The organism is Sphaerisporangium flaviroseum (assembly GCF_039537005.1).
In the GTDB taxonomy this organism is placed as follows: domain Bacteria; phylum Actinomycetota; class Actinomycetes; order Streptosporangiales; family Streptosporangiaceae; genus Sphaerisporangium; species Sphaerisporangium flaviroseum.
The window spans coordinates 222,662-338,004 of the sequence record NZ_BAAAZR010000008.1 but is presented as its reverse complement, the minus strand read 5'-3'; the positions used below and the strand labels follow the sequence as shown (position 1 = coordinate 338,004).

100 protein-coding genes (2 of these 100 running past the window's edge) are annotated in these 115,343 nt (G+C 70.1%); 51 read left to right on the top strand and 49 right to left on the bottom strand.

Going from position 1 to position 115,343, the window contains the following annotated elements:
- Together ABD810_RS17870 and leuA are read right to left on the bottom strand one after the other, a co-directional pair.
- A protein-coding gene (locus tag ABD810_RS17870) for an ATP-binding protein (RefSeq protein ID WP_344940872.1) crosses the window boundary here: on the bottom strand, nt 1-509 show its beginning. It extends 754 nt beyond the left edge of the window; 509 of the gene's 1,263 nt are visible here — the first part of the coding sequence; its start codon is at nt 507-509; the stop codon falls past the left edge of the window.
- Between the two features lie 230 nt (nt 510-739).
- Nucleotides 740-2,455, bottom strand: a complete 1,716-nt coding sequence (gene leuA / locus ABD810_RS17865) for a 2-isopropylmalate synthase (RefSeq protein WP_344940869.1) — start codon at nt 2,453-2,455, stop codon at nt 740-742.
- Between the two features lie 319 nt (nt 2,456-2,774).
- Between leuA and ABD810_RS17860 the strand changes: the two genes are divergently transcribed.
- A complete protein-coding gene (locus tag ABD810_RS17860; protein WP_344940867.1) occupies nt 2,775-3,020 on the top strand; it encodes a DUF2630 family protein in 246 nt (81 codons plus the stop codon).
- Between the two features lie 326 nt (nt 3,021-3,346).
- Entirely contained in the window at nt 3,347-4,978 is a 1,632-nt protein-coding gene (ctaD, locus tag ABD810_RS17855; RefSeq protein ID WP_344941979.1) for an aa3-type cytochrome oxidase subunit I, read from the top strand.
- On the opposite strand, the gene urtE is transcribed toward ctaD, so the two are convergent.
- The 5 genes from urtE to urtA form a co-directional block, all read right to left on the bottom strand.
- Nucleotides 4,979-5,671, bottom strand: coding sequence for an urea ABC transporter ATP-binding subunit UrtE (gene urtE / locus ABD810_RS17850; protein ID WP_344941976.1), 693 nt, complete (start codon nt 5,669-5,671; stop codon nt 4,979-4,981).
- On the bottom strand, nt 5,671-6,513 hold the full coding sequence (gene urtD, locus ABD810_RS17845) for an urea ABC transporter ATP-binding protein UrtD (RefSeq protein WP_344940863.1): 843 nt from the start codon (nt 6,511-6,513) through the stop codon (nt 5,671-5,673). Before urtD ends, urtE begins: the two co-directional genes overlap by 1 nt.
- A complete protein-coding gene (gene urtC, locus ABD810_RS17840; RefSeq protein WP_344940860.1) occupies nt 6,510-7,610 on the bottom strand; it encodes an urea ABC transporter permease subunit UrtC in 1,101 nt (366 codons plus the stop codon). The genes urtD and urtC overlap by 4 nt, the downstream gene beginning before the upstream one ends.
- Entirely contained in the window at nt 7,607-8,473 is an 867-nt protein-coding gene (urtB, locus tag ABD810_RS17835; protein WP_344940857.1) for an urea ABC transporter permease subunit UrtB, read from the bottom strand. Before urtB ends, urtC begins: the two co-directional genes overlap by 4 nt.
- A gap of 257 nt (nt 8,474-8,730) precedes the next feature.
- The gene (gene urtA, locus ABD810_RS17830; protein WP_344940854.1) at nt 8,731-9,960 is read right to left on the bottom strand and encodes an urea ABC transporter substrate-binding protein; all 1,230 of its coding nucleotides are present in this window, start codon (nt 9,958-9,960) and stop codon (nt 8,731-8,733) included.
- 326 nt (nt 9,961-10,286) lie between these two features.
- On the opposite strand from urtA, the gene ABD810_RS17825 reads away from it, so the two are divergent.
- The 6 genes from ABD810_RS17825 to ABD810_RS17800 are packed head-to-tail and all read left to right on the top strand — an operon-like array spanning nt 10,287 to nt 14,843.
- On the top strand, nt 10,287-10,589 hold the full coding sequence (locus ABD810_RS17825) for an urease subunit gamma (protein WP_344940852.1): 303 nt from the start codon (nt 10,287-10,289) through the stop codon (nt 10,587-10,589).
- A gap of 44 nt (nt 10,590-10,633) precedes the next feature.
- Nucleotides 10,634-10,972 (top strand): urease subunit beta, encoded by a 339-nt coding sequence (locus tag ABD810_RS17820; RefSeq protein ID WP_344940849.1) that lies wholly within the window; start codon nt 10,634-10,636, stop codon nt 10,970-10,972.
- Nucleotides 10,965-12,689 (top strand): urease subunit alpha, encoded by a 1,725-nt coding sequence (locus ABD810_RS17815; protein WP_344940846.1) that lies wholly within the window; start codon nt 10,965-10,967, stop codon nt 12,687-12,689. Before ABD810_RS17820 ends, ABD810_RS17815 begins: the two co-directional genes overlap by 8 nt.
- 1 nt (nt 12,690) lies before the next feature.
- On the top strand, nt 12,691-13,368 hold the full coding sequence (locus ABD810_RS17810) for an urease accessory protein UreF (protein ID WP_344940842.1): 678 nt from the start codon (nt 12,691-12,693) through the stop codon (nt 13,366-13,368).
- On the top strand, nt 13,358-14,056 hold the full coding sequence (gene ureG / locus ABD810_RS17805; protein ID WP_344940839.1) for an urease accessory protein UreG: 699 nt from the start codon (nt 13,358-13,360) through the stop codon (nt 14,054-14,056). The genes ABD810_RS17810 and ureG overlap by 11 nt, the downstream gene beginning before the upstream one ends.
- 10 nt (nt 14,057-14,066) lie before the next feature.
- Nucleotides 14,067-14,843: an urease accessory protein UreD gene (locus ABD810_RS17800; RefSeq protein ID WP_344940836.1), complete on the top strand. Its 777-nt coding sequence runs from the start codon at nt 14,067-14,069 to the stop codon at nt 14,841-14,843.
- A 41-nt stretch (nt 14,844-14,884) separates the two neighbouring features.
- On the opposite strand, the gene era is transcribed toward ABD810_RS17800, so the two are convergent.
- The 3 genes from era to ABD810_RS17785 are packed head-to-tail and all read right to left on the bottom strand — an operon-like array spanning nt 14,885 to nt 16,813.
- The gene (era, locus tag ABD810_RS17795) at nt 14,885-15,805 is read right to left on the bottom strand and encodes a GTPase Era (RefSeq protein ID WP_344940833.1); all 921 of its coding nucleotides are present in this window, start codon (nt 15,803-15,805) and stop codon (nt 14,885-14,887) included.
- A 9-nt stretch (nt 15,806-15,814) separates the two neighbouring features.
- Nucleotides 15,815-16,153 carry a cytidine/deoxycytidylate deaminase family protein gene (locus tag ABD810_RS17790; RefSeq protein WP_344940830.1) on the bottom strand — a complete coding sequence of 113 codons (339 nt, stop codon included), beginning with the start codon at nt 16,151-16,153 and terminating at the stop codon, nt 15,815-15,817.
- A gap of 9 nt (nt 16,154-16,162) precedes the next feature.
- Nucleotides 16,163-16,813, bottom strand: coding sequence for a hypothetical protein (locus tag ABD810_RS17785; RefSeq protein ID WP_344940827.1), 651 nt, complete (start codon nt 16,811-16,813; stop codon nt 16,163-16,165).
- Nucleotides 16,814-17,134: 321 nt separating this feature from the next.
- On the opposite strand from ABD810_RS17785, the gene ABD810_RS17780 reads away from it, so the two are divergent.
- The 10 genes from ABD810_RS17780 (at nt 17,135) to ABD810_RS17735 (ending at nt 35,522) form a co-directional block, all read left to right on the top strand.
- Complete coding sequence (locus ABD810_RS17780; RefSeq protein WP_344940824.1) at nt 17,135-18,304, top strand: S8 family serine peptidase; 1,170 nt, start codon at nt 17,135-17,137, stop codon at nt 18,302-18,304.
- A 288-nt stretch (nt 18,305-18,592) separates the two neighbouring features.
- Nucleotides 18,593-20,869, top strand: a complete 2,277-nt coding sequence (locus tag ABD810_RS17775) for a protein kinase domain-containing protein (RefSeq protein ID WP_344940821.1) — start codon at nt 18,593-18,595, stop codon at nt 20,867-20,869.
- A gap of 45 nt (nt 20,870-20,914) precedes the next feature.
- Complete coding sequence (locus ABD810_RS17770; protein ID WP_344940818.1) at nt 20,915-21,286, top strand: YbaB/EbfC family nucleoid-associated protein; 372 nt, start codon at nt 20,915-20,917, stop codon at nt 21,284-21,286.
- A gap of 78 nt (nt 21,287-21,364) precedes the next feature.
- Nucleotides 21,365-22,345 carry an SseB family protein gene (locus ABD810_RS17765; RefSeq protein WP_344940815.1) on the top strand — a complete coding sequence of 327 codons (981 nt, stop codon included), beginning with the start codon at nt 21,365-21,367 and terminating at the stop codon, nt 22,343-22,345.
- The gene (locus tag ABD810_RS17760; protein WP_344940812.1) at nt 22,342-22,740 is read left to right on the top strand and encodes a hypothetical protein; all 399 of its coding nucleotides are present in this window, start codon (nt 22,342-22,344) and stop codon (nt 22,738-22,740) included. Before ABD810_RS17765 ends, ABD810_RS17760 begins: the two co-directional genes overlap by 4 nt.
- A 209-nt stretch (nt 22,741-22,949) precedes the next feature.
- A complete protein-coding gene (locus tag ABD810_RS17755) occupies nt 22,950-23,354 on the top strand; it encodes a YbaB/EbfC family nucleoid-associated protein (RefSeq protein WP_344940810.1) in 405 nt (134 codons plus the stop codon).
- A gap of 6 nt (nt 23,355-23,360) precedes the next feature.
- Nucleotides 23,361-23,687: a hypothetical protein gene (locus ABD810_RS17750; protein ID WP_344940806.1), complete on the top strand. Its 327-nt coding sequence runs from the start codon at nt 23,361-23,363 to the stop codon at nt 23,685-23,687.
- A gap of 128 nt (nt 23,688-23,815) precedes the next feature.
- Nucleotides 23,816-34,315, top strand: coding sequence for a LysM peptidoglycan-binding domain-containing protein (locus ABD810_RS17745; RefSeq protein ID WP_344940803.1), 10,500 nt, complete (start codon nt 23,816-23,818; stop codon nt 34,313-34,315).
- A complete protein-coding gene (locus tag ABD810_RS17740; RefSeq protein ID WP_344940799.1) occupies nt 34,312-34,836 on the top strand; it encodes a hypothetical protein in 525 nt (174 codons plus the stop codon). Before ABD810_RS17745 ends, ABD810_RS17740 begins: the two co-directional genes overlap by 4 nt.
- Nucleotides 34,837-34,916: 80 nt before the next feature.
- Nucleotides 34,917-35,522 (top strand): hypothetical protein, encoded by a 606-nt coding sequence (locus ABD810_RS17735; protein ID WP_344940795.1) that lies wholly within the window; start codon nt 34,917-34,919, stop codon nt 35,520-35,522.
- 27 nt (nt 35,523-35,549) lie between these two features.
- Here ABD810_RS17735 and ABD810_RS17730 read toward each other — a convergent pair whose 3' ends face one another.
- From ABD810_RS17730 to eccCa, 5 genes are all read right to left on the bottom strand, one after another.
- On the bottom strand, nt 35,550-36,587 hold the full coding sequence (locus ABD810_RS17730) for a WXG100-like domain-containing protein (protein WP_344940792.1): 1,038 nt from the start codon (nt 36,585-36,587) through the stop codon (nt 35,550-35,552).
- Nucleotides 36,584-37,003, bottom strand: coding sequence for a hypothetical protein (locus ABD810_RS17725; RefSeq protein ID WP_344940788.1), 420 nt, complete (start codon nt 37,001-37,003; stop codon nt 36,584-36,586). The genes ABD810_RS17730 and ABD810_RS17725 overlap by 4 nt, the downstream gene beginning before the upstream one ends.
- Before the next feature lie 125 nt (nt 37,004-37,128).
- Complete coding sequence (locus ABD810_RS17720) at nt 37,129-38,292, bottom strand: transglycosylase SLT domain-containing protein (protein WP_344940785.1); 1,164 nt, start codon at nt 38,290-38,292, stop codon at nt 37,129-37,131.
- Nucleotides 38,289-38,597: a hypothetical protein gene (locus ABD810_RS17715; protein ID WP_344940782.1), complete on the bottom strand. Its 309-nt coding sequence runs from the start codon at nt 38,595-38,597 to the stop codon at nt 38,289-38,291. The genes ABD810_RS17720 and ABD810_RS17715 overlap by 4 nt, the downstream gene beginning before the upstream one ends.
- Nucleotides 38,598-38,754: 157 nt before the next feature.
- The gene (eccCa, locus tag ABD810_RS17710; RefSeq protein WP_344940779.1) at nt 38,755-42,735 is read right to left on the bottom strand and encodes a type VII secretion protein EccCa; all 3,981 of its coding nucleotides are present in this window, start codon (nt 42,733-42,735) and stop codon (nt 38,755-38,757) included.
- A gap of 206 nt (nt 42,736-42,941) precedes the next feature.
- Here eccCa and eccD point away from each other — a divergent pair, with 206 nt between their 5' ends.
- Entirely contained in the window at nt 42,942-44,447 is a 1,506-nt protein-coding gene (eccD, locus tag ABD810_RS17705; RefSeq protein ID WP_344940776.1) for a type VII secretion integral membrane protein EccD, read from the top strand.
- 3 nt (nt 44,448-44,450) lie between these two features.
- Here eccD and ABD810_RS17700 read toward each other — a convergent pair whose 3' ends face one another.
- The 5 genes from ABD810_RS17700 to ABD810_RS17680 form a co-directional block, all read right to left on the bottom strand.
- On the bottom strand, nt 44,451-45,395 hold the full coding sequence (locus ABD810_RS17700) for a WXG100-like domain-containing protein (protein WP_344940773.1): 945 nt from the start codon (nt 45,393-45,395) through the stop codon (nt 44,451-44,453).
- Nucleotides 45,392-45,709 (bottom strand): hypothetical protein, encoded by a 318-nt coding sequence (locus tag ABD810_RS17695; RefSeq protein WP_344940771.1) that lies wholly within the window; start codon nt 45,707-45,709, stop codon nt 45,392-45,394. The genes ABD810_RS17700 and ABD810_RS17695 overlap by 4 nt, the downstream gene beginning before the upstream one ends.
- 241 nt (nt 45,710-45,950) lie before the next feature.
- On the bottom strand, nt 45,951-46,358 hold the full coding sequence (locus tag ABD810_RS17690) for a YbaB/EbfC family nucleoid-associated protein (RefSeq protein ID WP_344940768.1): 408 nt from the start codon (nt 46,356-46,358) through the stop codon (nt 45,951-45,953).
- A gap of 24 nt (nt 46,359-46,382) precedes the next feature.
- Nucleotides 46,383-47,174 (bottom strand): hypothetical protein, encoded by a 792-nt coding sequence (locus ABD810_RS17685; RefSeq protein WP_344940764.1) that lies wholly within the window; start codon nt 47,172-47,174, stop codon nt 46,383-46,385.
- Between the two features lie 53 nt (nt 47,175-47,227).
- On the bottom strand, nt 47,228-47,530 hold the full coding sequence (locus tag ABD810_RS17680; RefSeq protein WP_344940761.1) for a hypothetical protein: 303 nt from the start codon (nt 47,528-47,530) through the stop codon (nt 47,228-47,230).
- 197 nt (nt 47,531-47,727) lie between these two features.
- On the opposite strand from ABD810_RS17680, the gene ABD810_RS17675 reads away from it, so the two are divergent.
- On the top strand, nt 47,728-48,171 hold the full coding sequence (locus tag ABD810_RS17675) for a YbaB/EbfC family nucleoid-associated protein (RefSeq protein ID WP_344940757.1): 444 nt from the start codon (nt 47,728-47,730) through the stop codon (nt 48,169-48,171).
- A 27-nt stretch (nt 48,172-48,198) separates the two neighbouring features.
- On the opposite strand, the gene ABD810_RS17670 is transcribed toward ABD810_RS17675, so the two are convergent.
- Complete coding sequence (locus ABD810_RS17670) at nt 48,199-48,933, bottom strand: hypothetical protein (protein ID WP_344940755.1); 735 nt, start codon at nt 48,931-48,933, stop codon at nt 48,199-48,201.
- A gap of 62 nt (nt 48,934-48,995) precedes the next feature.
- Nucleotides 48,996-50,759: a hypothetical protein gene (locus tag ABD810_RS17665; RefSeq protein ID WP_344940752.1), complete on the bottom strand. Its 1,764-nt coding sequence runs from the start codon at nt 50,757-50,759 to the stop codon at nt 48,996-48,998.
- 185 nt (nt 50,760-50,944) lie between these two features.
- On the opposite strand from ABD810_RS17665, the gene eccB reads away from it, so the two are divergent.
- From eccB to ABD810_RS17640, 5 genes are all read left to right on the top strand, one after another.
- Nucleotides 50,945-52,384 (top strand): type VII secretion protein EccB, encoded by a 1,440-nt coding sequence (gene eccB, locus ABD810_RS17660; RefSeq protein ID WP_344940749.1) that lies wholly within the window; start codon nt 50,945-50,947, stop codon nt 52,382-52,384.
- Nucleotides 52,385-52,556: 172 nt separating this feature from the next.
- The gene (locus tag ABD810_RS17655; protein ID WP_344940746.1) at nt 52,557-52,871 is read left to right on the top strand and encodes a WXG100 family type VII secretion target; all 315 of its coding nucleotides are present in this window, start codon (nt 52,557-52,559) and stop codon (nt 52,869-52,871) included.
- A gap of 28 nt (nt 52,872-52,899) precedes the next feature.
- Nucleotides 52,900-53,214: a WXG100 family type VII secretion target gene (locus ABD810_RS17650; RefSeq protein WP_344940743.1), complete on the top strand. Its 315-nt coding sequence runs from the start codon at nt 52,900-52,902 to the stop codon at nt 53,212-53,214.
- 86 nt (nt 53,215-53,300) lie between these two features.
- A complete protein-coding gene (locus ABD810_RS17645; RefSeq protein WP_344940740.1) occupies nt 53,301-53,693 on the top strand; it encodes a hypothetical protein in 393 nt (130 codons plus the stop codon).
- Nucleotides 53,694-53,819: 126 nt separating this feature from the next.
- Nucleotides 53,820-55,085, top strand: coding sequence for a WXG100 family type VII secretion target (locus ABD810_RS17640; RefSeq protein ID WP_344940737.1), 1,266 nt, complete (start codon nt 53,820-53,822; stop codon nt 55,083-55,085).
- A 542-nt stretch (nt 55,086-55,627) separates the two neighbouring features.
- Here the strand turns inward: ABD810_RS17640 and ABD810_RS17635 are convergent.
- The 4 genes from ABD810_RS17635 to ABD810_RS17620 all read right to left on the bottom strand — a co-directional run bounded on the left by ABD810_RS17635 (nt 55,628) and on the right by ABD810_RS17620 (nt 58,988).
- Nucleotides 55,628-56,938: a hemolysin family protein gene (locus ABD810_RS17635; protein WP_344940734.1), complete on the bottom strand. Its 1,311-nt coding sequence runs from the start codon at nt 56,936-56,938 to the stop codon at nt 55,628-55,630.
- Complete coding sequence (gene ybeY, locus ABD810_RS17630; protein WP_344940731.1) at nt 56,935-57,414, bottom strand: rRNA maturation RNase YbeY; 480 nt, start codon at nt 57,412-57,414, stop codon at nt 56,935-56,937. The genes ABD810_RS17635 and ybeY overlap by 4 nt, the downstream gene beginning before the upstream one ends.
- Before the next feature lie 8 nt (nt 57,415-57,422).
- Nucleotides 57,423-58,496: a PhoH family protein gene (locus ABD810_RS17625; protein WP_425566910.1), complete on the bottom strand. Its 1,074-nt coding sequence runs from the start codon at nt 58,494-58,496 to the stop codon at nt 57,423-57,425.
- Nucleotides 58,497-58,625: 129 nt separating this feature from the next.
- Nucleotides 58,626-58,988, bottom strand: coding sequence for a histidine triad nucleotide-binding protein (locus ABD810_RS17620; RefSeq protein ID WP_425566909.1), 363 nt, complete (start codon nt 58,986-58,988; stop codon nt 58,626-58,628).
- 256 nt (nt 58,989-59,244) lie between these two features.
- Between ABD810_RS17620 and ABD810_RS17615 the strand changes: the two genes are divergently transcribed.
- Both ABD810_RS17615 and ABD810_RS17610 read left to right on the top strand, forming a co-directional pair.
- Complete coding sequence (locus tag ABD810_RS17615) at nt 59,245-59,724, top strand: SigE family RNA polymerase sigma factor (protein ID WP_344941967.1); 480 nt, start codon at nt 59,245-59,247, stop codon at nt 59,722-59,724.
- Nucleotides 59,721-60,419 (top strand): hypothetical protein, encoded by a 699-nt coding sequence (locus ABD810_RS17610; protein WP_344940728.1) that lies wholly within the window; start codon nt 59,721-59,723, stop codon nt 60,417-60,419. Before ABD810_RS17615 ends, ABD810_RS17610 begins: the two co-directional genes overlap by 4 nt.
- Nucleotides 60,420-60,617: 198 nt before the next feature.
- Here ABD810_RS17610 and ABD810_RS17605 read toward each other — a convergent pair whose 3' ends face one another.
- From ABD810_RS17605 to hrcA, 3 genes are read right to left on the bottom strand one after another with little or no spacing between them, the layout of a single operon-like run.
- Nucleotides 60,618-61,343: a 16S rRNA (uracil(1498)-N(3))-methyltransferase gene (locus tag ABD810_RS17605; protein WP_344940725.1), complete on the bottom strand. Its 726-nt coding sequence runs from the start codon at nt 61,341-61,343 to the stop codon at nt 60,618-60,620.
- 55 nt (nt 61,344-61,398) lie between these two features.
- Entirely contained in the window at nt 61,399-62,538 is a 1,140-nt protein-coding gene (gene dnaJ / locus ABD810_RS17600; RefSeq protein WP_344940721.1) for a molecular chaperone DnaJ, read from the bottom strand.
- On the bottom strand, nt 62,539-63,549 hold the full coding sequence (gene hrcA, locus ABD810_RS17595) for a heat-inducible transcriptional repressor HrcA (RefSeq protein WP_344940718.1): 1,011 nt from the start codon (nt 63,547-63,549) through the stop codon (nt 62,539-62,541).
- A 491-nt stretch (nt 63,550-64,040) separates the two neighbouring features.
- On the opposite strand from hrcA, the gene ABD810_RS17590 reads away from it, so the two are divergent.
- Together ABD810_RS17590 and ABD810_RS17585 are read left to right on the top strand one after the other, a co-directional pair.
- Nucleotides 64,041-64,859: a DUF3097 domain-containing protein gene (locus ABD810_RS17590; RefSeq protein WP_344940715.1), complete on the top strand. Its 819-nt coding sequence runs from the start codon at nt 64,041-64,043 to the stop codon at nt 64,857-64,859.
- On the top strand, nt 64,856-65,560 hold the full coding sequence (locus tag ABD810_RS17585; RefSeq protein WP_344940712.1) for a DUF4870 domain-containing protein: 705 nt from the start codon (nt 64,856-64,858) through the stop codon (nt 65,558-65,560). Before ABD810_RS17590 ends, ABD810_RS17585 begins: the two co-directional genes overlap by 4 nt.
- A 13-nt stretch (nt 65,561-65,573) precedes the next feature.
- Here ABD810_RS17585 and hemW read toward each other — a convergent pair whose 3' ends face one another.
- Both hemW and lepA read right to left on the bottom strand, forming a co-directional pair.
- Complete coding sequence (gene hemW, locus ABD810_RS17580; protein ID WP_344940709.1) at nt 65,574-66,791, bottom strand: radical SAM family heme chaperone HemW; 1,218 nt, start codon at nt 66,789-66,791, stop codon at nt 65,574-65,576.
- Nucleotides 66,792-66,856: 65 nt separating this feature from the next.
- Entirely contained in the window at nt 66,857-68,683 is a 1,827-nt protein-coding gene (lepA, locus tag ABD810_RS17575) for a translation elongation factor 4 (RefSeq protein WP_344940706.1), read from the bottom strand.
- A 369-nt stretch (nt 68,684-69,052) separates the two neighbouring features.
- Here lepA and rpsT point away from each other — a divergent pair, with 369 nt between their 5' ends.
- The 5 genes from rpsT (at nt 69,053) to ABD810_RS17550 (ending at nt 77,474) form a co-directional block, all read left to right on the top strand.
- Complete coding sequence (rpsT, locus tag ABD810_RS17570) at nt 69,053-69,325, top strand: 30S ribosomal protein S20 (RefSeq protein ID WP_344940703.1); 273 nt, start codon at nt 69,053-69,055, stop codon at nt 69,323-69,325.
- A gap of 248 nt (nt 69,326-69,573) precedes the next feature.
- Nucleotides 69,574-72,951 (top strand): FtsX-like permease family protein, encoded by a 3,378-nt coding sequence (locus ABD810_RS17565; RefSeq protein WP_344940700.1) that lies wholly within the window; start codon nt 69,574-69,576, stop codon nt 72,949-72,951.
- Nucleotides 72,948-75,656: an FtsX-like permease family protein gene (locus ABD810_RS17560; RefSeq protein WP_344940697.1), complete on the top strand. Its 2,709-nt coding sequence runs from the start codon at nt 72,948-72,950 to the stop codon at nt 75,654-75,656. The genes ABD810_RS17565 and ABD810_RS17560 overlap by 4 nt, the downstream gene beginning before the upstream one ends.
- A 1-nt stretch (nt 75,657) precedes the next feature.
- Complete coding sequence (locus ABD810_RS17555) at nt 75,658-76,605, top strand: ABC transporter ATP-binding protein (RefSeq protein WP_344940693.1); 948 nt, start codon at nt 75,658-75,660, stop codon at nt 76,603-76,605.
- Complete coding sequence (locus ABD810_RS17550) at nt 76,602-77,474, top strand: ABC transporter ATP-binding protein (protein ID WP_344940690.1); 873 nt, start codon at nt 76,602-76,604, stop codon at nt 77,472-77,474. The genes ABD810_RS17555 and ABD810_RS17550 overlap by 4 nt, the downstream gene beginning before the upstream one ends.
- Nucleotides 77,475-77,569: 95 nt before the next feature.
- Here ABD810_RS17550 and holA read toward each other — a convergent pair whose 3' ends face one another.
- Complete coding sequence (gene holA / locus ABD810_RS17545) at nt 77,570-78,538, bottom strand: DNA polymerase III subunit delta (RefSeq protein ID WP_344940687.1); 969 nt, start codon at nt 78,536-78,538, stop codon at nt 77,570-77,572.
- 453 nt (nt 78,539-78,991) lie between these two features.
- Here holA and ABD810_RS17540 point away from each other — a divergent pair, with 453 nt between their 5' ends.
- On the top strand, nt 78,992-79,138 hold the full coding sequence (locus ABD810_RS17540; protein ID WP_344940683.1) for a hypothetical protein: 147 nt from the start codon (nt 78,992-78,994) through the stop codon (nt 79,136-79,138).
- 307 nt (nt 79,139-79,445) lie between these two features.
- On the opposite strand, the gene ABD810_RS17535 is transcribed toward ABD810_RS17540, so the two are convergent.
- The 4 genes from ABD810_RS17535 to ABD810_RS17520 form a co-directional block, all read right to left on the bottom strand.
- Entirely contained in the window at nt 79,446-81,551 is a 2,106-nt protein-coding gene (locus tag ABD810_RS17535) for a ComEC/Rec2 family competence protein (protein WP_344940680.1), read from the bottom strand.
- Between the two features lie 656 nt (nt 81,552-82,207).
- Nucleotides 82,208-82,615, bottom strand: coding sequence for a ComEA family DNA-binding protein (locus ABD810_RS17530; protein ID WP_344940677.1), 408 nt, complete (start codon nt 82,613-82,615; stop codon nt 82,208-82,210).
- A gap of 1,137 nt (nt 82,616-83,752) precedes the next feature.
- The gene (locus tag ABD810_RS17525; RefSeq protein WP_344940674.1) at nt 83,753-84,613 is read right to left on the bottom strand and encodes a DegV family protein; all 861 of its coding nucleotides are present in this window, start codon (nt 84,611-84,613) and stop codon (nt 83,753-83,755) included.
- 115 nt (nt 84,614-84,728) lie between these two features.
- Nucleotides 84,729-85,937: an amidohydrolase family protein gene (locus ABD810_RS17520; protein WP_344940671.1), complete on the bottom strand. Its 1,209-nt coding sequence runs from the start codon at nt 85,935-85,937 to the stop codon at nt 84,729-84,731.
- A gap of 622 nt (nt 85,938-86,559) precedes the next feature.
- Between ABD810_RS17520 and ABD810_RS17515 the strand changes: the two genes are divergently transcribed.
- The 8 genes from ABD810_RS17515 to ABD810_RS17480 all read left to right on the top strand — a co-directional run bounded on the left by ABD810_RS17515 (nt 86,560) and on the right by ABD810_RS17480 (nt 94,261).
- Complete coding sequence (locus ABD810_RS17515) at nt 86,560-87,426, top strand: STAS domain-containing protein (protein WP_425566920.1); 867 nt, start codon at nt 86,560-86,562, stop codon at nt 87,424-87,426.
- Nucleotides 87,426-87,803, top strand: a complete 378-nt coding sequence (locus ABD810_RS17510) for an STAS domain-containing protein (protein ID WP_344940665.1) — start codon at nt 87,426-87,428, stop codon at nt 87,801-87,803. The genes ABD810_RS17515 and ABD810_RS17510 overlap by 1 nt, the downstream gene beginning before the upstream one ends.
- Nucleotides 87,804-87,826: 23 nt before the next feature.
- Nucleotides 87,827-88,219, top strand: coding sequence for an anti-sigma regulatory factor (locus tag ABD810_RS17505; RefSeq protein ID WP_344940662.1), 393 nt, complete (start codon nt 87,827-87,829; stop codon nt 88,217-88,219).
- Nucleotides 88,207-89,217: an ATP-binding protein gene (locus tag ABD810_RS17500; RefSeq protein ID WP_344940659.1), complete on the top strand. Its 1,011-nt coding sequence runs from the start codon at nt 88,207-88,209 to the stop codon at nt 89,215-89,217. Before ABD810_RS17505 ends, ABD810_RS17500 begins: the two co-directional genes overlap by 13 nt.
- 67 nt (nt 89,218-89,284) lie before the next feature.
- A complete protein-coding gene (locus ABD810_RS17495) occupies nt 89,285-90,625 on the top strand; it encodes a sensor histidine kinase (protein ID WP_344940654.1) in 1,341 nt (446 codons plus the stop codon).
- 91 nt (nt 90,626-90,716) lie between these two features.
- Nucleotides 90,717-92,294 (top strand): SpoIIE family protein phosphatase, encoded by a 1,578-nt coding sequence (locus ABD810_RS17490; RefSeq protein WP_344940651.1) that lies wholly within the window; start codon nt 90,717-90,719, stop codon nt 92,292-92,294.
- A gap of 76 nt (nt 92,295-92,370) precedes the next feature.
- Nucleotides 92,371-93,159 (top strand): SDR family oxidoreductase, encoded by a 789-nt coding sequence (locus tag ABD810_RS17485; RefSeq protein WP_344940648.1) that lies wholly within the window; start codon nt 92,371-92,373, stop codon nt 93,157-93,159.
- Nucleotides 93,160-93,208: 49 nt separating this feature from the next.
- On the top strand, nt 93,209-94,261 hold the full coding sequence (locus ABD810_RS17480) for an NAD(P)H-dependent amine dehydrogenase family protein (protein WP_344940645.1): 1,053 nt from the start codon (nt 93,209-93,211) through the stop codon (nt 94,259-94,261).
- 66 nt (nt 94,262-94,327) lie between these two features.
- On the opposite strand, the gene hflX is transcribed toward ABD810_RS17480, so the two are convergent.
- Together hflX and ABD810_RS17470 are read right to left on the bottom strand one after the other, a co-directional pair.
- A complete protein-coding gene (hflX, locus tag ABD810_RS17475; protein WP_344940642.1) occupies nt 94,328-95,734 on the bottom strand; it encodes a GTPase HflX in 1,407 nt (468 codons plus the stop codon).
- A 153-nt stretch (nt 95,735-95,887) separates the two neighbouring features.
- Nucleotides 95,888-96,568: a DUF4097 family beta strand repeat-containing protein gene (locus tag ABD810_RS17470; RefSeq protein WP_344940639.1), complete on the bottom strand. Its 681-nt coding sequence runs from the start codon at nt 96,566-96,568 to the stop codon at nt 95,888-95,890.
- A gap of 304 nt (nt 96,569-96,872) precedes the next feature.
- On the opposite strand from ABD810_RS17470, the gene aceB reads away from it, so the two are divergent.
- Genes aceB through ABD810_RS17445 form a run of 5 tightly spaced genes read left to right on the top strand, consistent with a single transcriptional unit; the run spans nt 96,873 to nt 103,260 of the window.
- Complete coding sequence (gene aceB / locus ABD810_RS17465; protein ID WP_425566908.1) at nt 96,873-98,468, top strand: malate synthase A; 1,596 nt, start codon at nt 96,873-96,875, stop codon at nt 98,466-98,468.
- Between the two features lie 8 nt (nt 98,469-98,476).
- Nucleotides 98,477-99,919, top strand: a complete 1,443-nt coding sequence (locus ABD810_RS17460) for an FAD-linked oxidase C-terminal domain-containing protein (RefSeq protein WP_344940633.1) — start codon at nt 98,477-98,479, stop codon at nt 99,917-99,919.
- Nucleotides 99,919-101,196, top strand: a complete 1,278-nt coding sequence (locus ABD810_RS17455) for an FAD-binding oxidoreductase (RefSeq protein WP_344940630.1) — start codon at nt 99,919-99,921, stop codon at nt 101,194-101,196. The genes ABD810_RS17460 and ABD810_RS17455 overlap by 1 nt, the downstream gene beginning before the upstream one ends.
- Nucleotides 101,193-102,467 carry a (Fe-S)-binding protein gene (locus ABD810_RS17450; RefSeq protein WP_344940627.1) on the top strand — a complete coding sequence of 425 codons (1,275 nt, stop codon included), beginning with the start codon at nt 101,193-101,195 and terminating at the stop codon, nt 102,465-102,467. Before ABD810_RS17455 ends, ABD810_RS17450 begins: the two co-directional genes overlap by 4 nt.
- Before the next feature lie 52 nt (nt 102,468-102,519).
- Nucleotides 102,520-103,260 carry an IclR family transcriptional regulator gene (locus ABD810_RS17445; RefSeq protein WP_344940624.1) on the top strand — a complete coding sequence of 247 codons (741 nt, stop codon included), beginning with the start codon at nt 102,520-102,522 and terminating at the stop codon, nt 103,258-103,260.
- Nucleotides 103,261-103,301: 41 nt separating this feature from the next.
- Here the strand turns inward: ABD810_RS17445 and ABD810_RS17440 are convergent, their stop codons facing one another.
- From ABD810_RS17440 to ABD810_RS17430, 3 genes are all read right to left on the bottom strand, one after another.
- Nucleotides 103,302-104,093 (bottom strand): VOC family protein, encoded by a 792-nt coding sequence (locus ABD810_RS17440; RefSeq protein WP_344940621.1) that lies wholly within the window; start codon nt 104,091-104,093, stop codon nt 103,302-103,304.
- 131 nt (nt 104,094-104,224) lie between these two features.
- Nucleotides 104,225-105,172: an SPFH domain-containing protein gene (locus tag ABD810_RS17435; protein ID WP_344940618.1), complete on the bottom strand. Its 948-nt coding sequence runs from the start codon at nt 105,170-105,172 to the stop codon at nt 104,225-104,227.
- Between the two features lie 71 nt (nt 105,173-105,243).
- Nucleotides 105,244-105,741, bottom strand: coding sequence for a hypothetical protein (locus tag ABD810_RS17430; protein ID WP_344940615.1), 498 nt, complete (start codon nt 105,739-105,741; stop codon nt 105,244-105,246).
- 93 nt (nt 105,742-105,834) lie between these two features.
- Here ABD810_RS17430 and ABD810_RS17425 point away from each other — a divergent pair, with 93 nt between their 5' ends.
- Genes ABD810_RS17425 through ABD810_RS17415 form a run of 3 tightly spaced genes read left to right on the top strand, consistent with a single transcriptional unit; the run spans nt 105,835 to nt 108,225 of the window.
- Nucleotides 105,835-106,515, top strand: a complete 681-nt coding sequence (locus tag ABD810_RS17425) for a response regulator transcription factor (RefSeq protein WP_344940612.1) — start codon at nt 105,835-105,837, stop codon at nt 106,513-106,515.
- Nucleotides 106,512-107,789, top strand: coding sequence for a sensor histidine kinase (locus ABD810_RS17420; RefSeq protein ID WP_344940610.1), 1,278 nt, complete (start codon nt 106,512-106,514; stop codon nt 107,787-107,789). The genes ABD810_RS17425 and ABD810_RS17420 overlap by 4 nt, the downstream gene beginning before the upstream one ends.
- A 46-nt stretch (nt 107,790-107,835) precedes the next feature.
- Entirely contained in the window at nt 107,836-108,225 is a 390-nt protein-coding gene (locus ABD810_RS17415; RefSeq protein WP_344940607.1) for a PepSY domain-containing protein, read from the top strand.
- Nucleotides 108,226-108,275: 50 nt separating this feature from the next.
- Here ABD810_RS17415 and ABD810_RS17410 read toward each other — a convergent pair whose 3' ends face one another.
- The 8 genes from ABD810_RS17410 to ABD810_RS17375 form a co-directional block, all read right to left on the bottom strand.
- A complete protein-coding gene (locus ABD810_RS17410; protein ID WP_344940604.1) occupies nt 108,276-109,013 on the bottom strand; it encodes an HNH endonuclease family protein in 738 nt (245 codons plus the stop codon).
- Nucleotides 109,014-109,202: 189 nt separating this feature from the next.
- On the bottom strand, nt 109,203-109,565 hold the full coding sequence (locus ABD810_RS17405; RefSeq protein WP_344940601.1) for a phosphomannose isomerase type II C-terminal cupin domain: 363 nt from the start codon (nt 109,563-109,565) through the stop codon (nt 109,203-109,205).
- A 100-nt stretch (nt 109,566-109,665) separates the two neighbouring features.
- Nucleotides 109,666-110,424, bottom strand: coding sequence for an SDR family NAD(P)-dependent oxidoreductase (locus ABD810_RS17400; protein WP_344940598.1), 759 nt, complete (start codon nt 110,422-110,424; stop codon nt 109,666-109,668).
- 38 nt (nt 110,425-110,462) lie between these two features.
- Entirely contained in the window at nt 110,463-112,751 is a 2,289-nt protein-coding gene (locus ABD810_RS17395) for a tetratricopeptide repeat protein (RefSeq protein WP_344940595.1), read from the bottom strand.
- Nucleotides 112,752-112,886: 135 nt separating this feature from the next.
- Nucleotides 112,887-113,732, bottom strand: coding sequence for a diaminopimelate epimerase (dapF, locus tag ABD810_RS17390; RefSeq protein ID WP_344940591.1), 846 nt, complete (start codon nt 113,730-113,732; stop codon nt 112,887-112,889).
- A gap of 11 nt (nt 113,733-113,743) precedes the next feature.
- Nucleotides 113,744-114,661, bottom strand: a complete 918-nt coding sequence (gene miaA / locus ABD810_RS17385; RefSeq protein WP_344940588.1) for a tRNA (adenosine(37)-N6)-dimethylallyltransferase MiaA — start codon at nt 114,659-114,661, stop codon at nt 113,744-113,746.
- On the bottom strand, nt 114,661-115,188 hold the full coding sequence (locus ABD810_RS17380; RefSeq protein WP_344940585.1) for a methylated-DNA--[protein]-cysteine S-methyltransferase: 528 nt from the start codon (nt 115,186-115,188) through the stop codon (nt 114,661-114,663). Before ABD810_RS17380 ends, miaA begins: the two co-directional genes overlap by 1 nt.
- Nucleotides 115,189-115,339: 151 nt before the next feature.
- Nucleotides 115,340-115,343 carry the end of a class III extradiol ring-cleavage dioxygenase family protein gene (locus ABD810_RS17375; RefSeq protein ID WP_344940582.1) on the bottom strand. Its footprint extends 653 nt past the window's final position, so only the last 4 of its 657 coding nucleotides appear in the window; its start codon lies off the right edge, out of view — the gene reads right to left on this strand; the stop codon is at nt 115,340-115,342.

The window sequence follows — 115,343 nt, the reverse complement described above, 5'->3', positions numbered from 1 at the left end:
GTGACGGCCGAAGTGTGGCGAAGATCTGGACCCTGGGTGAACACGGTGTCGACGAATGCGTCGGAGGTGCCGTCGATCTCGCCTTGTGAGAACGGCCAGAGCTCTATGGTCTCCATACGCCCTGGCATGAGGTCGGGGAGATCCCGCAAGCCCAGGACCCGCGCTGATCCTGTCAACAGGTACCGACCCGGCCGAGGGTCGGTGTCCACCTGTTCCTTGATGGCCAGCAACAGGTCGGGCACCCGCTGGATCTCGTCGATCACCATGAGCTCCGTGAAGGCGACGAAGCCGGTTGGGTCCGTGAGAGCGGCCTGCCGGACCACAGGCGTGTCGAGGTTACGCCACTCCGCCGCACGATCTTTGGCCAGAAGCCGGACGAGGGTGCTCTTGCCACACTGGCGAGCGCCATTGACGAGCACGACACGGGTGTCGGTCAAGGCATCGGCGACGATCGCCCCCGCACGTCGCGAGTAGACCTTGCCGAGAGGAGTCGAACCTGGGCTTACCACCAGCTCAGCATGGCATATCTCCGGCTCGGCAGAACCGTTGGACGCCCACTCGGTGACACATTAGTCGGTAGCTTGCTGACACATCGGTCGCAAGATTGCTGACAGGTTGGTCGCTCGGTCGCTGACGCAGGTGTCGCTCGGCTGACTGACACTTCGGTACGGCGGAGGGCAGCACGGGGGGGTCGCCGTTGGGGACGTGGTGGGGGCCGCCGTCCCCAACGGCGGAGGGGTCAGGAGCGGGCGGCGCGGTTGACGGCCGACAGGATGGCCTTGAGGGAGGCGGTCACGGTGTTGGCGTCGACGCCCACGCCCCACAGCACCCGGTCGCCGACCTGGCACTCGACGTAGGCCGCCGCCCGGGCGTCGGTGCCCGCGCTCATGGCGTGCTCGGTGTAGTCGAGTACCCGAACGTCCACCCCGACGCTGCTGAGCGCGTCGACGAACGCCGAGATCGGGCCGTTGCCCACGCCCTCGATCTCGCGGATCTGGCCGTCGACGCGGATGTCGGCGCTGATGGCGTCCTTCTCGTCGACCTGCGAGACGTTGCGGTGGGCGAGCAGGCCGAACCGGCCCCAGGGCTTCACCGGGTTCGGAAGGAACTCGTCGCTGAAGACCTCCCACATCTCGGCGGCGGTGACCTCGCCGCCCCCGGCGTCGGTCCGGGCCTGGATGACCCCCGAGAACTCGATCTGCAGCCGGCGCGGCAGGTCGAAGCCGTGCTCGGCCTTCATGATGTACGCCACGCCGCCCTTACCCGACTGGCTGTTGACGCGGATGACGGCCTCGTAGGTGCGGCCCACGTCCTTGGGGTCGATCGGCAGGTAGGGCACGGCCCAGGCGAACTCGTCGACCGGCACCCCGGCCGTCGCCGCGTCACGCTCCAGGGCCTCCAGGCCCTTCTTGATGGCGTCCTGGTGGGAGCCGGAGAAGGCGGTGTAGACCAGCTCGCCGCCATAGGGGTGGCGGGGGTGTACGGGCAGCTGGTTGCAGTATTCGACGACGCGGCGGATCTCGTCGATGTCGCTGAAGTCGATCTGCGGGTCGACGCCCTGGGAGAAGAGGTTCATGCCCAGCGTCACCAGGCAGACGTTGCCGGTGCGCTCACCGTTGCCGAACAGGCAGCCCTCGATGCGGTCGGCCCCGGCCTGGTAGCCCAGCTCGGCGGCGGCGACGGCCGTGCCGCGGTCGTTGTGGGGGTGCAGGGACAGCACGATCGAGTCGCGGTAGGCCAGGTTGCGGTGCATCCACTCGATCTGGTCGGCGTAGACGTTCGGCGTGGCCATCTCGACGGTGGCGGGCAGGTTGATGATGACCTTGCGGTCGGGGGTGGGCTGCCACACGTCGTTGACGGCGTCGCAGACCTCGACGGCGTATTCCAGCTCGGTGCCGGTGAACGACTCCGGGGAGTACTGGAAGAAGATCTCGGTGTCGCCCATCTGGGCGGCGAGCTTCTTGCACAGCTTCGCGCCCTCGACGGCGATCGACGTGATGCCGTCCTTGTCCTGACCGAACACCACGCGGCGCTGCAGGGTGGAGGTGGAGTTGTACAGGTGGACGATGGCCTGCTTGGCGCCGCGCACGGACTCGAAGGTGCGCTCGATCAGCTCGGGCCGCGCCTGGGTCAGGACCTGGATCACCACATCGCCGGGGATGCGGTCTTCTTCGATGATCTTCCGGACGAAGTCGAAGTCGGTCTGGGAAGCCGCGGGGAAGCCGACCTCGATCTCCTTGAATCCCATCCGCACCAGCAGCTCGAACATGTTGAGCTTGCGGTGGGCGTCCATCGGGTCGATCAGCGCCTGATTGCCGTCGCGCAGGTCGACCGCGCACCATTGGGGGGCCCTGTCGATGATCTTGTCGGGCCAGGTGCGATCGGCCAGGCGTACGGGCGCGAAGGCCTCGTAGCGCTGGAACGGCATGGGGCTGGGCTGCTGCTGGGGATACATTGCGTGCTCCTGGTCGTGTCGGAACCGGGGCGGCGCACGCTCAGAAAGGCATGCCTGAACTGGTCTGACTTATCAGAGTGAGGTCGCCACCGGGTTTTACCCTCAAGCGGCCGACGCGCATGGCTCGCTCCGCGACGAGGGAGCCGGCCTCTTACAGGCCCTCGCCGCGGCAGCTAAGAAGCAGCCCGCGCAGCATACCCAGACGGTAGCAGACGACTCGTAGTCGCCGGAACGCGATCGCGGAACCAGGGGTGAGGGTGCCACCGATCCCGGCACCCCTACACCGTAAGCTCCCGTATGGACATGGGGAGGCATCGACATGCAAGACGGCGAGATCCTCGCGAAGATCAAGAACCTCATCACCGAGGAGCATGAGCTCCGGGAGCGGGTCGGCACCGGAGAGGTGTCCAGCGACGACGAGAAGGTGCGGGTCCGGGAGCTGGAGGCGGAGCTGGACCAGTGCTGGGACCTGCTCCGGCAGCGTAAGGCACGCAGGGAGTTCGGCGAGGACCCCGACTTCTCGACGCCGCGCCCCGTCGACGAGGTCGACGGCTACCAGCAGTAACGGCCGGCGGCATCCCACGCCGCACGCGGCGCCCTCCGCGGTGCTCCCGATCGCCTACGCCGGCCTCGCCTCGCCTCGATCGGCGGGTCCGGCTCACGACCTCGGCCAGGTTTTCGTCAAGAAAGCCTGGCCGCCGCTGTTTGTCTCTTTGCTCCGTGTTTCGCCACCAGGGGTCCCTCGCGAGTTGTAATCGGACTACGACCTGAAGTAACACGATGCGGGGGGTGTGGCATGCGAGCGATGACGAACGTCCGCGACACCCCACAGACCGCCGGCGCCGGGGTGATCAGGTGATCGCCATCCAGGAGCCCGGAACCCGTGAGCCCATGCCCTTCCGCCAGGGGCGGGTCCTCATCAAGTGGGCGACCACCACCGACCACAAGGTGATCGGCAACCTCTACCTCGTCACCTCCTTCCTGTTCTTCCTGCTGGCGGGCGCGTTGGCCATGCTCATCCGGGCGGAGCTCGCCCAGCCCGGCCTCCAGTACGTCACCCAGAAGCAGTACAACGAGGCGTTCACGATGCACGGCGCGCTGATGCTGCTGCTGTTCGCCACGCCGCTGTTCGCCGGGTTCGCCAACGCCATCATGCCGCTGCAGATCGGCTCGCCCGACGTGGCGTTCCCCAGGCTCAACATGTTCAGCTACTGGCTGTTCCTGTTCGGCGGCCTCATCGTGGTCACGGGATACGTCACCGCCGACGGCCCGGCGGACTTCGGCTGGACCGCCTACACCCCGCTGTCCGACCAGACCTACTCGCCGGGGATCGGCAAGGACCTGTGGATCATGGGGCTGGTCATGTCCGGCCTGGGCACGATCCTGGGCGCGGTGAACTTCATCACCACGATCATCTGCATGCGCGCGCCGGGCATGACCATGTTCCGCATGCCGATCTTCACCTGGAACACGCTGCTCACCAGCGTGCTGGTGCTGCTGGCCTTCCCCGTGCTCGCCGCCGCGCTGCTGGCGCTGGAGGCCGACCGCAGGCTGAACGCCCACATCTACGACTCGGCCACCGGAGGGGCACTGCTGTGGCAGCACCTGTTCTGGTTCTTCGGGCACCCCGAGGTGTACATCGTCGCCCTGCCGTTCTTCGGCATCATCACCGAGGTGCTCCCGGTCTTCAGCCGCAAGCCGCTCTTCGGCTACATCGGGCTGGTCGGCGCGACCATCTCCATCGCGGGCCTGTCGGCGGCGGTGTGGGGGCACCACATGTTCGTCACCGGACGGGTGCTGCTGCCGTTCTTCTCGTTCATGACCTTCCTGATCGCCGTGCCGACCGGGGTCAAGTTCTTCAACTGGGTCGGCACGATGTGGCGCGGTCATCTCACCTTCCCGACGCCGATGCTGTTCGCGGTCGGGTTCCTGGTCACGTTCCTGTTCGGCGGGCTCACCGGCGTCATCCTCGGCTCGCCGCCGCTGGACTTCCACGTGAGCGACACCTACTTCGTGGTCGCCCACTTCCACTACGTGCTCTTCGGCACGGTGGTGTTCGCGATGTTCTCCGGCTTCTACTTCTGGTGGCCGAAGTTCACCGGCAAGATGCTCAACGACACGCTCGGCAAGTGGCACTTCTGGACGCTGTTCATCGGCTTCCACACCACCTTCCTGGTCCAGCACTGGCTCGGCGTGCAGGGCCTGCCGCGCCGCTACGCCGACTACACGGCGACGGAGGGCTTCACCGAGGGCAACCTGATCTCCTCCATCGGCGCGTTCATCCTCGGCGCCTCGACGCTGCCGTTCCTGTACAACATCTGGCACACCTGGAAGTACGCCCCCAAGGTGACCGTCGAGGATCCGTGGGGCTTCGGCAACTCGCTGGAGTGGGCGACCTCGTGCCCGCCTCCCCGGCACAACTTCACCTACATCCCGCCGATCCGCTCCGAGCGGCCGGCGTTCGACTACCACTACTCCCACCTGACGCTGGGGCGGGGAGAGGCGACCAGGGCACGGGATTGATCAGACCGCCAGGAGGCGGTGCACCTCCTCCCCGCGAAGCTCCTCGGCGGTGCCCGCGTGCACGACCTGACCGGCGTCGAGGATGATGAAGCGGTCGGCGAGCCGCAGCGCGAGATCGAGGTACTGCTCGACCAGGAGCACGGCGAGCCCGGAGGCGTGCAACCGCTCGATGGCCTCCTCGATCTCCAGGATGATCGACGGCTGGATCCCCTCGGTGGGCTCGTCCAGGATCAGCAGCTTCGGCCGGGTGACCAGGGCCCTGGCCATGGCCAGTTGCTGCTGCTGGCCGCCGGACAGGAAGCCCGCCCGCTTCTTCAGAAGCGGCTTCAGCCGGGGAAAGATCGTGAGGGCCTCCTCGATGGCGGCCATGTCCTTGTGCGGGGAGGCCTCCAACGTGACCAGGAGGTTCCCCATCACGCTGAGCTGCGGAAACGTCTCATGTCCCTGAGGGACGTAGCCGAGGCCGAGCCGTACCCGCTCGTGGGGCCGCAGCCTGGTCACGTCCGTGCCCTCGAAGCTGACGGTGCCGGCCGTGGCGGGCAGCACGCCCATGACGGTGTTGAGCAGCGTGGTCTTCCCCACGCCGTTGCGCCCCATGACGCAGACCAGGCGGCCCGGCTCCACATCGAACGACACGCCGAACAGCACGCGTGCCCTGCCGTACCCGGCCTCGAGACCCTGAACCGACAGCATCACTTCCCCTCTCCTACGGCCGAACCAGCGGCCGATCCGGCGACCGGACCAGCGGCCGATCCGACGGCCGTACCGGCGGTGGGACCCGCGGCCACACCGCTTCTCTCCTCGGCGCGGCCGAGGTAGACCTCCTGGACCCGGGGGTCCGACCTGACCTGGTCCACGGAGCCCTCCACGAGCACCTTCCCCTCGTGCAGCACGGTCACCTGGGAGGCGTACCGCCGCAGGAAGTCCATGTCGTGCTCGATCACGATCACGGTGTGGTCCTTGGCGATCTGGGTGAGCAGTTCGCCCGTACGCGACCGCTCCTCCCCCGACATCCCGGCCACCGGCTCGTCGAGCAGCAGCAGCCGCGGGCGCTGGGCGATGAGCATGCCGATCTCCAGCCACTGCCGCTGGCCGTGGGACAGCACCCCGGCGGGCCGCTCGGCGAGCGCGTCCAGCCCGGTGGTGGCCATCGCGGCCGCGACCGCGTCGGACACCCCGCGCCGCCGCCGTGCCAGCGACCACAGCGGGCGGCGGAAGCAGGCGGCAAGGTCGAGGTTCTCCACGACGGTGAGCTGCTCGAACACCACCGAGGTCTGGAACGTGCGGCCCACGCCCATGCGGACGATCTCGTGCTCCTTGCGCCCGACCAGATCGCGGCCCTCGAACCGCGCCGAACCCCCGGCCGGCCGGGTCAGCCCGGTGATCACATCGATCAGAGTGGTCTTGCCCGCGCCGTTGGGTCCGATGAGGAAGCGCAGCTCCCCGGACTCGACCGTGAAGTCGACACCGTCGATCGCACGGAACCCGTCGAAGACGACCGACAGGTCACGTACCTCCAGCAGGGCGCCGCTCATGTCCGTTCCCTCCTGGAGGGGAGAAGGCCGCGGACGGTCGCGGCCAGGCCGAAGATCCCCTTGGGCGCCAGCGTCATGACCAGGATGAACAGCGCTCCTTGCAGGTAGAGCCAGCCGTCGGCGAACTCCTCGCTGAAAAAGGTCTTGGCGTACCCCATGAGCACGGCCCCGAGCACGGCTCCCGCCAGCGAGAACCGCCCGCCGACGGCCACGGCGACGACCAGCTCCAGCGAGGGGACCACGCCGAGCAGCGCGGGCGAGATGATGCCGACGACCGGTACGAACAGCGCTCCCGCGAGCCCGGCCATGCCCGCCGAGACGGCGAAGGTGACGGTCTTGACGGTCGCGGGGTTGTAGCCGAGGAAGCGCACCCGGTCCTCGCCGTCCCTGATCGCGACCAGCAGCCGGCCGAACCGGCTCCGTACGAGCTGCCAGGCCACCAGGTAGAGCAGGCCGAGGACGGCGGCCACCACGATGTACAGCCCGCGCTGTGTGCCGTCGGCGGCCAGGTCCTGCCCGAAGAGGTCGAAGAAGTTGGTCAGGCCGTTGGTCCCGCCGGTCAGCCCCTGCTGTCCGACCAGGAGGATCACCACCGCTGCGGCGAGAGCCTGCGTCAGGATCGCGAAGTAGGCGCCGCGCACGCGTTGCCGGAAGACCAGCGATCCGAGCAGCACCGCCAGGACCACCGGGCCGATGACGGCGAAGGCGATGGCGAAGAGCGGGTTGCCGAACGGGGTCCACAGCGCGGGTAGCCGCTCCACGCCGCTCCACACCATGAAGTCCGGCAGGTCGCCGCCCGCGTCGTGGAGCTTGAGGTACATGCCCATCGCGTAGCCGCCGAGCCCGAAGAACACGCCCTGGCCGAGCGTCAGCATGCCTCCCTGGCCCCACGCCAGCCCGATGCCGAGCGCGACGATGCCGAAGCAGAGGTACTTGGCCAGGAGCCCGAGGCGGAACGGCTCCAGCACCAGCGGCGCGACCACCAGGGCGAGCACGGCTATCAGGACGAACACGGCGGGGCCGCGGAGCCGGTCGCGCCACGACCGGCGCGGGCCGGGCGGCGCGAGCTGTACGACGTCGCGCACGGTTGTGGTCATGTGAGCGCCCTCGATCTGAGCACGAACAGGCCCTGTGGCCGGACCTGGAGGAACGCGATGATCGCCACGAACACGATCACCTTGGCGAGGCTGGCGTTGGTCCAGAACTCCGCGTAGGAGTTGAGCAGCCCGAGCGCGATCGCCGCGATCACCGCGCCGCGCAGCTGCCCGAGGCCGCCGGCGACCACGACGAGGAAGGCGTCGACGATGTAGTAGGTGCCGAGGGCCGGGCCCACCGGGCCGATCAGCGTGAGCGCCACCCCGGCGATCCCGGCGAGGCCGGAGCCGATGAAGAACGTGCGCTGGTCCACCCGGCCGGTGTTGATGCCACTGACGGCGGCGAGCTGCCGGTTCTGCATGACGGCCTGCATGCGGCGCCCATGCGAGGTGCGGCTCATGTACGCCCAGATCGCCACGACGCTGCCCACTGCCAGGGCGAAGATGAACAGCCGGTTGTACGGCAGGATGCCCAAACCGCCCTGCAACCACGCCGGCGCCTGCACCTGGACGTTCGGCGCGCCGAACAGGTCCCTGGCAAGCTGCTGGAGCACCAGGCTGACGCCCCAGGTGAGCAGCAACGTGTCCAGGGGACGGCCGTAGAAGTGCCGGATCGCCGTCCGCTCCAGCACCAGGCCCATCAGCCCCGCCACGGCGAACGCCACCGGCAGCGCGACGAGCACCGCCTGGCGTCCCGCCCAGTCCTGGAGCAGATAAGCGGTGTAGGCGCCTGCCATGATGAATTCGCCGTGCGCCATGTTGATCACGCCCATTTGGCCGAACGTGAAGGTCAGGCCGAGCGCGATGAGAAGCAGCACGGCCCCGATCGAGAGGCCGATGGGAAGCTGGTTGACTATGGCCTCCATCGTGGCCTCACCTCCCGTGGGTCGCGCGCCGTTTCCGCCTGCCGCCGAGCGGCCGTCTCGCTGTCGCTGATGGGGCTCTCCTCGTGCTCGAACCTGCCCTTGCCCAGGTGTGTCGCCGGTTACGGAACGCGGGCCGCGCCGCGTCACCGCGCCGCGGTCATCTCCGCGGTCGGGTCGCCGCCCGCGTTCCGTACCGGTCGGGTGGCCGGGTGGAGACTCCCCCTCGACCCGGCCACGTTCGCGTGGGCCCCTCGCCGCTAGGTGAGGCCGCCGGCCCAGGGGTAGGTCTTCAGGTAGGGGTCGGGCTTGATCGGCTTTCCGGAGTTCCAGACCTCCTTGATCTGGCCGTCCGGTTCGATGACGCCGATCCTGGCGGTCTTGAACATGTGCTGGTTCTCGCCGTCGATCGTCACCGTGCCCTCGGGCCGCTCAAGGGAGATGCCTCCGGCGGCCTTCTTCACGGCCTCGACATCGGCCGTACCGGCCTTCTTGACCGCCTCGGCCCACAGGTAGACGGCGTTGTAGCCTGCTTCCATCGGATCGGAGGTGACCCGGTCGGCGCCGTACTCGGCCTTGAACGCGTCGACGAACTTCTTGTTCGCCGGGTTGTCGGTGGTCTGGTAGTAGTTCCACGCCACGAGGTGGCCGGCGATGTTGTCGACGCCGATTCCCTTGACCTCCTCCTCGGCGACGCTCACCGACATGACGGGCATCTGCTCGGCGGAGACCCCGGCGCTCTTGAGTTGCTTGAAGAACGCCACATTGCTGTCACCGTTGAGCGTGTTGAAGACCGCGTCCGGTTTCGCCTGGACCACCTTGTTCACCAGCGTGCTGTATTCGGTGTGGCCCAGTGGCGTGTATTCCTCGCCCAGGACCTCCATTCCGTTCGCCACCGCGTACGCCTTGATGATTTTGTTGGCCGTACGCGGGAACACGTAGTCGCTGCCGACGAGGAAGATTCTCTTCTTGCCCTTTTCCTTGAGGTAGTCGAGGCCGGGGACGATCTGCTGGTTCGTGGTGGCGCCGGTGTAGAAGATGTTCGGCGAGCTTTCCAGGCCCTCGTACTGGACCGGGTACCAGAGCAGGCCCTTGCGCTTCTCGAAGACCGGCAGCATGGCCTTGCGACTCGCGGAGGTCCAGCCGCCGAACACGGTGGCGACCTTGTCCTGCGCGATCAGCTTGGTGGCCTTCTCGGCGAAGGTCGGCCAGTCCGACGCGCCGTCCTCGACCACAGGGACCAGTTTCTTGCCCAGCACGCCGCCGGAGGCGTTGATCTCCTCCACGGCGAGCAGTTCGGCGTCGCGGACGGTGACCTCGCTGATCGCCATCGTCCCGCTCAGGGAGTGCAGGATTCCGACCTTGATGCCGGTGTCGCCACCCGCCGCGGTCGTACCGCCCGAACTCGTCGAAGACTGACCACCACAGGCGGCGAGCCCGGTTGCCAGAACCGTGACCACGGCTCCGAAACGCCAAGCTGAATTCCGCAATTACTCCTCCTTGCCGATACGGCCCCCGCACCGACCCATCTGCCGCCAAGGTGATCGAGCCAGGTTTCCCGCCGAAGTCGCGGTTGTTAATTGCCGTTTACCGGCTCCGCACCGCAACAACACGATCGGCCCCGGCGGCATGACCGAATAAGGTGTTCAACGGGTACGGCTCTAATGCCGGGCGGCGCGCTTCACCACCGCGCAGGCGCCGCCGTGAATAGCGCCCGCGAGGCGGGAAGACGAAATATGCCGGGTCGCGAACAGCCGACACACGGTGGAAATGCCGGCGTCACGTCTCCGAAACGGTCGTTGCCTAGTGTCCGGCCATGCGGCTCACCCCACACGAACAGGAACGCCTGCTCATACACGTGGCGGCGGGCGTCGCCAGGGACCGTCAGGCCAGGGGACTGCGCCTGAACCACCCGGAGGCCACGGCGATCATCGCGTCCTTCCTCATGGAGGGCGCGAGGGACGGCCGGACCGTCGCCGAGTTGATGGAGGCCGGGCGCAAGGTGCTCCGCCGCGAGGACGTGATGGAGGGGATCCCCGAGATGCTCGAATCGGTGCAGATCGAGGCGACGTTCCCTGACGGCACCAAGCTCGTCACCGTCCACCGGCCGATCCAGTGACGGCGGGCCCCGCGACCCCGGGTCCGACGGGTCGGCCCGCCGCGGTGACCCCCGGTGAGATCGTGTACGGCGAGGCGGCCATCCCGTTGAACCCCGGCCGCGAACGCGTGACCCTGCGCGTGGTCAACACCGCCGACCGGCCGATCCAGGTGGGGTCGCACTACCACTTCGCCGCCGCCAATCCGGGCCTGGCCTTCGACAGGGACGCCGCGTGGGGCAGGCGGCTCGACGTACCGGCCGGGACGGCCGTCAGGTTCGAGCCCGGCATCGAGCGCGACGTGGCGCTGGTGCCGATCGCCGGGCGCCGCATCGTGCCCGGCCTCCGCTCCGAATGGGCCGGGCCGCTGGACACACGTGCACCTGACGGGGGTTCGCATGACTGAGCCGACGATCGGCCGTTCCCGGTATGCCATGTTGTACGGCCCGACGACCGGCGACAGGATCCGGCTGGCGGACACCGACCTGTTCATCGAGGTGTCGGACGATCTCAGCATGGGGCCGCAGGGCGCGGGCGACGAGGTCGTCTTCGGCGGCGGCAAGGTGATCCGCGAGTCCATGGGCCAGGCCAGGACGACGCGCGCCGAGGGCGCGCCCGACCTGGTGATCACCGGTGCGGTGATCCTCGACCACTGGGGAGTGGTCAAGGCCGACATCGGGGTCAGGGACGGCCGCATCTCCGCGATCGGCAAGGCCGGCAATCCCGACACGATGGACGGCGTCCACCCCGATCTGGTGATCGGCCCGTCCACCGAGATCCTGGCGGGCAACGGCAAGATCCTCACGGCGGGGGCGATCGACTCGCACGTCCACCTGATCTGCCCGCAGATCGTGGACGAGGCCCTCGCCGCGGGCGTGACCACGATCATCGGCGGCGGCACCGGACCGGCCGAGGGCACCAAGGCGACCACCGTCACCGGCACGTGGTACCTCGCGCGGATGCTGGAGTCGATGGACGGCATGCCCGTCAACGTCGCGCTGCTAGGCAAGGGCAACACCGTGAGCGCCGAAGGGCTGACGGAACAGTTGCGGGCGGGGGCCTCGGGCTTCAAGCTCCACGAGGACTGGGGGACGACACCCGCCGCCATCGACGCGTGCCTGCGTGTCGCGGACGCCACGGGCGTGCAGGTCGCCATCCACACCGACACGCTCAACGAGGCGGGATTCGTCGAGTCGACACTCCAGGCGATCGGCGACCGGATGATCCACGCCTACCACACCGAGGGCGCGGGAGGCGGGCACGCGCCCGACATCATCCGCGTCGCGTCCTACGCCAACGTGCTGCCGTCCTCGACGAACCCCACACGCCCGCACACGGTGAACACCCTGGACGAGCACCTCGACATGCTGATGGTCTGCCATCACCTGAACCCCGCGGTGCCGGAGGACCTGGCCTTCGCCGAGTCGCGGATCCGCCCGGCCACGATGGCCGCCGAGGACGTGCTGCACGACATCGGCGCGATCTCGATGATCGGGTCCGACTCCCAGGCGATGGGCCGGGTCGGCGAGACCATCATCAGGACCTGGCAGACCGCCCATGTGATGAAGAGGCGCAGGGGCGCCCTGCCGGGAGATGGCCGCGCGGACAATCTCCGCGCTCAACGCTACGTCGCGAAATATACGATCTGTCCGGCCGTCGCCCACGGGCTGGACGCCCACGTCGGCTCGGTGGAGGTCGGCAAGCTGGCCGACCTCGTGCTGTGGGAACCGGCGTTCTTCGGCGTCAAGCCGCAGCTCGTGGTGAAGGGCGGTGTCATCGCCTACGCCCAGATGGGCGATGCCAACGCCTCCATCCCGACGCCGCAGCCGCTGATGCCCCGCCCGATGTTCGGCGCGGTGCCCGTGACCGCGGCGGCCACCTCCCTGCACTTCGTCGCCCCGCTCGCCATCGACGACGGCCTGGCCGACCGGCTGCGCGTGAACCGGCCGCTGGTCCCGGTCTCCGACGTACGACGGCGGGGAAAGGAGTCGATGCCGCTCAACGACGCGCTCCCGGCCATCGAGGTGGACCCCGACACGTTCGCGGTCCGCGTGGAAGGCGAGCCGATCGAGCCGTCCCCTGCCGAGGAGCTTCCCATGGCCCAGCGCTACTTCCTGTTCTGACATGAACGCGGCGCTGCTGCTACTCGCCGACTCCCGGCTTCCCGCGGGTGGCCACGGCCACTCCGGGGGCGCGGAGGAGGCGGTACGGATCGGGGCGATCACCGGCCCGGAGGACCTGGCGCGGTTCCTCCGTGGCCGGCTCGCCACGGCCGGCCTGGTCGCCGCCGCCCTCGCCGCCGCCGCCTGCCGGCTGGGCGGCGGGAGCGAGGTCGTGGAGGGGGCCTGGCGGGGGCTGGACACGGAGGCCGACGCCCGTACGGCCTCCCCGGCGCAGCGGAGCGCGAGCCGCACGCAGGGCAGGCTCCTGCTCAGGAGCGCCCGCCGCATCTGGCCGTCCGCGACCCTGGACCTGGCGGCGCGAGCCGTACCCGAAGGCCCGCACCATCCGATCGCCCTGGGCGCGGTGGCCGCCGCGGCAGGGTGCACGCCCCACGACGCGGCCCTCGCGACCGCGTACACCTCGATCACCGGGCCGGCCACCGCGGCCGTCCGGCTGCTTGGGCTCGACCCTGTCGTCGTGCATCGCGTGCTCGCCGGCCTCGTGCCCGATCTGGAAGGCGTGGCGCGCACGGCGCACGCCCGCACCGCGTGGGAAGACCTTCCCGCGCACGCCGCTCCCGCACTCGATCTGCTGGCTGAACATCACCTACGCACGGAGGTACGGCTCTTTGTCAGCTAACCACGACGACCGTCACGACTCTGCCGATCCACACGGGAGGGCGCTGCGCCTCGGCGTCGGCGGCCCGGTGGGAAGCGGCAAGACCGCACTCGTCGCCGCGCTGTGCCGCACGCTGGGCCCGATCCTCCGCCTGGGCGTGGTGACCAACGACATCTACACGACCGAGGACGCCGACTTCCTGCGCAGGGCCGGAGTGCTCGATCCCGAGCGCATCGTCCCCGTGCAGACCGGCTGCTGCCCGCACACCGCCATCCGCGACGACATCGCGGCCAACCTCGACGCCGTCGAGGGCCTTGAGGAACGCTTCGGACCGCTGGACCTGGTGATCGTCGAGAGCGGCGGGGACAACCTGACCGCCACCTTCAGCAGGGGTCTCGCCGACCACCAGATCTTCGTGCTGGACGTGTCCGGCGGCGACAAGGTGCCGAGGAAGGGCGGCCCGGGCGTCACCACCGCCGACCTGCTGGTCATCAACAAGACCGACCTGGCGCAGCATGTGGGTGCCGACCTGACCGTGATGTCCAGGGACGCGGCGGCCGTACGCGACGGCAAGCCGGTCCTGTTCACCTCGATCAGGGAAGTGCCGGAGGTGTACGCCGTCGCCGAGTGGGTGCACGGGGTGGTCGAAGCCTGGGCCCACGCGCGGGAGCATCCGCACGGCCCTGCCATCCCCACCGCAGGCGCCTGAGCCGGCACCGGTGCGCCAGGCCACGGGCAGAAGGTCGCTGGACGCGCGCGCGGCGATCGCCACCGAGCGTGTGGGCGGGCGCATGGTGCTGGGCGCGCTCCGTTCGGACCCGCCGCTGACCCTGCGCCAGACCGGGCCGACCACGGTCCATCTGGTGTCCACGGCGGCGGGCCCGCTCGGCGGCGACCGTCTCCGGCTCCGGGTCGACGTGGCCCCGGGCACCTCGCTGGAGATCGCCTCGGTCGCGAGCACGCTCGTACTGCCGGGGCCCGGCGAGTCGGTGACGGTGGTGGAGGCGTGGGTGGGAGCGGGCGCCACGCTGCGCTACGCGCCCGAGCCGACCGTGCTCGCGGCCGGCTGTGCCCACCGCATGATCGTGCGGCTGACGCTGGAGGAGGGGGCGTCGGTGTCCTGGCGGGAGGAGATCGTCTTCGGCCGGCACGGCGAGCGGCCCGGCACCTGCCATTCGCGCTTCGACGCGACTCTCGGTGGCCGGCCCCTGCTCCGGCAGGAGTTCGTCGTGGGCGACCCCGCCGTGGACGGCAGCCCCGCGGTGTACGGCGACGCCCGGTGCGTCGGCAGCGTCCTGATCGCCGGCCCTTCGACGGCGGAGCCGGCTTCGGCAGAGCGGGTTCCGGCAGAGCGGGTTCCGGCAGAGCCGGTTCTGGCCGACGGATGCGCCGTGCTGCCCCTGGCGGGACCGGGCACGCTGGTCTCCGCGCTCGCCCCCGACGCGGTGGCCCTGCGCGAGCGCCTGACATGGGGAGAGTCCCTGGTCAGGCGGTAGCGGGACCCGCCGTGCGGCCCTCGCCCCGACCTTCGCCGGGATCAGTCGTAGAAGCCGAGGCGGCGGAGCTGCTTGGGGTCGCGCTGCCAGTCCTTGGCGACCTTGATGCGCAGGTCGAGATAGACGTGGGTGCCGAGCAGGGCCTCGATCTGCTTGCGGGCACGGCTGCCGACGTCCTTGAGCCGCGCGCCCTTCGGCCCGATCACGATGGCCTTCTGGGAGGGACGCTCGACGAACATATGGGCGTACACGTCGAGGAGGTCGTCACGGCCCTCCCTGGGCGTCATCTCCTCGACCACCACGGCGATGGAGTGCGGAAGCTCGTCACGGACGCCCTCCAGAGCCGCCTCGCGGATCAGCTCGCCGACCAGGACCTGCTCGGGCTCGTCGGTGAGCTCTCCCCCCACATACAGCGGCGGGGACTCGGGCAGGCGCTCGATCAACTGGTCACCGAGGACGTCGAGCCGGTCCCCCGACTCCGCCGAGACGGGGATGATCGCCGCGAAGTCGGCGAGCCGCGACACCGCCAGAAGCTGGGCGGCGATCTGCTCGTGGGTGGCGAGGTCGCACTTGGTGACCACGGCGACCACCGGCGTCTTCTTGACCGCCGCGAGCTTCTCGGCGATGAAACGGTCGCCCTTGCCGATCGGCTCGTTGGCCGGCACGCAGAAGCCGATCACGTCGACCTCGGTCAGGGTGGACAGCACCAGGCTGTCGAGGCGCTCGCCGAGCAGGGTGCGCGGGCGGTGCAGGCCGGGCGTGTCGACGATGACGAGCTGGGAATCGGGCCTGTTGACGATGCCGCGGATGGCTCGGCGGGTCGTCTGGGGCTTGGACGAGGTGATCGCCACCTTGGCGCCGACCAGCGCGTTCATCAACGTCGACTTGCCGACGTTGGGCCTGCCGACGAAGCAGGCGAATCCGGCACGGAACTCAGCGGCTGAGGAACTCACGTCACCCATTGTCGCCGATCAGATGTACCGCCCCTTCACGGTGCCGTCCGGACCGGCCAGGAAGATGACCGCGTTGCCCAGATCCTGGACGACCGCGATGTCGGGGTCGCCGGGCTCCTGGGCCTCGCTGACGAGCGCGGCGGCCTCCAGCGAAACGGCCCCGCTGGACACGGCCATGGCGACCGCGACCTGCACGGCGGAGAGCTTGAGCGAGGGCAGATCGACGCTGGTCGCGGTGTAGGTGCGCCCGGTCTCGTCCCGCACGGCGGCGCCCTCCGCGGTCCCGTTACGGGCGCGGGCGGCACGGGCCAGAGTGATGATCTTGCTGTCCTCTGGATCGAGGGTCGTCTCAGTCACGGGCACAGGTTACTCGGCCGACTCCCGCACCTTGGCGGTGAGGACGGTGGCCAGTCTCTCGGTGCGCTCGGGGTCCAGCCGGGCCAGGCCGGTGTGCACGAGCGAGATCAGCATGTCACCCGAGCGCACCACGACCAGGTGCATGTCGTACGGATAGCCGCCGGCCCTGCCCTTGAACCGCCGTGCCTCGACCCCGTCCCCGATCCGCCCCACGGGCAGCGCTGATCCGACCAGGCGGTCGCCGCCGCCGGCCGTCTTCGCCGAGGCCACCGAGCACTCGCGCATCAGGCCGGCCACGTCGCTGAGTGCCTGCCGGGCTTCGGCGCGCCCGTAGGCGGAGAGCACGACCCCGGCCGTCTCGCCCAGCCGGGAGCCCCGGAACGAGGCGGCCTTCGCCGGGGCGGACGCGGGAGCCGCCTTGCCCTCGGCGAGGTCGAAAAGCCTGCCGCACTGCTCGTTCGCCGGGCGGAACGGTGGCTGCCACGCGGCCTCGGCCTGCTCGGAGAAGTCCACCGACGGGTCGTCGACCTCCGCCAGAGCCCTGCTCGCCCGCGCCAGCCCTTCCTTGCCATCCGGCTCGCCGAAAGCATGTCCTCCCAGGCCACACCCCGTCGCCCCGGCGAGCAGCACGCAGGAAAGGACCACCCAGGTGATACGCATCGTGCCCCCCGAATTTCCCGCTGGGCGGGAATCCCCGGCTCCCACCTGCGGGTTTTGTTCCCGATCGACAAAAGGCGCAATCTCATGAGGTGTTGTGATGGTTCTCCGTGATCGGTGACGGTCGTGGGATGCCGTGGCATTCCCGCCCACTATCAATGGATACGCGGAGATATGTTGCTACCGCGTACAGTGATCATCCCGCCAAAGCATCCTTTATCCGACATATCGCTACGATTCGCTAACCAGTATTGGCTAGGCTTCCCCGTCGTATACGGGCGGCGGCTCCGATGCCCAGGTCATCGCGAGAGGTGGAACTGACGCATGGTCGGTCGGGGGATGGTGGCCGGCGCGATGGCGCTGGCGCTGGTGGCCGTACCGGGCACGGCCGCCGCGGCCACTCCACGCGTACCCGAGCCCTGCGCGCCCCCGCGCGGCGGCACCCAGGTCGGCGAGTCGTGGGGGCAGCGGCGGCTCGCCTTCACCGGCGTGTGGCCCCTCACGCAGGGCGAAGGCGTGACCGTGGCACTGGTCGACAGCGGGGTGGACACCCGTCACCCCCAGGTGAGGGTCGCCAAGTCGGTCGACCTGACCGGGACCGGCCCTCTCGACTGCGTCGGGCACGGCACCGCCGTGGCCGGGATCATCGCGGGCGCGGACATGAAGGAGATCCCCTTCGCCGGCGTAGCCCCCAAAGCACGACTTATCTCCATAAAGCAGACAAATACCGAAAGTGGGGATGTAGCGCTGCTCGCCGAAGGGATCAAGCGGGCGGCCGACCTCGGAGCCAAGGTCCTCAACATCTCCATCCAGACGAGCGACCAGCCCGACCTGAAGAACGCCGTCGACTACGCGCTGGCCCAGGACGTCGTCATCGTGGCCGCCGCCGGCAACATACGAAAGGGCGACGGCACCCCGGCCCCCGCCTACCCGGCCGCCTACCCGGGAGTCCTCTCCGTCGGATCGGCCGGGCCGGACGGCAAGCGCACCGACTTCTCCAACGCCACCACGCCCGTCTCGGTCCTCGCCCCGGGCAAGGACCTCACGAGCACCTGGCCCGGGGCCGCGTACCGTCAGGACCTGGAGGGCACGAGCTACGCCGCCCCATACGTCGCCGGCGTGGCCGCCCTGGTGCGGGCCCGCCATCCCGAGCTCGACAACGTCCGGGTACGGCGGCGCATCGAGATCACCGCCGACGGGGCATCCGGCGTGGGGACCGGCGCCGGCATGGTCAACCCTCTCCTCGCGGTGTCCGAAATCCTTCCCTCGGAGGTGGTCGCCATCGCGCCCCGGCAGCGCGGCGCGCTGCCCCCCGGCGTCGTGAGCAAGGCGAAGCCTCCGGACCAGGAGGCCATCAACCTCTCGGTGGGCGTCGCGGTGATCGCCGTCTGCGCTGCGGCGCTGGTCACGGCCGTGGGAATGGTGATTCCCCTGGGCCGCCGCCGCGGGTGGAAACCGGCCAACAAGGCGCTGTCCGGCCAAGTGAAGCCGTAACCCCTACCCATTTCCACGCAGGGAAGATCAACGAATCCGTAACATGTGATGCAGGCGTGACAAATTACGTTTTACGGGACCTAAATCTGTGGTCTCATGACACGCGAGAGTTGAACGTAGGGGAAGGCGATAGAGGACATGCACTCATTGCTGCCGGACGACCCCAAGCAGGTGGGCAAATACGCCCTTCTTGGACGCTTGGGTCAGGGACCGCGAGGAATTGTCTATCTTGCTCGGCTCTCCGAAGAGGCGCAGGCCGCGGGTCTGAATGACCCGGCCCAGCCTCCTGTGACCGTCGCGACCGGGAAGACCCCGGCGCCCGAGGAGGCCCAGCCCGGCGGGAAGCCCGAGGCCCCTGCCGGAGCCGTGCCGTCCGAGAAGGCGCAGGCCGCCGAGAGCTCGGCCGAGCCCACCGGCTCTGCCGCCCCGGCCACGTCCGTCCCCTCCACGTCCGAGGCCCCTACCGAGCCCACGGCCTCCAGCGCCGCATCCGGGTCCGCCGGCGCCCCGGCGGCGCCCGCCGGGCCCGTGGTCTCCCCCGGCCCCTCGGCCTCTCCTGATGAGGCCGAGCGGGATCGGCGCTTCGTCGTCAAGCTGCTGCCCCCGTGGCCGGAAGCGGACTCCGTCGCTCGTGCGCGCGTGGTGGACGAGCTGTCCGCCGCCCAGCGGGTCTCCAGCGCGTACGCGGTCAGGGCCGTCGACGCCGGATGGACGGGCGACCGGGCCTACGTCGTGCGCGAGTACGTCGAGGGCCGTTCCCTGCGCGAGGCGGTCGAGACGGACGGGCCGCTGCCCGCCGACGTGCTGGAGCGGATCGCCGTCGGCACGCTGACCGCGCTCACCGCCGTCCACCTCGCCGGAATCGCGCACCGCGGCCTCACCCCCGACAACGTGCTCCTCGACCCCGACGGGCCGCGCGTCTCCGACTTCGGCCTCGGCGAGACCGCCTACCGCTCTCCCGAGCAGGTCCGGGGCGAGCCCGCCGGCCCTGCGGCCGACGTCTTCGCCTGGGCCACGACGATCGCCTACGGCGCGACCGGCGACGAGCTGTTCGGCGACAGCGCCGAGGCGATCGCCACGGCCCGGCCCGACCTCGGCGCCCTGTCGCTCCCGCTGCGGGACGTCGTCGCCTCGTGCCTGGCCAAGATGCCGGCCGAGCGGCCCACCGCGCAGGGCGCGATGCTGTGGCTGCTCGGCGAGGAGAAGGCGGGCCCGCCCGCCCCCGCGATCCCGGCGGCCCCCGTCCCCGGCGCTCCTCAGGTTCCGGCCGGGCCGTCCTTGATCAACGTGAGCGGGCCGAGCGCTCCCTCCACCGCCGCGGTGCCCCGCCGGCCTGAAGGCGAGGAGCCCGCGCCCGTATGGGCCGTTCCCACGCAGCAGGCCCCGTCCGCCCCGGTGTGGACCGCGCCTGTGCTGCCTTCCGAAGTCCCCGAGCTTCCCGCCCCGCCGGCCGCGTCCCGCAACGGTCTCACCCCGGCCACGCTGCCGCGCAAGAAGACCGGTCCGAACTTCCCCATCGGGCTGGTGGCCGGAGTCGGCGTCGTGATCGGGCTCTCGGGTCTTGGGCTGTGGGGCGCGGGGCACTACTCCGGCACCCAGCAGATCGGGCGGGTGGCCGCCGAAGGCCAGGTGACCGGCGTACCGATGCCGTCCGGCGGCCTCGGCAACGTCGGAGGCGTCGGCGAGTCGACCGCGCCCCGGCCGCAGGTCACCGTGCCGTGGGCAAGCTCGCCCGACCCCCAGGACACGGGCGTGTACCCGATGCGGCTCACGACGGCCACTCCCTCGATCGGGATACCGACCCTCTCCCCCGGACCGCAGTTCACCCCGCCGCCGATCCCGACACCCGTGCCGACGCCGACGGTCTCGCGCACGCAGTCGCCGACCCCGGCGCCCACCGTCACGGTCACGAAGACTCCCGAACCGACGGTGACGCCCACCGCCGAGCCGACCCCGACGCCCTCGGGCCCGTCCCAGACGCCTGTGCCGTCCGGTGGCGGGACCCCGACCCCCGAGGCGACGCCGTCCGGCACGCCGACGCCCTCGCCGAGCGGGCCGCAGAACCTGGTCCCGAGCGCCACCCCGACGCCCACGCCCACCGCCACGGCCCCGGTCTCTCCCCGGCCGACGGTCACCAGGACGGCCACGCCCCGGCCCACGCGGACCGCGAGCTCCACACCCCGGCCGACCGTGACCAGGCCGATCGTGCCCAGGCCGACCGGCACGACGTCCAAGCCGCCGGTCTCCAGCCCCTACACGCCGCAGACCGTCTGCGGCGGGGGCTTCTCCGTCGTGCGGTCGAGCCCGTTCAACGGCGGAGTGACCTACCAGCTGTACAACGGCGCCACGGCGTCCACCTGTGTGGTGACGATGAAGACGCAGTACCTCGGCATCGCCACACCGGTGTCCGCGACCCTGGAGGTGCAGGGCTCGGCCCCCGTGAGCAACAGCGGGTCCTTCAAGTACTACGCCGGTCCGGTGATCATGGCTTCCAAGGGTAAGTGCGTGAGGTTCGGCGGCAGCACGGCAACGGGTTCCACCAGCGTGCCGTTCACCTGTGGATAGGCGTCCAGCCTTTCCCGCGAGCGCCCGTGACCGAAGGACGGCCGCATGACGACGAGTGGCGGGCCGTACTCGCCCACGGGTGACCCGGAGGTCGACCAGGTACTGGAGACGCTCGCCGACCAGTCGGCCCGGTTCGAGGAGGCCGGGCGGCTGCTCTCCGAGACGCGGGGCCGGGGCGAGGCCGAGGAGGGACGCGTGGTCGTCGAGGTGCTGCCCAACGGCTCCCTCGCCGGCCTGCGGATCGACCCGCGCGCGATGCGGCTCGGCTCCGAGGCGCTTGCCGAGGCGATCCTGCGGGCGGCCGGGGAGGCGGAGGCCGACGCCGTGAGGCAGGCCGAGTCGCTGATGCTGCCGCTCCTCGGCGAGCCCGGCTCGCCGGGCCGGGACGTGTACCAGGCGCTTCCCGCCGACCGCTAGGGCGCGGCGGATCCTGCCCGCTCTTCCGGCCGGTCGGCCTCAGGGGGCACCGGGAACCACGCCCGCTGAGGTCTTATAGTGATCGTCGTGCGGGAATGGGAGCCGGCGGGTCCTTTCGAGCAGATGCTCGGCTCGGCCTTCGAGGGCGACGACCTCTCCCTCTGCCTGGCCCTGCTGCGGAACGCGGAGTTCGCGCTCCCGATCAGCCCTGCCGCCGCGGCAGGCGAGGAGCCGGTCGCCTGGCCCACCATGGCGGGCGACGACCGCACGTGGCTCATCGCCTACACCTCGCAGGAGGCGATGCGGTCCGGCGTCGGCGACGCGTCCCGGCATTACCGCATCGTCTCGATGGTCGAGATGGCCGCGGGGTGGCCCGACCCGCGCTGGGGCCTGGCGGTCAACCCTGGTCTCCTGGTGAGTTTCTTCCTGGAGTCCGGAACGGTCGCGAGGCTCGCCGTGCCGTCCATGACGCAGGACCTCCTGGTCGAACCCGGCTCCGGCGTGCCGGTCGTGCAGAAGCTGCTGCGGCCCGCCGACCTCCATGACCTGCTCGCCGGAGGCGTTTCCCGGGTCTCCGGGTACTGCCACCACGCCCTGGACGTCGCCCACATCGCGACCCCGACCGTGCTGGTGGAGGCCCTCGGGCAGTCGGCCGAGGAGGGCCTGGTCACCCACGAGGGCTCGGTGAACATCCTGCGGTGGCGCGTGGCCGGGCCCGGCCTCTACCGGACCCCGTACGGAGGGACGGACGAGGAGACCATGACCGCCGTGGCGGGGTGGGTGATCGAGGAGCCTCCGTTCGTCGGCCTGGGGCTCGTGCCGAACGTCGACCAGGTGATCCGTGAGTACAAGGTCGACGGCGTCGGGCTGCCGCACGGTACGGAGATCTGGGAGCTGACCGCCGCGGGCGTCGAGTACCGCCGTGCCGTGTACGACGGCGACCTCGAACGGTGGATGCTGGTCCATATCGTGCCACCCGGCGACGCGGCGCGTGCCGAGGACGGGCACGCCGCCGCCGCGGGCCCACCCGGCCCGTATGACCCCGAACAGCCGCGATGAGCTGGCACTCCTACCGCGCGCGCTGGCGCGGAACCGACTACGAGGCGAGCGCCGACCCCCGTGCCGACCGGCTATGGATGCGGCTGCGTGCCTCCGAGCCCGCCGAGGGCTTCGAGGAGGTCGCGCCGGGCCGTTTCATCCGGCCGGTGCCGGCCCAGGAGTGCGAGGCGGTCTACTTCGTCACGACGACCGGCAGGTGGCGGGGTGCCGAGTGTCAGGTGCACGACGAGCGCGAGGGTGAGTTGCTCATCGAGTACACCGGTGGGCTGTTGCCGGTGGCGCTCGAACTGGGGCTGGAGCGGATCGAGCGGGGAGTCCACCGGGGCTGGGTCCCCCGCGACGAGGTGCTGGAGCTCGGCGAGCACGCCGTCCCGCTCGACATCTGGACCCAATAGCGCGGTTTTTGTCCGAGTTTCCGGGCTTCTAACCCTGCAGATCCCGACTAAGGCTTCAATGTAACGTCTGTGGATCACAATGCTTGCCGGATGACATTCCGAAATGTCAGAATGACGCCTCGAAGCAACTGTTTCTCTGAAGTTAGACCATGGTTACGGTGCAGTTAAGCATCACACCCGTGGTGGACAGGTGCTCTGGGGGAGGCCAGGTGGAGCCCTTGGAAAGGATGGACGCGGCAGAGATGCAGGCCTACGCCGAGGAGCTGCGCACCACATTCATGCGCCTTCAGGAAGAGGCGCCGGCGGTGCACGAGAAGGCACGCGCCGTCCAGGTCACCGAGAAGTCGCGCGACGGGCTCGTAGCGGCGACCGTCGGCGCGCGCGGTGACCTCATCAGACTCGATATCGATCCGCGCATTTACCGGCGGTCCGACTCCCGCGCGCTGGCCGACTCCATCACCGAGACCGTCCAGCGGGCCGCGGCGAAGGCCCAGGCCGAGGTCATCGAGCTCTTCGAGCCGTTGATCCCGGCCGAGCAGATGAGAGCGCACCTCCAAGGAGACCTGGAGCGCGTGCTGGAGCAGATGGCCACGCAGATGCTCGGAAAGAAGTGAGCCGCCATGCCTGAACATGTCGACATCCACGCGCCGGCGGCGTTCCTGGGACTGGCGCGGCTCGACGCCGCGACGAACGACGTCACCGTCCTCTGGAACAACGGCGTGTCGCGGATCAAGCGCATCATCGAAACCGAGCCGTGGGGGCAGGACTCCGCGGGGAAAGCGTTCCTGGCCGCGTACACGAAGGACGGCGGGCCCGAGCGCATGATCCAGGACGGCAACATGCTCATGAAGGACGTCAACGCCCTCGGCGTGAAGGTTCGGACGGCCGTCTCGCGGACGCGTGTGACCGACCAGGCGCAGGCCGAGGCGACCACCTGGAACGTCTGACCCGAGCCACCCCTCTCGGCCGACCGGCCGGCGGGCCCTTGACGACGAGGCCGGTCAGCGCACCGCCTGCCAGCACGCCCGACGCTCAGCGCGTTTCCGGGAGCCGATGAACACCAGATTGGGGTGACGTGGCGCAGAACACGAACCCCGCCGTCGATCCGAACGCCACTGGCGGCCAGTCTTCCATCGTGGGCAGCGGCAGCACCACCGCCGACGTCACGCCCGCGTGGGGCGAGGCCCTGCCCCCGTGGGCCGACTGGCTCATCTCCATGATCGTCTCAGGGCAGAGCTGGCCCCAGGGCAGCGAGACCCGGCTCTGGGCCCTCGCCAAGGAGCACCAGGCGCTCGGCGGCGGCCTGTACGGCTCCGTGGAACGGAATGTCGCCGGATACAGGGCCGTGCTCGTCGGATGGGAGGTCCCGGCCACCCCCGTGTACCTGCGGGAGGCCGGGCGGCTCCTCGAATCAGGGGTCGGCGGGCTGGGGGTCGAGAATCTCAACAAGGCCCTGCAGGCCGACAGCTTCGCGAGCGAGACCCAGTATTCCAAGCTCTCCATCAACGTGGCCTTCTGGATCGCGGTGATCGCGGCGTTCATCGCCCTGGTCGTCGCGTTCTTCACCGCCGGCACGACCGCTCCGGTGATCGGCCCCATCGCCGCCTCCGCGCGCGCGGCGATCGCCCGGATCCTCCAGAGACTCGCCATGGTCGCCGGGCGTGACTTCAGCGCCGGCGTCGCCACCCGGCTGGCAGCCACGAACGCCGGGCGGGTGGGTGCCCAAGGCCTCTTCCGTACGGTCCTCACCAGCCACCTGGGCAGGGAGATCATCGAGGAGATCGGCGAAGAGGTCTTCATCGACGCCTGGACCCAGCGCCGACAGATGGAGCTGGGGACGCGCACCAACTGGGACTGGAACAGGACCAAGGCCTCGGCGGTGGGCGCGGGCGGCGGCGCGGTGATCGGTATGAAGTTCGCCGCCCCCTTGTCCAGGTTCAGCGACAGGGTCCCGCTCCTCAGGACGCTGAACAACGCGGGCGGGACCGCTCCGGGGGTAGGCAACGCCTTCCTCCGCTTCCCCGGCCGGGCCCTGCAGACCGGTCTCAACAACATGGTCGCCTCCCCTGCCGGCAGCATCCTCGCCAACGCCGCGGTCTACCACGAGTGGCACCCCATCACCGGCGAGTCCCTGCTCGGAGCGATGATGGGCGGCGCCGGCCGGACCAACACGATCAGCCCGTTCAACCCGGACGTGGCCGCCGCGGTCACCCACCCCATCGCGACCCTCCACAGCGCGGAGGCGGCCGCCGCCCGCAGCGACGCCGCCAGGGCCGACCTCGCCAACACGACCGGACCCGAGCCTCCGCCGGCGGACCCCAACCCCAACCCCGACCCTGACCCTGACCCCGATTCGTCCCGGCAGGATCCCGCCGCCCCCCACACCGCTCCCGCCGGGGTGGGAGGGGGACTCCCCCTGTCCGGAAACCCCTCCGCCGACGGTGACCCGGCCGCTGCCACCAACCCACCCGCTTCCGCCACGAGCTCACCTCCCTCGCCCGGCGGGCCACCCGCCGCGGGTTCCCCCACCGGCCAGCCACTCGCCACAGCCTCGCCGAACCTCTCCGGCCAGCCGCCCGCCACCGGCACCGACCAACCCACCTCAGCGGGCCAGCCACCCGCCACCGGCTCCCCCACCGGCCAGCCACCCGCCACCGGCTCCCCGAACCTCTCCGGCCAGCCGCCCGCCACCGGCACCGATCAACCCACCTCAGCGGGCCAGCCGCCCGCCTCCTCCGAGGCCACGGGTGCCAAGACCTCTCCCGCGTCTCCCACGGGGACGGCGTCTCCCGGGGCCCCCGCCTCCCCCAGCACAGGCGATCCCTCGAACGGTGGGGTGGCACCGGCCCCCAGCGGTGCTCCCTCCGGCGCGGCTCCGGCATCCCCTCAGGGAACACCCTCCGGACCACCCGCGCCCGCTGGGACGCCCACGGGTGATCCGCAGGCGACCGGTTCGGGAGCCCCAGCCGGCTCCGCCCCGCAAACGGCCAACCCGGCGACCCCCGCCACGCCGCCCGGCTCCGGCCCCGTCGCCCCCGCCGTGCCCGGCCAGAACGCGGCACCGCAGGCGGGCACGCCCGTAACCGGCACGCCCGTAACCGGCCCTCAGGGAGACCCCGGATCCGCCGCCACGCCCGGCACGACTCCCGGCACCTCCCCATCCACACCGAGCAGCCCCACGCCGCCCGCGATGGCGATGGGGTCCACCCCCAGCGGGCCGGACGCCGCGCTTGCCCCGCCCTCGGCCGGGACGTCCTCCACCGCCATGGCCGGCCCTGGTACGGCGCCGGCCGAAGCGTCCGAAGTCGTGCCGGCGTTCAGTACTCCCCGGCCGCCGGCACCGGAGCCCACCTCCCGCAGAAAGGCCGACGATCCGGACGTCGTGCGGGAGGTCGCCGATGTGGTCAGCCGCACACTGCCCATCGTCGCGCCGGACGCGTTGCCGCTCCAGGACGGCACCCTGCGGTTCACCGCGCCGAACGGCCGGGTGTACCGCGTACCCGCCGACGTCCTCGACCGCACGCTCTCGCACCTCCGGCGCCGGGTGGCCGACGGCGCTCACGGAGACCAGGTCGTCGCCGAGGCGGCGGCCTGGCTGGGTAAGGCCATGGCGAGGGCGGGGCATCGGGTGTCGCCCATGGAAGGCGCGCTGAACGCCCTGGGACGGCTGGCCGACGCCTCACCCGACCTGCGAGGCGTCGCGATAGATGTGGCACGCGACTACGTAGGACGTCGATGGCACCGCGTGCGGCTGGGCCGCCTGGAGCACCCCGGAGACCGCCTGGCGAAGCAGGCGATGCGCCGCCCAGGGCTCCAGCCGATCGCGCAACTGTACAACGTCCGGACCGAGGTGCTCGAACGAGCACGGCAGCAGATCGCCGAACGTGTCGCCGCCCTCGAGAGTCACCTGGGCGGTGACCCCGACACGTCCCAGGCCGACCCGGGCCACGACGCCACCCGTCCGGCCCAAGGGGTGATCCGCAGGTTCCTTGGAGACCCGGCCGGACGTGCCCGGCTCCGGGCCGACGCGGAAGCGCGGTTCGAGGAGTTCCGGCGTCTCGCCCGCCTCTGGACCGAGGCCGCGCCCGACGAGCGATCCGCCCACCGGACCTCCCTGGACCAGTTGGCCACGCGGATGGAAGCGCAGGGGGATACGGTCCCCGTGCCGCCGTGGGACACCGACCGGGTTCGTACGGTCCCGGGCGTACCCGCCACCCCGGCTCTCCCCACCCCCGCTCCCGCCGCCACGCCGGCCACCTCCACTCCCGGCGCCGCAGGGCCGGAGCCGGAGGCGCGTCCGGTACCGGCCGCGGTCACCGAACTCTCCGAGCAGGTCCGGAGGCTGAGGGATTCCCTGGTCGAGGCCAGTGCGGCCATACACCGTCTCCGCATCGCCAACTCGCGCAAGAGGATGGACCTCGAAGACACCTCCGAAATAACAGAGGGCAAGATAGACAAGGCCCGGCACGGCGAGGACAGGTGGGCAGAGGAGCGCGGACGCAAGCTGCGGGCCGACCTCAGCGACCAGCGAGCGTCCATCGAACGCCACCGGCGCATCGGGGAGCGATATCGCCAGGCCGAGGACCTCGCCGCCGCCGTGATCTCCGCCTACAAAGACGTGGCGGGCGCTCTGGACGCATGGGCGGCGGCGGAACAGACCACCGAGTCGGCGGCTCAAATGGCGGCCCGCGTCGCGCGCCTCTCCGAGCAGGCGGACGCCGCCTTCGCGGAGTACGCCGCCGCGATGGCGAAGGCGAGGCCGCAGCAAGAGCTGCTGGCCGCCGGCATCGCCGCCAGCGAACTGCCTCACATGATGGAGCTGACCGAGGAGGTCAACCGGCAGCTGGCCGGGCGGGGCGCCTCACAACGCTTCACCGCCGAAGAGCTGCACTGGGAGCTGGGGTCGCGGTTCGACCAGCTCGCCACCGGGGACGGCGTGGTGCTGCGCGTTGGGGTGGGCAACAAGCAGGTCGAGCTGCGCATCCAAGGCACGTTGGGTGAGCCTGTGGAGGTTCCCGACGCCCGGCGGAAACATTCTGAGGGGATGTCGGCCCGGCTCACCCAGGGCGGCAGCTGGGTCTCGGCGACCATCGCACGCCTGGTCAACATCACCAGCGACTGGAACACGATGGTCCTCGCCCGGCTGCTGCCGGACGACAGCCCTCCGGACACGTTATGGGGCCGGATCCAGGCATGGGCGAAGTACGTGGTGCTGGGCGTGGGATACAACCGCGGCCATGCGACGAACATCAGCGTGAGCAGCGCGGGGTATGTCCTGGACGGCCAGGTCGCCGACAACCGTGGCGACGGCACGATGTTCCTCGTCCCCATGACCTACAACGTGTCCACGCGCCACCACTCCGAACTGGAATGGTCGCAGGAGGTCCTGGTCGGTGACGAGGAAGGGCAGCCCTTGAGGCTCTGGCTGTCCCATGCCCACACCGAGCCGCCTCCGGAGGAGACGTTCCAGCTTCGCCCCGACGAGGTCGGCGAGGCTCCTTTCCCCCGCTACGTGAGCCTGCACACGACCGGCCTGGAGTCGTTGGCCGACGAGCTGATCTCGGAGCTCGGGTATCCGTACGGGAAGGTGGGCAACAGGGCCCGGGACCAGATCCGCACCATCCTCACCGAAGAGTTGGTCTCGCAGTTCCACACGGCGCTGGTCCCGCCCGCCAACGGCGCTCCGGGTACGTCCGCGCGCCCATCGGAGTTCTTCAAGCCGATCTACGATGGCGGTCACCCGGTGGGGGTGCTGGAGGTGCGGAGCACGCCCCGGCCCAATCCGCGGCTGCTGACGCGGGTGGCGCTCAAGCAGATGATGGAGTTCCTCGGCGTCGTCTTCTCGGGTTCGAACGGCGCCATGTCGTCGTCCCGCTTCTCCGGCGTCGGAGTCAGGGCCGGGGCCGGGTTCGACGCCGACACCTCCGACGGCGCCCACGGTTTGGCGGCGATGTCCAAACGGCTGGTCGCGAGCCTGCAGAGGGCGTGGTCTCGGACCGACGGCCTGTCCACCGGCGGCGTGGCGATCCAGCCGCTCGTCCGGCGTCTGGCGCACACCAACGCCCACGAGGTGATCATGGATCACACGGTCGTCTTCCACTCGTTCGATGGGCCGGGCGCCGAAGTGGAAGGCGTGACCACGAGTGTGCTCCAGACGCCGGTCCGGGACGCGGCCAGGTACGGATGGGAGGTGGACGCCGACGCGCTCGTCAAGGACGACGACGGCAACCCGCGGCGACGCCCGGATGATTCATACATATTCCATGGCGAAACCGTCCCCGAGCGGCCACCCGGCCGCAGGTTCGCCGACGAGCCGGAGATCCGCATCCCGGACTTCATGGGCACCGGGCCCGACCAGATCAGGGGTCCGGGTCCCACGGTGGTCTACCTCAACGCCGCCCAGGTGGAGAAGTACAGGAACCAGGTCGAAGCCGAACTGCGCAAGCTCCAACTCCTCCCGGAGCAGGACGCCGACGGCCGGCTCCGCTGGTCGGCCGACCCGCTGAGGCGGGAAGCGCAGGTCGCCAACCTGCGCGAGGTCAGGCAGCAGTTCACCGTGAACGCGGTGCAGAGCCGCCTCGACCAGGCCTGCCAGGAAGGCTTCCTGTTCGATGTCATTGACGTGGGGCAGATGCAGAGACTGGAGCAGCACAGTGTCCGTGTGCGACTGCGCGACACGGGTGCGTGGAGCTACGCCGGGTGGGGCACAGGGGATCCGTTCGTGGGGCTCAACATCGCCTCCAACACCACGGTCCGGTCGCGGACCCGGTCACGCACGTGGGGCGCCGGCCTCGCCTTGACCCTGCTCCGCACGCTTACTCAGAAGGTTTTCGGATTATTCGGGAAGATCGGCATCACTCCGGGGATCCTCGGCGGCCGGGGGAAGAGCGCCGGCTGGGGGATGGGGCACACCCTCAACTCGGTGACGCTGCACGAGAGCACCACCCCGCTGGCGGAGTTCACGGGTGGCTACTTCATGGACGTGGAGCTCCTGCAACAGGGCGGCCATCCGAAGAAGCTCATCACCGGGGATTTGACCTCGGAACCGGTGGCGGCGCAGATGTTCGCGGCCACGGACCTCCTGCCGGGCGGGGAGCCCCTTCCCGCGGAACCACACGCCACGCCCATAGAACTCATGCGCCGCTCCACACTGATCCACATGGAGACCGGTTCGATCCTCTCCGACATCGTCGGGCTGCTTCCGAGCGAGCTCGGGCCCGGCTCGGCCTTCTACCACCAGCTGGCGGAGCTCGTCAGCGTGCGCGCCCTGATCTCCAATCCCGCCTGGATGTACGCGCCCTACAGCATCCGGGTGGGAGACTATGAGATCACCATCCAGGGGGAACTGGGCGAGTCGACCTGGGAGCGGGTCAGGGCGCCAGTCAACGGTGAGATCATCCTCGGCCTGAACAGCACCTCCGTGAACCTCGGCCGGCAGCACAACGTGGGCGGGAGCGGCTCCGCCGGCACCACCGCCCAGGAGGAGGAGCCGGGACAGCAGGAGGACACCGACCTCGGTGAGATCGATGGGCGGGGATCGGTGTCACGCTTCGGCGGCCAGTCGGAGTCGCAGACCAGGATCGAGGGCGACGAGCCGATACTGGTCGAGACCGGTCTGGCGCTCCAGTCGATGGCGAAGCTGACGTTCCACGTCACCGTGGGCAAGATCGGCTCCGATGACGTCACCAGGGTGTCGGTACCCGATCTGAACCTCCTCTACGAGACACCGGAACGCGATGTCCTCCGCTTGTACGGGGACCGTCAGCTCGACGTTCCGATGCAGGCGGTGGCCGACGCGGTCGAACGTTATACGAACAGGGACCTGCAGCTCATGGCGCCGTTCGCCCGCAAGCTGATCAGGCACTACCGACAGGACCTACAGCGGTTCAGGCAGGCCAGGGCCTCCGAGGGCCACCCTCGGACACCGACCGACCACCTCATCGATAAGCACACCGACGAAATCCTCAGCGCCGCTCTGGCGCACCAGACAAGGTTCGACGGAAGGTCGCTCGACGAGGTCCTGAGCCCGGACCTCGACGAGCAGAAGCGCTTGGTGGACGTTCCCGGGCACATGGTGGACGGCATGGGCCTCAGCGTCTTCGAATCGGTCGATCTTTACGATTCCGACGGCGTGCGGACCCAGCCCCTCGACGAGGTCATGCAAGCCATCGAGAAGCTGGCTCCGGGAGCGCTGAAGGCGGACGGCCTGGTGCGCCGCGCCATCTTCGGCGAACTCGCCGGCGAGAACTGGTGGGGCAAGATCCGGAACCTTCTCTCACGCCAGGGAAAGGGATGGGAGTTCCCGATCCGGGTCAACGGTCATCGCACCGAGATGATCCGGATCACGGGGCGGGTGAGGTTCGGCAAGGAGATCGTCCTGGAAGGACGGACCGACGACCTCACCATCCTCCAGCAGGTCTACAACTACCTCGAGGAGACCTGGTCGGCCTACAAGGGCTGGTCGGTCGTGCGTGGCGTGTTCGGCAAGCTGTTCGGGTCCGGTTTCGGCGTCGGACCGAGTGCGGACACCGAACGCAGCCATACCCGGTCGCAGTCGCGCACCAAGCAACGAACCCGGCTGAACCGCACCGGCACCTTCGAGGGAGCCGACCGTATCCGCCACGACATCACCTTCGAGATCGACGTCGAGCGGATGCCCCTGCCTGACGGCTGGCCGGGGAACCGGATCACCCGGCCGCTGCGCACCGGCGCCCGCGCCGCGATGCGAGGCCTGGCACGCGCCGCCCGTGTGGTGGACCACAAGATCGCCAGCACGCAGACGCCCGTACCGGCGCCGGAGCCCCGCTACCAGGCGCATCCCACGATCGTGCTGACGGGTACCGCGCGCCGGCTGGTTCCGGACGGAATGACGACGGACGCCGGGCGGCAACGACAGCGGCCGGTCCCCCAGCTCGATCCCCGATCGGCGAGTGTGCCGGAGGGCTTCTACGCGGACGTGCGCGCGGACGACGTGGCCGATCAGGTGTTCGAGCGGCTTGCAGCGGAGGACGCCCTGGGCGCGACCGCCGAAGAGGCGCGGTGGGTGGTCTACGAGGGCCTCTCCCGGATGGCGCTGACGTCCAGGTTGCGGGACATGACCGACGACAACGGGTACGAGATGGTGTCCTTCCCCGTTCCCGGCACGACGGACGAGGTCATCAGGATCTGGGTCGAGGCGAACCTGTCGGACACCGACTACGCCGTCGGCCAGAGCGAGGCGGACGAGGAGGTCGGTGACGTCCGTCGTGATCAGGCGGCCTACAACACGGCGGCCGAGCGCACCAAGCTGACGCCGGTCACCCTAGGGGTCGCCGGGAGCGAAAACGTCACAGGGATCGGCGCCGGCGTCACCGTGCGGGACCAGGCGTCCGCCCGTGCGTCGACGAGCGGCGGGCTGCGGCGGGAGACGAGCCTCTTCCTGAAGGAGAAGGGCCTGACCGCCGAGTTCGCCGGGCGGTTCACCGTCCGCATCGAGCGGCACAAGATACGTCTGGGCCGCGGCACGCGCCGGCTGAAGTCGTATCCGCTGGCGGGCCCCGTCGCCGGAGCGGTCTACATGAGAGTCCTCGCGCCCGACTACGCGCTCCTGCAAGCGGAACTGGAGACCCCTCCGGTCTCGGACACCGGTTGGTCGTTCCACGAGGCCGACGGCCACGGACGCACCTGGCACCGCATCCCCGGCAGGCGCGCGAGCCGGTCCACTCCGCTGCCACTCCAGGAGATCCTCGACGCGGCGAACGTCGACATGGCGTCCATCACCGCCGACACGGTGCGGGCGGTGGCGGAGAAGCTACGCGAGCGGCTGGGACCCCGATCCACCGGCGGACCGGTCGCGTTGGCGGCACAGGCGGACGTGTTCGCCGAGCCCCTTCCCCCGCACTGGGCCCGGCTCATCGCGCGAGAGCTCGGCAGGGGCGTCGAGCTGGAGGTGGAGCGCACCGACGCCGGCGATCCCACCGGCCGCGTCGACCGCTACGTGGTCACCAGGGGCGGCAGGTTGTCGAGCCTTGTCTCCGACGGAGGGTTCACCGCCGCGCTCGGCGCCCTGCCGCCGGAGCTCCTGCTGACGGCGGCGGAGCGGCAGGTCGACCTGCGCCTGCTGTTCAACGAGGTCGCCGTGCAGGGCGATTTCGCCTTGGTGGTGCGGGAACGCTTCCGTGCCCTCCGCATTCCGGTGCCCGTACGTCCGGCACCGGCCTTCGAACCGAGCAAGCTCTGGGGACCAGGACCGCGGCGGGAAGCCGGTTCGACTCTCGGCGCAATCGGCATGGGCGGTGCCACGGCACCGGTGCATGCCGAGTCCGGCTTCGTCAAGGGACGGGCCCCCGAGGAGGGGGCGCTCGAGATGGACGAGATCCGCGCCGCCGTCGCCGAGGTCAACGACTCCAGCGTCGGCAGCGGGCGGCTGTCCTTCGTCGGCACGCCCGGAGACCCGATCCTGCGCGTGGTCACCGCCACGGCGCCCACCCCGCAGCATTTCCGGGTGACGACGGGCGCGCTCGCGGACGACCGGATGGCGAGGACGGACCTCCGGTCCGGAACAGTTGATGATCCGCACGTGATGACACTGGACTCGGACGTGCCGTCCGCCCTGGTGGCGCGGACGCTGGTGCACGAACTCGGCCACTCCCTGCGGGAGTTCGCCGCCGCGCGGCAGGGTCCCCCTCAGGGGATCATCCGTTCCTCGCTTCCCGGGGCGGACCCGGCGACGCGGCCGGAGACCAACGACCACTGTCTCGACGCGCGCCGCGACGAGCTCCGGTACCTGCTCGACAAGGCCAAGCGCCTGCCCCACCTCCAGAGCGAGCTCGAACCGCAGATAGACGGCTTGGCTCGGTTCATCGCCGCCCAAGGGCGCACGCCGACGGCAGGGCGACCGTCCGCGCCAAGCATCGGCGCCCTTCTGAACCAGGATCCGGCCACGTCCGCACCGGCGAGCTCTCTGCCTTCTCCCCCCGGGCCCAGACCGGCGGTCCCGGTGCCGGCTCCCCGCAGTCCGGCCGACCCACGGTCGAACCCCGGTGATCCGGCCCGGCCCCGGCCATCCGCCTCCCGTACGTCCCGGGCCGGGTCGAATCCCGGCCGCGCCCCCGAGTCCGATGACGAGTTCTGGGCCCGGATGCGACGGCTCACCAACTCGACCGGGTGGATTCCTCCCGAGGATGTGGTGTGCGTCTGCGCGCCGGGCGAACCCTGCACGTGCGGGCGCAGGCGCGGGGAGGATCCGTCCCCGGCGCCGTCGTCGCCGAGCCCGTCCGTGCCCACGACGCCCACCACACCGGCCGATCCCGGCGATCCGGATGACCCCGATGATCCGGATGATCCCCGTGAGCCGACCAAGCCGCAGGAGGACGACCCGCGTAACCGTCCTGTCAGGGTCGCGCGCGGGGGGACGCTCTGGGACATCGCGAAGGCCTGGCTGGGCCCCGGCGCCACGGAGTCCGAGATCTGGCGGGCCACACTGGACTGGTACAACGCCAACCGTGCCACGATCGGCAACGACCCCGACCTGATCCGTCCGGGCCAGGTGCTGCGGCCACCGAAGCTCAGACCAGCACAGAAGGGACCACGATGACACACCCGATCGCACGCAGCAGGGACGAGGCTCACCTGTACCTCGACCTGCATCCATGCAGAACGTGCGCGGGAGTGGACACGACGTGGGAGCACGCCGTCGTGGCCGTCGACGGTGAGCCGGTCGCGCGTTACAGCGGCGTGTGTTCCGGCTGCGGCGCCCAGCGAAGCCACCTGTTCGGCCTGCCGGAAGGGGAAGTGGTGGCCGAGCGCTTCCCGACGTTCGGCGGCTCCGAGCCCTCGCAGCTGCTGGACGCCGGCGAGTGGATGTGGGTGGCCGACCTCACCGCCGGCAACGTCCCCGCCGACGACCCCGACGCGGCACGGCAGGCACTGGCCATCGCGATCGCGTCCATCGACGAGGTGGTGAAGTTCATCCCGCCCGGGGAGCAGGACGTCCCCGCGACCGCCTTCTGGACCGAGCGTGGGAAGGAAATGCGCGACGCCGAGCCTGGCCGCTTCACCGCCGAACGGCTCCTGGTCGTCCGCCAGACCTACCAGAGGATCGCCGAGCGGCAGTGAGCACCCCCACCGATGGCGGCGACGGCGGCCGGTAGGGTCTCAAAGGAGCGCCGGAGAGGCCCGGCAGGAGAGGAATCGGCATGTCATCACAGCGTGCCAGAACGCTCGTAGAGGCCTATCTGTACATCAGGATCACCGCCAGGGCGGCTGAAGGCGAGGGCCATGAGCGGCATACGGCACGCGACTACGAGGCGCAGACGGCGCTGACCGAGGGCCCTGACGAGTGGAGGCTGTTCTTCGACGGCCGCGACCTCGGGCTGGCGCTGCGGATCGACGTGCACATTCCCTACCGGGCCGAGGCGGACGCGCGGCGCGACGGGCTCCGGTTCGGGCACGGCACCTCAGAGCTCATCGACGCCGGACAGTGGCGGATGGTGAGCTCAGGGTACGCCGAACGCGCCATGCGTGAGGATCTGCGTTTCATCGACACCCCTACGGACGCCGACCTGTTCGGCAGCGTGGTGCTCGGCTGGGAGTCGGCCCGGGACGCCGTGGCCGAGGCGGCCAAGTTTCTCCCTCCCACGGCGAAGGAGGTGCCGCCTTCGGCGTTCTGGACGGAGACGGGCAGGGCCGCCCACCGCGAGCGGCCGGATCTGTTCACCCGTGAGTCGCTCGAGCGGGACATCGCCTCCTACGAGGAGGCCCGGGTCGAGTTCATCGTCATGCACACCAGCGCGCGCCCGTGATCGCCGCCCGTCCTGCCGAGACGGCGACTACGAAGGCTTGATGCTCCGGACCCCGTGCGTGAGGAGCTTGGCGGCCCAGGTCTGCCAGTCCGTGGGCACCGGGTTCCCGGTCGGGTCCTCAAAAAGGTTGGCGACGACGCTGTAGGTGGCCGAACCCGCCATGCGGCTGGTGAAGTCGCCGAACCGGTTGCCCCTGGCCCCGCCCGGCACCAGCTTGCCCCCCACCCAGATCCGGTCGAAGACCATGTTGGCCCCACCCGGTATCAGCTTGCTCCCGTCCCACACCGCCTCGAAGGCCAGGTTGGCCACGAATGCCTGGCCGAACTGGATGGCGTTCGTCTCGGCGGAGAGGACGTCCCTGCCCTGGAGGTCAGTGCGCACCCCGGACGCGGCGTAGATGGCCAGCTGGAGCCCTTGCTGGATTCCGGCGTAGGTCAGGCTGTCGAGGGTGTAGTAGAAGCCGGTTGAGATGATCTTCGTGATACTGATCTTGAAGATCTTGAGCTGCGACTGCGCCAGCCTCTGGAAGAACCGTTCCATGATCTGTTTCTGGACCAGCTTGGCCACACCGGCCGTCGTCCATCCGTACATGGAGGTGAACAGCATGTTCGCCCACGCCTGGACCGCCAGCACGATCAGCACGTGCCGGATCGTCTCCAGGCTGTCGGCGTACGCCCGGCACGCCGCGGCGACCCTCCTGCAGTAGGCCACGACGTCCGCCGGGTACCCGGAGAAGCCTTCCGGCGCCGGTGCGCCGGAACCGGGCGGCCCTGACGGCACGCCGCGCCACATCTGCCTGAACGCCTCGACCCCCGGCCCGAAGTTGTCCAGCCACACCCGTACGGCGGCCTCGTCGGCCGCGACGAGACCTTCATCGATCTTCCTGGCGAGTTCGTCGAAGATCGTGGCGGCCTGCCGGAGCCGGTCCGGGTCGCCCTCGGGCCACTCGACGGCGAGCATCGCGGTGACGAACGCGCCGTGGGTCACGGCGCCCACGGTCAGCGTGGTGGCGACCGGGCGGGTGTCCGCGAGCCTCTTGAAACCGGTGAGAGGGGACGGGCTCACGCGACCTCGGCCTTCGTGGTGGGGGTGGCGAGGTCCCCTTCGTAGACCGTTCGCGCGAGCCGGCCGACGGTGGACCAGTCCGCCGCCTCCAGGTTGGCCCCGGAAACGGCGAGGTTCTCCCCGATACGCGTGTAGCACACCTTGATGAGCTCGACGTGCCGTTCGATCTCCTCCCTAGCCGCCCGGTATCCCTTGCGGCCCTGGACCCCGTGGTAGAAGAGCCGCCCGTTCTCGTCGCCGCCCCAGAAATCGTCCAGGGCGTCCAGGGCCGTGGTCGCCTCTTTCAGGGCCTTGGCGAGGTCGTCACGCTCGCGGAGGAAGTCGTCCCCGCGCTTCTTCAGGCTTGCCGGGCTGACGTCCGTCACCGGGCCGCGGCCGGTGTAGCCCGTGCGTGGATCATCGTATGGAGGTGCCAACCCAGGCTCCTTGCTGACCGTGTGAAGCAACGGGCAGCCTGATGCTAGGAACATCCAATTACATTGGATTTAATGTGGAGTTTCGGCGCTGTACAGCCATACGCACGCTTCCTCCGACGAGGAAGTCAGTAACCGACGTAGCCGGAGCCGTTCTTGCTGCCCACCACGCCGGGCACGTTGGACACCGATCCGTAACGCTCGATGGCGTAGCGCACGGCGGCGATGATGTTGTCCACCGGGTTGTAGATGTCGCCGTGCCCGGGGAGCGCCCACCGGCTGAACGTCGAGTCAATGGTCTGCATCAGCCCCTTGGAGGGGTGGCCCGCCGCCGCGTTCGAGTCCCAGTTGTTGATCGCGTGCGGGTTCCCGCCCGACTCGTGCTGGATGATCATCCAGATGTCGTTGGCGTTCATCTTCTCGACGGGGTACCCGTGGGCCTTGAGGATCTCGGTCGCCTGGCGGATCCAGTCCGCGACCTGGCCCTTGGGCGCGGGGCCGCCGCCGGGCGGCGGCGGGCCGCTCGGCCCGTACCCGCCGAACCCTCCACCGCCACCGCCCGACCCTCCGCCGCCGCCGCCCGATCCTCCTCCGCCCGATCCTCCCCCGTTCGACCCGTCGCCGCCGTCCGCGCCCTGCGACCCGTCGGTCCCGGCGAGCAGCGTGCGAAGCTTGTCCTCGGGCACCGGAACCCACTCGGTGGACTGACCCGGCCCCGGAACGAACGTCTGATCGACCGCCGCCGGGATCTCGGCGAACTCCGGCGCGATCTCATCCAGATACTTACCGATCTCCCGCTGCGCCGTCGACACCGCCGTCTCGGCCGTCTCCACCTGACCCTGCGCCAGCGACACCGCCGCCTTCACCTGCTCGGTGATCCCCGGCTTCAACTGCTCCTCGGTCGCCTGCGGATTACGCCGCCGATACTCCCCCACCCACGCCAGCAGATCATCACAAACCCCACCCACATTCCGGCCCGCCACCTCAACCGCACCCGCAACCGCATCCAACGAATTCGCACAATTGGCCAGCGCATCATGCAACGCCTCCCCCGCCCGGCCATACCTGCGCATATACGCCACAAAAGCATCGGCCGACGCACCATTCCACGCCGTGTCCACCCCCGACACCAACACACCCAAAGCATTCAACGGACCAGCAGAACCAGACGCCGCCCCCCGCCAACGCGTCCCCACCGCCCGAATCGCCCCCGGATCACCCTTCACCTTGCCCGCCAGCGCCACCAACTCCTGGCCACCCGGCAACGCCCCAACCGCCCCCATGTCGGTCATACGTACGGCAGCTTCGTCGTGGTGTCGTGCTCGGCCTTGAGCACGTTCTGTTCGATGGTGTCCAGGGCGCGTTCCACGCCGTCGAGCCGGCTCTTCACCGTGCCGAGCTCGCGGTCCACGTGCCCCTCGACCCGGCCGATGGCGGCGGCCAGCGCTCCGGCCCCCTCCAGCGTGCCGAAGATGGACGAGGCGGCCGCGTCCTTCGCGGGGAAGCCGTCGCCCACGGTGGCGAGCTTGCCCGCCTGGGTGTGCACCGAGGTGCGAAGCTTGGCAAGCGCCTCGCGGTTCAGATCGATACCTGCCACCGGGCCGGCTCCCTCCGCCGTCACCGAGAAACCACGTGCTCGGACATGCTCTGGCCGTCGGCGGACCGCTCGCGGACCGCCCGGACAGATCTCCCGAATCGCGATCATATCGGGCTAGCGGCGATCATCGCAGGAGGAAATCACACATAGGTGGCACTCACCCCTCGGCGGCGGGCCCGGACGAGGGCAGGAAAGCGGTCTGGATCAGGCGGGCGCCGTACCTGCGGTCCACGAAGTTGGCCCGGCCCGGCGGCAGCGCGTGCGGTCGCACACCGAACAGCACGCCCTCGTCCCGGTCGCCCGAGAGGATGACGGCCGGGCTGGCCATGTCCTTGAGCCTCTGCATGACGGGATCGAACATCGCCCGCCCGGCGCCGCCCATCGCCCGGGACAGCACCAGGTGCAGGCCGATGTCGCGGGCCTGCGGCAACAGGTCGAGCAGCGGGGCGAGGGGGTTGGTCCCGGTGGCCACCAGGTCGTAGTCGTCGACGATGAAGTACAGGTCCGCCCCCTTCCACCAGTTGCGCGCGCGGAGCTGGTCGGGGGTGAGGTCGGCCGGCGGGAGCCGCTTGACCAGCGCCTCCCGGGCCTCGGCGACCATCTCCGCCGCCGCGGTGCTGGAGGCCGCGTAACCGATGCGGTGCTCGGTGTACGCGGCGTCCAGGAGCGAGCGGCGGTAGTCGATGACGATGAGCCGCGCCTCCGCGGGGGTGTGGCGGGCCACGACGCCCTCCGCGACCAGCCGCAGCAGGTTGGACTTCCCGCTCTCGGTGTCGCCGATGACCGTCAGGTGCGGATCGATGTCGAACTCCGCCGAGACCGGGGACAGGGTGGCCTCGTCGATGCCGATGGGGATGCGCCGCCCCGTCTCGCCGGGGGCGGGCAGGGCGTCCACCGGGAGGACGGCGGGCAGCAGCCGCACGCGAGGGGCCGGTTGCCCCTGCCAGGCCTCCCTGACGCCGTCGACGAGCGCGCGGACGCCCACGGAAAGGTCGTCGGCCTGCCGGACCCCGTCGATGCGGGGCAGCGCGCTGAGGAAGTGGAGCCCGTCGCGGGTCAGGCCCCGGCCGGGGACGCCCTCGGGCACGGCCAGCGCCGTCTTGCGGTTGACCTCGGACTCGTAGGCGTCGCCGAGGCGCAGCTCCAGCCGGGAGCCGAACAGGTCACGGATGCCGGGCCGGAACTCCGACCACTTGTTGGTCGCGGCCACCACGTGGATGCCGTACCCGAGGCCGCGGGCGGCGAGGTCGGTGATGGTGGGTTCCAGTGTCTCGAAGTCCTGCCGCACGGTGAGCCAGCCGTCCACGATGAGGAAGACGTCGCCGAAGTCGGTGCCGGTCCCCCCGCCCGCGGCGATGTCACGCCGGTAGGTCGCGAACGAGTCGATGCCCCGCTCGGCGAACTCGCGCTCCCGCTGCTGCAGCAGGCCGGTGACCTCCGCGACGGTACGGCGGACCCGGTCGCCGTCGAGCCGGTTGGCCACGCCGCCGACGTGGGGCAGGCCCTCCAGCGAGGCCAGCGTGCCGCCACCGAAGTCGAGGCAGTAGAACTGCACCTCGCGCGGGGTGTGGGTGAGCGCCAGCCCGGTGATGAGCGTGCGCAGGATCGTGCTCTTCCCGCTCTGCGGCGATCCGACGACGGCGAGGTGGCCGGCCGCTCCCGACAGGTCGACGCCGAGCGGGTCGCGTCGCTGCTCGAACGGCCGGTCCACGATGCCGAGCACGGCGCGCAGCTTCCCGCGCCCGGCCCAGCCGACGGTCGTCAGGCCAAACTCCGGCGTGATGCTCAGCGGGGGGAGCAGGTGGCTCAGCGTGAGCGGCTCGGCCAGCGGCGGCAGCCAGATGCGGTGCGCGGGCGGCCCGTACCCCTCGAACTGGCGCACCATGATGTCGAGCAGGCTCTCCCTGCCGGTCACCGTGGGCTCCGGCTCGGGGTCGGGCTGCTGGACCGGGGCCGGCGGCGGGATGTAGGCCGGGCCGTACAGGACGACCTGCCGCTGGTCGGTGGACGTGCGCCGCTCCTGGCGCGCCTCCGGTGCGAACGGGCCGGAGACGTAGGCCGCCTTGAACCTGGTCATCCCGGTGGTGTCGAACTTCAGATAGCCGTTGCCCGGCGCCGAGGGAAGCTCGTAGGCGTCGGCGACGCCGAGGACGACCCTGCTCTCCATGGCCGAGAAGGTCCGCAGGCCGATGCGGTACGACAGGTGGGTGTCCAGGCCGCGCAGCCTGCCCTCCTCCAGCCGCTGGGACGCCAGCAGCAGGTGGACGCCGAGCGAGCGGCCCAGCCGGCCGATCATCACGAAGAGGTCGATGAACTCCGGCTTCGCCGACAGCAGCTCGCTGAACTCGTCGAGCACCACGAACAGGGTGGGCATCGGCCGCAGGTCGGTGCCCTGCTCCCTCGCCCGCTCGTAGTCGCGCAGCGAGGCGTAGTTGCCCGCCGAGCGCAGCAGCTCCTGGCGGCGCACCATCTCACCGTGCAGCGCGTCGTACATGCGGTCGACCAGCGGGAGCTCGTCCTCCAGGTTGGTGATGACGGCCGAGACGTGCGGCAGCGACTCCATGCCGAGGAAGGTCGCGCCGCCCTTGAAGTCGACGAGCACGAAGTTGAGGATCTCGGAGGAGTGGGTGGTGGCGAGCCCGAGCACGAGCGTGCGCACCAATTCGCTCTTGCCTGAGCCGGTGGCGCCGATGATCAGGCCGTGCGGCCCCATGCCCCCCTGTGCGGACTCCTTGATGTCCAGCTCGACCATCCGGCCGTCGGCGCCCAGGCCGATCGGCACACGCAGGCGGTTACGCGGCGCGCGGGGACGCCACAGCGCGGGGATCTCCAGCCGCCGCGGGTCGTTCACGCCGAGCAGGTCGGTGAGCGTCATGTTCACGGCCAGGACGTCCTGGCTGTCACTACCGCTCTTGGCCGACGAGGCGCGCAGTGGCGAAAGCTGGCGGGCCAGCCCGTCGGCCTGCAGGAAGGACAGCCGGTCCGGCCGGCCGAGCCCGGTGACGATCTCCCTGCCCGCGTGGTCGAGCTGGATGCGGTTGAACCGGTCCCGCAGCACCTCCAGCCGTAGCTGGATCCCCTCCTCCGCGACGGAGGTGGCACCGCTGAGGTCGATGACGGTGACACCCTGGATGGCGTCCGCCCCGAGCTGCGAGTCGTGCGGGACATACCCTCCGTCGACGATGACCACGTGGTAGGGCAGCGACTCCATGGACGCGCCGGCCCTGAACCTGCCGCGGTCCTTCAGCTCGCCGCCGAGCAGCCGGTCGAGGTCGCTCAGGTCGTCGGTCATGAGGCGTACGGGCCCCGCCGCGTCGGCCTCCTCCGGATGCAGGGCGTGCGGCAGCCACTTGACCCATTCCCAGTGCGCCATCCATTCCTTGCCCGCGCACACCGCCACCCGCATGTCCTCCGGGGAGTGGAACACGGTGAGCTGCCCGACCAGCGCCCGTACGAGGTCACGGACGGCCCCGGGGTCTCCGGTGAGCACGATGCGGGCGAAGGAGTGCAGTGCCATGGCGATCGGCAGGTCGTCGACGGTGGAATGGGCCCGCACGAAGCGGCGCAGCGCCCCCGCGGACATGGCGTCGAGATCCTCGACCGGTTTGGAGTCCGGTGGGATGAGCTGCACGGCGAGGCGCTGGGTTCCCGTTCCCACGCGTACCGTGGCGAAGTCGCCGTCGCGGGGCCGCCGTTCCCACAGGCGTGGGCCCATGGCGACCGACCACAGCGACTCGGGATCGGGGCCGTTCCAGTGGAGGGCCTCCCGCTGCTGGCGGGCCGCCCTGCGCACCTTCTTGCGGGTCTGGGACAGGTAGCGGAAGTAGTCGCGCCGCAGGCCGTTGAGCCGCAGTTTGCGCTCCCCGGAGGCCCGGCCGAGCTGGCTCATGCTCATGCCGACCATGGACAGCGCGAACATGCCGCTGGCGACGTACATGATGGGGTTGCCGCTGCCACCGGCCGTGAACATCAGGGCCATCGCGGCCCCGCCGGCGACCATCGGCAAGAAGGTGAGGACCTGGGCGAACCCCCCAGAGGTGGTCTCGGGGATCTCCGGGGGCGACTCCAGCAGGATCTCACCGCGCGGTGGCGCCGGAGGCGGGCGGCGCTCGGGTCGCCGGACAACGACTATGCCCACGTCGCTCCATACTCAGGGGACCTGTCCCTGAAACCTCCGTACTGGTTCCAGAGAACTCCGTACCGATCAGCTAACCGTAGCGAACCCCGATCACCGGGCTGACCGAGACGCGTAGAAACACCGAGTCCCACAGAAACATGGATATGTCAGCCCTCGTCTGGCATGCCGCCCCGATACGGTATTCGCGTGATCTCTATGGAGTCGGTGTGACGCTGAACCCGATGGCCGGGCCCCCGGCACGCGGGCCGGGAGGGCCCGGCGGGCCCGCGGGGCCAGGGGCCGCACTGGACGTGGCGAACGGGACACCCAAGGCTGCCGTCCTGCGGGCGCCGGGAGCGGCCATCGCCATGAGCAGGGTCACGATCGTGACCCCGCGCAAGAGGATCGACCTCGCCGTCCCCTCCGACCTTCCGCTCACCCACGTGCTGCCGAACGTGCTGGCCGCCGCCGGGGAGAACGGCGACGAGACGATCATGAGCACGACGGGATGGGTCCTGCAGCGGGTCGGCGGGCGGGCACTGGACCTGGACGACAGCATGAACGGTCTCGGCATACGTGACGGCGAGGTCCTCTACCTGCTGCCGCGCCCGTCCGAGCTGCCCGAGGCCGTCTTCGACGACGTGGCCGACACGATCGCCACCGGGATCAAGGAGAAATCGGGCCGGTGGCAGGCCAGGCACACGCGGGCCACCGGGCTCGCCATCGCCGTGGCGTTCCTGGTCGCCGGTGCCCTGGCCCTCACCGTGGCCGGGCCGCCCTGGACGCTGGCCACCATCGTGGCCGGCGTGCTGGCCCTCCTGCTGGCCGGGACCGGGGCCGCCCTGTCCCGGGCCGTCGGGGACGCGGCGGCCGGGGCGGTCATCGGCTACACCGCTCTGCCGTACGCGTTCCTGGCCGGGCTTCTCGCCCCTGCGAAGAACGTCGGCCTGCTGTGGTTCGGAGCGCCCAACCTGCTCGCCGCCTTCGCCATGACCGCGCTCGCGGCCACCATCGCGGGATGGGCCATCGCCGAGGGACTGCCGAACTTCTTCGGCGTCATGCTCGCCTCCATGGCGGGTGCGATCGGCGCGGCGATCGTCATGATCTGGGAGGCGCCCCCGGCGGGCGTCGCGGCGCTGATCGTCGCGATCGTCCTGGCCTGCACACCGCTGATCCCGACGCTCTCCTTCCGGCTCGCCCGGCTGCCGCTGCCGTCCGCTCCGAGGAACGCCGAGGAGCTCCGCACCGACATCCAGGAACTCGACGGGCCGGACGTCAAGAACCGCGCCATCGAGGCGGAGCGGTTCGCCACCGGACTTGCCGCGGGCGTCGGCCTGGTCGCGCTGACCGCCGGGGTGCTGCTGCTGGGGGCGCCGGGCCTGACCGGCGCCGCCATGAAAGTGGTGCTCGCGCTCGCGTTGCTGATGCGCGCCCGCGTCTTCTTCGGGGTGGGCCAGCGGGTGTGGCTGCTCGCGGCGGGGGCGGCCGGGCTCGTCACCTTCCTGGGGTCGATCACCCTGGTGAGCCCGCTCGCCGCCCTCCTCACCGCCGTGGCGCTGGCCGCGATGGCCGCCCTGGGCGCCGGTGTGGGCCTGTTCCTCCCCCAGCGGCACCCGACGCCGTTCTGGGGCAGGGCGGGGGACATCGTGGAGTTCATGCTCATCATGGCCCTGTTCCCTCTGGCGCTCGGAGTGCTCGACGTCTACGCCTGGGTGCGAGGGCTGAGCGGCTGACCTCTACGGCGGGGACTGGGGAGCCGCCGGGTAGCCGGGATCCCTGCCCCGCTGTGCCATGCCGATGAGCAGCTTCCCCATGAGCTGGCTCATCGTCGGCAGCATGTCCGAGCCGGTCTTCCCGTTCTCGGCGTTGTAGGCGACGGTGTAGGCGGTCGAACCGACATAGAACGAGGCGAAGTCACCCGCGTCGTTGTTGCGGAACACCTTCGCCATGGGGCCGAGCTTGGTCAGGTCCCAGACGCCGAAGAACACCATGCACGCGGCGAAGTCCTTCAGGGTGGCCAGGGCGTTCTCCGAGACTGACCCCGGGTCGTCGCCGAAGGCGACCTTGGTGCCGGCCGCCAGCGCCTCGTCCCCGAGGGCGAAGGTGGCGCTGCCCACCGTGTATCCGATGAACTTCGTCACCACCAGCTTCATGACGGTGTTCTCGAGCAGCTTGAGCAGGACCTGGGCCTGCACCTTCTTGTACAGGCGGTCCACCAGCCACTTCGACAGGGCCGCGGTCCGGGCGCCGATCCACGGCCAGGAGCCGGCGAACATGAGCTGCAAGTAGCTGGTCACGGCCAGCACCCGCAGCGCGTGCCGGGTGGCCTCGACCGCATCGGCGTATCCCTCACACGCCTCGGCCACGCGCCGGCAGTGGGCGGCGACCTGCGGCGGGTAGGCGATGACGCCACCTGGAGGGCCGCCCGATCCGCCGGCGGTCCAGTACCGGTGGAACGCCTCCGCCCCCTGGCTCGGATGCTCCCTCCACACCCTCTCGGCGACCTTCCCGGTGACCGTGGTGTTGGCGTCGATGCGCGCGCCCAGGGACCTCCAGACGGCGGCGGCCTCCCGGGCCCCTGCTGGGTCACCCTCCGGCCAGTCGGCGAGGATCATCGCCGACACGAAGGCGGCCATGCCCGCCCCCGCGACGGGGTAGAGCGCGGGACGGCCGAACCTCACCGCGGGATCTCGGGCAGCCGGGGGACCGAAGCCCAGTCGGCGTCCCGCACGTTCCGCCCCATGAGCACCAGACGGTCGCCGATGTGGTCGTACGCGGTCGCGAGCGCGTCGACCTCGGCGACGAGGTCGGCGCACCGGGCGCCGTACCCCGCCTTGCCGCCCTCGCCCTCGTGGAACTTCACGCCCGCGCCGTCATGGCCCCAGAAGTCGCCGATGGACTGGAGCCGCTTCACCGCCTCGATGGCCGCCGCGGTCAGGTCCGCGCCCTGGTGCTCGAAGAGCATGCCGAGGTGGGCCAGACCGGTCGGTGACACGTCGAGTCCGGGGCCTCCCGGATCATCCGGTGGGGTGTGCGGAGATCTCGGGTACGACATGCATCCCCCGTGTCGTGAAGAGGCGGGCGGCGGGGTCTCTCCCCGCCGGTGTTCTCATCGGTCCCGTCCGATGGCACACTTGTTCGAAGAGGTACCGGCGCATGATTGACTATACATGGTTTCCCTGTAGGGAATACAGGGAAATCTCTTGTGCGCCGATTCCACCGGCATCCCGTCAGCGCTATCGCATATCCGGCGGCAAGGGCTCGCCCATCGAACGGGTGGCCTCCTCGAACCACGACTGGATGCCCGCCGCGTCCAGCGTGGGCACCTCCTCCCCCATGGCGGCGCGCAGCATCTCCTGGTTCTTGCGCTGGGCGTCGTCCTGCGCCATCCGCACGGCCTCGGTCACGGCCTCCGCGATGGACCCGCTGTCCAGCCGCATGACCCGGGGGTCGAGCGTCACCTCCTGGATCCGGCCGCCTCCGTCCACGGTCGCGCCGACCAGCCCCCCGGCCGCCGCGCCCTCACCCGTGAGGGTCCCAAGTTCCCCAAGAACGCCGCCAAGACGCCGGACGGCCTCCTGGCTCCGCTGGGCGATCCGCTCGAAGTCCTCGAGCTGGAAATCGTCCGGGTCGAACACTCGCACCGCTCCTCTATCCGAAAGCCGGGGTCACGGCGTGTACACCTTGGGCTGCTCCACCTTGGGCTCCCGCCATTCGAAACCGGCGGACGGCGGCAGCCTCGGCACCTGTCCCGGGCCGGACACCGGGGGCTGCTGGAACGGCGGCAGGCCCTGGGTGTCGATGACGGCCTTGGTGAAGTCGACCTTGGCGTCACCGGTGGGCTGCAGGTTGAACATCTGGACGAAGGCCTTGCCGGCGAAGTACACGGACATGCCGCCCGCCACGGCCGACACGACCTTCGCGAGCATGCTCGTGGCGACCGCGATGACGCTGTTGGCCATGAAGCCCAGCGCCTCCAGCCGCGCGTACCCCGCGGCGGCGTAGGGGGTCGTGAGCATCGCCGCGGCGATCGCCACGCCCGAGACCACCACCGCCGCGACCCTGGCCATGGCCAGCCAGTAGGCGCGGTAGGCGTCACCAAGCTCGTCGACGATGCCCGAGATGCCCTTGACGTATCCGCGAAGGCTCTCCAGGGCCTCCTGGTAGCGCTCCACCGCGTCGACGAACGCGTCGTGGTCGGCCGCGACCCAGCCGTCCTTCCCCTTGTCGCCCAGGTTGCGAATGAAGCTCTTGTTCGCCGTGTCCAGGCGGGCGTAGATGGACTCCCAGTTGTTGTAGGCGCTGGCCATGCCGGGGACGTTGGCGATCGCGGTGGTGGCCATGGCGACGCCCACCGTCAGCGGGCGGGACAGCATGCTCGCCTTCCGCAGGTCGTCGAGCACGGACAGCGCGCTGCCCCCGGCGGTTCTGAGAGAAGGCCCGTACGGCCCAAGCGGCATGGTTCACGCTTCCGTTTCGATGGCGGGCACGTCGTCGACCACGTGCAGAGGAGCTAGACGTAGACGGCGGTGGACTGTTCCTCGGCCGTGCGCCAGTTGCGCCGGGCCGTGTCGAGCTGCTCGGTCCACGTCGACAGGACGGTGAGCGCGTCGGTGAACTTCTCGCGCACGTCATCCTGCACGTGCCGGTAGCGCAGCCCGATCACGACCTCGCCGAGCGCACCCCAGCCCGGGAAGCCGACGACGGTGGTGTCCACCAGGGCACGCCACTCCTGGACGGCGGGGATCACATCTTCGTCGATCTCCTTGATGATGCTCGCGATCGCCGCCGACGTGACGTACCTCTCCTGCGTCATTCCGCCTCCATGATCGATGCCGTTATGGTGTTTTCCTACCATCCGGCACCGAGCGACCGATCTATGCGGCAGCATTGTTCATTGTGTTCTCAGTCATCCGGAGCGCTGCAGACGATCACTGTTCATGTGGAGTTCAGAACCGCCCCAGGTATACGGTCGCCGCTTGATGCCGGCCGCGCAGAGATGAGGATGAGGACGTGACGGAGTTCCCCGACTTCGCGAACATCGATGTGGAGAAGCTGCTCAACCAGAGTCAGCAGCAGTTCGCGCGGCTGGAGGAGTTGCAGGAGCGCACCAGCGCCCTTGTCGGCGAAGCCCAGGACAAGGATGGTCTGGTCACTGTCGAGTACGCCGGCGACGGGCTCCGGGACCTGCGGCTCAACCCGCGAGCGATGCGGCTCGCCTCGGCGGATCTGGCCGATCTCATCAAGTCGGTGGCACGGGAGGCCGCCAAGGACCTGGAGCGTCAGACCACCGAGCTCATGGGCGAGGTCTTCGGCGAGGAGGACAACCCCATGAAACTCCTGAACGACCCGGACGCGGCCATGGCCAAGATCCGAGACGCCGAGAAGGCCTACAACCGCACGTTCGAGGACGTGATGGGCGACCTCGAAGAGATCCGCCGCCGCCTCCAGCTCTGAGGCGCCGCGTCCGCCACGCTGCCGGCCTTACACCGGCTGGTTGTACGCCTGTGGGACGCCGGGCTGGTACCCCTGTGGGATGCCGGTCTGCCCCTGTGGGATGCCGGTCTGCCCCTGCGGGATGCCGGTCTGCCCCTGCGGGATGGCCGGCTGGGTGTTCGTCAGCGTGAGCCCGACGTTCTTCAGCGCCGGCCCCTGCGCCTTCATGGCCTGGACATTGGCGTCAAGCTCCGCCTGCTTGGACTGGATGACACCCATCGCCATCATGAGCACGGTGCCGGCCGCCGCAGCGGCCATCCCGTACTTCTTCGCGAGCCCCAGCACAGTGCGTTGAACAGGTATCGCGATGGCCTGCGACGCGGGCGCCGTCACCAGGTTGACGCCGGGGATGAAACGTGTGAGGGCCAGAGCGCCGAGAAGCCCTCCAGCGATGGCCGACACGACCGCGGCCTGGTAGCTGACCTTGGCCACGCCGTGCATGATCTTGGCCGCGTCGTCGTGGGTGCCCACTCCCTCGTTCAGGGTCTGCTGGAAGGTGCGGACAGCGCCGTCGAATGCCTCCCTGTCCGCCGCGGTCCACTTCTCCGCCGGCACGCTGTCCACAAGGGCCTTAAGCTGTGTTCCCACGTCGTTGATGCCGTCGCGGATGTTCAGCCAGTTGTCCCCCGCACGGTCGAGCGAGTCAGGCCTGGACATCATGCTGGTGATCGCGGCGGCGACGGAGAGGCCTATCGCGGGGTTGGCGAGGCTGGCGAATGTCACTGCTCCTAAGAACCCCGTGGCATACAGATACTGCCCGGATTGGTAGTCCACTTGCTGGGCGCTCATTTGTGCAATTCCTGTCCGGTCGCCTCAACGGTCTTCACCACATCGCCCTCGGTAAGGCGCCACTTCTCGCCGGACATCTTGAGCTGATCACGCCAGACGCCCAGCTGATCGTGGAGAGCCTGAATGTAGCCACCGGAACTTCTGCACACGTCGCCATGCGACCCGGAGATCGGTATCCCGACCAGTCCGCAGTCCGCCAAGGCGATGTGGTTGTTCCCCGGCTCCTTCTGCACGCTCGCCGCCGTGGCCCCGGGCCCCCTGTCGACTTTCAGGCCGAGGTCCACGACCGCCTGATGGTCCACCTCACGCGTCTCGACCGGATTCCTGGGAACCTCCGTGGTCGTCCGGTTCGGAACGGTGCCGGCGCCCGGCAGGTTGGAGGTTCCCGGGATTCCCGCCCCCGTTCCATTTCCCGTTCCGGCGGGCAGGCCCAGGTTGGGTATCTGCGACGCCGACGGATCCGCCACCTGCGAAGTGTTCGGATTCGGGATGTTGGGGATGGCCGGGATATTCGGATCGCCAGGATTACCGGGGTTCCCGACGTTGTTGGGGTCCAGCGGATTCCCCGGATCCCCCGGGTTACCCGGGTTGCCCGTGTTGGGGTCCAGCGGGTTACCGGTGTTGTTGGGGTCCAGCGGATTACCCGGGTTACCCGGGTTGCCCGTGTTGGGGTCCAGCGGGTTACCCGTGTTGTTCGGGTCCAGCGGATTACCCGGGTTACCCGGGTTGCCCGTGTTGGGGTCCAGCGGGTTACCCGTGTTGTTCGGGTCCAGCGGGTTACCGGTGTTGTTCGTCCCGATCGGATCGAACGGGTTACCGGTGTTGTTCGGGTCCAGCGGATTACCCGGGTCGATCTGGTTGATGGGGTTACCCAAGTCAAGGGGATCCACGAAATGCGGGTCCGACTGGATGAGATCGAACGGGTTCGAGGTGTCCTGGCCGCCGAGGTCGTCACCGTAGGGGAACGTCGTGTCCAGCGCGTCGGGTGACAACGGCCCCGTCACGTTGGAGAACGGGTCCATGCCGACCGGATCGCCGACCCCCAAGGGATGGCCCTCCCCGAACGGGTCTCCCGGCCCGGGAAAACCCTGGTCCCCGAAGACAAGCCCTTCAGGTCCGCCCATGTGGCCATCCGGCCCGCCCGTCGAACCATCCGGGCCGATGAACGGGCCGGCGAACCCGTCCAGACCGCCGGGCCCACCGAACAACCCCTCCGGACCACCAGGCCCACCGAACAACCCCTCCGGACCACCAGGCCCGCCGAACAACCCGTCGGGGCCGTTGAACGGCCCGCCGAACCCGTCCGCGTCGCCGTCGAGCCCGCCGGTCTGACCAGGCGGCCCGGCGAGGAGGGTGTCCCAACTCGGACCCTGGGAGTCCAGCGGTCCGCCGGTGCCGTCCGAGAACGGCGAGGACCCGCCGTCCTGGAAGGAGTACGGCCCCCCTGCCGTGGAGTCCGACGAGGTAAGGCTGAATGGCTCGCCACCGGTGCCCTCGCCACCGGGCCCCGGCCCCTGGAAGGCGCCACCATCGGAGACGGCGGTCGCACCGTCAGAGGTGACGGCCACGCCGTCGAAGGGGGCCGCGCCGTCGGAAGTGGCGCTCGCGCCGTCGAACGTGGCGGACGCGCCGTCGAACGTGGCGGACGCGCCGTCGGAAGTGGCGGACGCGCCATCGGAGGTCACGGTCGCACCTCCGGAAGTGGCGGCCGCCGGATCGTCACCGTTCAGCAGTGCTTCGATGCCTCGTTGCTCGCTCACTCCGGCCCCCGTCTCGCGTCCCGCCAGGTCATGATCAGCCGTAACTGTGCAGACTAGCCCAGCACGCACCGGGCCGTACAGAAAGGCACAAGGCCCGCATCTTCCAGTTCTGTCACGCGAAACCCGCTGTACGGCACGCGCTTCTATGCTGTGCGCGACGACCCGCCAGGCAAGGCTGAGGTGGCATGCAGACCCGTCGTGATCTCTACCAGGCGCATCGGCTGATGATGCAGCGTCTGGGCATGGCCCTGCTCCAGGGAGAGCCGGATGTCCCGGAGTCTCCCATGCGCAGGCACAACGTCGCCATGTTCTGCGGCATCCTGGTGGCGGTCCTCGTGACGGCGATCTTCGGCATCTGGGGCCTGCTCAAACCCGGCGGCGCGACCTCGCTCACCGCCCCGGGGACGCTGATCGTCGAGGAGGAGACCGGCGCGACGTTCGTCTACAGCGAGCAGGAGGGCAAGCTCATCCCGGTGGCCAACTACACCTCCGGCCGCCTGCTGCTGGACACCCCCGACGTGACCGTGCGCACGGTGTCGTCGGCGTCGCTCGCGGGCTTCTCCAGAACCACGCTGGTGGGGATTCCGGGGGCTCCCGACTCACTGCCCGCACGGGAGAAGCTGGTCCGCGGGCCCTGGTCGGCCTGCGTGGCCGAGAAGATCGAGCCGAGTGGGACGCGCAAGCCGTACGTGACGCTGGTGGCCGGCATGGACGTCGGTGGCAGGCCGTTCGGAGACGAGGCCATGATCGCCGACGACGGGCAGCAGTCGTGGGTGATCCTCGCCGATCGCCGCATGCGGGTGTCGGACCAGGGCGTCCGCGCCCTGACCTCCGAGCAGCCCCGCCAGGTGCCCGCGACGTGGCTGAACGCCCTCCCCATCGGCCCCGACTTCCGCAGCCGGCGCATCGCCGGCCTGGGACGGAAAGTGCGCGGCCCGGACGGCCATGTGTCGGCGGTGGGCAGGGTGTACACCGTGCCTGCGGTGACCGGTGGCGACGCCCGTTGGTACGTCCTGCTGCGTGACGGCCTGGCCGCGATCTCCCAGACGCAGGCCAAGCTGATCCTCCAGGATCCGGCGAGCGTGACCGCCTACGGCAACGGCGAAGTGCGGCCCATCGAGGTCGACGCGGCGCGGGCGAACGCGTTCCCGCAGTCCCGCACCTCGATGGCCGTCCCAGGTCTGCCCGCCACGATGCCGAAGGTCACCACCCCGGACGCGACGGCCCCGCTGTGCACCGTCTACTCCGACACGGCCAAGGGATCGACCCGGGCGCGGCTGACCATCGGCAGCCGCATACGGATCCCCGTCCCACCCGAGGACACATCCGACCAGGACCACTTCGACCAGCTTCTGCTGCCGCCGGGTGGCGCGGTGGTCGCGGGGCTGCTGCCGGGAGAGGGCCAGCTCGCCGCCGTCCACCAGAGCTACTCGCTGATCACCGACCAGGGACGGAGGTTCGCGCTGGCCTCCGTCGACCTGCTGCCGAAGCTCGGCTACGAGGAAGGCGACGTCGCGCCGCTGCCCGCTCACCTGCTGCATCTGATCCCGGAGGGCCCGGTTCTGGACCCCGCCGCCGCCAGAAACCCCGTCCCCATCGGAGAAGGGGCAGCGGTGAAGCCCTGACAGGGCTGTGGCCAGCGGTGCGAGAAACCGTTACTGACTCGCAATATGACACCTGTCCCTGATGTGCTAAATGATCCTAGTCTTTACCGTGATCAGCATCGCGGGGGCCGATGATGCGTACCGCATAGTGGGCTTCCGTGAGCATGGCAGGCCGACTCCATGGAGGTACCCCGTGGGCCAGCAGACCGCTGCGAATCTTCCCCAGATCGTCGAAGCCGCGAAAAAGACAGATACGGCGCACTCGCTCATCGGCAGCATCCAGACCCAGCTGCAGGGTCACGTGAGTGACCTCCGGGCGGGCTGGGGCGGCCGGTCGGGCATAGAGTTCGGGTCCGTCTTCAACGCGTGGAACAGGGAGCTCAGTGTCGTTCTGGCCGAGCTGCTCAGACTCAAGGAGAACCTCAACAAGGTGGAGGCGCAGTACCGCTCGACGGAAGAGAACCAGGCCGCAGTTGCCCGCCGCCTGACCGCCGGCATCAACCACTGACCTGCTCGCCCCTGAAACGGAGATCATCATGGCTGGTATCAACAACGACGTCGACCGCACGCTGGTCAACTTCGGGACGATGGCCACCGGGCGCCAGGACTTCGCCCGGCAGTGGCAGGCGATGGAAGGCACGCTCCAGCAGCTGGAGACCGACCTCAACGGCCTGCTGGGTGAGTGGGACGGCCCCGCCAGGGATGCCTACTTAAGCGCGAGGTCGCAGTGGGACGCCGCGTCAGGTCGCATGGCCGCCCTGCTGCAGCAGCTCGGTGCCGTCATCGAGCAGGGCCACGAGAACTTCTCCCTGGCGGAGAAGGCCAACGTGTCCATGTTCGACGGTAGGTAAAGCCAGAGCTCGGAAGACTCACGGCGGCAGACCGCCCTGGCGGAGTCGAACACGCCGGCGGGGCGGCCTGAGATTAGGGGACAGAGATGGGCGAGAACGGGGCCAGCGGGTTTCCCTACGACGGCTTCCACCTCAACAAGGACTGGCCCGGGGTGGACGTCAAGGATGGGGTCGACGTCCACCACCCCACCGTGACCAACTTGCTCAAGGCGCTCGAAGAGGACGTCGCACGGTTGAAGGGCTTCAACGCCGGCACGGTGAGCCACCTGCGGGTCTACGGCCCGGTCACGGCGAGGCATGTCGGCGAGTGGGACGCGGCCCAGCAGCTGGGCGCCGTCTTCACCCGAGGTCATACCGCTCTGACCGGCAGCTACGAGAAACTGATCGCCCAGTATGAGGCGGCGATCACGGTGATCAAGACGTCCTTCGACAACATCCTGAAGGCCGAGAAGGCAAGCGACGTGGGCCGCGACGCGTAGCCAGCGGTCAAGTGATGGGGCGATATGGCAGGCATCAACGATATTCAAGCCATCAGGGCTGGTACGTCCGAGCCACGCGGTGACACGAGCACGTACGGCGGGGTCGCGAGCGTCAGGAAGAAGCTGATGGACACCGACCCCGACGGGCTGAACGAGGCGGGCGGGGCGTACATCAGCGCGGCCAGCATGCTCGAGAGCACCGTTCAGCTTCTGGAGTCGGTGGCCGGCACCATGTCGGGCGGGTGGAAGGACAAAACGTCCGCGGAGGCCCAGAAGGCGCTCCAGATGCTGCACGGATCGGCCCGTGAGCTCGCCTACCGGTCACGCCAGGTGGGCGCGGCCCACAACGACTACGCCGAAGAGCTTCGGAAGGCCAAGGCGAACCTCCCCGACAGCGGCATGGCCAGCTGGGACGACGACTGGTGGGGATGGGCCGCCGAGGGCGACTCTACCTGGGACTCCGAGAACGAGCAGGCCCGGCAGCGCCTCGAACAGGTCAACAAGCAGATCAGCGCCGTCTACCAGAGGCTGCCCGACACCGTCGTCACCGTGCTTCCTGCGCTCGGCCCGCCGGTCGCCCCGCCCCTGGACACGACGGACTACCCAAGCGGGGATACCTACAAGAACGGCCTGCCTTATTCGGGCAACGGCTCCGGCTTCGACCCCACCGGGATGCCCGGCTACACCGGGTCCGGATCGGGCTTGAACGGCACCGGCGGACCGGGCGGGACCGGATTGCAGGACGGGACGGGCTCGCAGGGCGGAATACCCCTTCCCGGGACCGGCGGCATCCCCCTGCCGGGCGACAATACGGGTACCGGAAACGGCACGGGGAACGGAACCGGAACCGGAGGCACCGGCGGCCTTCCGGGTGGCGGGCTCACCGACCCCTCGAACCCTGGCGGGACGAACGGCACCAACCCCGCCGGCCTCAACCCGAACGATCCCCGCAACACCAACCTGGCGGGGATCGACCCGGTCACCGGGCTCCCGAACGGCCTGAACAACCCCAACGGCCTGAACAACCCCAACGGGCTCACCAACCCGAACCTGAACGGCCTGACGAACCCGACCGCTCTGAACACCCCGCCGGGGCTCACCGGGACGTCCAACCCCTCCGGGCTCGGAAACGGGCCGCTGGGTACGGGCCCACTCGGCTCAGGCCTCAACGGCGGCGCGTCCTATGGTGGCGCCGGTGGCGCGGGCCAAGGACTGGCCGGCGGCCGCGCCGGCGGGATGGGAGCGGGGTCCCCCATGGGCGGCATGCCGTTCATGCCGATGGGCGGCGGAGGCGCAGACGCGAACCAGGAGCGTGAGCGTTCCACCTGGCTGACCGAGGACGAGAGCGTCTGGGGCGGCGACGACCCGGTCGCTCCCGGCCTGATCTGCTGACCCACCGGCCGTCACGTGCCCGCCTAACCTCGGCACGTCACGACGATGACCACCACGGCCGGTGTCACCGTGATGAAGACCCGAAAGTGACGGCAGCCGTGGCGGCGGGGCCATATGCCGATATCTCCGGAAGCCTGTCACCACGGTGACGGCTCGTGACGTCAAAGGGGTGCCCCCGCCCGCCCAGCGCAGGCGGGGGCACCCTTTGCGTGCCGGACCCCGGCCGGTCGCCCGGCCAGGGTGCCACGCATCCCCCCGGCTCTACCGGTGCACCGCGAACCCCTCCCCGGCACACCGGCCCTCCCCTTACCGGCACCCCGAGCCATTGGGCGCCTGAGAAGAAACTCCCACGGGCCACTTGCAACTGGCTTAAAGGACACTTGACGCATAAGCCCCATGGGTCGCACCCTGTGGCACCCACTCCAGAAACGGGAAGACCCATCGCGAGACGGGCAAGGAGGCGGTGTCAATCCCGCTCCGCCGAGACGGGCGAAAGGGGCGGTGTCAAGCCCGCCCCGCCGAGACGGGCGAAGGGGGCGGTGTCAGTCCTGCTCGGCCGAGGCGTGCACGGCGATGTCCTCGGCGGGGGCGACTCGGTGCACGACGACGGTGCTGATGCGGTTACGACGGCCGGCGGTGCTCTCGGCGGTGAGGCTCAGCCCGTCGACCGTGGCCCGCGAACCCGCGATGGGAACCCGGCCGAGGGCGTGGGCCAGCAGGCCACCGACGGTGTCGACGTCGTCGACCTCCAGCTCGATGTCGAACAGCTCACCCAGCTCGTCGACCGGAAGGCGGGCGGTCACCCGGGCGCTCCCGTCGTCGAGCCACTCGACGCGCGGGGCCTCCTGGTCGTACTCGTCGGCGATCTCACCGACGATCTCCTCCAGGACGTCCTCGATGGTGACCAGCCCGGCCGTGCCGCCGTACTCGTCGATGACGATGGCGAGGTGGATCTGCCGGGCCTGCATCTCACGCATGAGCTCGTCGATCGGCTTGCTCTCGGGTACGTAGGTGGCCGGGCGCATCAGCGACCCGACCTTCTCCTGCTCCGCGTCCCCACCGGCGGTGGCCTCGTGCACCCGGCGCACGATGTCCTTGAGGTAGGCGATGCCCACCACGTCGTCCTCGTTCTCACCGACCACCGGGATGCGCGAGAAGCCGCTGCGCAGCGCGAGCGAGAGCGCCTGGTTGAGGGTCTTGCCCCGCTCGATGAACACCATGTCGGTGCGCGGCACCATCACCTCGCGGACCAGGGTGTCGCCGAGCTCGAACACCGAGTGGATCATCTGTCGCTCGTCGGGCTCGATGACCCGGCGCTCCTCGGCGAGGTCCACGAGATCGCGCAGCTCGGCCTCGGAGGTGAACGGGCCGTCGCGGAAGCCCTTGCCCGGCGTCAGCGCGTTGCCCAGCAGGATGAGCAGCTTGGGAAGCGGCCCGAAGATGCGCGTCAGCCCGTACACGATCGGCGCGCTCGCCAGCGCGACCGGCTCGGCGTGCTGGCGCCCCAGGGTGCGCGGCGAGACGCCCACGATGACGTAGCTGATCAGGATCATGACGCCGGCCGCGGCGGCGTACGCCTGGCCCTCGTCGCCGAACCAGTCGATGAAGAGCAGCGTGGCGATCACCGTGGCGATCAGCTCGCAGCTGAGCCTGAGCAGCAGCAGGAGGTTCAGGTAGCGGGGCGGGTCGGCGACGATCGCCTGGAGCCGCTGGGCTCCACGCCTGCCCTTGCGCGCGAACTCCTCCGCGCGCACGCGGGAGATACGCGCCAGGGCGGTCTCCGCGCTGGCCAGCAGGCCGCCGACGATGATCAGAAGGGCGGCTGACAGCAGCCACCCGCTGGGGGAACTCACGGCTCCCGCCGCACCTCCCGCCACGCCTCGAGCAGCTCGCCCTGGAGCCCGAACATCTCGGCGTGCTCCTCCGGCTCGGCGTGGTCGTAGCCGAGGAGATGCAGGATGCCGTGGGTGCAGAGCAGTTCGAGCTCGTCGCGGGCGCTGTGCCCGGCCTCGGCGGCCTGCTTGGCCGCGACCTGCGGGCACAGCACCACATCGCCGAGAAGCGCCGGGTCGAGCGAGGCGTCGCCCTCCTGCCGGGAACCGCCGGGGCTCGGCCGCAGCTCGTCCATCGGAAAGGCGAGCACGTCCGTCGGCCCGGGTTCGCCCATCCACTGCTCGTGGAGCTGCGACATCGCCGACTCGTCCACGACCAGGATGGAGAGCTCGGCGAGCGGGTGGATGCCCATACGCCCGAGCACGTGACCGGCCAGCTTCACCAGCGAGGACTCGTCGATCTCCACGCCGGACTCATTGGCCACCTCGATACTCATGGTGTTTCTTATCTCCCCCGCGGGCGCTTGCCGCCCTTGATGGCATGCGGCTCGGCGGTCGCGAGATCGTGACGGCTGTAGGCGTCGACGATGTCGCTCACCAGCTTGTGCCGCACCACGTCCGCACTCGTCAGCCTGCTGAAATGGATGTCCGGAATGCCCTCAAGGATATCCTGGACGACCTTCAGCCCGCTCTCAGTGCTTCCCGGAAGGTCGATCTGGGTGACGTCGCCCGTGACGACGATCTTGGCACCGAACCCCAGGCGGGTGAGGAACATCTTCATCTGCTCGGGCGAGGTGTTCTGTGCCTCGTCGAGGATGATGAAGGCGTCGTTGAGCGTGCGGCCGCGCATGTAGGCGAGCGGCGCGACCTCGATCGTGCCCGCCGCCATCAGGCGCGGGATGGAGTCGGGGTCGAGCATGTCGTGCAGCGCGTCGTAGAGCGGGCGCAGGTAGGGGTCGATCTTCTCGTACAGCGTGCCGGGCAGGAAGCCCAGGCGCTCACCCGCCTCGACCGCGGGACGGGTCAGGATGATGCGGTTGACGTCCTTGGCCTGGAGGGCCTTCACCGCCTTGGCCATCGCCAGATAGGTCTTGCCCGTGCCGGCCGGGCCGATGCCGAACACGATCGTGTGCTTGTCGATCGCGTCGACGTAACGCTTCTGGTTGACCGTCTTCGGGCGGATCGTGCGCCCCCGTGAAGACAGGATGTCGAGGGACAGCACGTCGGCGGGGCGGCCCGAGCTCATGCGGAGCATGGCGATGCTGCGCTCCACCGCGTCGGCGGTGAGCTGGGCACCGGACCGCACGAGCTCCACCATCTCCTCGAAGAGCCGCACGACCAGGCCGCTCTCCTCGGGGTTTCCGCTGATGGTGATCTCGTTGCCGCGGACGTGGATGTCCGCACGGAACGCGCCCTCGATGACCCGCAGCAGTTCGTCACGGGAGCCGAGAATGCTCACCATGGCGTGCTCGTCCGGGATCACCACCTTGGCCTGCGTTCGGGACGGGCCCTTGGCGCGCGGCGGTTCGCTGTTGTGCGCACCGGAGGGCGCGCTGCGGGGTTCGTGTGACTCGGACATGGGCGGCCCTGCGGCCTGCTCGCCTCCCGGCCTGATGAATGTGTTCACCGCGTTCGCTGGGATGACCGTACCGTCTGGCATCCGGCCCGACCGCGCCGCTGACTACGCCCCATGGTATCCGGGCCGGACTCAGCCCGGAGGCCAGTGCATCGCACGACCGCCGAGCACGTGGCCGTGCACGTGGAAGACCGTCTGACCGGCCTGCGGGCCGGTGTTGAAGACGAGGCGGTAGCCCTCGTCGGCGACGCCTTCCTGGACCGCGACCGCGTGGGCCGCCTTGAGCACCTCGTCGGCGAGCCCGTCGTCCGCGGCGGCGAGCGCCGCGGCGTTCTCGTAGTGCCCCTTGGGGATCACCAGTACGTGGGTCGGGGCCTGCGGGTTGAGGTCACGGAAGGCCACCGTGCGGTCGGTCTCGTGGACGATCGTGGCCGGGATCTCCTTGGTCACGATCTTGCAGAACAGGCAGTCTGTCACCGCCCGAATGGTAGTCACCTCTGTTGCCAATCGGTAATACCGAGGAGGTCCCGTCGAAAGATCCTCGCGGCTAGGGTTGGTGTGCGACACTTCAGCGTCAGATAGCGGAGAGTGTCGGCGAGGCCACCGGCGAGGACACAACTGGGTCATGCCCCCTAAAGAACCGGCAGAGCGTAAACCCTCTGGGAAGGCCGTGCGTCCAACAGATGTGACCACCGAGACCCTCGTGGCCGAAAGGTCGCTGGGGGCGGTGCCCGTCGGATGGGACGCCGACATGGCCGTAACGGCGCTTTACAGCGCCCACTATCGGTCGCTTGTGCGTCTCGCCATGCTGTTGGTCCGCGATAGCGCGACCGCGGAGGAAGTCGTGCAGGATGCGTTCGTCGCCCTTCATGGGGCGTGGCGCCGCCTGCGAGACACCGACAAGGCACTCGCCTACCTGCGCCAATCGGTCGTCAACCGATCGCGCTCCGTGCTCCGTCACCGCGCCGTCGTGGAGAAGTACGCCCCCAAGGGCCTCCCCGACGCGCCGAGCGCGGAGAACGGTGCCATTGGCGAGCTTGAGCGGTCCGCCGTCATCGAGGCGCTGCGCGGGCTTCCGACCAGACAGCGCGAGGCGCTGGTGCTGCGATATTACGGCGACCTCTCAGAGGCGGAGATCGCCCACGCCATGGGCATCAGCAAGGGTGCGGTGAAGAGCCACACAGCCCGCGGCATGGCCGCCTTACGCACTGTACTGGAGCAATTGTCATGACCGAGTCCCCCGACGAGTACGGCGAGGTACTCCGCCGTGTCTTGCGCGCGGAGGCGAGTTCTGTCATGCCCTCCGCCGAAGGACTAGAGATCATCCGCACGCGCATCGACCAGCGCGGCGTGCGGGGCATGTTTTGGTGGAAGGCCGCCGCGTCGGCGTTCGGAGCCGTCCTGGTGGCCGCCACGGTGGTGATGGCCATACCGGGCCTGCGGCAGCATCTCGACCCGAGCCCGCAGCCCATCATGCCGGTCCAGTTCGACACCTCGCCACCCGACGAGTCGAGCACGCGCAGGCCGCAGAACAACCTTCAGCCTCCCGTAGGCTCCCAGATCCCTCAGCCGAGCCTCTCGGTCACCCCGACGCCGTTCCCGACGTCCCAGTCGACGGCGACGACGTCGCCGGGCACCGACTGCGCGACCCCGGCTCCGACGTCCGGTTCGGCCCTGCCCTGCCCGTCCCCCTCGTCTTCGGACCCGCAGGCCGACCAGACCACCAGGCCCGGACCCAGGCCGACGCCCACGCCCACCGCCAAGCCGACGGTCCAGCCCACCCACTCCCCCAAGCCGCCGACCCCGACGGCGGAACCGACCACGAGCCCGTGCCAGCAGTGCTCGCCCGCGCCCACGGAGACCACGCCTCCGACGGTCACTCCCCAGATGACCACGCAGGCCGAGACGACCGCACCCCAGCCCTGAGCCCAGGCCCTCGCCCTGCGAGGGTTCGGGCCGGATCTTCACCGTCTTCGGGGTGAAGTCGGCGTCCTCCGGGGGTGAACTTGGCGTTGTTCAGGGCGAAGTCGGCGTTGTTCGCGGCGGAGTCGGCGTCGTCCGGGTGAAGTCGGCGTCCGGGTGAAGTCGGCGTTCCCGCCGCCGGTCAGGGCCGGACGGCTGGGGTCACCAGCGGCCGCACCGGGACAGCAGCACCGCGGCGGCCGCCACTCCGGCCGTGGAGGTCCGCAGGACGGTCGGGCCCAGCAGGGCCGGCGTGGCACCCGCCTCCCTGAACCGCTTGATCTCCTCGTCGCCGATCCCGCCTTCGGGACCGACCACCATCACGATGTCGCCACTCGCCGGGAGCTCCAGACGTGACAGGGGCTGGGCGGCCTCCTCATGGAGCACGGCGGCGACCGCCGCACCGCGCAGCAGGGCCGCCACCTCGCTCGTGGTGGCCTGCTCGGTGATCTCCGGCAGGTGGAACCGCCTGGCCTGCTTGCCGGCCTCCCTGGCCGTCGAGCGCCAGCGGGCCAGGGCCTTGCCCGCACGGTCGCCCTTCCACTGGGTCACGCACCGGGCGGCGGCCCACGGGACGATGACGTCCACGCCCGCCTCGGTCATCATCTCGACCGCCAGCTCGCCCCTGTCGCCCTTGGGCAGGCCCTGGACGACCACCAGACGGGGCGAGGGGGCGGGAACCGTGTGACGGCCGGTCACCTCCAGCCGGAGGGAGTCCTTGGCCACGTCGCGCACGACGCACTCGGCCACCGCGCCCCTGCCGTCGGTGAGGTCGACGCGCTCTCCCGCGCGCAGCCTCCGCACGGTGGCGGCGTGCCGCCCCTCCGCGCCGGAGAGGATGATCTCCGCGCCCGACAGGTCGTCGGCGAGGAACACCGGGACGCTCACCGCGGATCAGGGGCGCGGGCACGGTCCCGCGCCACGGGGACGAAACCCATCGCTCTCATCGCCCGTTGAAAGCGTCCTTGAGCCGGGAGAAGAAGCCCTGCTGCCCGGGGGCGAACTTGCCCGGCGGGCGCTCCTCACCGCGCAGCCTGGACAGCTCCTTGAGCAGCTCCTCCTGGGCGGCGTCGAGGCGGTTCGGCGTCTCCACGTTCACGTGGATCAGCAGGTCGCCACGGCCGGTCTCGTTGAGGCGCTGGATGCCCCGGCCGTACAGGGGGATGACGTGCCCCGCCTGGGTGCCGGGCCGTACGTCGATCTCCTCGGCCCCGTCGAGCGTCTCCACGGTCAGGATCGTGCCCAGAGCCGCCGCCGTCATCGGGATCTGGACCGTGCAGTGCAGGTCGTCGCCGCGCCGCTCGAAGATCTCATGAGGCCGCTCGACGATCTCCAGGAACAGGTCTCCGGGCGGGCCACCACCGGGCCCGACCTCGCCCTCACCGGCGAGCTGGATGTGCGTGCCGTCCTCGACGCCGGCCGGGATGCGCACCTTGATGGTGCGGCGGGTGCGTACCCGTCCGTCACCGGAGCACTCCTGGCAGGGATGCAGGATGATCGAGCCGAACCCGCCGCACTGGGGGCAGGGCCGCGCGGTCATGACCTGGCCGAGGAACGACCGGGTGACCTGCGAGATCTCGCCACGGCCGTGGCACATGTCGCAGGTGTCGGGATGGGTGCCGGACGCGGCGCCGGAGCCCTGGCACACCTCGCACAGCACGGCGGTGTCGACCACCAGCTCGCGCGTGGTGCCGAACGCCGACTCCGACAGGTCGAGCTCGACCCGGATCGTCGCGTTGCGTCCGCGCCTGGCCCGGGACCTGGGCCCGCGAGACCCGCCGCCGCCACCGAAGAAGGCGTCCATGATGTCGCTGAACGGGAAACCCGCGCCGAAACCCGCGGCACCGGCTCCCGCTCCCGCCGCCCCGCCGAAGGGGTCGGCTCCGAGATCGAACATCTGGCGCTTGTTCGGGTCCGACAGGACCTCGTACGCCTGATTGATCTCCTTGAAGCGCTCCTGCGTCTCCGGGTCGGGATTCACATCGGGGTGGAGCTCGCGCGCGAGGCGGCGATAGGCCTTCTTGATCTCGTCTTGGCCGGCGTCACGGCGGACCCCGAGAATGCCGTAATAGTCGCGGGCCACCTAGGACCCCGCCAGGATCTGGCCGACATAGCGTGCCACTGCGCGCACAGCTCCCATCGTCACCGGATAATCCATTCGCGTCGGGCCCAGCACTCCGAGCCGAGCCAGTTCATTGTCGCCCGAACCGTATCCGGCCGCGACGATCGAGGTGCCGTGAAGCCCGGAGTAGGGATTCTCCGAGCCGATGCGGACCGTGAGCGCGGCGGAGTCGCTCGCCTCACCGAGCAGCCGCATCAGCACGACCTGCTCCTCCAGCGCCTCGAGGACCTCTCGCAGGCCGACGCTGAAGTCGCCCGCGAGGTTGGCCGCACCGGCAAAGACGATCTTCTCGTCGTGCCGCTCGACCAGGGTGTCCAGCAGCACGGAAAGGATCGTGCTCGCCACCGGGCGGTCTTCCTCGGGAAGCCGCTCCTGCAGGTCGGCCACCGTGTCCGGCACTCGGGTGAGCCGGCATCCGTCGAGGCAGGCGTTGAGCACCGCCCGCAGATGCGCGATCTGGTCGTCCTCCACGACATCGGGAAGGTCGACCACTCGCTGCTCGACCCGGCCGGTGTTGGTGATCAGCACCAGCATGATCCGCCGCTCCGCCAGCGGCACGAGCTCGACGTGCCGCACCGTGGAACGGATCAGCGAAGGATACTGCACCACGGCGACCTGCCGGGTCAACTGCGCCAGCAGCCTCACCGTGCGGGTCACGACGTCGTCGAGATCGACGGCGCCCGCCAAGAAGGTTTCGATCGCCCGGCGCTCCGCACCGGACAGCGGCTTGATCTGGGACAGCCGGTCGACGAACAACCGGTAGCCCTTGTCGGTGGGCACGCGACCCGCGCTGGTGTGCGGCTGCGTGATGTAGCCCTGCTCCTCGAGCACTGCCATGTCGTTGCGAACGGTGGCCGGAGAGACGCCCAGATTGTGCCGCTCCGCCAACGCCTTCGACCCGACCGGCTCGTTGGTGGACACGTAATCTTCGACAACGGCGCGCAGAACTGCGAGCTTACGCTCATCGAGCAACGTGCTCACCTCCTGCCTGCGTTCGTGCCTGCGTAAACGCCTGGTCTGGCACTCAGTGTTCCCGAGTGCCAAGTGTACGGCTCTCGCCGACGGGGTGCGATAACTCGCCCCTACGACCTCACCCGCTCAGCGGCGAGCCACCTGCTATCCAGCGGCAAGGCGGCTCCACCACACTCGGACCCACGAGTGAGAACGACCCCCCCGGTAAACGACGCGACCACCCGGCCGCCGCGTCCCCACTCCCCCGGTGAGCATGCTCCCCCGCCAGGCCCGCGGTCCGGAGGCGCGCCCGCTGGCGGTTCCCGTTCCTACGGCACCCCTGAATACGGCTCCCCTCCCGGCGGCCCCTACGGTCCCGCTCCCGGCGCCCCCTACGGTTCCCCTGCCCCGTACGGCCCCGTGCCCGCAAGCGGCCGGTGGCCGTTCCCTACGATGGCGGCCCGCAGCAGGGCGCGCCGCCCAGAGCGTGACCTTTGCTAGCGTGCCGAGGTATGCGGGACTACGGACGCGACGTGCTGGCAGGGAACTGGCGGAGACCGCTACGCGGGAAGATCCCGAAGGTCCCCGCCGAGCCCGGCCTGGTGGTTGAGGATCCGGGAGGCTTCTGCGGCGCCGTGGTGGTCTGTGACAAGGAGGCCGTCACGCTGGAGGATCGCTTCGGGCAGCGGCGGGTGTTCCCGCTCGCGCCCGCCGGGTTCCTCCTCGACGGCAAGCCCGTGACGCTCGTCCGCCCGGCTCCGGCCGCCCCGCGGGGCCCGGCACGCAGCGCGTCGGGCTCCGTCGCCGTGAGCGGACTGCGGGCGCGTGTGGCCAGGGAGAGCCGCATCTACGTCGAGGGCGTGCACGACGCGTCCCTGGTGGAGAAGATCTGGGGCCACGACCTGCGCGTTGAGGGCGTGGTCGTCGAATACCTGGAAGGCGTCGACGACCTCCCGGCGATCGTCGCCGAGTTCGGGCCCGGCCCGGGGCGGCGCCTTGGGGTGCTGGTGGACCATCTGGTCCCCGGCTCCAAGGAGAGCCGCATCGCGGCCCAGGTGTCCTCACCTCATGTGCTCATCACCGGGCATCCCTTCGTGGACATCTGGCAGGCGGTGAAGCCCTCGGTCGTGGGCATCCCCGCCTGGCCCGTGGTGCCGCGCGGGGTTCCGTGGAAGGAAGGCGTGATCGAGGCCCTCGGGTGGCGGCTGGAACCTGCGGACGCCTGGCGCCGCATCCTCGGCTCCGTCGGGACCTTCACCGATCTGGAGCCGGAGCTTCTCGGCCGCGTCGAGGAGCTGATCGACTTTGTGACGATGGAAGAGGAAGCATGAGCGAGACCCCGCAAGATCGCCGCCCCGACGACCTTCCGGACGACCGGGGGCATGACGGACCGCCTGCGTACGGGCAGCCCGGCCATGGACGACCCGGGTATGGACAACAGGGCTACGGCCAGCAGGGCTATGGCCACCAGGGCTACGAGCAACCCGGGTACGGGCAACAGGGCTACGAGCAACCTGGCTACGGGCAACCTGGCTACGGGCAACCCGGATACGGACAACAGGGCTACGGACAGCAGGGCTACGGCCAGCCCGGGTACGGCCACCAGGGCTACGAGCAACCCGGGTACGGGCAACCCGGGTACGGGCACCAGGGCTACGGGCCGATGGGGCGCCCGCCCGAGCCGCACGTGCCGGGGAGGTACGGACCCCGTCCCGGGTCCGACGACACGACGATGTCGATGCTGGCCCACCTGCTGGGCCTGCTCACCTCGTTCGTGGGCCCGCTGATCATCTATCTCGTCAAGAAAGACGAGTCGCCCTACGTCCGCGACCAGGCGGCCGAGGCGTTGAACTTCCAGATCACCCTGTTCATCGCCTATGTGGTGTGCACCGTGCTGGCCTTCGTGATCATCGGCTTCCTGCTGATGTTCGTGGTGTGGATCGGCTCTCTGATCATGATGATCATGGCTTCGGTGGCCGCGAACCGGGGAGAGAACTATCGCTACCCGATGAACATCCGCTTCGTCAGCTGACCACGGGCGCGGGTCAGGTCAGATCGCGGACCAGGGCGTCGGCGAGCAGGCGTCCCTTGAGGGTCAGCACCGCCCGGCCGGTCGTGAAGGGCTCCGGCTCCAGCAGCCCGTCTCCGAGCGCTCGGGCGACGGCCGTACGGGCGTGCGGGCCGATCTCGGCGAGCGGGTAACCCGAGTCGAGCCGGAGCTCCAGCATCAGGCGCTCGACCTGCCGGTCGCCCTCCGCCAGCACTTCACGCGCGTGAGCCGGCGAGGATCCCGTGGCCAGCCGCGAGGCGTAGGCCGCGGGATGCTTGACGTTCCACCAGCGGGTGCCGCCAACGTGGCCGTGCGCGCCCGGGCCGACGCCCCACCAGTCGCCCCCGGTCCAGTAGAGCAGGTTGTGGCGGCACCGGGCCGCCACGGAGGTGGCCCAGTTGGACACCTCGTACCAGCCGAACCCCGCCGCCGCCAGCATCGTGTCGGCGATGACGTAGCGGTCGGCGGCCACGTCGTCGTCGGGCATGGGCAGCTCGCCCCTGCGGATCCGCGCGGCCAGCCGGGTGCCGTCCTCCACGATCAGCGAGTAGGCCGACACGTGATCGGGACCCGCCTCGATCGCCGCCGCGAGGGAGTCCCGCCAGTCGTCGTCGGACTCGCCCGGCGTGCTGTAGATCAGGTCGAGGTTGACGTGCGCGAACCCCGCGTCGTGCGCCTCTCGTACGGCCTGCGCCGGGCGGCCGGCGGTGTGGCGCCGGTCGAGGACGGTGAGCACGTGCTCCTTGGCGCTCTGCATGCCGAAGCTGACGCGGTTGAACCCACCGCTCCGCAGCCTGTGGAGGTAGGCGGGGTCGACGGATTCGGGGTTGGCCTCGGTGGTGACCTCGGCGCCCGGCGCCAGTCCGAACTCCGCGTCCACCGCCCGGAGGATCCTGACGAGGTCATCGGCGGGCAGCAGGGTCGGCGTGCCACCGCCGAAGAAGACGGTCTCCACCGGCAACTCGGCGTCCCCGAGCACCCTGCGCGCCAGGCGGATCTCCTCGATCGCCGTGTCGGCGTAGTCGGCGCGGGAGGCGCCGGGACCAAGCTCTGTGGCGGTGTAGGTGTTGAAGTCGCAGTATCCGCAGCGGGTGACGCAGAACGGCACATGGACGTAGAAGCCGAACTGCCGCGTGCCGAGGCCCTCATGGGCGCTCGCGGGCAGCTCGCCCGACGCGGGCACGGCATCGCCGTCGAGAAGTACGGAAGGCACGTCTCCAGTCTGCCGCTCCCGGCCCTGTGCCTCGGACGGGCCCGTGACGGCGGAGGACCGGGGTGCTACTTCTTGGCCTTGTCGGCGGCGGGGGCCTCGGTGGACAGCGCGGCGACGAAGGCCTCCTGCGGGACCTCGACCCGGCCGACCATCTTCATGCGCTTCTTGCCTTCCTTCTGCTTCTCCAGCAGCTTGCGCTTACGGCTGATGTCACCGCCGTAGCACTTGGCGAGCACGTCCTTGCGGATGGCGCGGATGTTCTCGCGGGCGATCACGCGGGCGCCGATGGCCGCCTGGATCGGCACCTCGAACTGCTGGCGGGGAATGAGGTCCTTGAGCTTCTTGGCCATCTCGACGCCGTACGCGTAGGCCTTCTCGCGGTGCACGATCGCGCTGAACGCGTCGACGGCCTCGCCCTGGAGGAGGATGTCGACCTTGACGAGGTCGGCGTCCTGCTCGCCCGACGGCTCGTAGTCGAGCGAGGCGTACCCGCGGGTGCGGGACTTGAGCTGGTCGAAGAAGTCGAAGATGATCTCGCCGAGCGGCAGCGTGTAGCGGATCTCCACGCGGTCCTCGGAGAGGTACTCCATCCCGAGCAGCGCGCCACGCCGGCCCTGGCAGAGCTCCATGATCGCGCCGATGTGGTCGGAGGGCGAGAGCAGCGTCGCCTTCACCACCGGCTCGTAGATCTCGGCGATCTTGCCGGCCGGGAACTCCGAGGGGTTGGTGACGACGAGCTCCTTGCCGTCCTCCATGATCACCCGGTAGATGACGTTGGGCGCGGTGGAGATCAGCGAGAGGCCGAACTCGCGCTCCAGCCGCTCACGGACGATCTCCATGTGCAGCAGGCCGAGGAAGCCGCAGCGGAAGCCGAACCCGAGTGCGGCGGAGGTCTCCGGCTCGTACACCAGCGCCGCGTCGTTCAGCCGCAGCTTGTCGAGAGCCTCGCGCAGCTCGGGATAGTCGTCGCCGTCGATCGGGTAGAGGCCGGAGTACACCATCGGCCTCGGGTGGTCGTAGCCGCCGAGGGCCTCCTGCGCCGGGCGCGCGGTCGTGGTGACCGTGTCGCCGACACGCGCCTGCCGCACGTCCTTCACGCCCGTGATGAGGTAGCCCACCTCGCCGACGCCGAGCGACATGGACGGCACCGGCTCCGGCGAGATGACGCCGAGCTCCAGGGTCTCGTGCGCCGCGCCGGTGGACATCATGATCGTGCGCTCGCGCTTGGAGAGCCGTCCGTCGATCACCCGGACGTAGGTGACGACGCCCCGGTAGGTGTCGTACACCGAGTCGAAGATCAGTGCCCGCGCGGGGGCGTCGGCGTCGCCGACAGGGGCGGGGACGTTCTGCACGACGTGGTCGAGCAGATCCTTGACGCCCTCACCGGTCTTGCCGGACACCCTGAGCACGTCGGAGGGGTCGCACCCGATGAGGCCCGCGAGCTCCTCGGCGTACTTCTCGGGCTGGGCGGCGGGCAGGTCGATCTTGTTGAGCACCGGGATGATGTGCAGGTCGGCGCTCATGGCCAGGTAAAGGTTGGCCAGCGTCTGCGCCTCGATGCCCTGGGCGGCGTCGACCAGCAGGACCGCGCCCTCACAGGCCTCAAGGGACCGGGACACCTCGTAGGTGAAGTCGACGTGGCCGGGCGTGTCGATCATGTTGAGCACATGACCGTCCCACGGCAGCCGGACCGCCTGCGACTTGATCGTGATGCCGCGCTCGCGCTCGATGTCCATGCGGTCGAGATACTGCGCTCGCATCTGCCGGGCGTCGACCACACCGGTGAACTGCAGCATCCGGTCGGCAAGCGTTGACTTGCCGTGGTCGATGTGCGCGATGATGCAGAAGTTGCGGATCAACGCGGGGTCGGTCTGGCCAGGCTGGATGCGCACCGGGGTCCGTTTCGGCAGGGTTGACGACGATCAGAAGGCTGGCAGGGCAGCCGCTAACCATGGTGGCACGCCCGGGTGGTCACCCGAACGCCTCACCTGGACAGCAGATCGGCGCGGCGATTGCGCCCGCACACTCGCCCGGACGAGGTGTGCCACCTCGCCTCGCCGGCGTGCGGTGCCGCGCTCGCCACCAGTTTACCGGGCACCAAGACCAACAAGCTCGGCACTGCGCTAAGATAAGGGGGCAGACGTGTGCCATGGTCTCCGATTTGAGGGTGGACCTGGCATGTTGGTACTCTGTTCAACTGCGTGTGGCGCGCCCTCTCTGCCCGCGCGCCCCATCCAATCGACTTTCACCGAGGCTTCTTCGTGGCGAACATCAAGTCCCAGATCAAGCGCAACCGGCAGAACGAAAAGGCCCGGCTGCGTAACAAGGCTGTCAAGTCGTCCCTGAAGACGGCGGTCCGCAAGTTCCGCGAGGCCGCTGAGCAGGGCAACGTGGAGGAGGCGGCCGTTCTCATGCGCACCGCCTCGCGTCAGCTCGACAAGGCCGTCAGCAAGGGCGTCATCCACAAGAACCAGGCGGCGAACCGCAAGTCGGCGATCGCCAAGCGCGTCGCCGCCCTCGAGCCCGCCAAGTAGGCTCGCTCAAGGCTCTTCCACAACGCCGTATCTGCCAACGGATGCGGCGTTTTGGCATGCCCGCCTACGGTCGAACATCCGTGCTCGCCTCCGGCTCAGGCCACCGGTTTCCTGATATGTCATGATTTTGATATCACATGGTAGTTTCCGCTGAATATCGGGTGTATCACCGTGCTTTCCGCCCTCTTCCCTCCCCCGGAACCGTAACTAAGGTGTGCGAAACGGGTTAGGGCAGCGGGAGGCAGGTCATGCGGGGGCGGACACCTCTGGTGCTGCGGCGTGCGTTCAGCGAACCACTGCTGCTCCTCGCGGCCTTCGGCTCCATCCTCCTCGCGACCACCACGCTCGTGGCACTCGCAATGTACGCCTCCTCGGTCGCCGACATCGGCGTGCGACGCGCCATGGAGACGGTCTCCTCCCGCACCACCGCGATGGCGATCACCACACCGGTCAGCCAGAGCACGTTCGACCGGATCACGAAGGCCGTGCGGACCGGGTTGGCCGGTCTCGCCGGAAGCTCCGGCGGCCCGCCCGTGCCGTATGCCACCACCCTCAGCGCCCGATCCGACTCCTACGCCCTTCCGGGACAGGAGCGGCGAGAGCGCCCCGAGCTCACGCGGTTCGCGACCTACGAGGGCCTCGAAATCCGGTCACGGCTCCTGCAGGGCGCCTGGCCAGGCCAGTCGGCCAAGGGCACCGTCGAGGTCGCTCTCTCACAGCCCGCGGCGCTGGCGATGAACCTGAGCGTCGGTGACGAGTTCAGCATGGTGGGACGCCTCGACCACAAGACCGTCCGCGCGAAGCTGACAGGCGTCTTCCAGCTCAACGACCCCTACTCCGAACGCTGGAGCGGTGAGGAGCTGCTCCGCCGGGGCGTGGAACGCGGTGACTACACGACCTACGGCCCCATGATGGTGCCGGGCGAGACCTTCCTCGCGAGGTTCACCGGCAGTGGCACGATCATCACCGCCAACTGGACCGCCGTACCCGACCTGCGCGCTCTCACCCAGGACCGGCTGCGGCCCTTCGCCACCGCGGTGCAGGGTTTCGGCGACACGCTCAAGCGCGACTGCCCCACCTGCCAGACCTTCAGCCGTCTGCCCGAGATGCTGACCCAGCTCGACCAGGCGGCTCTGGTCGCCAGGTCCACCATGCTCGTCCCGGTGCTGCAACTGCTGCTGCTCGCCGCGTACGCGCTGGTCCTGACCGCGCGGCTGCTCGCCGACCACCGGCGCATGGAGGTGGCCCTGCTGCGCTCCCGGGGAGCGGGCAGCATCCGGCTGACCATCCTGACCGGCACGGAGGCCCTGCTGATCGCCGTGCCGTGTGCGATCGTCGCCCCGGTCCTGGCCCCCCGGCTCCTCGACCTGATCAACGCGATGCCGTGGATCCAGGCCGCCGGAGTCGACACCCCACGGCCGGGGGCCACCACCTTCGCCATCTCCGCCGCCGTGGCGCTGGCCTGCGCCGTTCTGCTCGCGCTGCCCGCCCTGCGCGGCACCCGCCGTACGTACGTGGAGGAGCAGGCGGCGCGCGGCCGGGGCGACGCGCAGGGCCTGCTGCAACGAGCGGGCGGCGACCTCGCGCTCCTGGTCGTGGCGGCGCTCGCGATCTGGCAGCTCCAGCACTACGGCGCCCCCGTCACCGCGACCACGAGCGGCGATCTCGGGATCGACCCACTCATCGTGACCGGCCCGGCGCTCGCGCTGCTCTGCGGCGGCATGCTCGGCCTGCGGCTGGTGCCGCGGGTGTCCGCCATCGCCGTCCGGTTCACCTCCCGGCGGCCCAGCCTGGCTCCGGCGCTCGGGGCCTGGCAGGTCAGCCGTCGCCCACTGCGCTACTCCGGCCCGGCCCTCCTGCTCACGATGGCGGTGGCGATCGGCGTGGTCTCCATGGCGACCTCGGCCACCTGGCGAACCTCGCAAACAGACCAGGCCCGGCACCAGGCAGGGGCCGCCCTGCGTGTGTCCGGTCCCGTGGAGTCACATGAGCTCGGCCGGTTCGGCAGGGGATCGGTCTACGCGGCCCTGCCGGGCGTCACCGCGATCAGCCCCGTCTACCGCGGCCAGGTCTCCCTGGGCGCCACCAACGGCACGCTGATCAGCACCGACGCGACCAAGCTGGAGCGGCTGCTGATGCTCCGGCCCGACTTGGCCGGCCATCCGGTGAGCATGCTGGCCGCCCGCCTGGCGGCAGGACGGCCCGACACGCCAACCGTCCCGATGCCCGGCACCCCGAAGAGGCTGGACCTCGATGTGCGGCTCCGCCTCGATACGCCTGCTCGGAGCCCGGAGTACACCTCTCTCGTGCTCCGGATGGTCCTCTCCGACGCGCTGGGCGTGCAGCGCGAGGTCTCCCTGGGGTCCTTGGTCCCCGACGGGGAGCCGCACCCGATGTCGGTGGACCTGACCGCGCTCGCCGGGCAGGCCGGCGGGCTCAGCCACCCGCTCGGCATCCGGGGCTTCGCCCTGCAGATCCCGATCCCACCCGTCGGCAGCGGCTTCGAGCTGGCCGTGGAGTCCGCGCGCACCGACACCGGCGCCCAGGTCACGTTGCCGCGGGACCTGCAGTGGGGTCACCACGTGCGGGGCGTGGGCTACATCTCCAGGGAGCAGGTCACGACCGGCCCCGCCCTGCTCACCCTGAAGGTCCCGCCGCCCAAGAAGCACGCCCCCCGCGACCCGGCGGACCCTGAGTACCTCGCCCTGATCCCCGCCTCCGCCGCGATCCAGAACATCGACCTCTTCTCTCCGGTGGACACCGCCCTGAGCGCGCCTCCAGGCGGGAGCGACACCGGTGGCGCGGCACCGGGGTCCGCGGAGAGGCCGGAGATCTTCAGGACGCTCCCTGTCGTGATCACCTCTGACATCGCGGCACGCGGGAGACTGGCGGAGGGCAAGACCACCTCCCTGACGCTGGACGGCCAGCCCATCCAGGTCACCGTCGCCGGGATCGTCGACGCCATGCCGGGAACCGCCGCCGGGGTCCCGGCCGTGCTCGCCGACCTGCCCACGCTCGTCGCCCGGGACGTCGCCTCCGCCCGCGACCCACGTGCCGCCGGGGAATGGTGGATGTCCACCAGGGACGGCGACACGACGGCGGCGGCCGCCGCGCTGGCGCGCCATCCTGAATGGGACCAGGCCGTCGTCGACCTCACCTCGCTGACACGAAAGCTGAGGGACGACCCTCTGGCCAGCGGCCTCCAAGGGGCGCTGATCTTGGGGTTCGCCGCCGCGCTGGTCTTCGCGCTGCTCGGCTTCGTGGTCAACGCGGCTGTGGCGGCGCGCGAGCGGGTCGCCGAATTCGCCATCCTCCGGGCCCTGGGCGTCAGCTTCCGCCAGATCTTCGGCCTGCTCGCCGTCGAGCAGGCCTTCATGATCCTGCTCTCGCTGGTGGGCGGCACCCTGCTGGCCATCGGGGTCGCGACGCTGGTGGTCCCGCACATCGTGCTCACCGGACAGGCGGCCCTGGTGACCCCGATGGTGCTGCTCGACATCCCCTGGCCCGCGACGCTCGCCATGCTGGCGGCGGTCGGAGCCCTGCTGTTCTCGATCGTTGCCGGCCTGGCCCGCTCTCTCCGGCGTCAAGGCCTCGGCCGGGCCCTGCGCATCGGGGAGGACCGATGAACCCCCTGCTCCTGCTCAGGGTCCACCGCGGCGCGGTGGCCGTACTGGCGCTGCTGGCACTGAGCGCCTCGCTCCTGATCGCCGCGCTGCCCCGGGGGTTCGAGGCCTCCTACGACGACGCCCTGCACGGCATCCTCGACGTGACCAGTGCGAACGTCACCGACCTCACCATCTCCCTCGAGCCGAGAGCCGCCGAGCAGCATCTGACCTCCATGGCCGGGTTTCAGAAGAAGGACCGGGAGTGGCGTGAGGCCCTGCCCTCGTCCGTGACCTCGGTGCTCCAGACGAGGCGGGGCAGGGAAGGCCACTTCGCCGCCAAGACCATCGGGACACCGGTCGCCGGGCGGGTCGGAGTCGACGGGCCGCCCCAGCAGTACGTGAACGTGGGCTGGGTGTCGGGCACGGAGAAGCGCGTCCGCTACGTGCAGGGCACACCGCCCGGCCCGCCGGGCGTCGTCGCCCGCGTCCCCGGTTACCCGGACCTCCAGAACGTCAAGCGGTTCGACATCGCGCTGGTGAAGGACGCCGCCGAGAAGATGGGCATTCCGGTCGGCACCACGCTGGTGCTCGGCAACAGCCGCTCCATACTCGGCCGCGTCACCGGCGTGTTCGAACCGGTCGACGCCTCCGACCATGGTTTCTGGGACCACAACCTCGACGTGCTCAAGGTCAGCATCCGGCGCACGGCCGGGTCGGACATAGAGGAACAACGCATCACCGGGCTGACCGACGTCGGCTCCCTGAGCATGCTCAACGGCCAGGACCGGGATCTGATGTACAGCTGGGTCATCGCGATCGACCCCTCCGCCGTCGATACCCGCAACGCGCCATCGGTGATCCAGGGCGTGACCGACTTCCAGAGCTACCTGGACAAGGGCGCCGGCCGCGTACTCGCCACCTACGCTGAAATCGCCCAGTACGCGCCCTACTTCCTGGCCACGGGCCTGGGTGACCTGCTGACCGACTTCCTGCGGCGGCTGGCGACCGCGCAGGCGCTGATGTTCCTGATCCTCGGCGGGCTGGCCACCGTGGCGACCGGCGTCATCGCGCTGGCCGTGCAACTGCTGAGCGAACGCATGCGTCCCGGCCTGGCGCTGGCCCGCGCCCGTGGCGCGTCGCTCGGGCAGGTCGTACGGGTGGGTGCGGGCACGGTGGCCCTGGCCGTCGTGCCCGCCGTTCTGGTCGGCTACGGGCTGTCCTATCTGCTATCGGGGCCGGTCACCCCGATCGTCCACCTTGGCCCGCTGGTCATCGTGGTCATCACGATCGTCTTCGCCGCCGCCCGCCTCGCCTTCACCCACCGCAAGCCGCTTCAGGACCGCCGCGACGACGTGGCGATCCGCCGCTCGTCCCCCCGCAGGACCGCTCTGGAGCTCCTGATCGTCGTGCTGGCGCTCGGCGGCTCCTACCTCCTGCGGACTCGAGGCCTCGCCACGGAGGTGGCCGCCCAGGGGGCCGACCCGTACCTGATGCTCGTACCCGCCGCACTGACCGTGGCGGTCGCGCTGATCACGCTGCGGTGCTACCCCTACCCCCTGCGCCTCATCGTGTGGCTGGCCGCCCGCGCGCGACCGGCCGTACCGTTCGTCGGGCTGACCCTCGCGGCCCGGGCCCGGTCGGTCACCGCGCTTCCCGTGCTGATCCTGCTCCCCGCCCTGGCCGTATCCGTCTACGGCGCCGTGGTCGCGGGGACGCTGGACTCCGCGCAGCGGCTCACCGCCTGGCAGGCCACCGGAGCCGACGCCCGGGTGGACGGCCAGGCCGAGATCCCCGACGACGTCATCGAGAAGATCCGCCAGGTGCCGGGTGTCCGGTCGATCGTGCCGGCGGACAAGGGCACGGCACAGATCGGGTACGGCGGCAGGAGCGCCATCGCCGTCGCCATCGACCTCGACGCCTACCGCCGGATCGTGGCCGACCTCCCCCTCGACGTCCCGCCCCCCGCGCCCGGTGTGGCCGCTCCCGCCATCCCGGCCCTGCTCTCCCCCGACCTCGCGATCCACGACACCCTCGACATCGGCTGGCACGTCCGCATGAAGCTGGTCAAGCGGGGCGTGATCACCGGGGGGCTGCCCGGCCTGTCCTTCGCGGAGAGCAACCTGATCGTGCTGCCGTACGACGCGGCCAAGCGGGCCGGACTGCGGACGTACACCAACACGCTGCTCATCGACGGGGAGAACATCGACGGCGCCAAGCTGAGGGCCGCGACCGGGAACAGGCCCGACTTCCTGGTGTCGACCTTCGGCGAGGCCCTCAACCGGGTGACCAAGTCACCGCTCACCAACACGATCAACGGCAGCTTCCTCCTCGTCACGATCGCCCTGGCCGTGTACGCGCTGCTCACTGTGGTCATCGCCCTGGTCGTCGGCGCGACCGACCGGGCGCGGGCCCTGTCCTACCTGCGCACACTGGGGCTGTCCGAACGCCAGGCGGCCGGCCTGACCGTGCTGGAGATCACCCCGCTGATCGTGCTCACGGCGTGCGCGGGCCTCCTGCTCGGCCTCGCGCTTCCCTCGGCCCTCGGTCCCGGCCTCGATCTCAGCGTCTACACGGGCGACCAGCCCGTACGCACGTACGATCTCAGCCTCACCACACCGGCCCTGCTGGCCGCCGGGCTCTCCGCCATGGCCATCGCCGGCGCCTACCTCCACGCCATGATCGGCGGCCGCCGGTCTCTCGGCTCCATCCTGCGAGTGGGTGAATGAGTTGGACACACCGACCGAGCTGGACACACCTACCCTGTCCGAGCTGGAGGCCCGAGCGACACACGAGCGGCCGGCCTTCGGCGAGCACGCGCACATCCTGTGCGACAACCTCGTCCGCATCTACAAGACCGAGGGCGTCGAGGTGGTGGCACTCCAGGGCCTGGACCTGCTGATCGAGAAGGGGGAGCTGATCGCCATCGTCGGCGCGTCCGGATCGGGCAAGTCGACGCTGCTCAACGTGCTGTCCGGCCTCGACGTCCCCACCGCCGGCGTCGCCCGGGTGGCCGGGACGGATTTGCTGGCCATGACCGCCAGGGATCGGCTGCGCTACCGCCGCGAGGTCGTGGGGTTCATCTGGCAGCAGACCGCCCGCAACCTGCTGCCCTACCTCACGGCCAGGGAGAACGCGCAACTGCCGCTACGCCTTGCCGGCAAACGCGCCCGTACGTCCCGCGCGGACGAACTGCTGGAGTTGCTCGGGGTCGGCCACTGCGCCGGGCGCAAGCCGAACGAGATCTCCGGCGGCGAGCAGCAGCGGGTGGCCATCGCGGTCGCCCTGGCCAACTCCCCCCAGGTCATCCTGGCCGACGAGCCGACCGGCGAGCTGGACAGCGAGAACTCCGAACAGGTCTTCGCCGCGCTGCGCCAGGCCAACAGGGAACTCGGCGTCACCTGCGTGGTCGTGACGCACGACACGCTGGTGTCGGAGCAGGTCGACCGTACCGTCGGCATCCGGGACGGGCGCACCAGCAGCGAGACCCTGCGCCGGGCCTCCTCCGACGGCAACATCATCGCCGAGGAGTACGCCGTCCTGGACCGCGTGGGGCGTCTCCAGCTGCCCAGGGACTTCACCAACGCCCTGGACATGGAACGCCGGGTGCGGCTGGAGCTCGAGAGGGACCACATCGGTGTATGGCCGGACAAAGCACGGTCGGAGGACACGGAATGAACACCCAGCCCGGCAACCACACCCCCGGCGGCCCGGCCCAGCCAAATGCCGTGGCATGGCAACCGGCTGCGACCGGCAACGAGCAGGCCGGTAAGCCGCCGGCCACGGACGTCACCCACCCTCAGCCCGCCACCGACCCCGCCCAGCACGCCACCGGCCCCGCCGGGACGGGTGACGCCGGAAAGCCGCTGGTCGTCGTCGAGCGGCTCCGGAAGGTGTACCGGAGTGGCCCCAAGGAGGTCGTCGCTCTGCGGGACGTCTCCTTCGAGGCGTACCCCGGCGAGCTGATCGCGATCCGCGGGCGCTCCGGCTCGGGCAAGACGACGCTGCTCAACCAGGTCGGCGGGCTCGACCGTCCCGACAGCGGGCATGTCACCGTGGCGGGGCATCCCGTCACCGAACTGCCCGAGTCAGGGCTCCTGGCGCTGCGGCGGGACGTCATCGGGTTCATCTTCCAGTCGTTCGGGCTGATCCCGGTGCTGTCGGCGGCGGAGAACGTCGGCGTGCCGCTGCGCCTCTCGCGTACGCCCGTCGCCGAACGCGAGGAGCGTATCCAGATACTGCTGTCGATGGTGGGGCTGGAGAAGCACGTGAACCAGCGGCCCTACGAGCTCTCCGGCGGGCAGCAGCAGCGCGTCGCGGTGGCCCGCGCGCTCGCCAACCGGCCGCGGCTGCTGATCGCCGACGAGCCGACCGGCCAGCTCGACTCGCAGACGGGGCGGCAGATCATGCAGCTCCTGCGAGCCGTGGTCCGCAGCGAGGGCGTCACGGCCCTCGTCGCCACCCACGACCCCAGCCTGATAACCCTCGCCGACCGAGTCCTAGAACTCCACGACGGCGCCTTCACCCCCGTCCCCACCCCCGCCTGACCACCGATCCACGGTGGTCACGGCCCGGACCGATCATCTCCCGGAGAAACGCGCCACCCCTGTCGACGCAGCCTTTCCGGAAGAGGAATGTGAGTTCAGCGTCCGGTGCGGCTGGCGACGATGACCTGGACGGTGCGCTCCAGGGCGTACGCGGGGTCGGTGCCGCCGCCCTTGACCTGCTCGTCGGCGACCGCGACGGCCTGTATGGCCTGGGCGATGCCCTCAGGACCCCAGCCGTTGAGCTGACGCTTGACCCGGTCGATCTTCCATGGGGGCATGCCGACGTGACTGGCGAGCTGCCCGCCGCGCAGGTTCCGGGGGGCGCTGCCCACCTTCGCCAGCGACCGCACCCCTCCCGCCAGCGCGCTGACGATCAGCACGGGCGCCACCCCTGTCCCGAGCGCCCATCGAAGCTGTTCGAGCGCTTCCCCGAGCCTTCCCTCGACCGCCTTGTCGGCCACAGTGAAGCCGCTGACCTCGGCGCGGCCCCGGTGGTAACGCGCGACCGCGGCCTCGTCCACCGCCTTCCCCGGCGTGTCGAAGGCGAGCTGGCTGCACGCGGCGGCGAGCTCGCGCAGGTCGTTGCCGACGGCGTCGAGAAGCGCCTGGGCGGCGGCGGCACTGATCGAGCGGCCGGAGTTCCTCATCTCGTTCTTGATGAAGTCGAGCCGTTCGCCCGCCTTCGTCAGTTTGGTGACCGTGAGAACGGCGGCTCCGGCCTTCTTGACGCCATCGACCAGGGCTTTGCCCTTCACCCCGCCAGGATGTACGAGGATGACCACGGCATCCTCGGACGGCCTCTTGGTGTACGCGACCACTTCGGCGATCAGGTCCTTGGTGAGATCCTGCGCCGACCGGAACACCACGATGGCACGGTCGCCGAACAAGGATGGGGATGTCAGACGGGTCAGCTCACCGGGCTCGACCTTGCCGCCGAACAGATCGTGCACCTGGGCGTCCGGGTCGCTCGTACGCGCCGCCGCGATCAACGCGCTCACCATGCGGTCGGCGAGGAGCTCCTCGTCGCCGATCACCAGGGTCACAGGTGCTGGATCCGTCGCCATGCGAGCAGCATGCCACGTCCGAACACCCAAACGACAACCGAGCGCCGGCCCTCCGTTGGCAACAGAATCCGCGAGCACGGGAACGGACGACAGGAGCGAATACACGCGCGATGCGGCGCGGTGCTCCACCTCAGGGGGTCGCGTGGCCGACGGACGCTCCTGTACGGCCGAGGGGGCTGAACACACAGGTGGGGTGGGTGCCGGCCTCTGTGCGTACTTCTTAGGAGGGACCCGTATTCGCGTTCAGACACCCCCGGACCTCGATCGCCGAGATTCGCAGGCGGTCGACGTTCGTACAGGCTGAATTGATTTGGACATAGAAACCCAAGCTCAGCGGCACCAGCTCTCACCTGCGCTATCGCCCGTAACACTGCAAGTCATCAGCAATCCAACTGCAGGTATCCTCGGCCAGTCTGGAAGCAACGAAGACCGAAAGAGGAGGTGAAATCCACCATGAAGAACCAGCACCGCCACAACTGCCCCCGCTGCGGAACCTTGCTCGACGACGGTCCGATCCTGTACCGCTGTGCCGCGTGCCGCCGTTCGGTCTACGCCGCCGACCTCGACACCGAGTTCCACACCAACCACAAGACCACCTGACCTACACCACAAGCGCCCAAGCCACAGCACACCCTCCACCGGCACCCCCGGTCGACCTCCCAGCGCAAGGCTCCCGGCCCCCCAAAGGCAAAGCCTCAGGCACCCAAGCCGCTGAGCTCCCGGTACGCATCGGAGACCGCCAACTGGCCGCCGGACAGTCCGCGGAAGTGCCCCTGCAGGCACCCGGACCGCTGAACTCCCAGCCATGAGTGCCCCTGCAAGGACCCCCGACGTGTTCCCGGGCCGCTCAGTTCCCGGTCTTGAGTGCCTCAGTGCGGCGAATGCGTAGGTTGGGGGAGATTTGAGGTCAGTGGCCTCGGGGAACGATTGATAGGCCGGTGGGGTCGGCTACGACTGCCAGATCACCCCCTTGATCGGTCCGGTAGACGCGCATGCCAAGGCCACGAAGCCGGTTCAGGGTCAGCGGGGCGGGGTGGCCGTAGTCGTTGTCCGCTCCGACGCTGATCAGGGCGGCCCGGGCACCTGTGGCGGCGAGAAAGTCGGGATCCTGTCGCGCTGATCCATGATGGGGAACCTTCAGGATGTCGGCTCTCGGCAGGCCCTGCCGTAGCAACTCCGCCTGCGCCTCGATCTCGACATCTCCGGACAGCAGTGCGGAGCCCGTCGCCCATCGCGCGTGGATCACGATGCTGGCGTTGTTCGCCATCGAGCCCTCTCCCGGACCAGCGGACACCGCCTCCGGCACAGGCCCGAGAACCCCCAGCGAAACGGGACCCAGATTCCAGACCATGCCCGGTGATGCGACCCATTCGGGCACATGGCGGCGACTGATATCAGCGGACACCCTCGCGCTCTCCTGACGCGGCTCATGACCCGGGCTCACCACAACGGCACCCACCGACCGACCCCGGAACACCCCGTCGAGACCGCCGACATGGTCGAAGTGCGGATGGGTGAGGATCAGCAGGGGCACCTGCCTGATGCCGAGCGTCCGGAGGCAGCGGTCCATGGACACGGGATCGGGACCAGCGTCGATCACCACCGCTCGTGCCCCACCGGCGGACAGGACGATCGCGTCCCCCTGCCCGATGTCACAGGAGACGAGAAGCCAGCCTCGCGGCGGCCACGATGCGACGACGGGCCGTACGAACAGGGCGGCGAAGAGCAACCCGGCCGCGAGGGCGCACATGATCAGGCGCCACGCCGCGCGGCGCAACAGCAGCCAGCCGGCTACGGCGGTGATGGCGAGCAGGAGCAGGCCGATCGTTCCTCCCGGCCACGGCAGGGTGGCCGCGGGCAGATTCGCGGCCTGCCGTGCCACCCAGATGATCCAGCCGACGGCGTAACCGGCGGGACGGACCAGCCACCGCGCGACCTCTCCACTGGCGGGCGCCACCACGGTCGCGGCGAAGCCCAGGATCGTCGCGGGAGCCACGGCGGGTCCGGCCAGCAGGTTCGCCGGGATCGCTACGGGCTCCAGCACCCCGGACATCAGTACGAGCAATGGCGTCACGGCGGCCTGGGCGGCACAGGGAACCGCTATCGCCTCGGCCGCCCAGTGGGGCATCCGCCGCGCCATGCGGTCACGCCACCTGGGCGCGAGGACCAGGATGCCCCCGGTCGCGAAGACCGACAGTGCGAAGCCGTACTCCGCGGCCAGCGCGGGATCGAACAGGATCAACCCAAGCACGGTCACCGACAGGGCCGCGATGCCGTCCCTGGAACGCCCGGTGCCGAGCGCCACCGCGGCCACCGAACCCATCACCAGGGCACGGAGCACGCTCGGCGATGGGCGGGCGACCACGGCGAAAGCCAGCATGGCCAGGAACGCCAGGACCGCCCGGACGAACAGAGGGAGCCCTGCCACCCGGCACAAGGCGATCACCGCACCGGCGATCACGGCGAGATTGGCTCCTGACACGGCGGTCAGGTGACTGAGGCCTGCCGTCTTCAGGTCGTGCTTGACCTGCTCGTCCATGAGCGACAGATCACCGACGACCAGGCCTGGCAGCAGCCCTCGCTCGGCCGGCGGCAACACGCCCGCGGCCTGTCTCAGCCCGGCGCGGAGGGTCTCGGCGATCTGTTGCGGTAGGGACGGACCGCTGAGCACTTCTGGTGGTCCTCTGACCAGGAGGACTCCGGCTGTGAGCTGCCCGGGATCCGCGGGGCTCAGCCTGCCCCGGACTCGTATCCGCTGGCTGGGCAGCAGGCCGACCCAGTCGTTGCCCTGGGCGAACACGACCACCGGCGCTCTGGTCGTGAACCGTGCTCCCGACCCTTCGATGAGCTCGGCAGAGCCTTCCACGACCACGCGCTTACGCCGGACGGTGCCGTGGCGAGTGGGAAGGATCCTCGGATCAGCGGACAGCGTCATCTCGACCGTGACCGTCGCCCGTCTCTCGGCGAGCTCGGCCACCGGGCCCGTACTGGTCGCATGGACCCGGAAGGCCACCGCCCCCGCAACCGCGGCAACACTCCCAAGTACCGCCAGGACCGCATTACTCCAAGCCCTACTCCTCCACGCCCTACTCCTCCACGCCCAACTTCTTAGCGCCCTATCTCTCCACGCCTTACCTCTCCACGCCCCATCTCTCCACGCCCCATCTCTCCACGCCCCATCTCTCCACGCCCTATCTCTCCGCCCCCTACCTCTCCACGTCCCATCTCTCCGCCCCCTACCTCTCCACGTCCCATCTCTCCGCCCCCTACCTCTCCACGTCCCATCTCTCCGCCCCCTACCTCTCCACGTCCCATCTCTCCACGTCCCATCTCTCCACGCCCTCGCCGAACTCCGCCCGTCGCCTCCCGAGAACCACCTCGCCATCAGGACGGGCCCACGCAGAAGTGCGATGGTCGCCATGGCGCCCAAGGCCACCAGAGCCGTGATCAGACCGACCCAAGCGGAACATCCAAGCAGCACCACTGCAGCACCCCACGCCCCCAACGCCGGCAACACCAGCCGCAGAGACTGCCCCCGATCTCCGCTGGACGGCGCAGCACCAACGGCGCCACCTGCACGATGCTGATCTTCATTGTGCTGCGAGATGGTGGAATGTGGATTGTCTGCTTTATCCGTATTTTGTGTCGTCCCGACATATGAAGGGGGCGTCATACGCGGACCTTGTCGCGCAGGTCGGCGAATTTTCTCGCGCCGATGCCGGTGACCTCGCGGAGTTGGTCGATGCTCCGGAATCCCGAGTGGGTCTGGCGGAACTCGGCGATGCGGGCGGCGAGCACCTCTCCGACGCCTGGCAGGGTCTCCAGTTGGCTCGGGGTCGCGGTGTTCAGATCGAGCACGGTCTCACCGGATGAGGGCTCCGGCGCGCTGACACTTCCCTGCACCTGGCCTCGGGGTGCTCCGACGACGATCTGCTCGCCGTCGGTCAGCCTGCGAGCGAGGTTGAGCCCGCCTGTGGTCGCACCGGCACGGACTCCACCGGCAGCGGTGACGGCGTCGGCCACCCTCGATCCGCTCGGTAGCGTGATCAGGCCCGGCTTCTTGACCTTACCCGTCACATGCACGATCACCTGAGCGATCGAAGAGGACATCGCCGTAGCGGACGATGGCGGGGAGCCCTTCCCGGCGATCGGTGCGCCTCCAAGGGACGGGCCGCTTACAGAACTCGGGCCACCAGCGGGGTTCAGGGGACCGCCAACGGAGTTCCACGGACCCCCCACGGAGTCAAGGCCTCCCACGGAGCTCAGACCCCCCACGGAGCTCAGACCCCCGACTGAGTTCGGGCGACTGTCGGGGTTCGGTGCACCTCCCAAAGAGTTCGGCCCGCCGGCCGAATTCCATGGACCGTTCGCGGTAGCCGGTGCGCCGCCTACGGGGATCGGCGGTCCAAGTGGCTCGGCGAGCGGCCGGGATCGCCATGCGTAGACACCCCCGACCACGGCTGCCAGCACGCCCAGAACCAACAGCACGCGAAGACCGGGGCGGCCGGGATCCAGCAACGGGCCATGCTCGGCGACGAGGTCACCCACTCGGTCGCTCAACCGGGCGCGCAGAGAGCGGTAGGGCAGCGGTTCACAGCGGACGCGACCAGCGGGGGCGGTCTCATCGGTTGCACCCCCCGAACCGGCTCCCGGCGCCGCCTCCGGCTCCGCCCACCACCGCCCCTCTGCTTGGGATCCAGTATGTGGCAAGGCGGGTGGGGGGGCGGTCTCATCGGTCGCACCCCCCGAACCGGCTCCCGGCACCGGCACCGGCTCCGCCCACCACCGCCCCTCTGCTTGGGATCCAGTCTGTGGCAAGGCGGCTGGGTGGGCCCTGGGGGCGGGCTTTGGCGCAGGTTCTGACGGCGGTTTCGGGGCTGGTGTTGTGGTTCTTGCCGTATCGCGCCGGCCTAGCGCCCCGTCGTGGCGATGTGACGTCCAGGGCTCGCCTAATGGGGTCAGAGCGCGTAGCCGGGACGCGCCGATGTCGCTTTCCGGGGGCCTGTCCGTTGTTCGCACGAGCGAGACATTAGGCAGGTCTGAACCGCCGCCTCACGACCGAACGCGGCTCTGTGGAAAACCGAGCCACCCGCCACTACGCAGTTCACGCCTGCCCCGGCTACGTGGAACGTCGCAGCTTGTGGCGTCCGTGCTGGCTGGCTGGGCCAGGGGCGGGATGGGGATTTACTCGGCGGAGGAATGGTGCAAAGGGCGTTACACGGACTGTGGGCGGGCGGGGGTCACGGTGACGCCTAGCATGCCGGGGCCTACGTGGACGCCGACGACTGCGCCTACCTCGACGATCAGGAGTCTCGCCACGTTGGGGATCCGTTTCGACAGGTGGTCCGCGAGCAGGCCGGCCCGGCCGGAGGCCATCAGGTGGTGTACCGCCACGTCGACCGGCCCGTCACCCGCCGCCCGTACCGCGAGGTCCTCGAGCCGGGCGATGGCCCTGTTCGCGGTGCGCACCTTCTCGAGGGGCGCGATCGTCCCCTGGGTGATGTGCAGCAGCGGCTTGATCGCCAGCGCGGATCCCAGGAGGTTCGCCGCGGCTCCGATGCGGCCTCCCCGGCGAAGGTGTTCGAGGGTGTCCACGTAGAAGAAGCTCTGGCTCGCATCCGCGCACGCCCGCGCGGCCTGCGCCACCTCGGTCCGGTCGCCACCGCTACGAGCGGCCTCAGCCGCCGCGAGCACCGGGAAGCCCAGCCCCATGGCCAGCGACCGGCTGTCGACGATCGTGACCGGGATCAGGGCGTCCTCGGCGGCGATCCGCGCCGATTCCACCGTGCCCGACATCGCTCCGGACAGGTGGACGGACACGACGCTCGTCGCTCCTCGGGCCGCGGCGAGCTCGTACGCGTCGGCGAAGCGCTGGGGCGCCGGCCGGGAGGTGGAGACGGGGGACCACTCGCGGAGCGCCGTGGCGACCCCCTCAGCGTCTATCTGGGCCACGTCGTCCAGCGTGCGGCCGCCGATCACCACTTGGAGGGGGATCACGATGATGCCCAGCCGCTCGGTCTCCTCGGGATCGAGGTAGGCGGTGGAATCGGTGACCACGGCAACCGCTTGCGACATGACCGAAGGTTACCCGTAGAGGGCGAAACCGTTCGTCCATGCGTGCCGGCGGCCGAGAAGGACGATCACAGCGATCACCCGATCGGGCCGGAGCCATGTAGAGGCCCGCTCGGGGTTACTGGACGGGGGTGCCGCCGCGCCATACGCGGCGGGGTTTGAGGCCGAAGCCCCAGGCGAAGGCGCCTTCGTGGTCGGCGTCCCACTGGACGATGTCGGCCAGGCGGCCCGGAGCCAGCACTCCGCGGTCAGGAGCGCCGAGGACGGTCGCGCCGCCCAGCGTGGCGGCGCGGAGGGCGTCTCCGACGCTGATGCCGAACGCGGCCACCGCGAGGCTGATCACCAGCGACATCGAGGTGATGCCGCAGTGCCCGGGGTTGTGGTCGCTGCCGAGGGCGACGGTGACGCCCTGGGCGAGCATCCGCCGGACCGGAGGAAGGTTGCCCTGCTGGAGGGCGGTGCCCGGGCAGACGACCGCGGGCACTCCGTACCTCGCGAGCAGCGCGATGTCCTCGTCGGCGGTGTTGTGCAGCAGGTCGGCGGACGCGCAGCCGAGCTCGGCCGCGAGCTGGACGGCGCCGCGGCGCTTGTGGGCACCGGCGTGGATGCGGGGCAGCAGGCCGACGTTGCGGCCGGAGGCCAGCACCCAGCGCGCCTCGTCGGTGGTGAAGTGACCGTCGTCGCAGTAGACGTCCACGCTGTCGGCTCCGGCGGCCGCGGCGTCGGCGCACCAGGAGCCGACGGCCTCGACGTAGTCGCGCTGCCGCCCGAAGTACTCCGGAGGCACGACGTGGGCGGCGAGGAACGTGACGTGCACGCGCGGCATCATGGGCTCTTTCTCGAGCTCACGGAGCAGGCGCACGTCGGCCAGCTCGCCGTCGCGGGTGAGGTGGTATCCGGTCTTGGCCTCGACGGTGGTGGTTCCGTTGAGCAGCCACTCGCGCAGCCGCTCCCTGACCCCGTTGCACAAGGTCCACGGGTCGGTGCCGCGGGTGACCGTGACGGTGGAGCCGATACCTCCACCGGCCGCGGTGATCGCGCTCGGCGTGGAGCCGCCGGAGCGCATGGCCATCTCGGCCCAGCGGTTGCCCGCGTAGACCGGATGGGTGTGCGCGTCGATGAGGCCGGGCGTCACGAGCGCGCCGCCGAGGTTCTCGACGTGGTCGACGTCGACGATGTCGTCGACGACTCCAGGGACGCTCTGCGGAAGGTCGGCGGCACGGCCGACCCAGGCGATCCGGTCGTTGTGCACGAGGATCGCGGCGTTGCTGCAGACGTCGTTGCCGGTCCAGAGCCGGCCGATGTTGGTGAGAAGCCGCACCGTCATGGCATCACCGCCCCGCCAGTGGCCCTGAACGCACCCGGGAACGCCATCGCGGCCCAGCTCAAGCCGGGCGCCACGCCCGCTGGGTCCGCTCGGTTTCCGGACGTCATTGGGGGGTCTCCTGATCTCATCCGCACTGGTGTGCGATGACGGTATCGCCCGGATCTTGGCCAGGCGATTTCAGTTCAGTTACGTTATTTCACAGGTCGGCTCGGTGTACAGGGTTATTGAGAAGAACGCCGGTTCGTCTGCCCTGTCTGGTGTTGAGGCATCCGCACCCCGGCAACTCGAGAATCTGCCCCCAGGTAACGCCCGGTGCCGACAAGCCCCTGCTGAACCAGCAGTCACACGCGTCATCATGCGAAACCAGCGCCAGAATGTCGTGTCAGGGTTTCCATATCGTAGCAATAATCAAGCCTCGCGGGCCACAGTGGTTTTCCTGCGCCTTTGCGAGGTTTCCCCTACGCCATCGCGGTTCTACACCGTTTCACACTGTTCATCCCGGCCTGGGTGGTTGCCCCGCACCCGCAAGGCGGGATGATCTTCAGGTGGCTCAGTGTAACCTCTCTGAAGAGCATCATCTTTGCTAGCCAAACGTAAGTTGGGTCCGGGAGCCGTCTTGACCGTGCAGGACAATACCAGCAGGCACCACGTCGAAGGGCTGTTGCGCGCCAACGAGGAGCGTATCCTCACGCGCTGGGTGGAGATCTCCAACGAGCCACTTCGCGGACGCGCGGTCGAGGTCGGCACGCTCGAGGAGCTACGAGAGATATACCACGCCTTCCTCCGATCGCTCGACGGCGCCGATGGCGCCGATGGCGCCTCGGAGCTGCGTGGCCTCCTCGCCGAGCTGTCCCGTTCCCGCGCCCGCCGGGGCTTCACCCCCAGGGAGACCGCCGTCGCGGTGTTCGGGCTGAAGGAGGCCATCTACGAGGTGGTGGAGGCCGACGGCGACGTCGACGGCCTGCGCGGCTTCATCTGGTTGTCCCGCACCATCGACGACCTCGGGCTCTACACCTTCGAGTCCTTCTCCACGGCCCGCGAGAAGATCATCATCGACCAGACCGAGCAGCTCCTCGAGCTGTCCACCCCCGTGGTGAAACTGTGGGACGGCATCCTGGCCGTGCCCCTCGTCGGCACGCTCGACTCGGCCCGCACCCAGGTCGTCATGGAGAAACTGCTCCAGACCCTGGTCGACACCGGCTCGGAGTACGCGGTCATCGACATCACCGGCGTGCCGGCGGTCGACACCGAGGTCGCCCAGCACCTGCTCAAGACGGTGATGGCCGCCCGGCTCATGGGCGCAAGCTGCGTCATCTCCGGCATCCGCCCTCAGATCGCCCACACGATCGTCACCCTCGGCATCGAGTTCGGCGACATCGTCACCAAGGCGACGCTCGCCGACGCCCTGGCCTACACCCTCAAGCAGAGCGGCGTCGAGGTCGCGTCCAGGAAACGGACCCGCGTGGCGGTCCGGGCCGAGGAGGCCTGATGGACCGCGTCCCCATCCTCAAGATCGGCGACATCCTGCTCGTCTCGATCCAGGGCGATCTGGACGACCAGGCCGTCCTGACGCTCCAGGAGGACCTCGCCGAGCGGGTCGTCGCGACCAGCGCGGCCGGCGTCATCATCGACATCACGGCGGTCGAGATCGTCGACTCGTTCGTCGGGCGCATGCTGTCGACCATCGCGGGCATGTCGCGCATGCTCGACGCCGAGACGATCGTCGTGGGCATGCGTCCCGCCGTGGCGATCACTCTGGTCGAGCTCGGGCTCTCCCTGGGCGGGCTGCGCACGGCATTGGATCTCGAAAAGGGCATCGCGCTCCTGAGCCGTCACTCCGCGGCATTCTCAGCGGCCGGGCTGTGAGCCAGCCCCCCACGTCACAAGCCGTGGAAGAGCTGGCCATCACCTCCAACGACGAAGTGGTGCTGGTCCGCCAGAAGGTCCGCGCGACCGCGATCAAGCTCGGCTTCTCCCTGATCGACCAGACGAAGGTGGTCACCGCCGCGAGCGAGCTCGCCAGGAACACCCTCGTCCACGCCGGTGGCGGGCACGCACGCATCGAGGTGGTGCACAACGGCGGACGGCGCGGCGTGCGACTGCTGTTCAAGGACGAGGGCCCGGGCATCCCGGATCTCCAGCTCGCGCTCACCGATGGGTGGAGCAGCGGAAGCGGCCTCGGCCTCGGGCTGAGCGGCAGCCGGCGTCTCGTCGACGAGTTCGAACTCGAATCCGAGCCGGGCCGGGGAACAGTCGTGACGGTGACGAAATGGACCCGTTGACCTCCGCACCGCAGGACGTCTGGCTCACGATGGAGGACGCGAGCGCGATCGGCTCCGCTCGCAGGATCGCCGCCGCGCTCGCCGAGGACAGGAACTTCAGCAAGGAACACGTCGGCCAGGTGGCCGTGGCGGTCAGCGAGGCCGCCTCCAACCTCGTCAAGCACGCCACCGCCGGCATCATGCTGGTACGCCCGCATCCGTCCTCACCCTCGACGATCGAGGTCATCTCGATCGACAGCGGCCCCGGCATGGCCGACACGGTCGAGCCCATCCGCGACGGCTACTCCACCACCGGCACGCTGGGCATCGGGCTCGGGGCGATCACCCGGCTCTCCGACTCCTACGACATCTATTCACGGCCCGGCCAGGGCACCGTGCTGAGCATGCAGTTCACGGCGAAGAAGGCCCCGCCGGCCGAGTCCCGCGTGTGCGGCCTGTACCGCCCGCTGGGCGACGAGATCGCCTGTGGTGACGCGTTCGCCTTCGAGGACGATGGAAGGACCGTCACGGCGATCGTCTGCGACGGCCTCGGCCACGGGATCGCCGCGGCGGCCGCGTCCCGAGAGGCGATACAGGTGTTCCGCGACGTGGTCGACGCCGGCCCGATCTCGATCGTGGAGCGGGTGCACCGGGCGCTGGCGCACACCCGGGGAGGCGCGGTCGCGGTCGTGCGCGTCGACCGGGCGGCCGGTTCGGTACGGTACTCCGGCATCGGGAACATCTCGGGATGGATCTGCCATTCGGAGGGGCGGCAAGGGATGATCTCCGTACCCGGGATCGCGGGGCACAAGGCGAGGACCTTCAGGGAGTTCGAGTACGAGCTGCCGCAGCACGCCGTGGTGGTCCTCCATTCCGACGGGCTGACCGAGCGCTGGAGCCTGGCCGCCTACCCCGGGCTGCTCAGGCACACGGCTCACGTCATCGCCGGGACGCTGCTCCGCGACCGGGCCGTCCACCGTGACGACGCGTGCGTCCTCACCGTGCGGGACCAGGCATGACCCCCGAGGTCCCGGTCGCCGTACGGGCCGAGAGGAACCCCGGTCCGGTCGACGTACGGGCCGCGATGTGAATCGCGCCCTGTTCACCGTCGCCGTCCGGGAGGACCGTGACGTCTTCGCCGTGCGGCAGGTGGGCCGCGAGCTGGCCCAGGCCGTGGGCCTCGACTCTCTCGACCAGATACGGGTCGGCACCGCACTGAGCGAGGTGGGCAGAGAGATCGTCGGGGGCTCCCGCGACGCCGAGGTGGTCTTCCGGCTGGACGACGGCGGCGGCCTGACCCTGGACATCACCTACTCGGCGGGGGACCACGTCATCGCACCCGGAGGGGTGACGCTGGCCGCCCGGCTGATGGACACCGTCGAGCACGACGACGCCCGGCGCCGGATCACCATGGTCAAGAGGGTGCACAGCGGTCAGGTTCTCACCGAGTCGCGGCTCGCCGAGATCCACGCCAGCATGAGCCGGCTCGCTCCCGCCGGAGTCCTCGAAGAGCTGCGGCAGCAGAACCGCGAGCTCGCCGCCGCGCTGGAGGACTCGCACAACCAGCGCGAGCGTCTCCTCCAGCTCAACGCCGAGCTGCAGGAGACCAACCAGGGCGTGTTCGCCCTGTACAACCAGCTGTCCGAGGAGCTGGAGGAGACCAACAGAGGCGTGGTGGCGCTCTATGCGGAGCTGGACGAGAAGTCCGCCCAGCTCCGGGAGGCCGGCGAGGCCAAGAACCGCTTCTGGGCCACGGTCAGCCACGAGTTGCGCACCCCACTCAACTCGGTGATCGGCCTCGTGCGGCTGCTGCTCGGCCCCGGCGGTGAGGAACTGAGCGAGGAGCAGCACCTGCAGGTGGAGCTGATCGGGAACTCCGCGCAGACGCTGCTCGCCCTGGTCGCCGAGCTGCTCGACATGTCCAAAGCGGAGTCGGGCCAGCTCGCTTCGCAGCCCTCCGTCGTGGACCTTCCCTCCGTGGCGGACCGGCTCCGCATGACGCTGCACCCGACGAAGGGCACCGACCAGGTGCGCCTGACCGTCGACGTGTCGCGCGCCCCGCGGACGCTGGTGACCGACGAGGTGCTTCTCACCCGCATCCTGCGCAACCTGCTGTCCAACGCGCTGAAGTTCACCGAGTCCGGTGAGGTGAGCCTGGAGGCGTACGGTGAGGCGGGAGAGGTGGTGTTCGTCGTCGCCGACACCGGGATCGGCATCCCCGAAGAGCACCTCGAGCGCGTGTTCGAGGAGTTCTACCAAGTGCCGGGAGCCGCGCAGGCACGCGCGCGGGGCACGGGCCTCGGACTGCCGTACGCGCGGAGGCTCGCCGAGGCGCTCGACGGCACCCTCAGCCTGGCCAGCACTCCTGGCGAGGGCACCACGGTCACGGTCCGGCTACCGATCGCCCCGGCCGCAGGCTCCCCGTAGGAGGCCACGTAGGCGAGCGCCCAGGGAACGTGATCGCCTCCGGCAAGGCACCACGATGGCGAGTCTGGTCAGGTGCTATTGAAGAGGAACGATGAACGAGAGACCCGAGACCATCCTCGTGGTGGACGACACTCCCACCAAGCGATACATCCTTGGCAGCTGGCTGCGCAGGGCGGGCCACGAGGTCGTGGAGGCCACCTGCGGCGAGGAGGCGCTCAGCCTGGTCAGAGCGGTCTCTCCCGACCTGGTGATCCTCGACGTCCGGCTGCCCGACATCGACGGGTACCAGGTGTGCGAGCGGATCAAGGGTGATCCGTCCACCGCGGCCATTCCGGTGATCCAGATCTCGGCGCACGCCATCGCGGTCGCGGACCGGGCTCACGGGCTGGAGCGCGGGGCCGATGCGTACATGGCCGAGCCCATCGAGCCGGAGGAGTTCATCGCCACCGTCAAGGCCACCCTCCGCTACTACAAAGCCCGCCAGCGGGCCGAGCGGATGGCCCACAGGCTCGGCGAGCTGACCCGGGTGACCCTGGAGATCAACGCGAGTTCCACGTTCGACAAGTTGCTGCGCGTGGCGGTGGAAGGCACCGCCGGCATCCTCGGGCGGCGCAGCGGCGCCCTGGCCATCGCCGTCGACGGCAGGCTCCGCCGTTACACGGTGTTGAACCCCGGCGATCCGGCCAGGGCCCTCAGCGCCGCCCAGGACACGCTCGACAAGATCACGGCGCTGTCGCTGCGCGACGCCGCGGGCACCGCCGAGTTCACCCTCTCGGAGGCGTCCTTGCTCGAGGTCCTGCCCGAGGCCGAGATCAGGGCCGATGTCTCCGCCGTCGTCTCGCGCACCAAGGCCGGGCGCCCCCCGGTGTACCTCGCGGTCGAAGGGGTGGAAGCGCTCGACCCCGATGAGCTCAACATCCTCAAGCAGCTCGGCCAGGCGCTCGCGCTCGCGGTGGACGCGCTCCGCGCGTACGCCGAGGAGCACATGATCGCGCTGACCCTGCAGCGCAGCTTCCTTCCCTCCCACATCCCCACGACCCCGGGCCTGCAGCTGGCCGTCCGCTACCAGCCGGCGATCGACAACGTGGAGGTGGGCGGCGACTTCTACGAGGTCCTGCCGCTCGGCGACCGGCTTCTGGTGGGGATCGGCGACGTCCAGGGGCACTCCCTGCACGCGGCCACGATCATGGCCGAGCTCCGCCACGCCCTGCGGACCCTGGTCGTCGAGGAGCGGGACCTCGCCCGCGTCATGGGGCGGCTCAACGACATGCTCCGCCACTACCACCCCCGCATGACGGCGACGGTCTGCCTCCTGCTGATCGACCCGGTCAGCGGCGAGGTGGAGCTGGCGAACGCCGGGCACATCCCGCCGGTCATCGTCGCGGGCGGCGAGGCGCGGTACCTCGACTGGGGGAACCTGCTCCTGGGCGCCGCTTCCGAGAAGTACCGTGTGGACCGGCTGCGGATCCCCGAGTCGGGGGCGCTGCTGATGTTCACCGACGGCCTCATCGAGGACCGTCACGTCCCTCTGGACGACAACCTCGAGGTCGTGCGCCAGATGGCCCTCTCCTTCGACGAAGATCTGGACGTGTTCTGCGACCGGCTGATCGACCGTTTCGGGGCCAGAGAGGACGACGTGGCCATCGTGGCCCTGCGCCGGACCGGGTGACGCGCGCCCAGCCGTCACGGCCAACGTATTGAAACAGGTTCTACTAACGATCTAGGCTCAGCGCGGAGGTCGAGCCATGATCCTTGATCGTTTTCTTGTCTCCGGGCGGGTGGCCGTCGTCACCGGCGCGGGCCGGGGCATCGGCGCGGCCACCGCTGTGGCGCTGGCCCAGGCGGGTGCCGATGTGGTCGTCTCGGCACGGACCGAGGACCAGCTCAACACCGTGGCCGCCGAGGTCGAGGCGGCGGGGAGGCGCTGCCTGGTCGTCCCGGCCGACCTCGCGGAGCCGGGAGCCGCCGAGAGCCTCGCCCACCAGGCGGCCGGCGCGTTCGGGCGGCTCGACATCGTGGTCAACAACGTCGGCGGCGCGCTCCCCCGTGCCTTCCTCGACACCAAGCGGCGTCACCTCGAGAACGCGTTCCAATTCAATGTGAGCATCGCGCACGAGCTGACGTGGGCCGCGATCCCGTACATGCTCCAGACGGACGAGGGCGCGGTCGTGAACATCTCCTCGGTGATGGGCCGCGTGTCCGGCCGGGGCTACCTCGCCTACGGCACGGCCAAGGCCGCGCTCGCCCACTACACGCGCCTGGCGGCCAGCGATCTGGCGCCCAGGATCCGGGTCAACGCGATCGCCGTGGGATCGGTCGCCACGTCCGCCCTTGAGATCGTGATGACGGACGACGACCTCCGCACCCGCATGGAGCGGGGCACCCCGCTGAAGCGCATCGGGGAGCCGGAGGACATCGCGGCGGCCGTGCTCTTCCTGGCCTCCCCCGCCGGGGCGTATCTCACAGGCAAGGTGCTCGAGGTGGACGGCGGCCTCGAACAGCCCAATCTCGACCTGGGCCTGCCCGATCTGTAGCTCTGCCCGATCTTGAGCGGATCCGGGCCCGGCCCGACTGGAGGAGTCGATGGTCTACACGGTGGTGCAATGGGGCACCGGAAACGTCGGCCGCAACACGCTGGCCGGCATCCGTGCACGTCCCGACCTGGAGCTCGTCGGCTGCTACGTGTCCAATCCCGGCAAGGCGGGAAAGGACGCCGGCGAGCTGGCGGGCCTCGATCCCCTGGGCGTCACGGCGACCGGCGACGCCGACGCGCTCCTCGCGCTCCGGCCCGACTGCGTGGTCTACACCTCGATGGCGGACACCCGGATCTTCGAGGCCCTGGACGACCTCTCCCGCATCCTGCGGTCCGGGGCGAACATCGTGTCGAGCAGCCCGGTGTTCCTGCAGTACCCCGACGGCTCGCTGGACGCGCCCATCCGCGAGGCGGCGCTGGCCGGCGGGTCCTCGATCTGGGTCAACGGCATCGACCCCGGGTTCGCCAACGACTGGCTTCCGCTCGCCCTCACCGGCATCAGCGAGCGCGTCGACGAGGTGCGGTGCCTGGAGGTGCTCAACTACGCCACATACGACCAGGGCACCGTGTTGTTCGACATCATGGGGTTCGGCCGGCCGATGGACGAGGTCCCCCTGCTGCTCCAGCCGGGGGTGCTCACCGCCGCGTGGGGCAGCGTCGTCCGGCAGCTCGCCGCGGGCCTGGAGGTGGAGCTGGAGGCCATCGAGGAGTGGTACACCCGCCTGCCCGCCCCCGAGGCGTTCGAGGTCGCCTCAGGCCCGGTGGGGAAGGGCACGGCCGCCGCCCTCAGGTTCGAGGTGCGGGGCATGCGCCACGGCCGCCCGGCCATCGTCCTGGAGCACGTCACCCGGCTGCGCGACGACCTCGGCCCGGACTGGCCGCAACCCGCCGGGCGGGGATGCTACCGGGTGGAGGTCAAGGGCGAGCCGAACTACACCCTCGATCTGCAACTGCTCGGCGGTGACGGCGACCACAACACCGCCGGGCTCAAGGCGACGGCGATGCGCCTGGTCAACGCCGTTCCCACCATCGTGCAGGCGCCCCCGGGGCTGCTGACGGCGCTCGACCTTCCCCTGGTGACCGGCCGCGGCCTGATGGCCTGACAGGCACGCGGACGACGACAGCCGGCGCGATGGGCGCCGGCTGTCGTGTGGAGCGGATCGTGCGGGTCAGACGGTCTCGACCGGCTTGGCGGTGCGCTCAAGCTCGGCGTAGAGGCCGGCCGGCACGCGTGCGTGCAGGATGGTGCCGTCCCCGGTGTGGTCGATCGAGAGCACCTCGCCCTGCTCGTGTGCCCGGGCGATCAGGTCTCCCCTGTCGTACGGGACGAGCATGTGGATCTCGTGGTCGAGCTGGGGAAGCTCCCGCTCGATCGTGGCGAGCAACTCGTCGATGCCGGCCCCGGTGCGAGCGGAGATGACCACGCTGTGCCGCTCGCGCGTGGCCAGCCGGGCCAGCACCACCGGGTCGGCGGCGTCGGCCTTGTTGACCACCACGATCTCCGGGATGTCCCTGACACCGTCGATGTCGGCCAGGACCTCCCGGACGGCGGCCAGCTGCGACTCGGGATCCGGGTGCGCGCCGTCCACGACGTGCAGGATCAGGTCGGCGTCGCCGACCTCCTCCAGCGTCGACCTGAACGCCTCGACCAGCTGGTGCGGCAGGTGCCGTACGAACCCGACGGTGTCGGCGAGGGTGAACAGCCTGCCGTCGGGGGTGCGGGCCTGGCGCACGGTCGGGTCGAGGGTGGCGAACAGCGAGTTCTCCACCAGCACGCCCGCGCCCGTGAGCCGGTTGAGCAGGGACGACTTGCCGGCGTTGGTGTACCCGGCGATCGCCACCGACGGCACCTCGCGCCGGGTCCTGCTGGACCGCTTGGTCACGCGGGCGACGGACATGCCGCCGATCTGCCGGCGCAGCTTGGCCATGCGCTCGCGGATGCGGCGCCGGTCGAGCTCGATCTTCGTCTCACCGGGGCCGCGGCCTCCGATGCCCACGCCGCCCGCGGCCCGGCCGCCGACCTGGCGGGAGAGGTTCCCACCCCAGCCGCGCAGGCGCGGCAGCAGGTAGCTGAGCTGGGCCAGCTCGACCTGGGCCTTGCCCTCGCGGCTCTTGGCGTGCTGGGCGAAGATGTCGAGGATCAGGGCCGTGCGATCGATGACCTTGACCTTGACGACCTCCTCGAGCTGGCGTAGCTGACCTGGGGTCAACTCGCCGTCGCAGATCACGGTGTCGGCGCCCGTGGAGACCACGATGTCACGCAGTTCCACGGCCTTGCCGGAACCGATGTAGGTCGCGGTGTCAGGACGCTGGCGGCGCTGGATGAGGCCTTCCAGGACTTCCGATCCGGCCGTCTCGGCAAGGAGCTTGAGCTCCTGCAGGGAGTTCTCCGCGTCGGTGACGGTGCCGCCGGTCCACACCCCGACGAGGACCACCCGCTCGAGGCGGAGCTGCCGATATTCGACTTCGGTGATGTCCTCGAGCTCTGTGGACAGTCCGGCCACCCGCCGGAGTGCCTGCCGCTCCTCAAGCTCGTAGTCGCCGATGGCCAGGTCTTCGTAGGACTCGTTGTGCATATAAGTCTTCTCTGTGGCTATGGTCGCGCTCCTTGGCGCTCGTGGGCCCACCGCTCTTCGCACAGTTCAACACGCAGACCCCGTTGTTGTCTTCCCTCGATGGTGCCATGACGACCACTCGGATTCACCCGGTTATACGAGGTGGCGCCCCCGTCAGACCTTGAGCACCTTGGCGTCGCCCGAGCCGGTCCTGACGACGATCCGGCGCGGGGAGGATTCGTCGCTGGTGACCTCGACCTTCCGCTCGCCGGAGCCGGTGTCCGTGGTCACGTGGTAGGTGCCCTCCGGTACCCGGACGATCCCCTCGCCGGATCCGGTGCCCACCCTGACGTCGTCCGGCGCGCCGGTGAAGCGAAGCTCGATGTCACCCGAGCCGGCCTCCGCGACGGCTCGCTTGCCACCAAGGCCGTTGGCGTCGATGGTGCCCGACCCCGTCTTCGCCTGGAACTGCTCGGACAGCGCGCTCAGGGTGATGTCGCCCGATCCGCTGCTCACATTGACCCGGACGCCGCGCGGGACCTCGACCTTGTAGTCCACCCCGCAGGTCCACTCGTCGTCGGGGCAGGTGTAGTCGAGCTTGAGCGTGTCCCCCTGCAACGGGTGCCGCGTGACCGGCTTGTCGCTCTTCCAGTGCAGCGTCTCGGTGACGTGCACTCCGGAGCGGTCGGACTCGGTGACCACGATGGCACCGGAACCGCTGTCCACACGCAGGTTGACGATCTTCTCCGTCACGTCGTAGCCCTGGGTCGCCTCCTTGGTGGGGGCGGCGATGTTCTGCAGGCCGCACCCGGTCAGCAGGAGCCCGGTGCCCAGTACGGCTCCCGCGGCGAACACGCTCCGCAGCCTCGGGCGGCCGTTCCCGGGCGCCGGGACGCGTCGCCCGTCCTTCCCGCGGGTGTGGGGTGCGTCCGTGATGACGGCCCGGCTTGTGGTGCCGGTCTGGGGGGAGGTACTCGCTGAGGGCGTCGGCTTCGTCATGGCTTAACAGTGCTCTATGGCCAGGCCCGCCGCCCATCGGGGAACGCCCGGAGGCGACCCTTGCGGATCCCTCAGGGTTACCAGGACGTTGACCCCTGACTCGGGCATCGAGTAGCGTCGATTCCATAATTCAGAAGTATTTTTCCGCAATGTGGAAAGGATGGCCATGGGCAACGTGGAGATCAACGGCCCCATGCTGGACGGCTTCGACGAGATCCTCACCCCCGAGGCGCTGGAGTTCGTGGCCACCCTGCAGCGGGAGTTCGACGGGCGCCGGCGCGAGCTGCTGCAGGCCCGTCAGGCCCGCCAGGAGGAGCTCTCCGCCGGCGGCACCCTCGACTTCCTGCCGGAGACCAAGGGCATCCGTGAGGACGACTCCTGGCGCGTGGCCGACCCCGCCCCCGGCCTGGTGGACCGCCGGGTGGAGATCACCGGCCCGGTCGACAGGAAGATGACGATCAACGCGCTCAACTCGGGGGCCAAGGTCTGGCTCGCCGACTTCGAGGACGCCAACTCCCCGCTCTGGGAGAACGTCGTCAGCGGCCAGCTCAACCTGCGCGACGCGCTCGACCGCACGATCGACTTCGAGTCGGGGGGCAAGCGGTACACCCTGAAGCCCGACGACGAGCTCGCCACCATCGTGGTCCGGCCACGGGGCTGGCACCTGACCGAGAAGCACGTGGTGGCCGACGGCGAGCCGTTCTCCGCGTCGATCTTCGACTTCGGCCTCTACTTCTTCCACTGCGCGCGGCGGCAGATCGCCAAGGGCCGCGGACCCTACTTCTACCTGCCCAAGATGGAGTCGCACCTGGAGGCCCGCCTCTGGAACGACGTGTTCACCCGCGCCCAGGAGCTGCTCGACGTGCCCTACGGCACGATCAGGGCGACCGTGCTGATCGAGACCTACCCCGCCGCGTTCGAGATGGACGAGATCCTGTACGAACTGCGCGACCACTCGGCCGGGCTGAACGCCGGCCGCTGGGACTACCTGTTCAGCGTCATCAAGAAGTTCCGCACGCGCGGCAGGGAGTTCCTGCTGCCCGAGCGCAACGCCGTGACGATGACCGCCCCGTTCATGCGCGCCTACACCGAGCTGCTCGTGCGCACCTGCCACCGGCGCGGCGCCCACGCGATCGGCGGCATGGCGGCCTTCATCCCCTCCCGGCGCGATCCCGAGGTGAACAAGGTCGCCCTGGAGAAGGTCCGGGCGGACAAGACACGCGAGTCGGGCGACGGCTTCGACGGCTCATGGGTGGCGCACCCCGACCTGGTCCCGATCTGCCGGGAGGTGTTCGACTCCGTCCTCGGCGACAAGCCCAACCAGCTCGACCGGCTCCGCGAGGACGTCTCGGTGTCGGCCGCCGATCTGCTCTCGGTCTCCAAGACGCCCGGCGACATCACCGAGGCGGGCCTGCGCAACAACGTGGACGTCGCCCTGCGCTACCTGGCCGCCTGGATGGCCGGAAGCGGCGCCGTCGGCATTCACAACCTCATGGAGGACGCCGCCACGGCCGAGATCTCCCGCTCGCAGATCTGGCAGTGGATCCACAACGACATCGAGCTGGCCGACACCGGCGAGGTGGCGACCAAGGAGCTCGTCGAGCGCATCATCTCCGAGGAGCTCGACAAGATCCGCCAGGAGCCCGGCCACGACGAGTCGCTGTACACGCAGGCCGCCGAGCTGTTCAAGGAGGTCGCCCTGGACGACGACTTCGCCGACTTCCTCACCCTGCCCGCTTACGCCCGCATGCCATGACCCCGGCCATGGCCGAGCTGTCCGGCCACTTCCTGTCGATCCTGGGTCCCTCAGGAGTGATCACCGACCCGGTGCGGCTGCGCACCTACGAGTGCGACGGGCTGTCGTACCACCGCGCGACCCCGGCCATCGTCGTGCTTCCCGAGACGGCCGAGCAGGTGGCGGCCGTGGTGCGGGCGTGCGACCGCACCGGCACCCCCTTCGTCGCGCGGGGCTCGGGGACCGGCCTGTCCGGCGGGGCGCTGCCGCGCACCGACGGCGTGCTGATCGTGACCTCGCGGATGCGCCGGATCATCGAGATCGACGTGGCGAACCGGCGGGCCGTCGTGGAGCCGGGCGTGACCAACCTCGCGATCACCGAGGCCGCGCGCCCGTTCGGGTACTACTACGCGCCCGACCCGTCCAGCCAGCAGATCTGCTCGATCGGCGGCAACGTCGCGGAGAACTCCGGCGGCGCCCACTGCCTGAAGTACGGCTTCACGGTCAACCACGTGCTCGCGATCGAGCTGGTCACCCCGGACGGCGAGATCGTGGAGCTCGACGCCATGGACCCGGGTTACGACCTGCTGGGCGCCTTCATCGGCTCGGAGGGCACCCTCGGCATCGCCACCAAGATCACTGTACGGCTGTCGCGCGCCCCCGAGGTGGTGACCACGCTGCTGGCGGCGTTCGGGAACGTCGAGTCGGGCGGCCGGGCGGTGTCGGCGATCATCGGCGCGGGCATCGTTCCCGCGGCCATCGAGATGATGGACGCGCTGGCCATCGAGGCCGCCGAGGCTGCGGTGCGGTGCGACTACCCGCCCGGGGCGGGGGCGGTGCTGATCGTGGAGCTGGACGGGCCGAGCGCCGAGGTGGCCCACCAGTTCGCGCAGGTGGAGCGGCTCTGCCAGGAGAGCGGGGCCTTCGAGCTGCGCATCGCCGACGACCCGGCCGAGCGGGCGGCGATCTGGAAGGGACGCAAGTCGGCGTTCGCCGCGGTGGGCCGCATCAGCCCCGCCTACCTCGTGCAGGACGGCGTGGTGCCGAGGACCGCCCTGCCCAGGGTCCTCGCGGGCATCGAGGAGTTGGCCGCGCGGCACGGCATCCGCGTGGCGAACGTCTTCCATGCCGGAGACGGCAACCTGCATCCCCTCGTCCTGTTCGACGACGCCGAGGAGGGGGCGGGCGAGCGGGCCGAGCTGGTGTCCAGCGCGATTCTCGACCTGTGCATCTCGTACGGCGGGTCGATCACCGGGGAACACGGGGTCGGGGTCGACAAATCCCGATATATGCCGAAGATGTTCACGCCGGAGGATCTGGACACCATGCAGCTCGTGCGCTGCGCCTTCGACCCCAAGGGCCTGTCCAACCCCGGCAAGATCTTCCCTACTCCGCGGTTGTGCGGGGAGGCCCCCGGGGTGCGTAAAGGCGTGCATCCCCTTGTGGCCTCCGGAGAGGCGGAACTGTTCTGATGACCCTCTCCCCCTCCCCCGGCGAGGCCCTCGCCGCGAGCGGTGTCACGATCCGCGAGGCCGGCCCGGACGACGCCGTCTCCGGGGTCGCGCCCCGCTGGGTCGCCCTGCCCGAGACCACCGGCGAGGTGGCCGCCCTCATGCGGGTGGCCGCCGAGCAGTCCCTCACCGTGGTACCGGTGGGCGGTGGCACCAAGCTGCACTGGGGCCCGCCGCCCACCCGCTGCGACCTGCTGCTGGACACCTGCTGCCTGAACCAGATCCTGGAGCACGTCGCCGGCGACCTGGTCGTCCGGGCGCAGGCGGGGGTGACCACCGAGGCCCTGGCCGCGGCCCTCGCCGGCGCCGGCCAGCAGCTCGCCCTGGACGTCCCGGTCGACGGGGCCACCATCGGCGGCACGCTCGCCGCCGGCACCGCCGGCCCGCGCCGCCTGCGGTACGGCACCGCCCGCGACCTGCTGATCGGGATCACGGTCGTCCTCGCCGACGGCACGGTCGCCCGGTCGGGTGGCAAGGTCGTCAAGAACGTCGCGGGCTACGACCTCGGCAAGCTGTTCACCGGTTCCCAGGGCACGCTCGGCGTGATCGCTGAGGCCACGTTCCGGCTCCACCCGCTACCTGCCTCCCGTGCCTGGATCACGACGACCGTCCCGGACCTGCGGGCCCTGCCCGACATCGCCGTCATCGCCGGTTCCCAGCTCGAGCCCAGCGCGCTGGAGATCGACCGGCCCGACCTCCACGGCCCCCTCACCCTGGCCGCGCTCGTGGAGGGTGTGGCCGCCGACGAGCGGGCGAAGGCCATGGGCGAGCTCATGGGAGAGGCCCGCATCGGCTCAGAGCCTCCGGTGTGGTGGGGACGCCTGCCCGGTGAGGAGTTCCTGCTGGAGCTGCGCGTCCCGCCCGGTGCGGCCGTACCGGCGCTGGCGGCGGTGCTCCGCACGGCCGAGGAGGCCGGGGACCTCCCCGTCCGCGTCCGGGGATCGATCGCCTCGTCGATCATCCAGCTGGCCCTTCCCCCGGACACCTCCCCACCGACCGCGGAGATCTTCGTATCGGCCCTCCGTTCCGGCCTGGCCCCCCATGGCGGGAGACTGGTGGTGTGGACCGCACCCCCGGAGGCCGCCTCACGGCTCGACCGCTGGGGACATGTCGGGGCCGCCACGCTGATGCGGCGGGTGAAGGAGCGCTTCGACCCCGAAGGGCGCATGTCACCCGGAAGGCTCGTCGGTGAGGCGCCGCCGGCCGCGCCACGGCGCGTGAGGAGCGAACGGTCATGAACCCCGAGCTGATCAAGGACTGCGTGCACTGCGGGTTCTGCCTGCCCGCCTGCCCGACGTACGCCCTGTGGGGCGAGGAGATGGACTCGCCGCGCGGGCGCATCCACCTCATGATGCAGCACGTCGAGGGCACCCCGCTGACCCCCGAGATGGCCGGTCACTTCGACGCGTGCCTGGGCTGCATGGCCTGCGTCACCGCCTGTCCTTCAGGGGTGCGCTATGACGTGCTGATCGAGTCGACACGGGCCGAGGTCGAGCGGGTCCACCCGCGTTCCCGAGCCGATCGCGCCTTTCGTGCCCTGGTCTTCGGGCTGTTCCCCTACCCGCGGCGGCTACGGGCGCTGCGCCTCCCGCTGAAGCTGAGCGAGCGGCTCAGGCCGCGCGTGCTTCCCCTGCTGGCGCGGATCGATCCCCGGCTCGCCGCCATGGCCGACCTGGCCCCTCCGGTCGCCCCGCGGATACGGCTTCCCCACCGGGTCGAGGCCCGGGGCGAGCGCCGGGCGGTGGTCGGCATGCTCACCGGGTGCGTGCAGGCCGAGTTCTTCCCCAAGGTCAACGCGGCCACCGCGCGGGTGCTGGCCCTTGAGGGATGCGACGTGGTGATCCCTCCCGCGCAGGGCTGCTGCGGCGCGCTGTCGGTCCATTCCGGGCGTGCGGAGGAAGCGGCCCGCTTCGCCCGCCGGACCATCGAGACGTTCGAGCGCGCGGGTGTGGACACCGTGATCGTGAACGCCGCCGGTTGCGGGTCGAGCACCAAGGAGTACGCCGAACTGCTCGCCGGTGACCCCGACTGGGCAGCCAGGGCGCGGGCGCTGCGCTTCCTGGACTTCGCCGAGTTCCTGGCCGAGCTGGGCCCGGCGGCCGAGCGCCATCCACTGCCCATCACGGTCGCCTACCACGACGCGTGCCACCTGGCCCACGCCCAAGGGGTGCGATCGCAGCCCCGGGCCCTGCTCGCGACCGTCCCTGGGCTGCGGCTCAAGGAGATCCCGGACGCGTCGATGTGCTGCGGCTCGGCGGGCACCTACAACCTGTTCCAGCCGGAGGCCGCCCGGGACCTGGGCGACCGCAAGGCGGAGCAGGTGCTGACCGTCGCGGCCGACCTGCTGGTCTCCGCCAATCCCGGGTGCACGATGCAGATCGCCTCGGCCGCGCGCAGGCAGGGGTCGCAGATCCGCGTCGCCCACACCGCCGAGGTCCTCGACGCCTCTCTGCGCGGCCTGTCCCCCGCCGCTCTGGGCCACTCCATGCGCCAGGGACGACCGCGGTGAGCGTGGCGAGGGCGCAAGGGGCCGAGGCACCCATGCGGGTGGAGCAGGCGCGATGAGCACGGTGCAGAGCGTCGACCGGGCGCTGGACGTGCTGGAGGCGCTCGCCGACCAGGGCGGTGAGGCGGGCCTGTCGGAGATCGCCGCCCGCACGGGCCTTCCGTACGGCACGATCCACCGGCTGCTGCGGTCGCTGCTGGCCCGGGGGTACGTCCGCCAGGAGTCCGACCGCCGCTACGCCCTGGGCAGCGCCCTGGTGCGGCTCGGCGGGGCGGCTGAGCGCATGGTGGGCGTGTGGGCGCAGCCCTATTTGGAGAAGATGGTCGCCCTGTCCGGCGAGACGGCGAACCTCGCCGTGCTGGAGGGCGACTTCGTCGTCTACGTCGCCCAGGCCGCGTCCCCCCGGCGGCTGCGGATGTTCGCCGAGGTCGGCCGCAGGGTGCTGCCGCACAGCACGGCGGTGGGCAAGGTCCTGCTGGCGGAGCGGGCCGACGCGGCCGCGATCCTGGCGCGCACCGGCCTGCCGCGCCGCAGCGAGCGCACGATCACCTCGGCCGAGGCGATGCTCGCGGAGCTGGAGCGGGTGCGGGCGCAGGGCTACGCGATGGACTTCGGCGAGGAGGAGGCCGGGGTCAGCTGCCTCGCCGTGCCGGTCCGCGACGGCGGCCGGGTCATCGCCAGCATGTCCATCTCGGGTCCTGAGGACCGCATCGAAGCGCTCGACCGGGACGCCCTGGCGGCGGGCATGCGCGAGATCGCCGGCCACTTCGGCGCGGAGGTGAGGCCCTCTCGGTGAGGCCCCCGGAGTCGGTCACCCGACGGGGCCGAGCGGGGCGTCTACCCGGTGAAGCGTTCGTCGTGGTGCTGGCAGATCGCGAAGAGGGCGCCTGTGGGGTCGGCCGCCATCGCCACCCGGCCATGGGGCATGTCGTACGCCCTGACCAGCACCTCTCCTCCCACGGGAGCGATGCGGGCTTCGGTGGCGTCGCAGTCGTCCACGGTGAAGTAGGTCTTCCAGTGCGCCGGAACCCCCTCCGACTCGTAAGGCATCCGCAGCCGCCCGCAGACAGGCTCGTCGCCGATGCTCCAAATGACGTAGTCGTAGTCGATCCCGTCGCCGATCTGGTCCTGCTCGTAGCCGAACAGCGCCTCGTAGAACGGGTCCGCCACCTTGGTGTTCCTGGCGTAGAGCTCGCTCCAGCACATGCCGCCGGGCTTGGCGTACAGGCGCGACCCGATGAGGGTCTCCGCCTGCCAGAGCCCGAAGGTGGCTCCCTCGACGTCGACGGCCGTGGCGCACCGCGCCAGATTGGACAGCATCGAGGGAAGGATGACCAGCTTGCCGTTGTTGGCCTCGACGCGCACGGCCGAGGCCTCCAGGTCGGAGGTGGCGAGGTAGGTCGTCCACGCCGCCTTGACGGACGACAGGCCGACGGCCGGAGGGGTTATGCCCGCGACCGGCTTGTCGTCCACCAGGCACACCGTGTAGTTCCAGACCCGAGGACCGAGGTCCTTGCAGGTCCAGCCGAACACCTCGCGGTAGAACCGCGTCGCCGCCTCGGGATCGTCGGTGGTGAGCTCCGGCCAGCAGGGGGCGCCGTCGGGGTACGGGCCGCGCTCCGGTATCACAGATCCCCCAGGACGTCACAAATGCGTCTATAAGGGCATACTTGCACCACCGGCCTGTGGGTCCGCTCACCACCTCCCCATGCTTGCCGATATCCCGGCCCATCCCCTGACCTCGGCAAGCATTCAGCAGGTCAGCGGGACTGCGGGGTGATGTTAATGGACCCGTTCTGCGGCACCGGCACGACCTGGACCCGGCCGTCCTGGATGGCCTTCCACAAGATGGCGCCCTGCGGCCCGAGCACCCCGACCAGGTCCTTGATGGACTCGAGCTCGGTCTTGACCTTGGTGTTGATCTGCTGCTGGGCGAGGTTCTGCTGCTTGGCGGCCTGCTCGGCGGCGAGCGCGTCGATCAGGCTCTGCGGCGGCTCGGGCTTCTGGATCGTGAGCACGACGTCGCCGCACTCGCCCGTGCCGGCGTAGTTGGGCTGGCAGAAGTAGTCGGCCCCGGCCGTCTCCTTGATGAACTGCCGGGCGAGCTGGCCGACCCGCTGCTCCCACTGCTGCTTGACGCTGGGGTCGTTGAACAGCTTCTTCCACTCGAACTCCTGCGAGGCCGCGTCCATGGCGCGGTCGAGCGGCTGCTTGAAGTAGAAGTTGAGCATGCGGCGCCATCCGTCGGACTCGCCGCCGTCGAAGTACGACCGGTACTTCAGGCCGATCTTCTCGTGGAACTGCCTGAGGGTCTCGCAGGAGGTGTTGAGCGTGAACGTCGCGGAGCCCGCCACGTCCAGCTGGACGTTGTCCTTGGACACGATGCTGATCTGCTTGGACTCGGAGTCCTGGGAGCCGGAGAAGTCGAACGTGCGCTGCCCGAAGGGATAGGAGTAGGAGGTGTCCCCCGGGCCGAGATAGGTCGCCCCGCTGGAGGGGTTGACGCACTTCACGAACTTGATCGCCTCGAAGGGACCGCCCGCGTAGTGCAGCCTGACCTCGTCGGGCGCCGTGCTGATCTTCGTGCAGCCCGCGGCGAGGAATCCGAGGACCACGATCGCGATGACGGCCAGCAGCGCGCCCCTGAGCGCGAGCCGGCGGCCCCGCCTCTCCACTACCTGGTCGTTCGCGGTTTTCCTTGCGCTCATCGTCGGCCGTCCTTTATCGCATCTTTACGGACGGCCGATCCTAGAGCACCCGCTCGGAACGCGAAGGTCACTCAGTCGATCTTGATCGAGGGAACGGGATGCCCTTCCGAGCAGCGGATCTCGATCTCGCTCCGTACGTCGCCGCGTTCGAACCGCACCCGTACCTTGTCGCGCGGCCCGCGCTCGGCGTCCTTGACCTCGTATCCCTGAGCCGGAGTCCATGAGTACAGGGTCGCCAGACCATCGGTGCAGCCCGCGACCACGACCCCGCCCCGCGTCGAGATCGCCTTCCGCCGCCCCGTCCCGGCGGGACGCTCCGAGCGCGTCGCCGCCGGCGAGGGAGAAGGGCTCGCCGTGGCGGACCCGCTCTCGGAAGGAATGCTCTCGGTCACGGAAGACGGCGCGGGCGAGGCCTCGAGGGCCCGTCGGACGTCGGCGGGCGAGAGCGCGCCGGCGGTGGATCGGGTGATCGACTCTCCGAGGAAGGCGGTCACCACGACGCCGGCGCCGGTGGCGATCAGCCCGACGACCAGCCATCCGGCCACGATGGGAAACAGACGCCGGTTCATGCGCTGATCCTCCCTGCCCCTTCCCTAAGGCCGGGTTAATGGCCCCATAACGGACTTCTGCCAACGACCATGGACCGGTTAGCGTATCCGCACATGGCCAACGTTCTGCTCGTCGAGGATGACGCGACGATTCGTACCGCCCTCATGAGAGGCCTGCGTGACCGGGGTCACGCCGTCTCCTCCGCCCCCACGGCCCTCGACGGCCTGCGCCAGGCCATCGCGGAACGCCCCGACCTGGTGGTGCTCGACCTCGGGCTGCCCGACCTCGACGGCACCGAGATGCTGCGGATGCTCCGGGCCGTCAGCCGGATCCCGGTGATCGTGGCCACCGCGCGGGACGGCGAGGCGGAGATGGTCCGCCTGCTGGACGCCGGCGCCGACGACTACGTGGTCAAGCCCTTCAGCGCCGCCCAGCTCGACGCACGCGTGCGCGCCGTCCTGCGCCGCACCGGGGACGACCGGGCCGACTCCTCGGTGACGGTGGGCACCCTGCGGCTGGACCCCCGCAGCCGCGAGGCGGTCCTGGACGGTGCCCCGCTCGACCTCACGCCACGCGAGTTCGACCTGCTGCACTACCTTGCCTCACGGTCCGGCCAGGTGGTCACCAAGCGGGAGCTGCTCACCGAGGTCTGGCAGGTCCCCTATGGCGGGGCCGACAAGACCGTGGACGTCCACCTGTCGTGGCTGCGCCGCAAGCTCGGCGAGACCGCGCAGGAGCCCCGTTACCTGCAGACCGTGCGCGGCGTCGGCGTCAAGCTGGTCGAGCCGTCATGAGGCGGTGGCTGGCTCTGCTCGTGGCGGCCACGACCTCGCTGGTGCTGATCGCCCTGCTCGTCCCGCTCGGCCTCCTCGTCCGCGCGCTGGCAGAGAGCAGCGCGGTCACCCAGGCGACCGCCGAGGCGCAGTCCGTCGCGGCGTCCGTGGGCACGGCCGACGCGGACGGCCTCGCGCTGACCGCCGAGCGCACGTCGGCGTCCAGCGGCCACGACATCACGGTGTTCCTTCCCGGCGGGACCGTCGTCGGGTCCCCCGCGCCCCGATCACCGGCCGTCGAGCTGGCCGCGCGCGGCCAGAGCCTCACGGCGCAGACCGCCTCCGGCCTGGAGGTCCTGGTCGCCGTGCAGGGCCTTCCCGGCGGTACGGCCGTGGTCCGCGCCTTCCTCGGCGAGGAGGACCTGCGCCAGGGTGTGCGCGAGGTCTGGCTCGGGATGCTGGTGCTCGGGCTCGCGCTGATCGCCGTGGGCATCCTGGTGGCCGACCGCCTGGCGCTCGCACTGACCCGCCCCATGACCGGGCTGGCCCGGGTGTCCCACCGGCTCGCCGCCGGCGACCTGACCGCGCGCGCCACACCGGGCGGGCCGGTGGAGGTGCAGGATGTGGGGCTCGCGCTGAACCACCTGGCGGGGCGGATCAGCGACCTGCTCGCCGAGGAGCGCGAGACCGCGGCCGACATCTCCCACCGGCTGCGCACGCCGCTGACCGGGCTGCGGCTGGAGGCCGAGTCGCTGGCCGACCCGGAGGAGGCGGTGCGCCTCGGCAGCCGCGTGGACGCTCTGGAACGCGCCGTGAGCTCGGTCATCACGGACGTACGCCGGCGCTCGCAGGAGAACGCGAGCTGCGACGCCGCCGCGGTCGTGGCCGAGCGCGTCAGGTTCTGGTCGGTCCTGGCCGAGGACCAGGGCCGGCCGATGGAGCTGGACCTCCCCCGGGGGCCGCTCACCGCGGGTGTCAGCGCCGCCGAGCTGTCCGCCTGCGTCGACGCGCTGCTCGGCAACGTCTTCGCCCACACCCCCGAGGGCGCCTCCTTCGCCGTACGGCTGGCGCCCGCGCCCGGCGGCGTACGGCTGGAGGTCGCCGACTCCGGACCGGGCTTTCCCGGAGGCGGTGAGGCGGGAGACCCCCTGGAACGAGGGCGGAGCGGTGCGGGGTCGACCGGGCTTGGCCTGGACATCGCCCGGCGGACGGCCGAGGCCTCGGGCGGTTCTCTGCTCCTGGACACCTCCCCCGGAGGGGGCGCCATGGTCGTCGTCGTCTTAGGAGCTCCTTAACGTCGCCGAAGCGCGGGCTTAGCGTGATCCCGGCGAGGGTGGGCGCATGACGAACACACAACGCATCAGCAAGGCCGCCAAGCTGACCGTCGCCGGCGCCGGGGTGCTCGCCCTCCTCGGCGCAGGAGCCGTCACGGCCTCCGCCGCCGCGCAGCCCACCGCCGCGACCGCCGTCTCCACCGTCTCCACCGTCTCCACCGGGACGGCGGTCGCGGGCACGGCCACCGCGACCTCCGCGGGCATCACCTACCGGCAGGCGATCAAGATCGCCAAGAAGCGGGTTCCGGGCGCCCGGGTCACCAAGGTCGAGCGCGAGTGGGAGCACGGCCACCGAACCTGGAAGGTGGAGCTGAAGAAGCGGCACACCGAGTACCGCGTCTACGTGTCCATCAGGACCGGCAAGATCGTGAAGTTCCGGCAGAAGCACGACGACTAGCAGGCCGTGCCGTGGCGGGCGGGAGGGTGCCCGCCACGGCCGCGGTACCGCTACGCGCACTGGGCGAGCATGGCGTCCTTGTCGGGACTCGTGACCGGGAGGTCGTACTTCAGCGCCACCTGCGCGAAGCGCACGGCGTAGGAGCAGCGGATGCCCTTGGAAGGGGGAAGCCAGCTCGCCGGCCCCGAGTCGCCCTTGGAGGAGTTGGTCCGGCCGTCGACCGGCATGAGGTTCAACGGGTCGTTGGCGATCTGCACGCGCTTGGCCTTGCTCCACCGCGACGCGCCCATCTGCCAGTCGTACGACAGCGGCATGACGTGGTCGATCTGCACCTCGGCGGCGTCCTGCTTCCTCCACTCGATCGTCCTGCCGGTGTAGGGATCGTGGAGCGTCATCTCCACCAGGACGCACTTGGAGCCCGACCGGTATTTCAGGTCCTCGCCGTCGCGTGCCAGGACGTCGTTCCTGGTGTCACAGCCGTTGTGCGCGAACGGGATGTCCTCGGCGTTGTCGGCCCAGGCGTATCCGAACTCGTCGCGGTCGTAGCCCGTCTTGGCGCCGCGCCCCTTGGTGGGCACCTTCTCGATCAGCTTGACCGCCGCGGCGCGGTCCTTGTCCGACTTGATCACCGCGAGGCCGCGTTCGGTCCCCTTGGGGTTGTCCAGCGGATTGACACCGGTCGAAGCGCCGCCCTTGTCACCGGAGGCCGTGTCGCCGCCCCCACCGGCGCTCTCGGCGTCGATGGGGCCGCACCCCGCCAGCATGACGGCCGCCACGACTCCGGCCACGATCGCGCGAAATCCATGCAGGCGCACTGCCACCCCCAGGTAAAGGAAAAGTAATACCTAGGTATAGCAACTACCCGTGAAAGCCGCGATTACGGCTCGAGCCGGGAGAAACACGCCTACCAAGGTAGATCGACTGAGTTCCTGGGGGAGGCGGAGCAATGAGCCTGCCGGGGCGACCGGGATCGTCCGCTACGCCCGGCCGTAGGCGTCGTCGAGACGCTCGATGTCGTCCTCGTCGAAGTGGCCGAACGCGACCTCGAGAATGCGCGTCGCGGGGCCGGAGGAGCTGAGCCGGTGGGTCTGTCCCGCGCGGATCAGCACCCGGTCGCCGACCGACGGCTCGATGCGCTCACCGTCGATCTCGAACACCGCGCCGGGGTCGAGCGCGACCCAGAGCTCGTCACGCAGCTTGTGCCGCTGGAGGCTGAGGCGCTGCCCTGCCGCGACCTGGATGATCTTGACCGTGGACGTCTCGTTGTGGGTGAACCGCTCGAAGCCACCCCACGGGCGCTCGTCTCGGACCACCGCGGCGAGCCGGTCTATCTCCAGCACTGTCCCTCCAGGTGAATATGTGAGTGCGACTCTCGCACCGTCGGATGAAAGCGCGTGACCGCTGGGGGACGCCCCGGCGGGCCGGCGCCGAGCATCGGGGTCATGTGGTGAGGAACCCACCGTCCACCGGCAGCACCGCCCCGGTGATGTAGGAGCCGGCGTCCGATGCCAGGAAGACGGCGGCGGCCACCAGCTCCATCGGGTCGCCGATCCGGCCCATGAGGACGCGCTGCTCCAACTGCCGGTCGAGATAGCCGGGAAGGTAGGTGGAGGTCATCTCCGACTCGAACAGGCCCGGCTCCAGGCAGTTGACCCGGATGCCCCGCCGCCCGGTCCACTGCTGGGCCAGGTCCCTGGTCAGGCCGACGACGGCCGCCTTGGAGGCGCTGTACGCCGCCTGCGGCAGGCCGGCCGTGGTCTCGCCCAGCACGCTTCCGATGTTGACGATCGAGGACCCGGGACGCATGACCCGCGCGCAGGCCTGGGCCATCCAGTAGGAACCGTGCAGGTTGATGTCGACGACCTGCCGGAACTCCTCGGGCGTCTCCCGGAGGGCGGGCACGGCCGTGCCCGCCCCGGCGTTGTTGATCAGGATGTCGACGCCTCCCAGCTCCGTGACCGCGGCCGCCACGAGGGCCTGGCAGTCTTCCGGGCGGGTCACGTCGGTCACGACCGCGACGCAGCGGCGCCCGGTCTCCTCGACCAGACGCCGCGTCTCCTCGAGCCTGTTCTCGCGCCGGGCGCCGATCACGATGTCGGCGCCCGCCTCGGCCAGCCCGCGCGCGAAGGCCACGCCCAGTCCCGAGGACGCCCCGGTGACGATCGCGACCCTGCCGCCGAGCCCGAACCGCTCGAGCATCAGACCTCCCTCTCCGGTCCGCTACACCGGATGGGATTCTAGAGGCCGTACTCCTTGGTGATGCGCTCGTGGCGCTCGACCTCGATGCCGGCGCTGCGCGCCAGGTCGAGCCAGGCGAGCGGATGGCTCCACCGCTCGGTGGCGTCGTCGAGCAGGGCGTCGATCTCGACCGGCTCCACACCCGGCGGCACGGCGATCCAGCCGTACACGCCCTGGAGCCGCTCGCCGGTGGTGGGGTGGGTCACCGAGTAGTTCTCGTCGCTGTAGACCCACATGGGCCAGCCACGCTCGGCCATCACCTCGTTGAACTCGGTCCAGTCGGCCTCGCTGGGAGCGGCGCCGTCGAAGAACCAGCTCGTGTAGCCGCCCGGACGCAGCAGGGCCACACCGGCGAACGGGATGACGTAGCTCTCCTGCTCCTCCTCGGTCTCGGGGACCGGCTCCAGCGGGCGAGGGTCGATCACGACGATGTCACCGGCGTTGTAGTCCATCCCGCGCGGCTGGGGGATGAGCAGCCGGGCGGTGGCGGGGCCGGTGCGCACGGAGAGGACCTCGCGCTGGCTGCCGTCGGAGACGGGCAGGACGACCCGGACGAGATGCCATTCCTCGTCGATGGGGCCTTCGGTCGTGTCGAGCTGCATGCCCAGCTTGGCGGCGCCCTCGCGGACCAGCGGCCAGTCCTCGGCGGCCGTCGCCATGACGATCATGCGCCAGATGTCCTCCTCCTCGCCCTGGTCAGAAGCGACCAGGTCGCGCAGGATGGCAGCGCCCTTGGCGTTGTCGCCGAGCTGCTGGGCCGCTCCCGCGAGCAGGCGGCGGGCCTCCAGCGCGACGGTGCCCTCAGCGCCGGCGGCGAGCGACTTCTCCGCCTCGGAAGTGGTCTCGGCCCACCGGTCGCGAGCGCGGTGCAGCCGGGCCAGCGAGAGGTGCGAGGCCGGCGCGGGCAACATGGCCGCGAACCGCTCGAGTCGCTGGTCCTGCCCCGCCTCCACCAGCACGCCGGTGAGGTAGGCGACGTCCTCCTCCTCGGCGGTGGCCGGGTCGCCGTCCTCGACGATGGTCTTCCAGAGGATGTCGGCGCCCAGCGGCGCGTAGCCGAGGAAGCCCAGCGTCGTGGTGTGGCGGCGCGTGGCCTCCAGATCGGTGCCGGACAGCGGCCAGAGCCAGCCGACCCACCGCTCGGGGTCGGCGTTGTGGCCGTCGGCGGCGTCGAAGTAGGCGACGAGCTCATCCTGGGGGCCCGGAGCCTTGGGCGGCGTGGCCGCCTCCGCGGCGGCACGCAACGCCGCCACGCGCTCGGGCAGCCCGTCGGTCGTGCGCAGCTCGCCCGACCAGGACTCGGCCAGGTCGGCCAGCGCCCGGGCCTGCCAGATGCCCTGCCGCGCCACGGCCAGCTCACCGGCGATCAGGGCCAGCTCGACCCTGCCGTGGTGGACGCCCATGGTCTCGAAGTAGGCCATCCACTGCCGCAGGACGCGTCCGAGCTGCCAGGTGTTGCTGATCACCTGGTCGAGCCGGCGCACCGCGCGCGCCCACTCGACCCAGTCGCGCGGGTGGTCGCCGATGACGTCGAGGTCGGGAAGGGCCTCCAGCGCCTCGGACGGCCGCTCGGCCGTGGCCAGCACCAGCGCGCGCAGCACGCCTTCACGATGCTCCTTGGCCACCGGGTCGTCGGCAGGGAAGTCCCTGGCGGCGTCGAGCTCGACCAGGGCCTCCTGGGTGCGCCCGGCGTTGAGCAGCGCGCGCACGCCCATGGCGGCCAGCTCCCAGCTCACCTGGCCCTCGGCACCCCTGCGCCCGGCGACGGCCGACTCGTAGTAGGCGACGGCCTGCTCCGACTCGCCCGCGTCGGACAGCGCCGAGACGTACTGGGTGGCCAGGCCGCAGAACGCTGCCGAGCCGGGCTCTACGCCCTCCAGGGCCGCGCCCAGCGCGGCGAGGCGCTCCGCGGCGTACCCCGGGCCGTCGATGTTGGCCTGGCACACGGCCAGCGCCTCGACGGCTGCCGGAGTCGAGGGGCAGTCTTTGGTGTCCTCGCGGCGGGCGAACTCCAGCAGGGCCTCGGCGTCGCTGAGCGCGACCGACCCCTGAGCGCGGTCGCCGATGCGGCTGACCAGGTGCCAGTGCCGGGCGAAGAGCTCAAGCCAGGGCAACTCCAGGGCCTCGGCCTGCTGGGCGACCGCCGGCGCCATCACGTCAAGCTGGGCATACCGGCCTTCGAAAGCCTGCGCGGGCAGGTCGCCCAGCGCGATGGCCAGCCCGGTGTTCCCCGATTCGGCCAGTTGCCGTTGGGTGTCTGCGACCCAGGCCCAGATGTCCACGTCCATGGCAGGTCAGTCTGCCAGTTCACAGAGCATGCCCCAAACATGCGGGCGGTGCGGTGGGGAAGCGAGTGATCGCAGGCGCTCACCAGTGCGGGAGATGACGGATGGGTATTGCGGCCCGCACCTGCCGAACAGCGCTCAGGCGAGGGCCAGGGCGGGAAACTCTCCGGAGGCGACCAGGACGGCGGGGCCGGTCAGCTGACTGGTGTTCCCGTCGAGCGTCACCGTGAGCAACCCGCCGAGCACCTCGACCGTCCAGGTGCCCGTCTGCTCCCCCGCCTGGTGGGCCGCGGCCACGGCGGCGGCGACCGCCCCCGTGCCGCAGGAACGCGTCTCGCCGGAGCCGCGCTCGAACACGCGCATCACGACCCGCCGCTCCCCCACCGCGTTGAGCACCTCGACGTTGACGCCCTGGGGGAAGACGGCGGGGTCGAAGCCTGGCTGGGCGGTCAGGTCGAGCCGGGTCACCGGATCGCCGGTCACGCAGGCCAGATGGGGGTTGCCCATGTCGACCACGAGCCCGGTGTACTCGGCGGAGCCGACGGTGGCCTGGCTCTCGCCGAGGATCGACGGCCTGCCCATGTCGACGGTGACGTCACCGGACGAGGCCAGCCGCACCCGCCGGACGCCGGCCCGGGTCACGACGTCGAACTCGCCGGGATCGGCCAGCCCGGCGTCCACGAGATAGCGCGCGAAGACCCGCAGGCCGTTGCCGCACATCTCGGCCACGCCTCCGTCGGCGTTGCGGTAGTCCATGAACCACTCGGCGTCGCCGTGCCGTCCGGCCTCACGGGCCCGGTCGGCGATCTCGACGGCCTCGGCGCTGAGCTTGGCGGGCACCACGCGGAGCACCCCGTCCGCCCCGATGCCGGTGCGGCGGTCGCACAGCGACGTCACCAGCGACGCCGGGAGCTCGAGGCTCCCGTCACGGTCGGGAAGGATGACGAAGTCGTTCTCGGTGCCGTGGCCCTTTACGAAGCGCATATCGCCATAGCTTACGCCGCGACGAGTGCCAGCGCCTGTTCGAGCAGGTCGGGGGCGTCGAAGGGCAGCCACCTGACCCGGGGGTCACGCCGGAACCACGACTCCTGCCGCCGGGCGAACCGGCGCGTCGCCCGGACGGTCTCCTCGCGGGCCTGGTCCTCGGTCCACTCACCGGCGAGGAACCGCAGCACCTGGGCATAGCCGAGCGCCCTGCTCGCCGTACGGCCGCGCGCGAGCCCCCGCCCGGCGAGGACCCGCACCTCCTCGACGAACCCGGCCTCCCACATGCGGTCCACCCGCATCGCGATGCGCTCGTCGAGCTGCGGCCGGGGCACCTGGACACCGATCTGCACGCTGTCGTAGAGCGCGTCGTAGGAGGGCATCGTGGCGGAGAACGGCCGGCCCGACAGCTCGATCACCTCAAGGGCGCGCACGATGCGGCGGCCATTGCTCGCCAGAACGGCCTCGGCGGCCACAGGGTCGAGCTCCTTGAGGCGCTGGTGCAGGGTCTCGGGGCCGACGAGATCGAGCTCGGCCTCCAGCCGGGCACGGATGGCCGGATCGGTCCCGGGAAACTCGAGATCGTCCAGGGCCGCGCGGATGTACAGGCCCGAGCCGCCGACCAAGATCGGCACGGTGCCCGTGGCACGCATGCCGTCGATCAGCGGGCGCACCATGCGCTGGTACTCCGCGACGCTGGCCGTCTCGGTCATGTCCCAGACGTCCAGAAGGTGATGGGGAACGCCGCGCCGCTCGCCGGGCGAGAGCTTGGCCGTGCCGATGTCCATGCCGCGGTAGAGCTGCATGGAGTCGGCGTTGATCGCCTCGCCGCCCAGGCGGAGCGCCAGATCGACGGCCAGGTCGGACTTGCCCGCGGCGGTCGGGCCGACGACGGCGACGACCGGCGGCCCCGCTCCGGTGGGCTCCACTACAGCTCCCAGTCGAGGGTCGGGGGAAGGTAGCCCTCCAGGGTGAGCAGCCAGCGCTTGGACTCGACCCCTTCACCGCCGCTGAAGCCGCCGAGACCGTTCCCCGCGACGACGCGATGGCACGGGACGATGATCGGGATGGGGTTGTTCCCCATGATCGATCCGATGGCGCGGGCCGGCACGCCGGAGCCGCTGCTCTGCGCCAGGTCTCCGTACGTCGTCACCTTGCCGTACGGCACCGTCTCGTACAGCGCGCCCAGCACCTGCCGTTGCAGCGTGGACATCAGGCGCCAGTCGAGGGGGAGGGTGAACTCCCGCAGCTCGCCGGCGAAGTAGGCGGCCAGCTCCGCACGGGCCTGGGCCGTGCGGCCGGGATCGTCCACCTCGGGCACGCCGAGACGGGTGAGCACCTTGCGCCGGGCGCGGGCGCTGTCGTTGAAGTCGATCGCCACCACGCCCTCCCCGGTGACGGCCGCGAGCACGTCGCCGAGCGGTGTCGGCACGCTCCCGAAGGCCACGTCTACCATCTGATCATGTCCATCCGCGCGCTGGTCGTCGGAGGCACGGCGAACACCGCACCCGTCCCTTCACGGTAACCACCGCCGACCACGACATCGTCCCGATCCCCCGAGGTGATCCCACCCTCGCTCGACCCACGGCAAAGTCCCCGGTCGCGCTTCAG

Excerpts from the sequence above, each read along its gene's own strand:
- leuA (WP_344940869.1), bottom strand. The coding sequence starts at position 2,455 with ATGTATCCCCAGCAGCAGCCCAGCCCCATGCCGTTCCAGCGCTACGAG.
- ABD810_RS17860 (WP_344940867.1), top strand. The coding sequence starts at position 2,775 with ATGCAAGACGGCGAGATCCTCGCGAAGATCAAGAACCTCATCACCGAG.
- ctaD (WP_344941979.1), top strand. The coding sequence starts at position 3,347 with ATGCCCTTCCGCCAGGGGCGGGTCCTCATCAAGTGGGCGACCACCACC.
- urtE (WP_344941976.1), bottom strand. The coding sequence starts at position 5,671 with ATGCTGTCGGTTCAGGGTCTCGAGGCCGGGTACGGCAGGGCACGCGTG.
- urtD (WP_344940863.1), bottom strand. The coding sequence starts at position 6,513 with ATGAGCGGCGCCCTGCTGGAGGTACGTGACCTGTCGGTCGTCTTCGAC.
- urtC (WP_344940860.1), bottom strand. The coding sequence starts at position 7,610 with ATGACCACAACCGTGCGCGACGTCGTACAGCTCGCGCCGCCCGGCCCG.
- urtB (WP_344940857.1), bottom strand. The coding sequence starts at position 8,473 with ATGGAGGCCATAGTCAACCAGCTTCCCATCGGCCTCTCGATCGGGGCC.
- ABD810_RS17825 (WP_344940852.1), top strand. The coding sequence starts at position 10,287 with ATGCGGCTCACCCCACACGAACAGGAACGCCTGCTCATACACGTGGCG.
- ABD810_RS17815 (WP_344940846.1), top strand. The coding sequence starts at position 10,965 with ATGACTGAGCCGACGATCGGCCGTTCCCGGTATGCCATGTTGTACGGC.
- ABD810_RS17810 (WP_344940842.1), top strand. The coding sequence starts at position 12,691 with ATGAACGCGGCGCTGCTGCTACTCGCCGACTCCCGGCTTCCCGCGGGT.
- era (WP_344940833.1), bottom strand. The coding sequence starts at position 15,805 with ATGGGTGACGTGAGTTCCTCAGCCGCTGAGTTCCGTGCCGGATTCGCC.
- ABD810_RS17785 (WP_344940827.1), bottom strand. The coding sequence starts at position 16,813 with ATGCGTATCACCTGGGTGGTCCTTTCCTGCGTGCTGCTCGCCGGGGCG.
- ABD810_RS17780 (WP_344940824.1), top strand. The coding sequence starts at position 17,135 with ATGGTCGGTCGGGGGATGGTGGCCGGCGCGATGGCGCTGGCGCTGGTG.
- ABD810_RS17770 (WP_344940818.1), top strand. The coding sequence starts at position 20,915 with ATGACGACGAGTGGCGGGCCGTACTCGCCCACGGGTGACCCGGAGGTC.
- ABD810_RS17760 (WP_344940812.1), top strand. The coding sequence starts at position 22,342 with ATGAGCTGGCACTCCTACCGCGCGCGCTGGCGCGGAACCGACTACGAG.
- ABD810_RS17750 (WP_344940806.1), top strand. The coding sequence starts at position 23,361 with ATGCCTGAACATGTCGACATCCACGCGCCGGCGGCGTTCCTGGGACTG.
- ABD810_RS17740 (WP_344940799.1), top strand. The coding sequence starts at position 34,312 with ATGACACACCCGATCGCACGCAGCAGGGACGAGGCTCACCTGTACCTC.
- ABD810_RS17735 (WP_344940795.1), top strand. The coding sequence starts at position 34,917 with ATGTCATCACAGCGTGCCAGAACGCTCGTAGAGGCCTATCTGTACATC.
- ABD810_RS17720 (WP_344940785.1), bottom strand. The coding sequence starts at position 38,292 with ATGACCGACATGGGGGCGGTTGGGGCGTTGCCGGGTGGCCAGGAGTTG.
- ABD810_RS17685 (WP_344940764.1), bottom strand. The coding sequence starts at position 47,174 with ATGCCGCTTGGGCCGTACGGGCCTTCTCTCAGAACCGCCGGGGGCAGC.
- ABD810_RS17680 (WP_344940761.1), bottom strand. The coding sequence starts at position 47,530 with ATGACGCAGGAGAGGTACGTCACGTCGGCGGCGATCGCGAGCATCATC.
- eccB (WP_344940749.1), top strand. The coding sequence starts at position 50,945 with ATGCAGACCCGTCGTGATCTCTACCAGGCGCATCGGCTGATGATGCAG.
- ABD810_RS17650 (WP_344940743.1), top strand. The coding sequence starts at position 52,900 with ATGGCTGGTATCAACAACGACGTCGACCGCACGCTGGTCAACTTCGGG.
- ABD810_RS17645 (WP_344940740.1), top strand. The coding sequence starts at position 53,301 with ATGGGCGAGAACGGGGCCAGCGGGTTTCCCTACGACGGCTTCCACCTC.
- ABD810_RS17640 (WP_344940737.1), top strand. The coding sequence starts at position 53,820 with ATGGACACCGACCCCGACGGGCTGAACGAGGCGGGCGGGGCGTACATC.
- ybeY (WP_344940731.1), bottom strand. The coding sequence starts at position 57,414 with ATGAGTATCGAGGTGGCCAATGAGTCCGGCGTGGAGATCGACGAGTCC.
- ABD810_RS17625 (WP_425566910.1), bottom strand. The coding sequence starts at position 58,496 with ATGTCCGAGTCACACGAACCCCGCAGCGCGCCCTCCGGTGCGCACAAC.
- ABD810_RS17615 (WP_344941967.1), top strand. The coding sequence starts at position 59,245 with ATGGCCGTAACGGCGCTTTACAGCGCCCACTATCGGTCGCTTGTGCGT.
- ABD810_RS17610 (WP_344940728.1), top strand. The coding sequence starts at position 59,721 with ATGACCGAGTCCCCCGACGAGTACGGCGAGGTACTCCGCCGTGTCTTG.
- ABD810_RS17590 (WP_344940715.1), top strand. The coding sequence starts at position 64,041 with ATGCGGGACTACGGACGCGACGTGCTGGCAGGGAACTGGCGGAGACCG.
- ABD810_RS17585 (WP_344940712.1), top strand. The coding sequence starts at position 64,856 with ATGAGCGAGACCCCGCAAGATCGCCGCCCCGACGACCTTCCGGACGAC.
- ABD810_RS17565 (WP_344940700.1), top strand. The coding sequence starts at position 69,574 with ATGCGGGGGCGGACACCTCTGGTGCTGCGGCGTGCGTTCAGCGAACCA.
- ABD810_RS17560 (WP_344940697.1), top strand. The coding sequence starts at position 72,948 with ATGAACCCCCTGCTCCTGCTCAGGGTCCACCGCGGCGCGGTGGCCGTA.
- ABD810_RS17550 (WP_344940690.1), top strand. The coding sequence starts at position 76,602 with ATGAACACCCAGCCCGGCAACCACACCCCCGGCGGCCCGGCCCAGCCA.
- holA (WP_344940687.1), bottom strand. The coding sequence starts at position 78,538 with ATGGCGACGGATCCAGCACCTGTGACCCTGGTGATCGGCGACGAGGAG.
- ABD810_RS17540 (WP_344940683.1), top strand. The coding sequence starts at position 78,992 with ATGAAGAACCAGCACCGCCACAACTGCCCCCGCTGCGGAACCTTGCTC.
- ABD810_RS17525 (WP_344940674.1), bottom strand. The coding sequence starts at position 84,613 with ATGTCGCAAGCGGTTGCCGTGGTCACCGATTCCACCGCCTACCTCGAT.
- ABD810_RS17520 (WP_344940671.1), bottom strand. The coding sequence starts at position 85,937 with ATGACGGTGCGGCTTCTCACCAACATCGGCCGGCTCTGGACCGGCAAC.
- ABD810_RS17510 (WP_344940665.1), top strand. The coding sequence starts at position 87,426 with ATGGACCGCGTCCCCATCCTCAAGATCGGCGACATCCTGCTCGTCTCG.
- ABD810_RS17500 (WP_344940659.1), top strand. The coding sequence starts at position 88,207 with ATGGACCCGTTGACCTCCGCACCGCAGGACGTCTGGCTCACGATGGAG.
- ABD810_RS17490 (WP_344940651.1), top strand. The coding sequence starts at position 90,717 with ATGAACGAGAGACCCGAGACCATCCTCGTGGTGGACGACACTCCCACC.
- ABD810_RS17485 (WP_344940648.1), top strand. The coding sequence starts at position 92,371 with ATGATCCTTGATCGTTTTCTTGTCTCCGGGCGGGTGGCCGTCGTCACC.
- ABD810_RS17480 (WP_344940645.1), top strand. The coding sequence starts at position 93,209 with ATGGTCTACACGGTGGTGCAATGGGGCACCGGAAACGTCGGCCGCAAC.
- hflX (WP_344940642.1), bottom strand. The coding sequence starts at position 95,734 with ATGCACAACGAGTCCTACGAAGACCTGGCCATCGGCGACTACGAGCTT.
- aceB (WP_425566908.1), top strand. The coding sequence starts at position 96,873 with ATGGCCATGGGCAACGTGGAGATCAACGGCCCCATGCTGGACGGCTTC.
- ABD810_RS17460 (WP_344940633.1), top strand. The coding sequence starts at position 98,477 with ATGGCCGAGCTGTCCGGCCACTTCCTGTCGATCCTGGGTCCCTCAGGA.
- ABD810_RS17455 (WP_344940630.1), top strand. The coding sequence starts at position 99,919 with ATGACCCTCTCCCCCTCCCCCGGCGAGGCCCTCGCCGCGAGCGGTGTC.
- ABD810_RS17450 (WP_344940627.1), top strand. The coding sequence starts at position 101,193 with ATGAACCCCGAGCTGATCAAGGACTGCGTGCACTGCGGGTTCTGCCTG.
- ABD810_RS17445 (WP_344940624.1), top strand. The coding sequence starts at position 102,520 with ATGAGCACGGTGCAGAGCGTCGACCGGGCGCTGGACGTGCTGGAGGCG.
- ABD810_RS17435 (WP_344940618.1), bottom strand. The coding sequence starts at position 105,172 with ATGAGCGCAAGGAAAACCGCGAACGACCAGGTAGTGGAGAGGCGGGGC.
- ABD810_RS17430 (WP_344940615.1), bottom strand. The coding sequence starts at position 105,741 with ATGAACCGGCGTCTGTTTCCCATCGTGGCCGGATGGCTGGTCGTCGGG.
- ABD810_RS17425 (WP_344940612.1), top strand. The coding sequence starts at position 105,835 with ATGGCCAACGTTCTGCTCGTCGAGGATGACGCGACGATTCGTACCGCC.
- ABD810_RS17420 (WP_344940610.1), top strand. The coding sequence starts at position 106,512 with ATGAGGCGGTGGCTGGCTCTGCTCGTGGCGGCCACGACCTCGCTGGTG.
- ABD810_RS17415 (WP_344940607.1), top strand. The coding sequence starts at position 107,836 with ATGACGAACACACAACGCATCAGCAAGGCCGCCAAGCTGACCGTCGCC.
- ABD810_RS17400 (WP_344940598.1), bottom strand. The coding sequence starts at position 110,424 with ATGCTCGAGCGGTTCGGGCTCGGCGGCAGGGTCGCGATCGTCACCGGG.
- ABD810_RS17395 (WP_344940595.1), bottom strand. The coding sequence starts at position 112,751 with ATGGACGTGGACATCTGGGCCTGGGTCGCAGACACCCAACGGCAACTG.
- dapF (WP_344940591.1), bottom strand. The coding sequence starts at position 113,732 with ATGCGCTTCGTAAAGGGCCACGGCACCGAGAACGACTTCGTCATCCTT.
- ABD810_RS17380 (WP_344940585.1), bottom strand. The coding sequence starts at position 115,188 with ATGGTAGACGTGGCCTTCGGGAGCGTGCCGACACCGCTCGGCGACGTG.